General features: G+C 67.3%; 117 protein-coding genes and 3 tRNA genes (2 of these 120 cut by a window edge). 45 read left to right on the forward strand and 75 right to left on the reverse strand.

The window, feature by feature from the left end; all coding sequences use genetic code 11:
* The 11 genes from AB0O44_RS01240 to AB0O44_RS01290 form a co-directional block, all read left to right on the forward strand.
* Nucleotides 1-348: the end of a type II secretion system F family protein gene (locus tag AB0O44_RS01240; RefSeq protein WP_364133306.1), read on the forward strand. Its footprint begins 534 nt before the window's first position; only the last 348 of its 882 coding nucleotides appear in the window; its start codon lies off the left edge, out of view; its stop codon occupies nt 346-348.
* A gap of 248 nt (nt 349-596) precedes the next feature.
* The gene (locus AB0O44_RS01245) at nt 597-839 is read left to right on the forward strand and encodes a Flp family type IVb pilin (RefSeq protein ID WP_364133309.1); all 243 of its coding nucleotides are present in this window, start codon (nt 597-599) and stop codon (nt 837-839) included.
* 59 nt (nt 840-898) lie between these two features.
* Entirely contained in the window at nt 899-1,129 is a 231-nt protein-coding gene (locus AB0O44_RS01250) for a Flp family type IVb pilin (protein WP_138768593.1), read from the forward strand.
* Nucleotides 1,130-1,228: 99 nt separating this feature from the next.
* Nucleotides 1,229-1,603, forward strand: coding sequence for a TadE/TadG family type IV pilus assembly protein (locus AB0O44_RS01255; protein ID WP_364133312.1), 375 nt, complete (start codon nt 1,229-1,231; stop codon nt 1,601-1,603).
* Entirely contained in the window at nt 1,591-2,628 is a 1,038-nt protein-coding gene (locus tag AB0O44_RS01260) for a TadE/TadG family type IV pilus assembly protein (protein ID WP_364133314.1), read from the forward strand. Before AB0O44_RS01255 ends, AB0O44_RS01260 begins: the two co-directional genes overlap by 13 nt.
* Before the next feature lie 44 nt (nt 2,629-2,672).
* Complete coding sequence (locus AB0O44_RS01265) at nt 2,673-3,449, forward strand: RcpC/CpaB family pilus assembly protein (RefSeq protein WP_364133317.1); 777 nt, start codon at nt 2,673-2,675, stop codon at nt 3,447-3,449.
* A complete protein-coding gene (locus AB0O44_RS01270) occupies nt 3,446-4,636 on the forward strand; it encodes an AAA family ATPase (protein ID WP_364133320.1) in 1,191 nt (396 codons plus the stop codon). The genes AB0O44_RS01265 and AB0O44_RS01270 overlap by 4 nt, the downstream gene beginning before the upstream one ends.
* On the forward strand, nt 4,637-6,178 hold the full coding sequence (locus AB0O44_RS01275; RefSeq protein WP_364133322.1) for a CpaF family protein: 1,542 nt from the start codon (nt 4,637-4,639) through the stop codon (nt 6,176-6,178). It abuts the gene before it with no gap.
* Nucleotides 6,179-6,186: 8 nt separating this feature from the next.
* Nucleotides 6,187-7,119, forward strand: a complete 933-nt coding sequence (locus AB0O44_RS01280) for a type II secretion system F family protein (protein WP_290255904.1) — start codon at nt 6,187-6,189, stop codon at nt 7,117-7,119.
* A 7-nt stretch (nt 7,120-7,126) separates the two neighbouring features.
* Nucleotides 7,127-8,008: a type II secretion system F family protein gene (locus tag AB0O44_RS01285; protein ID WP_290255905.1), complete on the forward strand. Its 882-nt coding sequence runs from the start codon at nt 7,127-7,129 to the stop codon at nt 8,006-8,008.
* A 107-nt stretch (nt 8,009-8,115) separates the two neighbouring features.
* Entirely contained in the window at nt 8,116-8,565 is a 450-nt protein-coding gene (locus AB0O44_RS01290; protein ID WP_364133325.1) for an Hpt domain-containing protein, read from the forward strand.
* Here the strand turns inward: AB0O44_RS01290 and AB0O44_RS01295 are convergent.
* Nucleotides 8,562-9,305, reverse strand: a complete 744-nt coding sequence (locus tag AB0O44_RS01295; protein ID WP_290255908.1) for a response regulator transcription factor — start codon at nt 9,303-9,305, stop codon at nt 8,562-8,564. The two genes, AB0O44_RS01290 and AB0O44_RS01295, sit on opposite strands and share 4 nt — an antisense overlap.
* Nucleotides 9,306-9,537: 232 nt before the next feature.
* Here AB0O44_RS01295 and AB0O44_RS01300 point away from each other — a divergent pair, with 232 nt between their 5' ends.
* Nucleotides 9,538-11,220 carry an ATP-binding protein gene (locus AB0O44_RS01300; protein ID WP_364133328.1) on the forward strand — a complete coding sequence of 561 codons (1,683 nt, stop codon included), beginning with the start codon at nt 9,538-9,540 and terminating at the stop codon, nt 11,218-11,220.
* 44 nt (nt 11,221-11,264) lie between these two features.
* Here AB0O44_RS01300 and AB0O44_RS01305 read toward each other — a convergent pair whose 3' ends face one another.
* The 8 genes from AB0O44_RS01305 to AB0O44_RS01340 form a co-directional block, all read right to left on the reverse strand.
* A complete protein-coding gene (locus AB0O44_RS01305) occupies nt 11,265-12,155 on the reverse strand; it encodes a tRNA pseudouridine synthase A (RefSeq protein WP_364133331.1) in 891 nt (296 codons plus the stop codon).
* A gap of 32 nt (nt 12,156-12,187) precedes the next feature.
* Nucleotides 12,188-12,742, reverse strand: a complete 555-nt coding sequence (rplQ, locus tag AB0O44_RS01310) for a 50S ribosomal protein L17 (RefSeq protein ID WP_290255911.1) — start codon at nt 12,740-12,742, stop codon at nt 12,188-12,190.
* A gap of 75 nt (nt 12,743-12,817) precedes the next feature.
* On the reverse strand, nt 12,818-13,828 hold the full coding sequence (locus AB0O44_RS01315; RefSeq protein WP_290255912.1) for a DNA-directed RNA polymerase subunit alpha: 1,011 nt from the start codon (nt 13,826-13,828) through the stop codon (nt 12,818-12,820).
* A gap of 125 nt (nt 13,829-13,953) precedes the next feature.
* Nucleotides 13,954-14,355, reverse strand: coding sequence for a 30S ribosomal protein S11 (rpsK, locus tag AB0O44_RS01320; protein WP_066436904.1), 402 nt, complete (start codon nt 14,353-14,355; stop codon nt 13,954-13,956).
* Between the two features lie 101 nt (nt 14,356-14,456).
* Complete coding sequence (rpsM, locus tag AB0O44_RS01325) at nt 14,457-14,834, reverse strand: 30S ribosomal protein S13 (protein ID WP_011775569.1); 378 nt, start codon at nt 14,832-14,834, stop codon at nt 14,457-14,459.
* Nucleotides 14,835-15,018: 184 nt separating this feature from the next.
* Entirely contained in the window at nt 15,019-15,132 is a 114-nt protein-coding gene (gene rpmJ, locus AB0O44_RS01330) for a 50S ribosomal protein L36 (protein WP_009358722.1), read from the reverse strand.
* Nucleotides 15,133-15,200: 68 nt separating this feature from the next.
* Nucleotides 15,201-15,422, reverse strand: a complete 222-nt coding sequence (infA, locus tag AB0O44_RS01335; RefSeq protein ID WP_009358723.1) for a translation initiation factor IF-1 — start codon at nt 15,420-15,422, stop codon at nt 15,201-15,203.
* A 181-nt stretch (nt 15,423-15,603) separates the two neighbouring features.
* Nucleotides 15,604-16,626 (reverse strand): P1 family peptidase, encoded by a 1,023-nt coding sequence (locus tag AB0O44_RS01340; protein WP_364133334.1) that lies wholly within the window; start codon nt 16,624-16,626, stop codon nt 15,604-15,606.
* A gap of 246 nt (nt 16,627-16,872) precedes the next feature.
* Here AB0O44_RS01340 and AB0O44_RS01345 point away from each other — a divergent pair, with 246 nt between their 5' ends.
* The 3 genes from AB0O44_RS01345 to AB0O44_RS01355 all read left to right on the forward strand — a co-directional run bounded on the left by AB0O44_RS01345 (nt 16,873) and on the right by AB0O44_RS01355 (nt 20,184).
* Nucleotides 16,873-17,823 (forward strand): sugar ABC transporter permease, encoded by a 951-nt coding sequence (locus tag AB0O44_RS01345; RefSeq protein ID WP_364133336.1) that lies wholly within the window; start codon nt 16,873-16,875, stop codon nt 17,821-17,823.
* On the forward strand, nt 17,820-18,752 hold the full coding sequence (locus AB0O44_RS01350; RefSeq protein ID WP_290255916.1) for a carbohydrate ABC transporter permease: 933 nt from the start codon (nt 17,820-17,822) through the stop codon (nt 18,750-18,752). Before AB0O44_RS01345 ends, AB0O44_RS01350 begins: the two co-directional genes overlap by 4 nt.
* An 85-nt stretch (nt 18,753-18,837) precedes the next feature.
* The gene (locus tag AB0O44_RS01355; protein WP_364133340.1) at nt 18,838-20,184 is read left to right on the forward strand and encodes an ABC transporter substrate-binding protein; all 1,347 of its coding nucleotides are present in this window, start codon (nt 18,838-18,840) and stop codon (nt 20,182-20,184) included.
* A 107-nt stretch (nt 20,185-20,291) separates the two neighbouring features.
* Here the strand turns inward: AB0O44_RS01355 and map are convergent, their stop codons facing one another.
* From map to rpsJ, 23 genes are all read right to left on the reverse strand, one after another.
* Nucleotides 20,292-21,119 (reverse strand): type I methionyl aminopeptidase, encoded by an 828-nt coding sequence (gene map, locus AB0O44_RS01360; protein ID WP_364133342.1) that lies wholly within the window; start codon nt 21,117-21,119, stop codon nt 20,292-20,294.
* Between the two features lie 105 nt (nt 21,120-21,224).
* Nucleotides 21,225-21,794 carry an adenylate kinase gene (locus tag AB0O44_RS01365; protein WP_290255919.1) on the reverse strand — a complete coding sequence of 190 codons (570 nt, stop codon included), beginning with the start codon at nt 21,792-21,794 and terminating at the stop codon, nt 21,225-21,227.
* A gap of 5 nt (nt 21,795-21,799) precedes the next feature.
* Nucleotides 21,800-23,110, reverse strand: coding sequence for a preprotein translocase subunit SecY (gene secY / locus AB0O44_RS01370; protein WP_290255920.1), 1,311 nt, complete (start codon nt 23,108-23,110; stop codon nt 21,800-21,802).
* 190 nt (nt 23,111-23,300) lie between these two features.
* A complete protein-coding gene (rplO, locus tag AB0O44_RS01375) occupies nt 23,301-23,792 on the reverse strand; it encodes a 50S ribosomal protein L15 (protein ID WP_364133347.1) in 492 nt (163 codons plus the stop codon).
* The gene (gene rpmD / locus AB0O44_RS01380) at nt 23,793-23,999 is read right to left on the reverse strand and encodes a 50S ribosomal protein L30 (protein WP_056626615.1); all 207 of its coding nucleotides are present in this window, start codon (nt 23,997-23,999) and stop codon (nt 23,793-23,795) included.
* Nucleotides 24,000-24,002: 3 nt separating this feature from the next.
* A complete protein-coding gene (rpsE, locus tag AB0O44_RS01385; protein ID WP_290255922.1) occupies nt 24,003-24,683 on the reverse strand; it encodes a 30S ribosomal protein S5 in 681 nt (226 codons plus the stop codon).
* A gap of 26 nt (nt 24,684-24,709) precedes the next feature.
* The gene (rplR, locus tag AB0O44_RS01390; protein ID WP_290255923.1) at nt 24,710-25,093 is read right to left on the reverse strand and encodes a 50S ribosomal protein L18; all 384 of its coding nucleotides are present in this window, start codon (nt 25,091-25,093) and stop codon (nt 24,710-24,712) included.
* A gap of 2 nt (nt 25,094-25,095) precedes the next feature.
* Nucleotides 25,096-25,632 carry a 50S ribosomal protein L6 gene (rplF, locus tag AB0O44_RS01395; RefSeq protein ID WP_290255924.1) on the reverse strand — a complete coding sequence of 179 codons (537 nt, stop codon included), beginning with the start codon at nt 25,630-25,632 and terminating at the stop codon, nt 25,096-25,098.
* A gap of 18 nt (nt 25,633-25,650) precedes the next feature.
* Nucleotides 25,651-26,049, reverse strand: a complete 399-nt coding sequence (rpsH, locus tag AB0O44_RS01400; RefSeq protein WP_018769139.1) for a 30S ribosomal protein S8 — start codon at nt 26,047-26,049, stop codon at nt 25,651-25,653.
* Nucleotides 26,050-26,127: 78 nt separating this feature from the next.
* The gene (rplE, locus tag AB0O44_RS01405; RefSeq protein WP_290255925.1) at nt 26,128-26,709 is read right to left on the reverse strand and encodes a 50S ribosomal protein L5; all 582 of its coding nucleotides are present in this window, start codon (nt 26,707-26,709) and stop codon (nt 26,128-26,130) included.
* A complete protein-coding gene (rplX, locus tag AB0O44_RS01410) occupies nt 26,709-27,068 on the reverse strand; it encodes a 50S ribosomal protein L24 (RefSeq protein ID WP_290255926.1) in 360 nt (119 codons plus the stop codon). The genes rplE and rplX overlap by 1 nt, the downstream gene beginning before the upstream one ends.
* A gap of 3 nt (nt 27,069-27,071) precedes the next feature.
* The gene (gene rplN, locus AB0O44_RS01415; RefSeq protein ID WP_003803789.1) at nt 27,072-27,440 is read right to left on the reverse strand and encodes a 50S ribosomal protein L14; all 369 of its coding nucleotides are present in this window, start codon (nt 27,438-27,440) and stop codon (nt 27,072-27,074) included.
* A gap of 696 nt (nt 27,441-28,136) precedes the next feature.
* Nucleotides 28,137-28,445, reverse strand: coding sequence for a 30S ribosomal protein S17 (gene rpsQ, locus AB0O44_RS01420; protein WP_056737811.1), 309 nt, complete (start codon nt 28,443-28,445; stop codon nt 28,137-28,139).
* On the reverse strand, nt 28,442-28,771 hold the full coding sequence (rpmC, locus tag AB0O44_RS01425) for a 50S ribosomal protein L29 (RefSeq protein ID WP_290255927.1): 330 nt from the start codon (nt 28,769-28,771) through the stop codon (nt 28,442-28,444). Before rpmC ends, rpsQ begins: the two co-directional genes overlap by 4 nt.
* Nucleotides 28,772-28,773: 2 nt before the next feature.
* On the reverse strand, nt 28,774-29,190 hold the full coding sequence (gene rplP / locus AB0O44_RS01430; protein ID WP_056737809.1) for a 50S ribosomal protein L16: 417 nt from the start codon (nt 29,188-29,190) through the stop codon (nt 28,774-28,776).
* On the reverse strand, nt 29,191-30,018 hold the full coding sequence (rpsC, locus tag AB0O44_RS01435; protein WP_290255928.1) for a 30S ribosomal protein S3: 828 nt from the start codon (nt 30,016-30,018) through the stop codon (nt 29,191-29,193).
* Nucleotides 30,019-30,384, reverse strand: a complete 366-nt coding sequence (gene rplV / locus AB0O44_RS01440) for a 50S ribosomal protein L22 (protein ID WP_003803798.1) — start codon at nt 30,382-30,384, stop codon at nt 30,019-30,021.
* 38 nt (nt 30,385-30,422) lie between these two features.
* Complete coding sequence (gene rpsS, locus AB0O44_RS01445; protein WP_018773666.1) at nt 30,423-30,704, reverse strand: 30S ribosomal protein S19; 282 nt, start codon at nt 30,702-30,704, stop codon at nt 30,423-30,425.
* Between the two features lie 12 nt (nt 30,705-30,716).
* Complete coding sequence (rplB, locus tag AB0O44_RS01450; protein WP_290255929.1) at nt 30,717-31,556, reverse strand: 50S ribosomal protein L2; 840 nt, start codon at nt 31,554-31,556, stop codon at nt 30,717-30,719.
* 29 nt (nt 31,557-31,585) lie between these two features.
* A complete protein-coding gene (rplW, locus tag AB0O44_RS01455) occupies nt 31,586-31,891 on the reverse strand; it encodes a 50S ribosomal protein L23 (protein WP_290255930.1) in 306 nt (101 codons plus the stop codon).
* Nucleotides 31,888-32,508, reverse strand: a complete 621-nt coding sequence (gene rplD / locus AB0O44_RS01460) for a 50S ribosomal protein L4 (protein WP_290255931.1) — start codon at nt 32,506-32,508, stop codon at nt 31,888-31,890. Before rplD ends, rplW begins: the two co-directional genes overlap by 4 nt.
* A 4-nt stretch (nt 32,509-32,512) precedes the next feature.
* Nucleotides 32,513-33,163, reverse strand: a complete 651-nt coding sequence (gene rplC, locus AB0O44_RS01465) for a 50S ribosomal protein L3 (RefSeq protein ID WP_290255932.1) — start codon at nt 33,161-33,163, stop codon at nt 32,513-32,515.
* Between the two features lie 17 nt (nt 33,164-33,180).
* Nucleotides 33,181-33,489, reverse strand: a complete 309-nt coding sequence (gene rpsJ / locus AB0O44_RS01470; protein ID WP_003803825.1) for a 30S ribosomal protein S10 — start codon at nt 33,487-33,489, stop codon at nt 33,181-33,183.
* Nucleotides 33,490-33,884: 395 nt separating this feature from the next.
* Here rpsJ and AB0O44_RS01475 point away from each other — a divergent pair, with 395 nt between their 5' ends.
* Nucleotides 33,885-35,318 (forward strand): GH1 family beta-glucosidase, encoded by a 1,434-nt coding sequence (locus AB0O44_RS01475; RefSeq protein ID WP_364133357.1) that lies wholly within the window; start codon nt 33,885-33,887, stop codon nt 35,316-35,318.
* A gap of 108 nt (nt 35,319-35,426) precedes the next feature.
* Here the strand turns inward: AB0O44_RS01475 and tuf are convergent, their stop codons facing one another.
* From tuf to rpoB, 6 genes are all read right to left on the reverse strand, one after another.
* Nucleotides 35,427-36,617: an elongation factor Tu gene (gene tuf / locus AB0O44_RS01480; RefSeq protein WP_290255934.1), complete on the reverse strand. Its 1,191-nt coding sequence runs from the start codon at nt 36,615-36,617 to the stop codon at nt 35,427-35,429.
* Between the two features lie 240 nt (nt 36,618-36,857).
* On the reverse strand, nt 36,858-38,972 hold the full coding sequence (gene fusA / locus AB0O44_RS01485; RefSeq protein WP_290255935.1) for an elongation factor G: 2,115 nt from the start codon (nt 38,970-38,972) through the stop codon (nt 36,858-36,860).
* Nucleotides 38,973-39,041: 69 nt separating this feature from the next.
* Nucleotides 39,042-39,512: a 30S ribosomal protein S7 gene (rpsG, locus tag AB0O44_RS01490; protein ID WP_026531948.1), complete on the reverse strand. Its 471-nt coding sequence runs from the start codon at nt 39,510-39,512 to the stop codon at nt 39,042-39,044.
* A gap of 1 nt (nt 39,513) precedes the next feature.
* Entirely contained in the window at nt 39,514-39,888 is a 375-nt protein-coding gene (gene rpsL, locus AB0O44_RS01495; RefSeq protein WP_009358312.1) for a 30S ribosomal protein S12, read from the reverse strand.
* Nucleotides 39,889-40,354: 466 nt separating this feature from the next.
* Nucleotides 40,355-44,254, reverse strand: coding sequence for a DNA-directed RNA polymerase subunit beta' (locus AB0O44_RS01500; RefSeq protein WP_290255937.1), 3,900 nt, complete (start codon nt 44,252-44,254; stop codon nt 40,355-40,357).
* 106 nt (nt 44,255-44,360) lie between these two features.
* Entirely contained in the window at nt 44,361-47,873 is a 3,513-nt protein-coding gene (gene rpoB, locus AB0O44_RS01505) for a DNA-directed RNA polymerase subunit beta (RefSeq protein ID WP_364133363.1), read from the reverse strand.
* 420 nt (nt 47,874-48,293) lie between these two features.
* On the opposite strand from rpoB, the gene AB0O44_RS01510 reads away from it, so the two are divergent.
* Entirely contained in the window at nt 48,294-49,493 is a 1,200-nt protein-coding gene (locus AB0O44_RS01510; RefSeq protein WP_290255939.1) for an acetyl-CoA C-acetyltransferase, read from the forward strand.
* Nucleotides 49,493-50,023, forward strand: coding sequence for a YbaK/EbsC family protein (locus tag AB0O44_RS01515; RefSeq protein WP_364133366.1), 531 nt, complete (start codon nt 49,493-49,495; stop codon nt 50,021-50,023). The genes AB0O44_RS01510 and AB0O44_RS01515 overlap by 1 nt, the downstream gene beginning before the upstream one ends.
* A 138-nt stretch (nt 50,024-50,161) precedes the next feature.
* On the opposite strand, the gene AB0O44_RS01520 is transcribed toward AB0O44_RS01515, so the two are convergent.
* The 10 genes from AB0O44_RS01520 to AB0O44_RS01565 all read right to left on the reverse strand — a co-directional run bounded on the left by AB0O44_RS01520 (nt 50,162) and on the right by AB0O44_RS01565 (nt 58,847).
* Nucleotides 50,162-52,003 carry a 5'-nucleotidase C-terminal domain-containing protein gene (locus AB0O44_RS01520; protein WP_364133369.1) on the reverse strand — a complete coding sequence of 614 codons (1,842 nt, stop codon included), beginning with the start codon at nt 52,001-52,003 and terminating at the stop codon, nt 50,162-50,164.
* Between the two features lie 202 nt (nt 52,004-52,205).
* On the reverse strand, nt 52,206-52,583 hold the full coding sequence (rplL, locus tag AB0O44_RS01525) for a 50S ribosomal protein L7/L12 (RefSeq protein ID WP_290255942.1): 378 nt from the start codon (nt 52,581-52,583) through the stop codon (nt 52,206-52,208).
* A 76-nt stretch (nt 52,584-52,659) separates the two neighbouring features.
* On the reverse strand, nt 52,660-53,241 hold the full coding sequence (gene rplJ, locus AB0O44_RS01530) for a 50S ribosomal protein L10 (RefSeq protein WP_364133372.1): 582 nt from the start codon (nt 53,239-53,241) through the stop codon (nt 52,660-52,662).
* Between the two features lie 293 nt (nt 53,242-53,534).
* Nucleotides 53,535-54,653 carry a GNAT family N-acetyltransferase gene (locus AB0O44_RS01535; RefSeq protein WP_290255944.1) on the reverse strand — a complete coding sequence of 373 codons (1,119 nt, stop codon included), beginning with the start codon at nt 54,651-54,653 and terminating at the stop codon, nt 53,535-53,537.
* 137 nt (nt 54,654-54,790) lie between these two features.
* Nucleotides 54,791-55,906, reverse strand: coding sequence for a GNAT family N-acetyltransferase (locus AB0O44_RS01540; protein WP_364133376.1), 1,116 nt, complete (start codon nt 55,904-55,906; stop codon nt 54,791-54,793).
* Nucleotides 55,907-56,016: 110 nt separating this feature from the next.
* Nucleotides 56,017-56,724 carry a 50S ribosomal protein L1 gene (rplA, locus tag AB0O44_RS01545; RefSeq protein WP_290255946.1) on the reverse strand — a complete coding sequence of 236 codons (708 nt, stop codon included), beginning with the start codon at nt 56,722-56,724 and terminating at the stop codon, nt 56,017-56,019.
* 185 nt (nt 56,725-56,909) lie between these two features.
* The gene (rplK, locus tag AB0O44_RS01550; protein WP_003803853.1) at nt 56,910-57,341 is read right to left on the reverse strand and encodes a 50S ribosomal protein L11; all 432 of its coding nucleotides are present in this window, start codon (nt 57,339-57,341) and stop codon (nt 56,910-56,912) included.
* Between the two features lie 130 nt (nt 57,342-57,471).
* Nucleotides 57,472-58,299 (reverse strand): transcription termination/antitermination protein NusG, encoded by an 828-nt coding sequence (gene nusG, locus AB0O44_RS01555; protein WP_364133378.1) that lies wholly within the window; start codon nt 58,297-58,299, stop codon nt 57,472-57,474.
* Between the two features lie 111 nt (nt 58,300-58,410).
* Nucleotides 58,411-58,695: a preprotein translocase subunit SecE gene (gene secE, locus AB0O44_RS01560; RefSeq protein WP_290255948.1), complete on the reverse strand. Its 285-nt coding sequence runs from the start codon at nt 58,693-58,695 to the stop codon at nt 58,411-58,413.
* A 79-nt stretch (nt 58,696-58,774) separates the two neighbouring features.
* A tRNA-Trp gene (locus AB0O44_RS01565) sits at nt 58,775-58,847 on the reverse strand.
* Between the two features lie 213 nt (nt 58,848-59,060).
* On the opposite strand from AB0O44_RS01565, the gene AB0O44_RS01570 reads away from it, so the two are divergent.
* The gene (locus AB0O44_RS01570; protein WP_364134640.1) at nt 59,061-60,278 is read left to right on the forward strand and encodes a pyridoxal phosphate-dependent aminotransferase; all 1,218 of its coding nucleotides are present in this window, start codon (nt 59,061-59,063) and stop codon (nt 60,276-60,278) included.
* 167 nt (nt 60,279-60,445) lie between these two features.
* On the opposite strand, the gene AB0O44_RS01575 is transcribed toward AB0O44_RS01570, so the two are convergent.
* Both AB0O44_RS01575 and AB0O44_RS01580 read right to left on the reverse strand, forming a co-directional pair.
* Nucleotides 60,446-61,135 carry a response regulator transcription factor gene (locus tag AB0O44_RS01575; RefSeq protein ID WP_290255949.1) on the reverse strand — a complete coding sequence of 230 codons (690 nt, stop codon included), beginning with the start codon at nt 61,133-61,135 and terminating at the stop codon, nt 60,446-60,448.
* Entirely contained in the window at nt 61,132-62,502 is a 1,371-nt protein-coding gene (locus AB0O44_RS01580; RefSeq protein ID WP_364133382.1) for a PspC domain-containing protein, read from the reverse strand. The genes AB0O44_RS01575 and AB0O44_RS01580 overlap by 4 nt, the downstream gene beginning before the upstream one ends.
* Before the next feature lie 125 nt (nt 62,503-62,627).
* Here AB0O44_RS01580 and AB0O44_RS01585 point away from each other — a divergent pair, with 125 nt between their 5' ends.
* From AB0O44_RS01585 to AB0O44_RS01605, 5 genes are all read left to right on the forward strand, one after another.
* Nucleotides 62,628-64,256: a PspC domain-containing protein gene (locus AB0O44_RS01585; RefSeq protein ID WP_364133385.1), complete on the forward strand. Its 1,629-nt coding sequence runs from the start codon at nt 62,628-62,630 to the stop codon at nt 64,254-64,256.
* Between the two features lies 1 nt (nt 64,257).
* A complete protein-coding gene (locus AB0O44_RS01590; protein ID WP_364133388.1) occupies nt 64,258-64,533 on the forward strand; it encodes a hypothetical protein in 276 nt (91 codons plus the stop codon).
* Between the two features lie 3 nt (nt 64,534-64,536).
* Nucleotides 64,537-64,791, forward strand: coding sequence for a PspC domain-containing protein (locus AB0O44_RS01595; RefSeq protein ID WP_290255953.1), 255 nt, complete (start codon nt 64,537-64,539; stop codon nt 64,789-64,791).
* Between the two features lie 169 nt (nt 64,792-64,960).
* Entirely contained in the window at nt 64,961-65,986 is a 1,026-nt protein-coding gene (locus AB0O44_RS01600) for a 6-phosphofructokinase (protein WP_364133391.1), read from the forward strand.
* A 54-nt stretch (nt 65,987-66,040) separates the two neighbouring features.
* Nucleotides 66,041-66,751, forward strand: a complete 711-nt coding sequence (locus AB0O44_RS01605) for a GNAT family N-acetyltransferase (RefSeq protein WP_364133394.1) — start codon at nt 66,041-66,043, stop codon at nt 66,749-66,751.
* 73 nt (nt 66,752-66,824) lie between these two features.
* Here AB0O44_RS01605 and AB0O44_RS01610 read toward each other — a convergent pair whose 3' ends face one another.
* From AB0O44_RS01610 to AB0O44_RS01635, 6 genes are all read right to left on the reverse strand, one after another.
* On the reverse strand, nt 66,825-68,393 hold the full coding sequence (locus AB0O44_RS01610; RefSeq protein WP_364133396.1) for a DHA2 family efflux MFS transporter permease subunit: 1,569 nt from the start codon (nt 68,391-68,393) through the stop codon (nt 66,825-66,827).
* Nucleotides 68,394-68,468: 75 nt separating this feature from the next.
* Nucleotides 68,469-68,876: an ankyrin repeat domain-containing protein gene (locus AB0O44_RS01615; protein ID WP_364133399.1), complete on the reverse strand. Its 408-nt coding sequence runs from the start codon at nt 68,874-68,876 to the stop codon at nt 68,469-68,471.
* A complete protein-coding gene (locus tag AB0O44_RS01620; protein WP_364133402.1) occupies nt 68,873-69,955 on the reverse strand; it encodes a folate-binding protein in 1,083 nt (360 codons plus the stop codon). Before AB0O44_RS01620 ends, AB0O44_RS01615 begins: the two co-directional genes overlap by 4 nt.
* Before the next feature lie 22 nt (nt 69,956-69,977).
* Entirely contained in the window at nt 69,978-70,712 is a 735-nt protein-coding gene (locus AB0O44_RS01625) for a flavodoxin family protein (protein ID WP_364133404.1), read from the reverse strand.
* 90 nt (nt 70,713-70,802) lie between these two features.
* Complete coding sequence (locus AB0O44_RS01630; RefSeq protein WP_364133406.1) at nt 70,803-71,417, reverse strand: FABP family protein; 615 nt, start codon at nt 71,415-71,417, stop codon at nt 70,803-70,805.
* 179 nt (nt 71,418-71,596) lie between these two features.
* Nucleotides 71,597-72,331 carry a permease gene (locus AB0O44_RS01635; RefSeq protein ID WP_364133409.1) on the reverse strand — a complete coding sequence of 245 codons (735 nt, stop codon included), beginning with the start codon at nt 72,329-72,331 and terminating at the stop codon, nt 71,597-71,599.
* Nucleotides 72,332-72,675: 344 nt separating this feature from the next.
* On the opposite strand from AB0O44_RS01635, the gene AB0O44_RS01640 reads away from it, so the two are divergent.
* The 14 genes from AB0O44_RS01640 to asd all read left to right on the forward strand — a co-directional run bounded on the left by AB0O44_RS01640 (nt 72,676) and on the right by asd (nt 85,359).
* Entirely contained in the window at nt 72,676-73,374 is a 699-nt protein-coding gene (locus AB0O44_RS01640; protein ID WP_290255962.1) for a response regulator transcription factor, read from the forward strand.
* Between the two features lie 302 nt (nt 73,375-73,676).
* Nucleotides 73,677-74,693 (forward strand): mycothiol synthase, encoded by a 1,017-nt coding sequence (mshD, locus tag AB0O44_RS01645; protein WP_364133412.1) that lies wholly within the window; start codon nt 73,677-73,679, stop codon nt 74,691-74,693.
* 97 nt (nt 74,694-74,790) lie between these two features.
* A complete protein-coding gene (locus AB0O44_RS01650; RefSeq protein WP_364133415.1) occupies nt 74,791-77,055 on the forward strand; it encodes an RNA degradosome polyphosphate kinase in 2,265 nt (754 codons plus the stop codon).
* An 11-nt stretch (nt 77,056-77,066) separates the two neighbouring features.
* Nucleotides 77,067-78,032 carry an NUDIX hydrolase gene (locus tag AB0O44_RS01655; protein ID WP_364133417.1) on the forward strand — a complete coding sequence of 322 codons (966 nt, stop codon included), beginning with the start codon at nt 77,067-77,069 and terminating at the stop codon, nt 78,030-78,032.
* A 78-nt stretch (nt 78,033-78,110) separates the two neighbouring features.
* Nucleotides 78,111-78,590 (forward strand): hypothetical protein, encoded by a 480-nt coding sequence (locus AB0O44_RS01660; protein WP_364133420.1) that lies wholly within the window; start codon nt 78,111-78,113, stop codon nt 78,588-78,590.
* Nucleotides 78,587-79,735 (forward strand): hypothetical protein, encoded by a 1,149-nt coding sequence (locus tag AB0O44_RS01665; protein WP_364133423.1) that lies wholly within the window; start codon nt 78,587-78,589, stop codon nt 79,733-79,735. Before AB0O44_RS01660 ends, AB0O44_RS01665 begins: the two co-directional genes overlap by 4 nt.
* Nucleotides 79,732-80,121 carry a GntR family transcriptional regulator gene (locus AB0O44_RS01670; RefSeq protein WP_364133426.1) on the forward strand — a complete coding sequence of 130 codons (390 nt, stop codon included), beginning with the start codon at nt 79,732-79,734 and terminating at the stop codon, nt 80,119-80,121. The genes AB0O44_RS01665 and AB0O44_RS01670 overlap by 4 nt, the downstream gene beginning before the upstream one ends.
* Before the next feature lie 49 nt (nt 80,122-80,170).
* Nucleotides 80,171-80,974 (forward strand): thymidylate synthase, encoded by an 804-nt coding sequence (locus AB0O44_RS01675; RefSeq protein WP_364133429.1) that lies wholly within the window; start codon nt 80,171-80,173, stop codon nt 80,972-80,974.
* Nucleotides 80,971-81,582, forward strand: coding sequence for a dihydrofolate reductase (locus AB0O44_RS01680; protein ID WP_364133432.1), 612 nt, complete (start codon nt 80,971-80,973; stop codon nt 81,580-81,582). Before AB0O44_RS01675 ends, AB0O44_RS01680 begins: the two co-directional genes overlap by 4 nt.
* Nucleotides 81,582-81,797, forward strand: a complete 216-nt coding sequence (locus tag AB0O44_RS01685; protein WP_290255970.1) for an NF038396 family protein — start codon at nt 81,582-81,584, stop codon at nt 81,795-81,797. The genes AB0O44_RS01680 and AB0O44_RS01685 overlap by 1 nt, the downstream gene beginning before the upstream one ends.
* A gap of 193 nt (nt 81,798-81,990) precedes the next feature.
* Nucleotides 81,991-83,091 carry a WXG100 family type VII secretion target gene (locus AB0O44_RS01690; protein WP_364133435.1) on the forward strand — a complete coding sequence of 367 codons (1,101 nt, stop codon included), beginning with the start codon at nt 81,991-81,993 and terminating at the stop codon, nt 83,089-83,091.
* Nucleotides 83,092-83,100: 9 nt separating this feature from the next.
* On the forward strand, nt 83,101-83,754 hold the full coding sequence (locus tag AB0O44_RS01695; RefSeq protein ID WP_364133437.1) for a hypothetical protein: 654 nt from the start codon (nt 83,101-83,103) through the stop codon (nt 83,752-83,754).
* 55 nt (nt 83,755-83,809) lie between these two features.
* Nucleotides 83,810-84,142: a hypothetical protein gene (locus AB0O44_RS01700; RefSeq protein WP_290255973.1), complete on the forward strand. Its 333-nt coding sequence runs from the start codon at nt 83,810-83,812 to the stop codon at nt 84,140-84,142.
* Between the two features lie 74 nt (nt 84,143-84,216).
* The gene (gene asd / locus AB0O44_RS01705) at nt 84,217-85,359 is read left to right on the forward strand and encodes an aspartate-semialdehyde dehydrogenase (protein WP_364133441.1); all 1,143 of its coding nucleotides are present in this window, start codon (nt 84,217-84,219) and stop codon (nt 85,357-85,359) included.
* A gap of 9 nt (nt 85,360-85,368) precedes the next feature.
* Here the strand turns inward: asd and AB0O44_RS01710 are convergent, their stop codons facing one another.
* A complete protein-coding gene (locus AB0O44_RS01710) occupies nt 85,369-86,481 on the reverse strand; it encodes a winged helix DNA-binding domain-containing protein (protein ID WP_364133444.1) in 1,113 nt (370 codons plus the stop codon).
* A gap of 99 nt (nt 86,482-86,580) precedes the next feature.
* Here AB0O44_RS01710 and AB0O44_RS01715 point away from each other — a divergent pair, with 99 nt between their 5' ends.
* Nucleotides 86,581-87,063: a hypothetical protein gene (locus AB0O44_RS01715; RefSeq protein WP_364133447.1), complete on the forward strand. Its 483-nt coding sequence runs from the start codon at nt 86,581-86,583 to the stop codon at nt 87,061-87,063.
* Between the two features lie 36 nt (nt 87,064-87,099).
* The gene (locus tag AB0O44_RS01720; RefSeq protein WP_364133450.1) at nt 87,100-87,588 is read left to right on the forward strand and encodes a hypothetical protein; all 489 of its coding nucleotides are present in this window, start codon (nt 87,100-87,102) and stop codon (nt 87,586-87,588) included.
* Here the strand turns inward: AB0O44_RS01720 and AB0O44_RS01725 are convergent.
* The 9 genes from AB0O44_RS01725 to AB0O44_RS01765 all read right to left on the reverse strand — a co-directional run bounded on the left by AB0O44_RS01725 (nt 87,585) and on the right by AB0O44_RS01765 (nt 95,931).
* Entirely contained in the window at nt 87,585-88,652 is a 1,068-nt protein-coding gene (locus AB0O44_RS01725; RefSeq protein WP_364133453.1) for a UDP-N-acetylmuramate dehydrogenase, read from the reverse strand. The two genes, AB0O44_RS01720 and AB0O44_RS01725, sit on opposite strands and share 4 nt — an antisense overlap.
* 113 nt (nt 88,653-88,765) lie before the next feature.
* The gene (locus tag AB0O44_RS01730) at nt 88,766-90,043 is read right to left on the reverse strand and encodes an MFS transporter (RefSeq protein WP_364133455.1); all 1,278 of its coding nucleotides are present in this window, start codon (nt 90,041-90,043) and stop codon (nt 88,766-88,768) included.
* A gap of 15 nt (nt 90,044-90,058) precedes the next feature.
* Nucleotides 90,059-90,496, reverse strand: coding sequence for a MaoC family dehydratase (locus AB0O44_RS01735; RefSeq protein WP_364133458.1), 438 nt, complete (start codon nt 90,494-90,496; stop codon nt 90,059-90,061).
* A 2-nt stretch (nt 90,497-90,498) separates the two neighbouring features.
* Nucleotides 90,499-90,978 (reverse strand): MaoC family dehydratase N-terminal domain-containing protein, encoded by a 480-nt coding sequence (locus AB0O44_RS01740; RefSeq protein WP_364133461.1) that lies wholly within the window; start codon nt 90,976-90,978, stop codon nt 90,499-90,501.
* A gap of 19 nt (nt 90,979-90,997) precedes the next feature.
* On the reverse strand, nt 90,998-91,222 hold the full coding sequence (locus AB0O44_RS01745; protein WP_290255982.1) for a DUF3188 domain-containing protein: 225 nt from the start codon (nt 91,220-91,222) through the stop codon (nt 90,998-91,000).
* 69 nt (nt 91,223-91,291) lie between these two features.
* A complete protein-coding gene (locus AB0O44_RS01750) occupies nt 91,292-92,146 on the reverse strand; it encodes a DUF2797 domain-containing protein (RefSeq protein WP_364134643.1) in 855 nt (284 codons plus the stop codon).
* A gap of 92 nt (nt 92,147-92,238) precedes the next feature.
* On the reverse strand, nt 92,239-93,102 hold the full coding sequence (locus tag AB0O44_RS01755; RefSeq protein ID WP_290255983.1) for a CoA ester lyase: 864 nt from the start codon (nt 93,100-93,102) through the stop codon (nt 92,239-92,241).
* Nucleotides 93,103-93,247: 145 nt separating this feature from the next.
* A complete protein-coding gene (locus AB0O44_RS01760) occupies nt 93,248-94,195 on the reverse strand; it encodes an aldo/keto reductase (RefSeq protein WP_364134646.1) in 948 nt (315 codons plus the stop codon).
* A 29-nt stretch (nt 94,196-94,224) separates the two neighbouring features.
* The gene (locus AB0O44_RS01765) at nt 94,225-95,931 is read right to left on the reverse strand and encodes a glycoside hydrolase family 13 protein (RefSeq protein ID WP_290255985.1); all 1,707 of its coding nucleotides are present in this window, start codon (nt 95,929-95,931) and stop codon (nt 94,225-94,227) included.
* Between the two features lie 83 nt (nt 95,932-96,014).
* Here AB0O44_RS01765 and AB0O44_RS01770 point away from each other — a divergent pair, with 83 nt between their 5' ends.
* Nucleotides 96,015-97,238, forward strand: a complete 1,224-nt coding sequence (locus tag AB0O44_RS01770; protein ID WP_364133465.1) for an ROK family protein — start codon at nt 96,015-96,017, stop codon at nt 97,236-97,238.
* A gap of 9 nt (nt 97,239-97,247) precedes the next feature.
* Here the strand turns inward: AB0O44_RS01770 and AB0O44_RS01775 are convergent, their stop codons facing one another.
* The 7 genes from AB0O44_RS01775 to AB0O44_RS01805 all read right to left on the reverse strand — a co-directional run bounded on the left by AB0O44_RS01775 (nt 97,248) and on the right by AB0O44_RS01805 (nt 105,678).
* Nucleotides 97,248-98,819 carry a Na+/H+ antiporter gene (locus AB0O44_RS01775; protein ID WP_364133468.1) on the reverse strand — a complete coding sequence of 524 codons (1,572 nt, stop codon included), beginning with the start codon at nt 98,817-98,819 and terminating at the stop codon, nt 97,248-97,250.
* A gap of 126 nt (nt 98,820-98,945) precedes the next feature.
* On the reverse strand, nt 98,946-99,605 hold the full coding sequence (locus AB0O44_RS01780) for an NAD(P)H-binding protein (protein WP_364133470.1): 660 nt from the start codon (nt 99,603-99,605) through the stop codon (nt 98,946-98,948).
* Nucleotides 99,606-99,666: 61 nt separating this feature from the next.
* Nucleotides 99,667-101,859, reverse strand: a complete 2,193-nt coding sequence (locus AB0O44_RS01785) for an acyltransferase family protein (RefSeq protein ID WP_364133473.1) — start codon at nt 101,857-101,859, stop codon at nt 99,667-99,669.
* 248 nt (nt 101,860-102,107) lie between these two features.
* Nucleotides 102,108-102,184, reverse strand: a tRNA-Met gene (locus AB0O44_RS01790).
* A gap of 61 nt (nt 102,185-102,245) precedes the next feature.
* A tRNA-Thr gene (locus tag AB0O44_RS01795) sits at nt 102,246-102,317 on the reverse strand.
* A 256-nt stretch (nt 102,318-102,573) separates the two neighbouring features.
* Nucleotides 102,574-104,586 carry a DEAD/DEAH box helicase gene (locus AB0O44_RS01800; RefSeq protein WP_364133476.1) on the reverse strand — a complete coding sequence of 671 codons (2,013 nt, stop codon included), beginning with the start codon at nt 104,584-104,586 and terminating at the stop codon, nt 102,574-102,576.
* Between the two features lie 438 nt (nt 104,587-105,024).
* Nucleotides 105,025-105,678, reverse strand: a complete 654-nt coding sequence (locus AB0O44_RS01805) for an MOSC domain-containing protein (RefSeq protein WP_364133479.1) — start codon at nt 105,676-105,678, stop codon at nt 105,025-105,027.
* Between the two features lie 179 nt (nt 105,679-105,857).
* Here AB0O44_RS01805 and AB0O44_RS01810 point away from each other — a divergent pair, with 179 nt between their 5' ends.
* From AB0O44_RS01810 to AB0O44_RS01825, 4 genes are read left to right on the forward strand one after another with little or no spacing between them, the layout of a single operon-like run.
* Nucleotides 105,858-106,520, forward strand: coding sequence for a Tat pathway signal protein (locus tag AB0O44_RS01810; RefSeq protein ID WP_364133482.1), 663 nt, complete (start codon nt 105,858-105,860; stop codon nt 106,518-106,520).
* Between the two features lie 2 nt (nt 106,521-106,522).
* The gene (locus AB0O44_RS01815; protein ID WP_364133485.1) at nt 106,523-107,737 is read left to right on the forward strand and encodes a glutathionylspermidine synthase family protein; all 1,215 of its coding nucleotides are present in this window, start codon (nt 106,523-106,525) and stop codon (nt 107,735-107,737) included.
* Complete coding sequence (locus AB0O44_RS01820) at nt 107,734-109,254, forward strand: APC family permease (protein ID WP_364133488.1); 1,521 nt, start codon at nt 107,734-107,736, stop codon at nt 109,252-109,254. Before AB0O44_RS01815 ends, AB0O44_RS01820 begins: the two co-directional genes overlap by 4 nt.
* Nucleotides 109,255-109,263: 9 nt before the next feature.
* Nucleotides 109,264-110,454, forward strand: a complete 1,191-nt coding sequence (locus AB0O44_RS01825) for an acyl-CoA dehydrogenase family protein (RefSeq protein ID WP_364133490.1) — start codon at nt 109,264-109,266, stop codon at nt 110,452-110,454.
* A gap of 26 nt (nt 110,455-110,480) precedes the next feature.
* On the opposite strand, the gene AB0O44_RS01830 is transcribed toward AB0O44_RS01825, so the two are convergent.
* The gene (locus tag AB0O44_RS01830) at nt 110,481-111,266 is read right to left on the reverse strand and encodes an SDR family oxidoreductase (RefSeq protein ID WP_364133493.1); all 786 of its coding nucleotides are present in this window, start codon (nt 111,264-111,266) and stop codon (nt 110,481-110,483) included.
* 5 nt (nt 111,267-111,271) lie between these two features.
* Nucleotides 111,272-112,070, reverse strand: the 3' portion of a protein-coding gene (locus tag AB0O44_RS01835; protein ID WP_364133496.1) for a glycosyltransferase 87 family protein. The gene runs 599 nt beyond the window's last position; only the last 799 of its 1,398 coding nucleotides appear in the window; its start codon lies beyond the right edge, outside the window — the gene reads right to left on this strand; its stop codon occupies nt 111,272-111,274.

The raw sequence follows: 112,070 nt of genomic DNA on the forward strand, positions 1-112,070 counted from the left end.
AAGGGTCCGCTTGCCGACGAACTCATTCGGACGCTGCAGGACATCCAGGTGGGACGGTCCCGGAAGGAGGCGTACCTGGCCATGGCGCAGCGCGTCGACGTCCCAGACCTGCGGAGCTTCGTTCGCGCCGTCGTCCAAGCGGACAGCTACGGCATCGCCATTGCCGGCGTGCTGCACGCACAAGCCAAGGACATGCGGGTGAAGCGGCGCCAGCGCGCCGAGGAACACGCCATGAAGATGCCGGTCAAGATGCTCTTTCCGCTCATCTTCTTCATTCTGCCCACTCTGTTCATTGTGGTGCTTGGACCGACTGCGATGAGCATCATGGACCTCTTCGACAAAAAATAAGCCGGCCCGCTCGCCGGCGGCCACAGACCGGACCCCCTCGGACCAGAGTCGAGGGGGTCCTTCTTTGTGGTGGCCACCCGTAAGGAGTCTCCGGCGCAGTATCGGCGCAGGTAAAGGGCAGGAAAGGGACAGTTCGTCAAGCCTTCACACAGGAAGTTGGAAAGTGGGGATCTCGGCGTGTCGGCGGTTGCTAAGTTCCTCTCAGTGCTGGTGCAGGGCCAGCCGCCCACCTCGCTCAGGAGTCACTCATGCGTTCCTTCTTCGCCACCATCGCAAGCCGCCTTCGCCGCGATCAGCGCGGCGCCACCGCCGTTGAGTACGGCATCATGGTCTCCCTTATCGCCGTTGTCATCATCGTCGCCGTTACCATGCTCGGCGGCACACTGAAGGAAACCTTCAACTCGGTCCAGTGCAGCGTCAAGGGCGGAACCTACACGGCGGCCGCAGCAGGCTCCCCGGCCGGCACCGCGGGCAGCTGCTCCAAGCCGTAAACTTCCGACCGTTCGTCTCAGGCCCGCCCCGGGCCGCACCCACTGCCCAGGAGGCACCCGTGCGTTCGTTCTTTAGCAGCCTTGCTGCCCGTCTGCGCCGCGACCAGCGCGGCGCCACCGCCGTTGAGTACGGCATCATGGTCTCCCTCATCGCCGTCGTGATCATCGTCGCCGTCACGATGCTCGGCGGCACCCTGAAGGACACGTTCACACAGGTCCAGTGCTCCGTCAGTGGCGGCACCTACGCTGCCGGCGCCGACGCGGGCAAGGCAACCTGCACACCCAAATAACGACTAGTCCAAGGCGCACGGCGCCCCGGATCGTGTGGCGGCGGCGTTAGCCGCCGCCACACTGGCATCTCCGATTCTCCACGGCAGGAAGGCGGTCCCATGTCCAAATCAAGCGAACGGGGTGCCGTCGCAGTGGAGTTCGCCCTGCTGGCCCCGGTCCTGGTCATGATCCTGTTGGGAATCATGGAATTCGGCCGCGCCTACAACGTGCAGATCGCTCTCTCCAGCGCGGCCCGCGAAGGCGTCCGGGTAATGGCCATCAATAACAACAGCACCGCCGCCAAAACGGCAGTCAAAAACGCTGCTGCCGCATTGCAGCCGGCCCTGGCTGATACCAACATCACCATCAGCCCCACCCCCTGTACGTCCGGTGCGCAGGTCACGGTCAAGATCACCTACACGCTCTCCACCTTGACCGGCATTGCCGGGCCGTTCCCGATGGAAGGCAAAGGAGTCATGCTGTGCGGAGGTTAGCTGGTCCGGTCCCTAGCGCGAACCGTGAGCGCGGCGGGATCGCCATCATGGTTGCGATTCTGATGGTGGTTCTGCTGGGTTTCGGCGCGCTGGCTGTCGACGTTGGCATGCTGTACGCCGAGCGAACCCAGCTTCGTAACGGTTCCGACGCCGCCGCGCTGGCCGTTGCGCAAAAGTGCGCCAAGGACATCAACGACGCCGACTGTTCCACCACTTCGGTGCTGGCACAGGGGCTGGCTAACGGCAATGCCGGCGACGGGCTAAGCAATATCAAGTCGCTGCTCTTGGACAAGACAAACCGCACTGTCACGGTCGCCGCCGGATCCCAGGAAGCGGGCAAGGCGCCCAACCAGGTTTCATTGTTTTTGGCCCGCGCCCTCGGCTATAGCTCCGCCGAGGTCTATGCCACGTCGAGCGTCACCTGGGGCAGTCCGATCAAGGGCCCAATGCCTTTCCCGGTCGCCTTCTCGATCTGCCAGGTGCAGGGACACGTCGACGGCACGCTGCAACTGCTGCAGGACCACGGCAGCAACGCCAACCCGGACTGCAACTACGGACCCTCCGGAGCCGCCGTGGCCGGCGGCTTTGGTTGGCTGGTCAGCGATCCTGGCGTGTGCGGCGGGCTGATCGACCTCGCAGCGGCCGAGAGCGGGAGCGACCCGGGCAACAATTCCCCATCCATCTGCGCCGCCACGCTGAACAGCTGGGCCGCCGACATCACCGCCGGCAAGGACGTCATCGTTTTGCTTCCCGTTTTCAACCGCGTCACCGGTACCGGCAACAGCGCCATCTACGGCCTGACGACGTTCGCCGCGTTCAAGGTCAAGGGCTGGAAGTTCAGTGGCAACAGTACGCTCCCGGACACCTTCCAAAATACGACGCCGACCGTCACCGCTGCCGTGGCCTGCGACGGCAACTGTCGCGGCATCATTGGCAGCTTCATCAAATACGTTTCCCTGGCGGATGGCTTCACCTTGGGTCCCGTCGACGCCAACGGCGCCACAATAGTCCGCCTTACCCAGTAGCACTTTGTACCTCGCCATCCCCCTCACCGGTTCAGGAGCAGTTTTTGAAGTCACGCTTATTGGCAGGCGTCGCGGCAGTCGTTCTCGCCATTGTCGGCGCCGTCCTCGTTATCAGCTACGCCCAGGGCGCGGACAGCCGCGCCGTCCAGGACCTAAACCCCGTCAGTGTCCTGGTAGTGCAGAAGACCGTCCCCGCCGGCACGCCGACCGCGAGTCTGCAGGCCTTCCTCGCAACCCAGGAGCTGCCCGGCACGGCCGTCTCGAAGTCGGCCCTGAAGAATCTTGATGGCCAGGGCGGCAAAGTGACCTCCGCGGAGCTGCTGCCGGGCGAGCAGCTGGTGGCGGAGCGGCTGATCCAGCCCGAGGAACTGAAGACCAGCGGCGCCGTCGATGTTCCCAAGGGTCTCCAGGAAGTCTCCTTCCAGCTAGAGCCGCAGCGAGTGGTCGGCGGCCGCATAGCTGCCGGTGACCACGTCGGTGTATTCATCAATCTCAAAAACGGCGGAATCGAGGGCAAAAGCGACAAGGAGACCACACAGCTAACTGTCCACAAGGCCCTCGTCACTGCTGTACAACGAGCCCCGGTCGCCACGCCCAGCCCCCAGCCTTCGCCAAGCGGCCCCTCGGCACCCACCGCCGACACCTCGTTGCCAGTCGGCTCAATGATCGTGACCGTGGCGGTCAACGATGTGGACGCGACGAAGATTGTCTACGCCTCCAACTTCACCGAAGTGGCGAGCATTTGGCTGAGCCGGGAACCGCTCGACGCCACGGACAGCGGCCGTCCCGGGATCATCACCCGTCCGGAGGTATACAAGTGAGCCGCTTCGTCCTCATCTCCCCCAACACCGACTTCGACGCGCGGCTTCGGCGGGCCGTCGGCGGCGGACTGACAGGCGGCGTCCAGACTTTTGCCGCCGTCGACCCCGCCAACCCGGGCGAACTCTTCGCCAAGCTGGACCAGGAACGCCCGGAGGTGCTGATCCTCGGACCCGATGTCCCGGCCGAGGACGCGCTCCGGCTCGCCACGGTCTTCGACGTCCAACTGCCCGAACTCAGCGTCATCCTGGTCGGGGAGGCGGACCCCGACGTCGTCCTGCTCGCCATGCGCGCCGGCATCCGCGACGTCCTTAGCCCCTCCGCGGACCCGGCACAGATCCGGGTGCTGCTGGAGCGGGCCTGCCAGTCCTACGCCAGCCGCAACCGCACCGCCGCGGTGCAAAACCCGGACGCCCCGCGCGGCCTGGTGATCGGGGTCTTCTCCCCCAAGGGCGGCGTCGGCAAAACCACCATCGCCACCAACATCGCCATCGGTCTGGGAAAGGTCGCACCGATGAGCGTCGTCGTGGTGGACCTGGACCTGCAGTTCGGCGACATCGCCTCAGGCCTTTACCTCAACCCCGAACACACCGTCACGGACGCCGTTTCTGCCTCCGCCAGCCAGGATTCCCTGGTCCTCAAGGCCTTCCTCACCGTGCACCCCAGCAGCATCTACGCGCTGTGCGCTCCGCGGACCCCGGTGGAGGCGGACAGCATCACCCCCCAGCAGGTCAGCCGCCTGATCGCCCAGCTTGCCGAGCAGTTCCAATACGTCGTCATCGACACGGCGCCCGGGCTGCCGGAGGTGGGGCTGGCAGCGCTGGAGCAGTGCACCGATGTCGTCTGGGTCAGCGCCATGGACGTCCCCAGCATCCGCGGCCTCCGCTCCGGCCTGGACATCCTCCGCCGGCTGGACCTGCTGCCCGAGACCCGGCACGTCGTGCTGAACATGGCCGATGCGAAGTCCGGCCTCAGCGTCCAGGACGTGGAGGCCACCATCGGCGCCCCGGTGGACGTGAGCATCCCCCGGTCCAAGGCCGTGGCCTACTCCACCAACCGCGGTATCCCCGTCCTCCAGGACGCCCGGCGGGACCCCGCCGTGAAGGGGTTGCGGCAGCTGGTCGCCCGGTTCGATCCGGCCTGGCGTGCCAAGGCCCAAAAGAAACTGCACCGAAGGGTGGTCGTCTAAATGAAACTCTCCGAACGCCTCTCGGCGGCAGAGGGCGGCCACGTCCCGGCAGCCCCGCAGCCGGCTCCCCCGGCGCCGCACTTGTCCCCTGCCCACGGTCATCCGCTGCCGACGCAGATCGGGGGCGGCTCCGCCCTCGACGCTGCTTCCGGGCACACTGCAACGGAACGCCACGAGCCCTCCCGCCTCTCCGCGGCGGCGCCGTCGCACGCCCTCGGTGAGCACCACGACGGCGGCCGCGGAGCCCAGCCAGTTGACGCCTTCGCCGCACTCAAGGAACGTGCCGCCACCGCCCTGTTCGAGCGGATGGGGACCCGCTTCAGCGACTCCGCCGTGAAGGAGGAAGAGCTGCGGGCTACCGCCCGGGACGAACTGATCCGCATTGTCGACGCCGAACAGGTCCCGCTGTCCGCAGAGGAACGCGGCCGGCTGGTCCGCGACGTCGCCGACGACGTCCTCGGCTACGGGCCGCTCCAACGGCTCCTGGACGACCCGGCCGTTACCGAAATCATGGTCAACCGGATGGACCAGATCTACGTGGAACGCAAGGGTCAGCTCACGCTCACGGACTCGCGGTTCAGCTCCGAGGAGCACCTGCGCAAGGTGATTGAGCGGATCGTTTCCAAGGTGGGCCGCCGCATCGACGAGTCCTCGCCCCTGGTGGACGCCCGACTCGAGGACGGCTCCCGCGTCAATGCCGTCATCCCGCCGCTGGCCGTCGGCGGGTCCTCGCTTACCATCCGTAAATTCAGCAAGATCCCCCTGACGGTGCAGAACCTGATCGAGTTCGGCACGCTCACCCCGGAGATGGCAGAGCTGCTCAACGCCTGCGTCCGGGCCAAGCTGAACATCATCGTCTCCGGCGGCACCGGTACCGGCAAGACCACCCTGCTCAACGTCCTGTCCTCCTTTCTGCCCCACGACGAGCGGATCGTCACCATCGAGGACGCCGTGGAACTGCAGATCCAGCAGGAACACGTGGTGCGGCTGGAGAGCCGTCCCCCGAACACCGAGGGCAAGGGCGAGGTCACTATCCGCGACCTGCTCCGCAACTCCCTGCGTATGCGGCCGGACCGGATCGTCGTCGGCGAGGTCCGCGGTGGCGAGTCCCTGGACATGCTCCAGGCCATGAACACCGGCCACGACGGATCACTGTCCACCGTCCACTCCAACTCCCCCAGGGACGCCGTCGCCCGCTTGGAGACGCTGGTCCTGATGGCCGGGATGGACCTGCCCCTGCGCGCCATCCGCGAACAAATCGCCTCCGCGGTGAACCTGATCGTGCAGATCTCCAGGCTCCGTGACGGCTCCCGGCGCATCACCCACGTCACCGAGGTCCAGGGCATGGAAGGGGACATCGTCACCCTCCAGGATGCCTTCGTCTTCGACTACTCCGCCGGCGTCGACGCCCATGGACGCTTCCTGGGCAAACCGGTGGCCACAGGCATCCGCCCCCGCTTCATCGACCGCTTCGAGGACCTCGGCATCTTTGTCTCGCCGAGCGTGTTCGCGACGCCGCTGGCCCCCGCCGGACGGGGGTGACCCGGACCGTGACTCTGTACGCCGGCGTCGCCCTCCTGGTCGCCGCCATCCTGCTCCTCGCCGTCGCCGTCGTGGCCCCCGGTGCGTCCCGGGTACCCCTGGACCGACGGCGGCCGGTACAGGTCGCCGCGGAGTCCTCCCTCAGCCGCTTCGCCGGATCCGCCGCGGGCCTGGCCGAGGGCTTCTTCGCACGCCGCAAGGTCCGGCTCTTCAACCGGGAGGCCCTCGAGCAGGCCGGTCTCCGCCTGGGACAGGGGGACTTCTACGTGCTGCTGCTCTCCGGCGCACTCGTCGGAGCCCTGGCCGGCCTCCTGGTGGGCGGCCCCCTCCTGGCGGTCCTCCTGGTCCTTCTCGCTCCGGTGGCGGGTCACCTGGTCCTCACCTTCCTCGCCGGCCGCCGCCGTTCCCGGTTCGATGACCAGCTCGGCGACACCCTGCAGCTGCTCTCCGGCGGCCTGCGCGCCGGGCACAGCATCCTGCGGGCCATCGACGCGGCTGGCAACGAATCCCAAAGCCCCACCGCCGAAGAGATGCGCAGGATCATCACGGAAACCTCGCTGGGCCGTGACCTGCTCGACTCCCTGACCGACACCGCGGACCGGATGCAGAACGAGGACTTCGTCTGGATCGCCCAGGCCATCCAAATCAACCGCGAGGTCGGCGGCAACCTGGCGGAAGTCCTCGACCAGGTCAACGAGACCATCCGCGAGCGCAGCGAGATCAAGGGCCACATCAAGTCCCTCGCCGCCGAAGGCAAATTCTCCGCCTACATCCTGATGGCCATGCCCGTGGGCATCGTGCTCATGCTGATGCTGGTCAACCCCGGCTACATGAACGTCATGTTCACCAACCCGCTCGGCTGGGGCATGATCGCCGCGTCCGTCATCCTGATGACCATCGGCGGTCTGTGGATGCGCAAGATTATCGACCTGAAGTTCTGAGGCCGCCGTGAACGCCATCCTCCTCGCCGGGCTGCTGCTGATCTGCCTGCCCCTGTCCTACCTGTCCTGGTCCGTGCTCTCGGTGGACCGGAAATCCCAGCGCGCCATCCGCCAGATGCTCGCCCTCGGTACCGCACCCGTAGAGGCCACCGAGACGCGCAAACGTGACGTGCTGGAGCGGCTGGGTCGCCGCCTCACTCCCCCGGCTTACGTGCGCAAACTCGACCACCTGCTGGCCCTCGCCGGCCGGCCGGCGTCGCTGCCCTTGGGCCGGGTGCTCGCCGCGAAGCCGCTGCTCGGCGCCGTCGGTGCCCTGCTGGGGCTGTGGTTCGCCAGCGCCCCCGCGCCCATGCTCAAGCTCGTGGGACTCTTCGTGATACTGCTGGGCTACTTCATCCCAGATCTGCTGCTGTACAGCAAGGGCCAGGAGCGTCAAAAGGCCATGCAACTGGAGTTGCCCAACACGCTGGACCAGATGCTGATCTCCGTCGAGGCGGGCCTGGGCTTCGAGGGCGCCATGGCCCGGGCCGGAGAGAACGGCAAGGGACCCCTGGCGGAGGAATTGGTCCGCACTCTGCAGGACATGCAGGTGGGTCGCAGCCGCCGCGAGTCGTATCAGGCCCTCTCCGAGCGCACCAGCATCCCCGAACTCCGCAGCTTCGTCCAGGCCGTGGTGCAGGCGGACACCTATGGCATCGCCATCAGCCGCGTGCTCAGGATCCAGGCGAAGGTCATGCGCGTCAAGCGCCGGCAACGGGCCGAGGAGAAGGCCATGAAACTGCCCGTGACCATCCTGTTCCCGCTGCTGTTCTTCATCTTTCCGGTGCTTTTCATCGCCATCCTGGGCCCCGCGGTTATCAACGCGATCAACACCTTCAGCGGCCACTGACGCCGCGCGTGGCGGGCGCCTTCGGGCCCGACAAGGTTCCCCTCAGGGTTTGCGCAGGATCATCGGGCGCCCGGACGGCCGCCCGGTCAAGCGGGTACCGTAGTGCCATGTCTCTTTCAGCTGCCATCCCCGAAAACCCGGCGTCGGGGGCCGCGACCACTGCCGTCACGTCCGACGACGGCGCGCGGCCGGGGCCCGCGGCGGCACCCCTGATGGACCCGGGAGCCCTCCAGGACTTGGGCGAACAGCTCAACAGTGCGACGGTCGCGCGAGGCTTTGCCCGCGACTACGCCCTGATGTGGGAGCAGCGCTACGCCTCCCTGGCTGATTCTCTGACGCGCCGGGACGCGACGGCTGCCCTCGACGCCGTGCTGAGCGTGAAGACCTCGTCCTCGATGGTCGGCGGCCTGCGCCTGGCCGCCCTGGCCACGGAGCTGGAAGGCCTGGTCAGGGAAGGCCTGTTGGCGGAGGCCGAGGGCAGGCTCGGCGAGGTCGCGTCCCGGGGCCGGGAAACCGTCCAGGAACTGCAGTTCAGCTACATCCTGATGGAGTGCTAGGGCTGCGCAGGCGCGAGCCGGTAGCCCACACCCCGGACGGTCTGCAGCCAGCGGGGCTGCACGGCGTCCTCGCCCAGTTTCCGGCGCAGGTTGCCGATGTGGACCTCGACGGCGCGCTCGTCGGAATCGCTGATGTACGCGTCGGCCCGGTAGTACTCCCCCCGTACCACGCGGACCAGGTCCGTCTTGGACCGGACCGCGCCGGCGCCCTTGAGGAGCGCATGCAGCAGGTCGAATTCGCTGCGGGTCAGGGAGAGCGGCTCGCCGTCGACCGTCACGGAGCGCATGTCCGGGTTCAGCGACAGCCCGTTGTGGCGCAGCACGTTGTCCGGCGCCGGTGCAGGCGCCGCCACGGCTCCGCCGTTGTCCCGGCGTGGGCGGCGCATCATGGCCGCCACGCGGGCGCGGAGTTCGCGCGGCCGGAAGGGCTTGGTGAGGAAATCGTCCGCACCCGTGTGGAGTGCGGTCAGGGTGTCGAGTTCGTCGGTGCGGGCCGTGAGCATGACGACGTATGCGTCGCTGAACTGGCGGATGCGGCGCAGGACCTCAAAGCCGTCAATGTCCGGCAGTCCCACGTCCAGGGTGACCACCTGGGCATCCTCGCGGCGGACGACGTCGACGCCTTCGCGGCCCTCGGATGCGGAATGCACCTCGAAGCCCGCCTGCCGCAGCACGGCCTCGACGAGGTTCCGCACATCGGCGTCGTCTTCTACGACCACGGCCACGCCCAGGTCTGTCATGCCACCCTCACATCCGCTGCAGTTCCGCTTCCACCGCCGCCACCGGCCCGGGGTACCTCCGTCAGGCGGGGCGCCGCCGCGCCAAAGACCCGCAGCACGTCCTGCCACCATACCCAGCCGGGGACCGAATCCCGGGCTCCGGCACATTTTTGTTCAGCAATCTTCGTATGTTTTATGTCAATTTATTTTGACACAACTGTAAACTCAAGCTTCGTGAGAGGAGCGTTGGTCTTTGGGTGAGTGGCGGCTGGTTCATGACGTGCGGGTGCCCCGCCGCCCGACCATCCTGCACACCCGGCTCCGCGTCCTAACCTCTCAGCTTCCCCTCACTCTGCTGCTGACCGCCGGCCTCGCTGCGGCACCCTCGGCGTGGGACCTGCACCTCTACAGCGGCTGGGGCCAGGCCGCCGTCGCCGCCCACGCCGCGCTCTTCCTTGCCTGCCTGGTGGTCCCTTGGGAGCGCCTCCCGCCCCTGGCAACCCTGTGGATTCCGGTGCTTGATCTCGCCGCCATCGGACTGAGCCGGGTCGCCGCGGCCGAGGAGTTGCCGGGCCTCGGGGTGTTGTCCGTCCTGCCTGTGGTCTGGCTCGCCTCTTCCCGGCTCTCCCCCGCCATCACCGCCGCCCTGAGCTTCTTCGGCCCGCTGCTGGCCGGCCTCCCGTGGTTCTTCGACGCCGGCCCCGACGACAGCCCCGGCCGGATCGCCACCGTCGCCCTGCTGTCCCTGACCACCCTGGCCGTGGCGGTGGCCATGGAATTCGTCAAGGGCCAGCTTGCCCGCCAGCAGCGCCGTGTGGACTCGAAGGAAGCACAGCTGCAGGCGCTGCTGGCCGAGAGCCGGGAGCGGGAGCGGCTGTTGAACACCATCCTGGACACGGTGGACGTGGGGATCGTGGCCGTCGACGCCGAGGGGCGGCGGCTGCTCACCAACAGCTGGCAGAGCCGGCTCGAGGCGGGCGCCGCGCCGCAGGGGGCCAGCACCGCCGTGCACCGCGGCTGGGAGGACCACCTGCTGCTGACCGGGGCGGACCAGCGGACCCCGCTCCAGCCCGAACGGCGGCCCATCCGGCGTGCCATGGCAGGGGAATCCTTTGCCGACCACCTGGTCTGCTTCGGCGGTGCCCCCGCCGGCCGGGTGGTCTCCACTGGCGCCCGGCCGCTACGCGACGACGATGGCGGCTTCGGCGGCGCCGTCGTGGTCTACAACGAGGTCACGGGGCTGGTGAATGCCCTGGCCGCCAAGGACGACGTCGTCGCCACCGTCTCGCACGAATTCCGGACGCCCCTGACCTCCATCATCGGCAACCTGGACCTTGTCCTCGGCGAGGAGCTGCCGCCGTCCGTGCTGCGCCGCATTGAGGTGGCCCAGCGCAACGCCGAGCGGCTGCTGGCCCTGGTCTCCGACCTGCTGGTTACCGCCAGCGCCGCCGTCCAGCTGCAGCCCCGCCGCACCGACCTCGCCGGGCTGGTGGAGGCCAGCATCGGCTCCGCCCAGGCCCACGCGCAAGCGGCCCGGGTGTCCCTGTCGATGGAGGCCCGGGAGCCGTTGTGGGCGAACGTCGATCCGCTGCGCATCAGCCAGGCCCTCGACAACCTGGTCTCCAACGCCATCAAGTACTCGCCCGACGGCGGATCCGTGACGGTCTCCGGCTGCGCCGCGGAGGGCCGCGTGGTCCTCCAGGTCCGGGATACCGGGATCGGGATGACCGCCGCCGACGCCGACAGGGTGTTCACCCGCTTCTTCCGCAGCCCGGCGGTGCGCGACGGTGCCATCCCCGGGGCCGGGCTGGGACTGTCCATCACCAAGGCGATCGTGGAGGGACACGGCGGGTCCATCACCTGCCGCACCCGCCCGGGCCACGGCAGCACCTTCACCGTCGAATTGCCGGCGGACGGGCCGCCGCGCTCCTTCTAGCCGCGGCCTGCCAACCGAAGATCGGGAGCCGCCGGGGAAAGGCGCTACTCGCGCCGGGCGCGGGTCAGCTCCGCCCGGGCCAACAGCCCTTCCGCCGAGGGGTAGGCCACCTCTTCCAGGATGAGCGGGTGCGGCGGGGCCAGGACGGAGCGTGCGTCCCGCTGCCGGGCCAGCAGCCGTTCGTAGAGCCAGCCCGGGGGCTGCTCGGCGGCGCCGACGAACAGAGCCGAACCGATGAGGGCCCGGACCTGGTTGTGGCAGAAGGCATCCGCCTGGATGGTCGCGACGATGACGCCGTCGGCCCCGCGGGTGAACTCGAAGCGCTGCAGCTCGCGGATAGTGGTGGCGCCCTCCCGCGGCTTGCAGTAGGAACGGAAGTCCTGCAGCCCCAGCAGCGGCGCGGCGCCCTCGTTCAACAGGTCGGTGTCCAGGGCCGTCTTGTGCCAGAGCGTGGCGTGCCGGGTGACAGGGTCCCACCGCGGTGTGCCGTCGGCGATCCGGTAGCTGTAGCGGCGCCAGAGCGCGCTGAAGCGGGCGTCAAAGCCTTCCGGCGCCAGCGCCGCGCGGTGTACCTCGACGGCCCCGGCGAGGTCCCCCATGCCCCGGCGGAGGGCGCCGCGGAGCCGGCGCAGCAACGCCGCGGCCGGATCCAGCCCGGCGCCGCGCGGGAGCCCGGCCCATTCGGCGGCAGCCATGTCGAAGTGCACCACCTGGCCGCGCGCGTGCACGCCGGCGTCGGTCCGTCCAGCCACGGTGACCCGGACCGGACGGCGCAGCAACAGGGCCAGGGCCTCCTCCAGGACGCCCTGGACGGTGCGCAGGCCGGGCTGGAGCGCCCAGCCGCTGAACGGCGCCCCGTCGTAGGAGAGGTCCAGCCGGATACGCAAAAACCCGCCGTCCCCGGTAAGGGGGACAGCGGGTTCGTGCTCGTTCATAGACCTAAGTCTATAAGAAGGCGGTCAGCGAATTACTTCGCTTCCTTCTCGGTCTCGGCGGGAGCTTCCTCGGCGGCCGGAGCCTCTTCGGTTGCTGCTGCCTCGGCCTCGGGGGCCTCTTCGGTCTCAGCGGCTTCGGTCTCGGCAACCGGAGCAGCCTCGTCCTTCTTGTCGGCGTCGCGCTTGGCGGCGGTGGTGGCCTCGGCAACCACGGCCTGCTTGGCGGAAACCGGCTCCAGGACCAGCTCGATGACAGCCATGGGGGCGTTGTCGCCCTTACGGTTGCCGATCTTGGTGATGCGGGTGTAGCCGCCGTCGCGGTTCTCCATCGCCTGCGCGATGTCGGTGAACAGCTCGTGGACGACGCCCTTGTTGCTGATCAGGCCCAGCACGCGACGGCGGGAAGCCAGGTCGCCGCGCTTGGCGAAGGTCACCAGACGCTCGGCGTACGGCTTCAGGCGCTTGGCCTTGGTCACCGTGGTGGTGATGCGCTTGTGCTCGAACAGTGCGGCAGAGAGGTTCGCGAGCATGAGGCGCTCGTGAGCCGGGCCGCCTCCGAGGCGCGGACCCTTAGTGGGGGTAGGCATAACTATTTCTCCTCATATGGAAGCCTGCGGACCGTGCACGCTGCGGTGCGTCCGGCCCGCCGGCCAAGATCTGTTTTAGAGCTCGTCGTCGCTGAACGCGGCGTCGTCCTCTTCGATGGCTGCGGCACGGGCTGCAAGGTCGAAACCGGGAGGGGAGTCCTTGAGGGACAGACCCAGCTCAACAAGCTTTGCCTTGACCTCGTCGATGGACTTCGCACCGAAGTTACGGATGTCCATCAGGTCAGCCTCGGAGCGGGCAACGAGTTCACCCACGGTGTGGATGCCCTCACGCTTGAGGCAGTTGTAGGAACGGACGGTGAGGTCCAGATCCTCGATCGGCAGTGCCATGTCCGCTGCCAGGGCAGCGTCCGTCGGCGACGGGCCGATCTCGATACCTTCAGCTGCGGTGTTCAGCTCGCGGGCCAGACCGAACAGTTCCACCAGGGTGGTACCGGCCGAGGCAACGGCATCGCGCGGGGCGATGGCCGGCTTGGTCTCGACGTCGACAATCAGCTTGTCGAAGTCGGTGCGCTGCTCGACACGGGTAGCTTCCACGCGGAAGGTCACCTTCAGCACCGGCGAATAGATCGAGTCGACCGGGATGCGGCCGATCTCGGAGTCGCCGGACTTGTTCTGAGCTGCCGACACGTAGCCGCGGCCGCGCTCGATGGTCAGTTCGAGTTCGAACTTGCCCTTCGAGTTCAGCGTGGCGATGTGCAGATCCGGGTTGTGGAATTCGACGCCGGCCGGCGGAGCGATGTCCGCGGCGGTGACGACTCCCGGGCCCTGCTTGCGCAGGTAAGCGACAACCGGCTCATCGTGCTCGGAGGAAACCGACAGGTTCTTGATGTTCAGGATGATCTCGGTGACATCTTCCTTGACACCCGGAACCGTGGTGAACTCGTGCAGCACGCCATCGATCCGGATGCTCGTGACAGAGGCACCGGGGATGGAGGAGAGCAGGGTACGGCGGAGGGAGTTACCGAGGGTGTAGCCGAAGCCCGGTTCCAGCGGTTCGATGATGAAGCGGGAACGGTTTTCGGAGACGACCTCTTCGGAGAGGGTGGGGCGCTGTGCAATGAGCACTTAGGTTTCCTTTCGGCGAGCATCCGCTATATGACGCAACACAGGTGGTGGAAAGATCGGTCTAATGGCTTAACGCCGCGGCGCTTGCCCGGACCGGCGACGGTCCGGGCAAGCACGGCAAAGCACTAGACGCGGCGGCGCTTCGGCGGGCGGCAGCCGTTGTGGGCGCTGGGGGTGACGTCCTGGATGGAGCCAACCTCGAGGCCAGCAGCCTGCAGCGAACGGATGGCGGTCTCGCGTCCCGAGCCCGGTCCCTTGACGAAAACGTCAACCTTGCGCATGCCATGCTCTTGGGCGCGCTTGGCAGCGGCCTCGGCGGCCATCTGAGCGGCGAACGGAGTGGACTTACGCGAGCCCTTGAACCCAACCTCACCGGACGAGGCCCAGGAGATGACAGCACCGGACGGGTCCGTGATGGACACGATGGTGTTGTTGAACGTGCTCTTGATGTGCGCCTGGCCCAGCGCGATATTCTTCTTGTCCTTCTTACGCGGCTTGCGAACCGCGCCACGAGTCTTCGGGGGCATTATTTCTCCTACAGAAAGTTATTTGGGGGAAGCGAACGCTGTCGGCCCACAAATGCCTGGTTCCCTGCAATCGCGAAGCGATCTCAGGGGGCACATGGGTTTTAGCGTCCGGCCTTCTTCTTGCCGGCGACGGTGCGCTTCGGGCCCTTGCGGGTACGAGCGTTGGTCTTCGTACGCTGACCGCGTACGGGCAGGCCCTTGCGGTGACGCAGGCCTTCGTAGCTGCCGATCTCGACCTTGCGGCGGATGTCGGCGGCTACCTCGCGGCGAAGGTCACCCTCAACCTTGTAGTTGCCTTCGATGTAGTCACGCAGCTGAACCAGTTCGGCGTCGGTCAGGTCCTTGACCCGAACGTCGGCGCTGATGCCGGTGGCAGCCAGGGTTTCGTGTGCACGGGTCTTGCCCACGCCGTAGATGTAAGTAAGCGCAATTTCCAGCCGCTTTTCGCGGGGAATGTCTACGCCAGCGAGACGAGCCATAGTGGCGGTACTCCTTGAATAAACCGGAGGTCGTAGGCAGTACACCCGCACGGTGTGTGCGGCCCCAGCCTCCGACCGGGGGTTAGCTGTCCGGACTCGTTGGTGCTCAATGTCCCAGATCAGCTTGTGCTGCCCTTTATTTACTTGCGTGGGTTAGCAACCCGGGGTTCTCCGAAGGGGAGAATTAGCCCTGGCGCTGCTTGTGGCGCGGGTTCTCGCAGATCACCATGACCCGGCCATTACGGCGGATCACTTTGCACTTTTCGCAGATCTGCTTGACGCTCGGCTTGACCTTCATGGCGTTCCTTTGCGTGTTGCAGTGGTCAGCTGGCCCGGACCCTGGCTGATGCCACGGCCGTCCAGTGGTTATTTGTAGCGGTAGACGATACGACCACGTGTCAGGTCGTAAGGGCTCAGTTCCACCACTACGCGGTCCTCGGGGAGGATCCGAATGTAGTGCTGTCGCATCTTTCCAGAGATGTGTGCCAGAACGATGTGCTTGTTGGTGAGCTCAACGCGAAACATCGCGTTGGGCAGCGCCTCGGTCACAACGCCCTCGATCTCAATGACCCCGTCCTTCTTGGCCATACCCTCCGCTAACTGTTGTTGCCGCGGCACCCCGGTTTGCACCGGATGCGGCCGCGAACGTTTGTGATTTCTTGCTTGCCTCCCGGCTACCGCTCCCCAAAAGGGCACAGCAGGGCAGACAACCAACAGTCAACATTACGGCATCGAAGGCCGAATGTTAAATCCAGTCATGCTAGCGCACTCAGCGACGGTATGCACGAAACCGGCCCGCCGGGGTGGTCTCGTCGACCGCGGCGTCGACCCCGTCCAGGATCGCCAGGCGCACGGCGTCCGCCGCCGCGCTCTGCAGCGTGATCAGGCTCAGCTGCCGCGCCGCGTCGGTGTCGCGGTCCAGCGCGAGGGCGCCCGTGGCGAGGCAGAAGACCGTGTCCCCGTCGGCCAGGGTATGGCTCGGGTTCAGCGCCCGTGCCAGGCCGGCATGCGCCGCCGAGGCCGTGCGCTTGCACTCGGCCTTGTCCAGGATGGCGTTCGTGGCGACGACGACGAGGGTCGTGTTGAGGGGCGGCAGCTGCGGCGCTTGCGCGCCCTCCGGGCCGTGGCTGGCTTCCGCCGGCACGGGCGCAACCCTCTGCGTGCTCGCTCCTTCGTCGCTTAGACGCACGCTGCCGGGTTCCACCCGCGTCGGCGATGTGCCAAAAGGTAACCCCAGCGCGTTTACTACGGCTATGGCCCCTACGACGACGCCGTTGTCCAGGGTGATGGAGGCTGTGCCAACTCCCCCTTTGTAGGATCCCCGGCCGATCAGGGCTCCGGTGCCGGCGCCGACGTTGCCGCGTTCGACGTCGTGCCCTTCCGGACGGGCGGCGGCGTCCGCGGTAGCCGCGTAGCCCATGGCCGCGTCCGGGCGGGCGCCGAAGTCGCCGCCCCGGCCCAGGTCGAAGATCGCCGCGGCGGGCACGATCGGAACCACCCCGCCGGGGACGGCTAATCCCCTCCCCTGCTCCTCGCACCACCGCTGCGCACCGTGAGCGGCGGCAAGGCCGAACGCGCTGCCGCCGGTGAGGACGACGGCGTCGACCGTGGCCGTCAGGGTGGTGGGGTCCAAGGCGTCGGTCTCGTGGGTGCCGGGTCCGCCGCCGCGGACGTCGACCGAGCCGGTGGTCCCGGTTGGCGGCAGCACCACCGTCACCCCGCTCAGCCAGCCCCCGCCGCGGCGGCCCGCATGGCCCACCTTGATCCCCGGTACATCCGTGATCCCCGTCATGGCTCCATTGTGCGCCGGGCCGGGCGGAATTGGTGCCCGGTTTGCCAATCCGAGCATCCCTGACCACAGGCGAACGGTGTGGAATACTGCAACCAACAGAAGGTAAACGGGCAAGGAAGCCTGGCATAACAAAGCTCTGACGGGGCCTTGTGCGGGGTTCCACCCATCAAGTGTGTGATGAAGTGTATGTTGATCCCCCGCCCGAACGCCTGCCAGTGGCAGGCCTGGATCCGTTAGAGACGCACCATGACAAGACAATTGACTGACAGGCCTGCGGCTACCGCCGCGGCCGTCGCACCGGCCCGGCGCAGGGGACGCTGGTCCGCCAGGACCCGCCGGGACTTCTTCGTATTTCTCGCGCTGGCACTGCCCAACCTGGCCCTGATCGCGGTGTTCACCTATCTGCCGCTGATCAACAACATCTACTACTCGACGCTGGACTGGACGCTTGGCTCCGCCTCGGCGACCGTCGTCGGCTTCGACAACTACATCAACTTCTTCACCAGCGCCGATGCACCCAACGTGCTCGGCACCACGGCGGTCTTCACGGTCGTCACCGTCGGCGGCTCGATGATCCTGGGGCTGCTGGTGGCCCTGGCCCTGAACGCCAAGGTCCGCGGCACCACCTTCGCCCGCTCCGCCGTCTTCGCCCCCTACGTCCTTAGCGGCGTCGGCGTCGGCCTGGTCTGGCTGTTCATCTTCGACCCGGGCTACGGCGTGCTCTCCTGGCTGCTGCGCGGCATCGGCCAGCAGAGCCCCCAGTGGATTAACGACCCGCAGCTCTCGCTGGTCATGGTCATCATCGTCTACATCTGGAAGAACCTCGGCTACTGCGCCGTGGTGTACCTCGCCGGGCTGCAGTCGCTGCCCAAGGACGTCATGGAGGCAGCGTCCCTCGACGGCGCCAACGGTTTCCGCCGCTTCGTCAGCATGTCCGTGCCGCTGCTCTCCCCGACCACCTTCTTCCTCCTGATCACCACGCTGCTCAGCTCCCTGCAGGCGTTCGACCTGATCCGGATCATGACCCCGCTGGGCAACGGCACCTCCACGCTGATCTACGAGGCCTACCTGCAGGCCTTCGGCGCCTACAACCGGGCCGGCTACTCCGCGTCCATCTCCGTGATCCTCTTCGCGATCCTGCTCATCATCACCGTGCTGCAGGTGCGGTTCGTCGAACGTAAGGTGCACTACTCATGAGCACGCTCTCCCCCGTCAGTCCCGATCCGGCGGCCGGGGCCGCCCCCGCGGCAGGCGCGAACCAGGACCTGCCGCCGCAACGGAACCGCCCGTTCTCCCGCGCCAACCTGGTCCAGACGATCGTCGGCGGCTACGTGCCGCTGATCCTCGCCACCCTGGTCGTCGTCGTCCCGCTGCTGTGGATGATGCTCAGCTCGCTCAAGACTCCCGGCGAGATCGTCACCACAGACCTGAAAATCCTGCCGCAGAGCTTCAACCTGGAGAACTACAAGGTGGCCATGACCACCGTGCCGTTCGGCCAGTTCTTCATCAACAGCCTGATCGTCACCACGGTCGGTTCCACGGTGAAGGTCATCCTGGCCATCCTCACCGCCTACGCCCTGGTGTTTGTCCGGTTCCCGTTCAAGAACGTCATCTTCATCGTGATCCTCGTGGCCCTGATGGTGCCGCCGCAGGTGTCCATCCTGCCGAACTACATCCTGATCGCCGGAATTGGCGGGAAGAACACCCTCTGGGGCATCATCCTCCCCGGCCTGGGCACCGCGTTCGGCACGTTCCTGCTGCGCCAGCACTTCCTGACCCTCCCCGGGTCCATCCTCGAGGCCGCGGAGATCGACGGCGCCGGCCACTGGCGCCGCCTCTGGCAGGTCGTCGCCCCGGTGTCCCTGCCCTCGATCGCCACCGTCGCGCTCGTCACCGTCGTCAGCGAGTGGAACGACTACATCTGGCCGCTGATCATCACCGATCGGCCCGAGACCATGACCCTGCCGGTGGGCCTGACCCTGTTGCAGAACTCTGAGGGCAACGGCGCGGGCTGGGGCATCCTGATGGCCGGCGCCATGCTGGTGATCGTCCCCATCCTGCTCGTCTTCGCGGCGCTGCAGCGGTACATCGTCGCCGGCCTCACCCAGGGCAGCGTCACCGGGTAGCCGGCCCGGCCCGCCCTACGGCCCCACCCGATTTCCCCGTTCCACCACGCTTCAATCGAGTCAACCTTTCCCGAGAGGAACCATCATGGCCCCCAAACTCGACCGCCGTAACTTCCTTGGCCTCGCCGGCGCCAGCGCCGGTGCCGCGGCCCTGGCCGCCTGCGGCGGACCGTCCACCAGCGGCGGAGGCGCCACCACCGGCGCATCCGACATCGACTTCACCGGTGTGAAGCCGGCCGGCTCCTTCGACTTCTGGACCAGCCACCCGGGCAAGTCCCAGGACGTCGAGAAGGCCATCATCGACAAGTTCCAGGCCAAGTACCCGGACATCAAGGTCAACCTCATCACCGCCGGTGCCAACTACGAGGAGATCGCCCAGAAGTTTCAGACCTCCCAGGCGGCCAAGTCCGCCCTGCCCGGCCTGGTGGTCCTCTCCGACGTCTGGTGGTTCCGTTACTACACCAACGGCAACATCATCCCGCTCGACGGCCTGATCAAGCAGCTGGACTTCAAGATGGACGACTTCCAGAAGTCGCTGGTCGATGACTACAAGTACAACGACAAGCAGTGGGCCCTCCCCTACGGCCGGTCCACCCCGCTGTTCTACTACAACAAGGACCACTTCAAGGCCGCGGGCCTGCCGGACCGGGCACCGAAAACCTGGCAGGAATTCGGCGAGTGGGCCCCGAAGCTGAAGGCCGCCTCCGGCGCCAGCTACTCCTACATGTACCCGGCACTGGCCGGCTACGCCGGCTGGACGCTGCAGAACAACCTCTGGGGCTGGGGCGGCAGCTGGTCCAACGGCTGGGACCTCAACTGCGACTCCTCCGAGTCCGTGGCGGCCCTGCAGTGGGCCCAGGACTCCGTCTACAAGGACAAGTGGGCCGGCGTCTCGTCCAAGAACGCCGCCGACGACTTCGCCGCCGGCATCGCCTCCGCCACGATCTCCTCCACCGGTGACCTGCTGGGCGTCCTGCAGTCCGCCAAGTTCAACGTGGGCGTCGGCTTCCTGCCGGGCGGCCCGAAGAAGGACACCGGCGTCTGCCCCACCGGCGGCGCCGGCCTGGGCATCCCTAGCGGTGTCAGCAAGGAAGTCCAGATGGCCGCCGCGACGTTCCTGAAGTTCATGACGGAGCCGGAGAGCACGGCGGCCTTCTCCGCCGCCACCGGCTACATGCCGATCCGCAAGTCCGCGGACATGACCGCGGTGCTCGCCAAGACCCCGCAGATCAAGACCGCCATGGACCAGCTCGCCGTGACCCACGTCCAGGACAACGCCCGCGTGTTCCTGCCCGGCGCGGACCAGGAAATGGCCAAGGCCGCTGCCAAGATCCTGACCCAGCAGGGCGACGTCAAGGCCACCATGACGGACCTGAAGACCACCCTCGACGGGATCTACACCAAGGACGTCAAGCCGAAGCTGAAGAGCTAGCGCCAGACGGCGACACGCAAAAGCCCTGGTGCTGCGGGAAATCCCGCAGTACCAGGGCTTTTTCTGTGTCACCGGGGACGCGGCGGCACCCCCTGGGTCACGGGACGTTAGGGAATGGGAACGGGCACGACGCCGAGCGGGGCGAGCTTTGCGGCGCCGCCGTCGGGTGCGGAGAGGACCCAAATGCCCTTATCGTGCACGGCCACGGAGTGCTCCCACTGGCACGAGCGGGCGCCGTCGGTGGTGACGACGGTCCAGTCGTCCTCCAGCACTGCCGTGTCGATGCTGCCGCGCACCAGCATGGGCTCGATCGCCAGGCACAGTCCGGGACGGATCTTGGGCCCGCGGTGGCTGGTGCGGTAGTTCAGCACGTCCGGCGGCATGTGCATGGCCGAGCCGATGCCGTGGCCCACGTAATCCTCGAGGATGCCCAGCGGCTTGCCCGGGACTGAGAAGACGTAGTCGTCGACGGCGTTGCCAATGTCGCCGACGAACTTGCCCTTCGCCAGGGCCGCGATCCCCCGCCACATGGCTTCCTCGGTGACGTCGGAGAGGCGCTGGTCCTCTGGGTCCGCGGTGCCGACGATCACGGTGCGGGCCGAGTCCGAGTGCCAGCCGTCAACGATCGCGCCGCCGTCGATCGAGATGATGTCGCCGTCGTTCAGCACCCGGTCTCCCGGGATGCCGTGCACGACCTCCTCGTTGACCGAGGTGCAGATGGTGGCGGGGAAGCCGTGGTACCCGAGGAAGTTCGACGTGGCCCCGGCTTCCTTCAGGACGCCGGCGAAGACGGCGTCGAGGTCCTTGGTGGTGACGCCGGGGACGGCCGCGGCGACGGCGGCGTCGAGCGCCCGGCTCAGCACCAGGCCGGCCTCCTGCATGGTCCGCATCTGGGCGTTGGTCTTGTATTCAATGCGCGTCTGGCCGAATGCCATACTCTGCGTCCTCTCGGTGGTGCCGCCGCCCCTGGCGGGATGGCGGACAAATGCCTGAGGCCCCTCCCGGCAGTGCGGGAGGAGCCTCAACGGTTTGCGGCGGGCCTAGGCGGACTGTGCTGCCTTGATGGCCTGCATGACGCGGTCGGTGACCTCGTCGATGCCGCCGATGCCGTCGACGCGGGTCAGGATGCCGCGTTCGGCGTACTTGTTGACGACCGCCTCGGTCTGGCCGTGGTACAGGTCCAACCGGTGGCGGATGACGGCTTCGTTGTCGTCGCTGCGGCCGGTTTCCTTGGCGCGGCCCAGGAGCCGGGTGACGAGCTCCTCGTCGTCGGCAGTGAGCTGCAGGACGACGTCGAGCTTCTGGTCGTTGTCGGCCAGGATCCCGTCGAGGTAGTCCACCTGGGCGGTGGTGCGGGGGTATCCGTCCAGCAGGAACCCTGCCTCGACGTCGCCCTCGGAGAGTCGGTCGCGGACCATCTTGTTGGTCACGCTGTCCGGGACGAAGTCGCCGGCGTCCATGTACTTCTTGGCTTCGAGGCCGAGCGGCGTCTCGCCCTTGACGTTGGCCCGGAAGATGTCGCCGGTGGAGATCGCAATGACGCCGAGGCGCTCCGAAATGCGTTCCGCCTGCGTTCCCTTGCCGGAGCCGGGAGGTCCGATAATCAACATTCTCGTCATCGCAAAAGCCCTTCGTAGTGACGCTGCTGTAGCTGCGCATCAATCTGCTTGACGGTCTCCAAGCCGACGCCCACCATGATCAGGATCGATGTGCCACCGAACGGGAAGTTCTGGTTGGCGTTGATCAGGACCAGGGCGATGAGCGGGATCAGGGCAACGAAGCCCAGGTAGATCGCGCCGGGCAAGGTGATCCGGGAAAGCACGTACTGCAGGTAGTCCGCGGTCGGCTTGCCGGCACGGATGCCCGGAATGAAGCCGCCGTACTTCTTCATGTTGTCAGAAACTTCTTCAGGGTTGAAAGTGATCGCAACATAGAAGTACGTGAAGAACACAATCAGGGCGAAGTACAGGGCCATGTAGATCGGGTGGTCGCCCTTGGTCAGGTTGTTGTTGATCCACTCAACCCAGGGGGCCATCTGCTCGCCCGGCTTGGGCGCGTTGAACTGTGCGATCAGGCCCGGCAGGTACAGCATCGACGAGGCGAAGATGACGGGCACGACGCCGGCCATGTTCACCTTGATCGGGATGTAGGTGCTGGTGCCGCCCACGGTGCGGCGGCCGATCATGCGCTTCGCGTACTGCACCGGGATGCGGCGCTGGGACTGCTCGACGAAGACCACCAAGGCCACGGTCAGCAGGCCGATCAGCAGCACCAGGAAGAACGTGCCGGGTCCCTGCGCCTTCCAGATGGCGCCGAGGGACGTCGGGAAGCCGGCGGCGATTGACGTGAAGATGAGCAGCGACATGCCGTTGCCCACGCCCTTCTCGGTCACGAGCTCGCCCATCCACATGATCAGGCCGGTGCCGGCCGTCAGGGTGATGACGATCAGGATGGTGGTGATAATGCTCGAGTCCGGGATGATCGGCAGCTGGCAGTTCGGCAGCAGCTGGCCGGAGCGCGCCAGCGACACCAGCGTCGTGGCGTTCAGCAGACCCAGGGCGATTGTCAGGTACCGGGTGTACTGGGTCAGCTTCGACTGGCCGGAGGCACCCTCTTCGTAGAGCTGCTGGAACCGCGGGATGACCACGCGGAGCAGCTGCACAATGATGCTGGAGGTGATGTAGGGCATGATCCCCAGGGCAAAGATGGAGACCTGGAGCAGTGCACCGCCGCTGAACAGGTTGACGAGCTGGTAGATCCCGCCCGAGGTCTGACCGTTCTGCAAGCATTGCTGGACATTCTGGTAGCTCACACCGGGCGAGGGGATGAAGGCACCCAAGCGGAAGATGGTGATGATTCCCAGCGTGAACAACAACTTGCGTCGCAGATCAGGCGTGCGAAAGGCCCGGCCAAATGCGCTAAGCAAGCGTCCTCCTGTGTAATAAGTAAAATCGTGTGAGATAGGTCAAACAAACCCAACAACCGAGTCTAGCGGTTGGAAGCTCCCTGCGAACAATCGACAGGGTGTCCGGGCGTGAAAAAACTCCCGGCCCCCGGAGGCGTGAGCCCCAGGGTACCGGGAGTTTTATGCAACGGGCATCAGCCCCGCCGCCTCCTTAGAGTGCGGTGGTGCTTCCGCCGGCTGCGGCAATCTTTTCCGCGGCGCTGGCCGAGAATGCGTGGGCGGTGACGTCAACCTTGACGGTGATGTCGCCGGTGCCCAGCACCTTGACGGGCTGGTTCTTGCGAACGGCGCCCTTTTCGACCAGGTTCTCCACGGTGACAGTGCCACCTTCCGGGAACAGCTCGTTGAGCTTGTCCAGGTTTACAACCTGGAACTCAACCCGGAACGGGTTCTTGAAGCCGCGCAGCTTCGGCAGGCGCATGTGCAGCGGCAGCTGGCCGCCGGCAAAGCCAGCCTTGACCTGGTAGCGGGCTGCAGTGCCCTTGGTGCCACGACCGGCGGTCTTACCCTTGGAGCCCTCACCACGACCAACACGGGTCTTGGCGGTCTTGGCACCCGGGGCGGGACGCAGGTGGTGAACCTTCAGCGCGTTCTGCTTCTCAGCAGCGCCCTGTGCCTTCTCGGCGGTGTTCTTCTCGGCCATTTACTTCGCCTCCTCTACCTTTACCAGGTGCGGAACCGTGTTCAGCATGCCAACGGTCACGGCATCGGCGGTGCGGACAACGGTGTGTCCGATCCGCTTCAGGCCGAGGGACCGAAGGGTGTCGCGCTGGTTCTGCTTGCCGCCAATGGCGGACTTGATCTGGGTGATCTCCAACTGAGCGTCGGACGGAATCAGGTTCTTCGCCATGACTCAGACACCTGCCTTCTGGTTCATGATCGCCTTCACCATTGCCGGCGTCGCGATCTCGTCGAGGGGCAGGCCGCGGCGTGCTGCCACTGCTGCCGGCTCTTCGAGGCGCTTCAGCGCGTCAACGGTCGCGTGAACGATGTTGATGGCGTTGGAGGAACCGAGCGACTTGGAGAGGATGTCGTGGATGCCCACGCACTCCAGGACCGCGCGGACCGGACCACCGGCGATAACACCGGTACCAGCCGACGCCGGGCGCAGCATGACGACGCCTGCGGCGGCCTCACCCTGAACGCGGTGCGGGATGGTGCTGCCGATGCGGGGAACGCGGAAGAAGGACTTCTTGGCCTCTTCAACGCCCTTCGCGATGGCGGCGGGAACTTCCTTGGCCTTGCCGTAGCCGACGCCGACCATACCGTTGCCGTCACCGACGACGACGAGGGCGGTGAAGCTGAAGCGACGACCACCCTTGACGACCTTGGAAACACGGTTGATGGTTACGACGCGCTCTACGAACTGGCTCTTCTCCGCTTCGCGGCCGCCGTCGCGGCCACCACGGCCACCACGGTCGCCACGGCCCTGGCCGCGGTCGCCACGCTCGCCACGACGGGCACCGCCACGGCGGTCGTCGGTGGTAGCAGGCGCAGCGGTCTCGGTTGCCGGAGCAGCTACAGCTTCAGTCACCTGAGTGTCCTTTTCGTTATTTTCGGTCACAGTGCCAGCCCACCTTCACGTGCGCCGTCAGCGACGGCGGCGATCCGGCCGTGGTACTTGTTACCACCGCGGTCGAAGACGACAGCTTCGATGCCGGCAGCCTTGGCACGCTCGGCAACGAGCTCGCCGACGCGCTTGGCCTTGGCGGTCTTGTCGCCGTCGAACGCGCGCAGGTCGGCTTCCAGGGTGGAGGCGCTTGCCACGGTCAGGCCCTTGGTGTCATCGACAACCTGGACGAATACGTGGCGGGCCGAACGGTTGACGACCATGCGAGGACGTACAGCCGTACCGGAAATGCGCTTGCGGATACGAAGCTGGCGGCGGCTGCGCTGGGCAGACTTGCTCTTGTTCGTACGCTTCTTGTTAATTGCGATGGCCATGGTTACTTACCAGCCTTTCCGACCTTGCGGCGGATGACCTCGCCGGCGTAGCGGATACCCTTGCCCTTGTACGGGTCGGGCTTCCGCAGCTTGCGAATGTTGGCAGCAACTTCGCCGACCTGCTGCTTGGAGATACCTGAAACAGAGAGCTTCGTCGGGGTCTCAACTGCAAAGGTGATGCCGTTCGGAGCCGAGACGTTGACCGGGTGGCTGTAGCCCAGAGCGAACTCCAGGTCAGAACCCTTGGCCTGGACGCGGTAACCGGTACCGACAATCTCAAGCTTCTTCTCGTAGCCTGCGGTGACACCCTGGATCATGTTGGCGATCAGGGTGCGGGTCAGGCCGTGCAGCGAACGGGAGGCGCGCTCGTCGTTCGGGCGGCTGACGGTCAGGGTGCCATCTTCCAGGGCGACCTCGATCGGGCTGGGCACGGTGTGGCTCAGCTCTCCCTTGGAACCCTTGACGGAGACGACAGAGCCGTCAACCTTGACCTCAACGCCGGCAGGAACGGTGATGGGGAGACGTCCAATACGTGACATTATTCTCTTCCTTTCCCGTTACCAGACGTACGCGAGGACTTCGCCGCCCACGCCCTTCTTGCCGGCCTGCTTGTCAGTCAGGAGGCCGGAAGAGGTGGACAGGATTGCGATACCCAGGCCACCCAGCACGTGCGGCAGGTTGGTGGACTTCGCGTAAACGCGGAGACCCGGCTTGGAGATACGGCGAACACCGGCGATGGAACGCTCGCGGTTCGGACCGAACTTGAGCTCGAGGGTCAGCTTCTTGCCGACCTCCGCGTCTTCTTCCTTCCAGCCGGCGATGAAGCCTTCTGCCTTAAGGATGTCGGCGACGCGAGCCTTGAGCTTGCTGTAAGGCATAGACACGGAATCGTGGTATGCCGAGTTTGCGTTGCGCAGACGCGTAAGCATATCTGCGACAGGATCTGTCATAGTCATGGTGGGCTCTTGCCCTTCCTCATAACGGTTTCCGCTGCCGGCCTAGTGACTGGCGTGCGGACCTTTTATGTAGCTGGATTAGTCTTCGGTCTTGAACGGGAAGCCCAGCGCCTTGAGCAGCGCGCGGCCTTCGTCGTCGGTCTTGGCAGTGGTCACGACGGTGATGTCCATACCGCGAACGCGGTCGATGGAATCCTGGTCGATCTCGTGGAACATAACCTGCTCGGTCAGACCGAAGGTGTAGTTGCCGTTGCCATCAAACTGCTTGCCGCTGAGGCCCCGGAAGTCCCGGATACGCGGCAGAGCCAGCGTGACAAGGCGGTCCAGGAATTCCCACATGCGGTCGCCACGGAGGGTGGCGTGCGCACCAATCGGCATGCCTTCGCGCAGCTTGAACTGTGCGATCGACTTGCGGGCCTTGGTGACCTGCGGCTTCTGGCCGGTGATCAGGGTCAGGTCGCGGACAGCGCCGTCGATCAGCTTGGAGTCCTTGGCGGCATCTCCAACACCCATGTTCACAACGACCTTCACCAGGCGGGGAACCTGGTTGACGTTGTCGTACTTGAATTCCTCAACGAGCGCGCTCTTGATGGAATCGGCGTACTTGGTCTTCAGACGAGGAACGATCTTGCTAGCCGGAGTCTCGAGAGTCTCAGTCATTAGATGTCCTTCCCTGAGCTCTTGGCCACGCGGACGCGCACTTCGCGCTTCACGCCATCGCGCTCAACGGTCTCGGTGCGGAAACCGACGCGCGTGGGCTTCTTGGTGGAGGGGTCAACCAGGGCCACGTTGGAGATGTGGATCGGGGCCTCAACGACCTCGATGCCACCGGTCTTGGTGCCGCGCTGCGACTGACCGACCTTGGTGTGCTTGGTGACGCGGTTGATGCCTTCGACCAGCACGCGGTTGGTCTCGGGGAACACGCGCAGGACCTTGCCCTGCTTGCCGCGGTCGCCGCCGCGCTCAGCCTTGGCGCCAGTGATGACCTGAACGAGGTCACCCTTCTTGATCTTAGCCATGGACTAGAGCACCTCCGGAGCCAGAGAAACGATCTTCATGAACTTCTTGTCGCGCAGTTCACGACCAACCGGTCCGAAGATACGGGTACCGCGGGGGTCACCGTCGTTCTTCAGGATCACAGCTGCGTTCTCGTCAAACTTGATGTAGGAACCATCCGCACGGCGGCGTTCCTTCTTGGTGCGGACGATGACAGCCTTGACGACATCGCCCTTCTTTACGTTGCCGCCCGGGATTGCATCCTTGACGGTGGCGACGATGACGTCGCCGATGCCTGCGTAGCGACGACCGGATCCACCGAGAACGCGAATGGTAAGGATTTCCTTAGCACCCGTGTTGTCGGCGACCTTGAGTCGCGACTCCTGCTGAATCACTATTTACTCCTTGCGTCGCGCCGGTTCTCAGGCCGTGATCTTGCTACGGAATGAGCCTTGCGGAACGGTTGATCGGGGTGTCTCTTGACCTGCCTGGATTTTGCCAGACCAGGCCTAAACGCCCGTGCCAAAAGCAGTTGCATCCCGTGCGCCCTGAGGCGCGGGCATGCACTATGCTGTGGCACGATTGTTTACGAGGTTGACGATGGCACACGAAAAGCGCCATACAAACTCAATATCCTAGCACGGCCGGGGCCACTGCAGAAAATCGCCCATTACCACAGACCCTCCCCCGGATCCGGCGGCCACTCCCCCGACGCCCCCTCACATCCGGCGCTTCTCCCCCGACGCTCCCTCACATCCGGGGCGCTCTCCCCGACGCTCCCTCACATCCGGGCGCCCCTCCCCGACGCTCCCTCGGATCCGCCTCGGGGCCCTGCAGCAACGCACCGAAAAAGCGGAGCATCCCGCAGGGACACACCAGAGTTGAGGGAGCGTCCCGCAGGAGCGCACCAGAAGTGCGGGAGCGTCCCACGGAAACGCGCCAGAAGTGAGGGAGCGTTCCACGGAAACGCACCAGAAGTGAGGGAGCGTCCCACGGTGTTGCGGCCGCTCCCCCGGGAACGGCGAAACCCCCGCTCCCAGACGGGAACGGGGGTTTCCTAGCCGGTTCCCCTGACGGGGAGGCAGCAGGTGCTACTTGGCCTTTTCGAGGATCTCGACCAGGCGCCACCGCTTGGTAGCGGAGAGCGGGCGGGTCTCGGCGAGGAGAACCAGGTCGCCGATGCCGGCGCTGTTCTCTTCGTCGTGAGCCTTGATCTTGGTGTTGCGCCGCATGACCTTGCCGTAGAGCGCGTGCTTCACGCGGTCTTCGACCTGGACAACGATGGTCTTTTCCATCTTGTCCGAGACGACGTAGCCGCGCTTCGTCTTGCGGTAACCGCGCTCGTCAGCCTTGGCAGCGTCGGAAACAGTTTCCGTCACGTTCTCGTCCTTTTCACTCACTTGGCGTCCTCCTCGGTCTCAACCTCGTCGGCCTTGTCAGCCTTCTTGGTTGCAGCCTTCTTGGACTTCTTTTCTTCCTTGGCTTCCACAACCGGTGCGGCAACCTCGGCACGAATGCCCAGCTCGCGTTCGCGGAGAACGGTGTAGATGCGTGCGATGTCCTTCTTTACCGCGCGCAGACGACCGTGGTTCTCCAGCTGTCCGGTGGCGGACTGGAAACGCAGGTTGAACAGCTCTTCCTTCGCCTTGCGGAGTTCCTCAACGAGACGCTCGTTGTCGAAACCGTCCAGCTGCTTGGGTGCGAGTTCCTTCGACCCTACTGCCATTTCTATTCACCACCTTCGCGACGCACAATGCGTGCCTTCAACGGCAGCTTGTGGATTGCCAGGCGCAGGGCCTCGCGAGCTACCTCTTCATTGACACCGGAGAGTTCGAAGAGAACCCGGCCCGGCTTGACGTTGGAGACCCACCATTCCGGCGAACCCTTACCGGAACCCATGCGGGTTTCGGCCGGCTTCTTGGTCAGCGGACGGTCCGGGTAGATGTTGATCCAGACCTTGCCGCCACGCTTGATGTGGCGGGTCATCGCGATACGGGCGGATTCGATCTGACGGTTGGTGACGTATGCCGGGCTCAGAGCCTGGATACCCCACTCACCGAACGAAACCTCGGTGCCACCCGTGGCAGCGCCGGAACGACCCGGGTGGTGCTGCTTACGGTGCTTGACTCGACGTGGGATAAGCATTTAAGCCTGTCCTCCTTCTGCAGCGGCCGGAGCCGCCTCTGCCGGAGCCTCGGCAGCAGGAGCTGCGTCGGCGGCCGGACGGTCGTTACGACGACGGCGGTCACCACGGTCGGCGCCACCGGGACGGCCCGGACGGTCGCCGGCGCGGCCGCGGGACGGGGCAGCAGCAGCCTGCTGGGCCAGTTCCTTGGCGGTGACGTCACCCTTGTAGATCCAGACCTTCACGCCGATGCGGCCGAAGGTGGTCTTGGCCTCGTAGAAGCCGTAGTCGATGTTCGCGCGGAGGGTGTGCAGGGGCACACGGCCTTCGCGGTAGAACTCCGAGCGGGACATTTCAGCGCCACCCAGTCGACCCGAGCAAGCGATACGGATGCCCTTGGCACCGGCACGCTGCGCGGACTGCATGGCCTTCTTCATCGCGCGGCGGAAAGCCACGCGGGAAGTCAGCTGCTCTGCAACGCCCTGGGCAACAAGCTGGGCTTCCATCTCGGGGTTCTTGACCTCGAGGATGTTCAGCTGGACCTGCTTGCCGGTCAGCTTTTCGAGCTCGCCGCGGATGCGGTCTGCTTCGGCGCCGCGGCGGCCGATCACGATGCCCGGACGAGCCGTGTGGATATCCACGCGGACACGGTCGCGGGTGCGCTCGATCTCAACCTTGGCAATACCGGCGCGCTCCATGCCCGTGGACATGAGCTGGCGGATGCGGATGTCTTCGCGGACGAAGTCCTTGTACCGCTGGCCGGACTTGGTGCTGTCGGCGAACCAGTGCGATACGTGATCGGTGGTGATGCCGAGTCGGAACCCGTGCGGGTTTACTTTCTGTCCCACTTAGCGAGCCTCCTCTTTCTCCGGGGTAGCGACTACCACGGTGATGTGGCTCGTGCGCTTCTTGATCTGAAATGCACGACCCTGGGCGCGCGGCTGGAACCGCTTCATGGTCGGGCCTTCATCAACAAACGCTTCGCTGATGATGAGGTCACCTTCGTCAAACGCCACGCCGTCGCGGTCCGCGAGGACCCGGGCGTTGGAGATTGCCGACTGAACTACCTTGAATACCGGCTCAGAAGCTGCCTGCGGGGCAAACTTCAGAATTGCCAGAGCCTCGTTCGCTTGCTTCCCACGAACAAGGTTGACGACGCGCCGGGCCTTCATAGGCGTTACGCGGATGTGACGCGCAATTGCCTTGGCTTCCATTGCTTTCCTTCTCTCGTCTTTGACGTAAGTGCAGGCGCCTAGCGGCGCTTGCCCTTACGGTCGTCCTTGACATGGCCGCGGAAAGTCCGCGTGGGAGCGAATTCGCCGAGCTTGTGCCCGACCATCGACTCAGTGACAAACACCGGGATGTGCTTGCGTCCGTCGTGCACGGCGATCGTGTGGCCGAGCATGTCGGGGACGATCATCGAACGGCGGGACCAGGTCTTGATGACGTTCTTGGTGCCCTTTTCGTTTTCCCTGGCTACCTTCACAAAGAGGTGCTGGTCAACGAAAGGACCTTTTTTCAGGCTGCGTGGCATGTGTCCAGGCTCCTATCGCTTGTTCTTGCCAGTACGACGGCGACGAACAATAAGCTTGTCGCTCTCTTTGTTGGGACGGCGGGTGCGGCCTTCGCGCTTACCGTTGGGGTTGACGGGGTTACGACCACCGGAGGTCTTACCCTCACCACCACCGTGCGGGTGGTCAACCGGGTTCATGGCGACACCACGGACGGTCGGGCGGACGCCCTTCCAGCGCATACGGCCGGCCTTGCCCCAGTTGATGTTCGACTGCTCGGCGTTGCCGACCTCGCCGACGGTGGCGCGGCAGCGCACGTCAACGTTGCGGATTTCGCCGGAGGGCAGACGCAGCTGGGCGTAACGGCCTTCCTTGGCGACGAGCTGGATCGATGCGCCGGCGGAGCGGCCCATCTTGGCGCCGCCACCCGGACGCAGTTCAACTGCGTGGATCACGGTACCGACCGGGATGTTGCGCAGCGGCAGGTTGTTGCCGGGCTTGATGTCAGCGTCGGCACCTGCTTCCACGGTGTCACCCTGGGCCAGCTTGTTCGGGGCGATGATGTAACGCTTGGTGCCATCAACGTAGTGCAGGAGGGCGATGCGAGCCGTGCGGTTCGGATCGTACTCGATTTCGGCAACGCGGGCGTTGACGCCGTCCTTGTCGTGGCGACGGAAGTCGATCAGACGGTACTGACGCTTGTGTCCACCACCCTTGTGACGGGTCGTGATCTTACCGGTGTTGTTACGTCCACCCTTTTTCGGAAGGGGACGAACCAACGACTTTTCCGGCGTCGACCGCGTGATTTCGGTGAAGTCCGCTACGCTCGAGCCACGACGGCCCGGGGTAGTCGGCTTGTATTTACGGATTCCCATAATTTATTTCCTCGTTAAAGTGGTCTCCGCTACGAGAGCGGACCGCCGAAGATGTCGATAGTGCCTTCTTTGAGGCTGACAATCGCACGCTTGGTGCTCTTGCGGGTGCCCCATCCGAATTTGGTCCGCTTGCGCTTACCGGCACGGTTGATGGTGTTGATCGAGTCAACCTTGACGGAGAAGATCTTCTCCACGGCCAGCTTGATCTCGGTCTTGCTCGAGCGGGGGTCCACCAGGAAGGTGTACTTGCCCTCGTCGATCAGGCCGTAGCTCTTTTCCGAGACGACGGGCGCCAGGACGACGTCGCGCGGGTCTTTGATGGTGGCTGCGCTCACTTGGCATCCTCCTCGGTCTTTGCAGCCTTGTCCGCAACGAATGCGTCGTAGGCGGCCTTGGTGAAGACTACGTCGTCAGAAACGAGCACGTCGTAGGTGTTCAGCTGGTCTGCGTACAGAACGTGAACGTCCTGGAGGTTGCGCACGGAAAGTGCAGCAACGTCGTTGGCGCGGTCGATGACGACGAGCAGGTTCTTGCGCTCGGAGACGCCACGCAGCGTTGCCAGTGCTTCACGGGAGGACGGCTTGGAGCCGGCAACCAGTTCAGCGACGACGTGGACGCGGCCGTTGCGGGCGCGGTCAGAGAGAGCGCCGCGCAGTGCAGCAGCAATCATCTTCTTGGGGGTGCGCTGGCTGTAGTCACGCGGCGTCGGGCCGTGGACGATGCCACCACCGGTCATGTGAGGAGCGCGGATGGAACCCTGACGGGCGCGGCCGGTGCCCTTCTGCTTGAACGGCTTGCGACCGGCACCGGAAACCTCGGCGCGGGTCTTGGTCTTGTGGGTACCCTGGCGAGCAGCAGCGAGCTGTGCGACGACGACCTGGTGCAGCAGCGGCACGTTGGTCTGAACGTCGAAGATCTCTGCAGGCAGGTCAACCTTGACAGTGCTAGTCATTGAACTAGGCTCCCTTCACGGCGGTGCGTACGAGGACGACCTGGCCGCGGGCGCCGGGAACGGCACCCTTGATAAGGAGCAGCGACTTCTCGACGTCAACCGCGTGGACCGTGAGGTTCAGCGTGGTGTGACGAACGGCGCCCATGCGGCCGGCCATTTTCATGCCCTTGAAGACGCGGCTCGGGGTGGATGCGCCACCGATTGAACCGGGCTTACGGTGGTTCTTGTGAGCACCGTGGGAAGCTCCAACGCCGTGGAAGCCGTGACGCTTCATAACACCGGCGAAGCCCTTACCCTTGGTGGTGCCGACGACGTCGATCTTCTGGCCGGCTTCGAAGAGCTCAACGGAGAGCTCCTGGCCCAGCTCGTAAGAGTCGGCATCTGCAGTGCGCAGTTCGACGACGTGGCGGCGAGGCGTGACGCCTGCCTTTTCAAAGTGACCAGCCAGCGGCTTGGTGACCTTGCGGGGGTCGATCTGGCCGTAGCCGATCTGAACGGCGACGTAGCCATCAGCCTCTGCGTTGCGCAGCTGGGTGACGACGTTCGAGTCTGCCTGGACCACAGTGACGGGGATGAGCTTGTTGTTCTCGTCCCAGACCTGGGTCATGCCGAGCTTCGTGCCCAGCAGGCCCTTTACGTTACGGGTTGCGGTCATAGTCTCTCAGCACCTCCCTACAGCTTGATTTCGATGTTCACGTCGGCCGGCAGGTCGAGACGCATGAGCGAGTCAACAGCCTTGGGCGTGGGGTCGATGATGTCGATAAGACGCTTGTGCGTGCGCATTTCGAAGTGCTCGCGGCTGTCCTTGTACTTGTGCGGAGAGCGGATAACGCAGTACACGTTCTTCTCCGTCGGCAGCGGCACGGGGCCAACTACAGTTGCGCCTGCGCGCGTGACCGTCTCAACGATCTTCCGTGCTGAAACGTCAATGACCTCGTGGTCGTATGACTTCAGCCGGATGCGGATTTTTTGTCCCGCCATGTCGCCTGACTCTCTTTCAGTCTGTGCTTCCCCTGGTTAGGGCTGCCCTGTTCACTTACGTGTTGTGCGGCTGCCGAAGCATTTGAGGTCGTAACCACCACCCGCCGCACAAGCTGAATCCGGATGAATCCGGGTTCCTCAACCTGCCGGCGCAACCGACCCCCGCGGTCGGGCGTGTCGCGCTGTGCACGCGTACTCGTCCGCAAATCCTTGGAGAGAGGGTTATGTTTGGGCTCTTACCTGGACCCTGACACCCGGCATTATCCGGATCGGGACGCGAAAGAGCGCTTGAACAACTCATCTAGTATGCCGGAAAGATCGGGCAGACGCCAATTGGCGGGATTTTCGGCCGCCGATCCGTTGCCTTCGGCGCCCGCGCGGACGAGGATGTGGTGATGACCGTGCAGGACTCCGCCGCCGTCCGCGACCTCGCCGAACGCCTCCCCGAGGGCTTCCTCCTGGGGGTGGCCTCCGCGGCCTTCCAGATCGAGGGCGCCCTGTCCGCCGGCGGCCGCGGCCCCTCCGGCTGGGATGCCTTCGCCGAGAAGCCCGGGACCATCCAGGACGGCCACTCCCCCGCCGTCGCCTGCGACCACTACCACCGCATGGACGACGACGTGGACCTCATGCGGGACCTCGGCGTCGACTCCTACCGCTTCTCGCTCTCCTGGCCGCGGATCCAGCCGGACGGAACGGGACCGGTCAATCCGGCCGGCCTGGACTTCTACGACCGGCTGATCGACCGGCTGCTGGCCGCGGGCATCGCCCCCATGGCCACCCTCTACCACTGGGACACCCCCCTGCCACTGGAGCACCGCGGCGGCTGGATGAACCGGGACACGGCCCTCCGCTTCGGCGAGTACGCCGCCGCGGCGGCCGACCGGTTCGGCGACCGCGTCTCCCACTGGGTGACCCTGAACGAACCGGCCTCTGTGACGCTGAACGGCTATGCCCTCGGCGTGCACGCCCCCGGCCGCGACCTGCTGTTCAACGCCCTACCCTCCGTCCACCACCAGCTGCTGGCGCACGGCCTGGCGGTGCAGGCCCTCCGCGCCGCCGGCGTCCCCGGGGCGGTCGGCGTCACCAACCTGCACTCCCCCGTGCATCCGGCCAGCGGCTCGTTCCTGGACCGGCTGATGGCCACCGTCTTCGATCTCGCCCTCAACCGGATCTACGCTGACCCGATCCTGCTGGGCCGGTACCCCACACCCCCGCTGGCGGCCCGGCCCTGGTTCCGCCACCTGTCCCGGGTGTCCGACGCGGATCTCGAAACCATCCACCAGCCGCTGGATTTCTACGGACTGAACTACTACTACCCGGTGCGCGCCGCCGCCGGCCGGGGCCCGGCGGAGAGTCCCGCCGGGACCGCGGAGGCGATGGCACGGCTGCCTTTCCACCTGGCCGCTTTCCCCGAGTACCCCACCACCGGCTTCGGCTGGCCCGTGGCGCCGGAGCACCTCGGCACGCTGCTGCGCGGACTCAAGGACCGTTACGGTGCCGCGCTTCCGCCGCTCTTCATCACCGAGAGCGGCGCCAGCTTCCCGGAGCCGGACCATGTCGACGGGACACTGCCCGATCCCAGCCGCATCGCCTACCTCGAGGGGCACCTGGGCCAGGCACTGGCGGCGACCGCTCCCGGCGGTATCGCCCACGACGTCGAACTCCTCGGGTACTACGTGTGGACGCTGATGGACAACTTCGAGTGGGCCGCCGGCTATTCGCAGCGCTTCGGCCTGGTCCACGTGGACTTCGAGACCCTGGAGCGGACGCCCAAGGAGTCCTACTACTGGTACCGCGCGCTCGGCCGGGCCCGCCGCCGGGGTGTCTGACGGCGATCGACCGTTCTTAGAAGCCAACAGCCCCGCTGCAGTGCAGCGGGGCTGTTGTGATCATCGTGGCTCCGAAGGGAGCCGTTCCGATCGTGCTAGGCCATCAAATTACTTGATGATCTTGGTGACACGTCCCGAACCAACGGTGCGGCCGCCTTCACGGATAGCGAAGCCGAGGCCCTCTTCCATTGCGATCGGCTGGATGAGCGCAACGGTCATCTCAGTGTTGTCGCCGGGCATAACCATTTCCGTGCCTTCCGGCAGGGTGATGACGCCGGTAACGTCCGTCGTACGGAAGTAGAACTGCGGGCGGTAGTTCGAGTAGAACGGGTTGTGGCGTCCGCCTTCGTCCTTGGAGAGGATGTAGACGTTGGCCTCGAAGTCGGTGTGCGGGGTGATGGAACCCGGCTTGACGACAACCTGGCCACGCTCGACATCGTCGCGCTTGAGGCCACGGAGCAGCAGGCCACAGTTCTCGCCGGCCCATGCTTCGTCGAGCTGCTTGTGGAACATCTCGATACCGGTAACCGTGGTCTTCTGGACCGGACGGATGCCGACGATCTCGACCTCGGAGTTGATGGCGAGGGTGCCACGCTCGGCGCGGCCCGTAACAACGGTGCCACGGCCGGTGATGGTGAAGACGTCTTCGATCGGCATCAGGAACGGCTTGTCGCGGTCACGAACCGGGTCCGGAACGGACTCGTCGACGGCTTCCATCAGGTCCTCAACGGACTTGACCCACTCCGGGTCGCCTTCCAGAGCCTTGAGGCCGGAAACGCGGACAACCGGGGCGTTGTCGCCATCGAAGCCCTGCGAGCTCAGGAGCTCACGAACTTCCATTTCGACGAGGTCGAGGAGCTCTTCGTCGTCGACCATGTCAGCCTTGTTCAGGGCGACCAGCAGGTAGGGAACACCAACCTGGCGGGCGAGCAGAACGTGCTCGCGGGTCTGAGCCATCGGGCCGTCGGTAGCGGCAACCACGAGGATTGCGCCGTCCATCTGGGCAGCACCGGTGATCATGTTCTTGATGTAGTCAGCGTGACCGGGGGCGTCAACGTGTGCGTAGTGACGCTTCTCGGTCTGGTACTCAACGTGGGAGATGTTGATGGTAATGCCGCGCTGACGCTCTTCGGGAGCAGAGTCAATCGAGGCGAAGTCACGCTTCTCGTTGAGAGTCGGGTACTTGTCGTACAGCACCTTGGAAATGGCGGCCGTCAGCGTCGTCTTACCGTGGTCAACGTGACCAATGGTACCGATGTTAACGTGCGGCTTAGTCCGCTCGAACTTTGCCTTTGCCACAGGTTCCTCCTAGAACGTTTTCAAATGACTTACCCTTCGCCCGCGCTTGTCGCGGCCGAAACTCCAGTAAGTCTACTTGGGGGGCTTTGGATTGGTGAAATTGCAGATTCAGGAACTAATACTAGTGCCTCGAGCCTGTTCGTGCTGGCGGCCGGACCGGGTCCGGCCGCCCGCACAAGGTGAATCTCCCCTGGAGGAAACGCACCCGAGTTTTTGTCGCAGCTGCGTGCAGTCCGGAGACTACTCGCCGCGGCTCTTCTGGATGATCTCGTCGGCAACTGCCTTCGGGACCTCCGCGTAGCTGTTGAACGTCATGGAGTACACAGCGCGGCCCTGGGTCTTCGAACGCAGGTCACCGATGTAGCCGAACATGCCGGACAGCGGAACGTGCGCGCGAATGACCTTGACGCCCTGGGCATCCTCCATGGACTGCATCTGGCCACGGCGGGAGTTGAGGTCACCGATAACTTCACCCATGTATTCCTCAGGGGTGCGGACCTCGACATCCATCAGCGGTTCAAGCAGGACAGGGTTCGCCTTGCGGGCGGCTTCCTTGAAAGCCATCCGGCCAGCGATCTTGAACGCCATTTCCGAGGAGTCAACATCGTGGTAAGCGCCGTCAATCAGCGTGGCCTTGATACCGACAACCGGGTAACCGGCCAGGACGCCGTCGTTGAGCGCGTCCTGGATGCCGGCGTCAACCGAAGGAATGTATTCGCGCGGAACGCGGCCACCGGTGACCTTGTTCTCGAACTCGTACATCTCGCCCTCGGCGGTGTCCAGCGGCTCGATCGCGATCTGGATCTTTGCGAACTGGCCCGAACCACCGGTCTGCTTCTTGTGCGTGTAGTCGTGACGCTCCACAGCACGCTTGATGGTTTCGCGGTAGGCGACCTGGGGCTTGCCCACGTTTGCCTCGACCTTGAATTCGCGGCGCATGCGGTCCACCAGGATGTCCAGGTGGAGCTCGCCCATGCCGGCGATGATGGTCTGGCCGGTGTCTTCGTTGAGGGAGACCTGGAAGGTCGGGTCCTCAGCGGAGAGCTTCTGGATGGCCGTGGAGAGCTTCTCCTGGTCACCCTTGGTGTTCGGCTCGATGGCAACCGAGATCACGGGCTCCGGGAAGCTCATGGACTCGAGGACGATCTGGTTGGACGCGTCGCACAGGGTGTCGCCCGTGGTGGTGTCCTTCAGGCCGATCGCTGCGTAGATGTGGCCAGCGGTAGCGCCGTCAACCGGCATTTCCTTGTTGGCGTGCATCTGGAACAGCTTGCCGATGCGCTCCTTCTTGCCCTTGGTGGAGTTGACCACCTGGGCGCCGGCCTCAACGTGACCGGAGTACACGCGGATGAAGGTCAGCTGACCGAAGAAGGGGTGCGCGGCGATCTTGAACGCCAGAGCAGAGAACGGCTCGTCAGCGGAAGGCTTACGGGTCAGTTCCTTCTCTTCGTCGCGCGGGTCGTGACCGACCATCGGCGGGACGTCAAGCGGGTTCGGCAGGTAGTCCACGACGGCGTCGAGCATCGGCTGCACGCCGCGGTTCTTGAACGCGGAGCCACAGAAGACCGGGTAGAGCTCGGAGTTGATCGTCATCTTGCGGATGCCGGCCTTGAGCTCGTCGATCGTGATCTCTTCGCCCTCAAGGTACTTTTCCATGAGCTCTTCGGAGGACTCGGCAACGGTCTCAACGAGGGCGTTGCGGTACTCCTCGGCCTTTTCCTTGAGGTCAGCCGGGATCTCCTGGATCTCGTACTTGGCACCCATGGTCACGTCGCCCTTGGCATCGCCGGGCCACACCAGGGAGCGCATGTAGAGCAGGTCTACGACGCCGATGAAGTCATTCTCGGCACCGATCGGCAGCTGCATGACCAGCGGCTTGGCGCCGAGGCGGCTGACGATGGTGTCGACGGTGAAGTAGAAGTCAGCGCCCAGCTTGTCCATCTTGTTGACAAAGCAGATACGCGGAACGTTGTACTTGTCGGCCTGGCGCCAAACAGTCTCGGACTGCGGCTCCACGCCTTCCTTGCCATCGAACACGGCGACTGCACCGTCGAGGACGCGCAGGGAGCGCTCAACCTCAACCGTGAAGTCCACGTGGCCGGGGGTGTCGATGATGTTGATCTGGTTGTTTTCCCAGAAGCAGGTCACGGCGGCAGACGTGATGGTGATGCCGCGTTCCTTTTCCTGTTCCATCCAGTCGGTGGTCGACGCGCCGTCGTGGGTCTCGCCGATCTTGTGGTTCACACCCGTGTAGAACAGGATGCGCTCGGTAGTAGTGGTCTTGCCGGCATCAATGTGGGCCATGATGCCGATGTTGCGGACCTTGCTAAGGTCGGTAAGCACGTCCTGTGCCACGGTGTCTCCCTTTCGGATGGACTGCACGTTCGCCGCCGGCCCGGTTGAGCCGGCGGCGTCCGGGAAGTATTACCAGCGGTAGTGTGCGAAGGCCTTGTTGGACTCGGCCATCTTGTGGGTGTCTTCGCGACGCTTTACAGCGGCTCCGAGACCGTTCGAGGCATCCAGGATTTCGTTCTGGAGGCGCTCGGTCATCGTCTTCTCGCGGCGGGCCTTGGAGTAACCGACCAGCCAGCGGAGGGCCAAGGCCGTGGAACGGCCCGGCTTGACCTCAACGGGAACCTGGTAGGTTGCGCCACCGACACGGCGGGAGCGGACCTCGAGGGAAGGCTTGACGTTGTCCATGGCCTTCTTGAGGGCTGCAACGGGGTCGCCGCCGGACTTGGCGCGGGCGCCTTCGAGGGCACCGTAGACGATGCGCTCTGCGGTGGACTTCTTGCCGTCAACCAGCACCTTGTTGATCAGCTGAGTGACCAGCGGGGAGCCGTAAACGGGATCTAGTACTAGCGGCCGCTTGGGGGCCGGACCCTTGCGAGGCATATTACTTCTTCTCCATCTTTGCGCCGTAGCGGCTGCGGGCCTGCTTACGGTTCTTCACGCCCTGGGTATCGAGGGCGCCACGGACGATCTTGTAGCGGACACCCGGGAGGTCCTTCACACGGCCGCCGCGGACGAGCACAATGGAGTGCTCCTGCAGGTTGTGGCCAACACCGGGGATGTAAGCGGTGACTTCAACGCCACCGTTGAGGCGCACACGGGCAACCTTACGCAGAGCCGAGTTCGGCTTCTTCGGGGTGGTCGTGTAGACGCGGGTGCAAACACCGCGGCGCATCGGGCTGCCCTTAAGCGCGGGAGCCTTGGTCTTCGAGACCTTAGGCGTGCGGCCCTTGCGGACCAGCTGGTTAATCGTAGGCACTCTCGTGTTCTCCGTTTTATCCGGAACGGCCGTTGGCGGCCGCTCTCTTGTCGCTGCGCCCCGCCGCTCGAGCTTTGAAGTGATCTCCAGAGCAGCTGAGGCGAAGCCTTAATAGTCGGACCGCACACCGGGGCCGGCGGACTCGCGTCCGGAAGTGCCCCTGGGCATGCGAAAATGTGGCATACGTTGCACAAGAACCCTGCAAACCGGAAACGTCGTCTCGGTTCATCCTCAGCACGAAGCTGGTTCCTGAACCGGCGCACTCATCCACTGCCACAATAACAATTAGTCTCCAGTCTACCACGGGCGGGCCCCGGCCCTTAATCGGCGGGGAATTCGGCCCCCCGGACCGGACATAAAGGCCGCCGGCAGACGGCCCGACGCGCTTAAAAGGGAACGGTCCCCCACCGTGAAGGTGGAGGACCGTTCAGTGACCTGTTACCGGGGCGGCGGGCCGCCCGGCAGGTTAGCGGAAGTCGCTGCCCAGATCGTAGTCATCCAGCGGGATGGCGTGGAACTCAGGAGCTCCGTCGCCGCCCAGGGAATCGTAGGAGAAGTCGCTGAACGCGCTCGGGCCGGTGAAGAGGTTGGCCTTCGCTTCCTCGGTCGGCTCGACCGTGACCTCGGTGTAGCGCGGGAGACCCGTGCCGGCCGGGATCAGCTTACCGATGATGACGTTCTCCTTGAGGCCCAGCAGCGGATCGCTCTTGCCTTCCATGGCCGCCTGCGTCAGGACGCGGGTGGTCTCCTGGAAGGATGCTGCGGACAGCCAGGACTCGGTGGCCAGCGAGGCCTTGGTGATACCCATGAGCTCGGGACGGCCGGAGGCCGGCGTCTTGCCCTCGGAGACCACGCGGCGGTTCGCGTCCTCGAACCGGCTGCGCTCGGCGAGCTCGCCGGGCAGCAGGTCGGATTCACCGGACTCGATGACCGTGACGCGGCGCAGCATCTGGCGGACGATAACCTCGACGTGCTTGTCGTGGATACCGATGCCCTGGCTGCGGTACACGCCCTGGACCTCGTCCACCAGGAACTTCTGCGCGGCACGGGGACCCATGATGCGCAGCACCTGCTTGGGGTCGACCGGACCGTTGATCAGCTTCTGGCCGACGCTGACGTGGTCGCCGTCTTCGATCAGGAGACGGGAACGGCGCAGCACCGGGTAGGCGATCTCTTCGGAACCGTCATCCGGGGTGATGACCAGACGCATCTGGCGCTCGGACTCTTCGATGGTGATGCGACCGGCTGCCTCGGCAATCGGTGCGACACCCTTCGGGGTACGGGCTTCGAAGAGCTCCTGGATACGGGGCAGACCCTGGGTGATGTCGTCACCGCCGCCGGCGGACACAGCACCACCGGTGTGGAACGTACGCATGGTCAGCTGGGTACCGGGCTCACCGATGGACTGTGCGGCGATGATGCCGACGGCCTCGCCGATGTCAACGGTCTTGCCGGTGGCCAGCGAACGGCCGTAGCACAGGGCGCAGGTACCGACACTGGACTCACAGGTGAGTACGGAGCGGACCTTGACCTCGGTGATGCCGGCCGCGAACAGCTCAGCGATGACCACGTCGCCGCAGTCGGTGCCGGCAGCCGCCAGGACCTTGCCCGAGGAGTCAACGACGTCCACGGCCAGGGTGCGGGCGTAGGCGCTGTTCTCCACGTTCTCGTCCAGGACCAGCTCGCCGTTGGCGTCAGCCACGGCGATCGGGGTGACGAGGCCGCGTTCGGTGCCGCAGTCCTCTTCACGGACGATGACGTCCTGCGAGACGTCCACCAGTCGACGGGTCAGGTAACCCGAGTTGGCGGTACGCAGTGCGGTATCGGCCAGACCCTTACGGGCACCGTGCGTGGCGATGAAGTATTCCAGCACCGACAGGCCCTCGCGGTAGGAGGACTTGATCGGACGCGGGATGATCTCACCCTTCGGGTTGGCCACCAGGCCACGGATACCCGCGATCTGACGGACCTGCATCCAGTTACCACGGGCACCGGAGGACACCATGCGGTTGATGGTGTTCATCGGCGACAGGCTGTCACGCATCGCCTGGGCGATCTCGTTCGTGGCCTTGTTCCAGATCTCGATCAGTTCCTGGCGACGCTCGTCGTCGTCGATCAGGCCCTTGTCGTACTGGCCCTGGATCTTCGCGGCCATGGTCTCGTAACCAGCCAGCAGCTCCGGCTTGGAGGCCGGAACCTCGATGTCCGAAATGGCGACGGTGACGCCCGAGCGGGTGGCCCAGTAGAAACCGGCATCCTTCAGGTTATCCAGCGTTGCCGCCGTGACGACCTTCGGGTAGCGCTCGGCGAGGTCGTTGACGATCCGTGACAGTTCGCCCTTGTCGGCAACAGCCTCAACCCACGGGTAGTCCGCGGGCAGCGTCTGGTTGAAGATGACCTGGCCCAGCGAGGTCTCGACCAGTGCGGTCTGACCCTGCTCCCAGCCCTCCGGGGCTTCCCAGCCGGCGTAGGGCACGAAGCCGTCAAGACGGATCTTGATCTTGGAGTTCAGGTGCAGCTCGTGCAGGTCGAACGCCATGATGGCCTCGGAGATCGAGGAGAAGATCCGGCCTTCGCCCGCCGAACCCACACGCTTGGTGGTCAGGTGGTAGAGGCCGATGATCATATCCTGCGACGGCAGGGTCACCGGGCGGCCGTCGGACGGCTTCAGGATGTTGTTCGAGGACAGCATCAGGATCCGGGCTTCGGCCTGGGCTTCGGGGCTCAGCGGCAGGTGCACTGCCATCTGGTCGCCGTCGAAGTCGGCGTTGAAGGCGCCACACACCAGCGGGTGAAGCTGGATGGCCTTGCCTTCGACGAGCTGCGGTTCGAACGCCTGGATGCCGAGACGGTGCAGGGTAGGTGCACGGTTCAGCAGCACCGGGTGCTCGGTGATGATCTCTTCGAGAACGTCCCAGACCTGCGGACGGTAACGCTCGACCATGCGCTTGGCCGACTTGATGTTCTGGGCGTGGTTGAGATCGACCAGGCGCTTCATCACGAACGGCTTGAAGAGCTCCAGCGCCATCTGCTTGGGCAGGCCGCACTGGTGCAGCTTCAGCTGCGGGCCGACGACGATGACCGAACGGCCGGAGTAGTCGACGCGCTTGCCGAGGAGGTTCTGACGGAACCGACCCTGCTTGCCCTTGAGCATGTCGCTCAGGGACTTCAGCGGGCGGTTGCCCGGTCCGGTGACCGGACGGCCGCGGCGGCCGTTGTCGAACAGGCTGTCAACGGCTTCCTGAAGCATGCGCTTTTCGTTGTTGACGATGATCTCGGGGGCACCGAGGTCCAGGAGCCGCTTGAGGCGGTTGTTGCGGTTGATCACGCGGCGGTACAGGTCGTTGAGGTCGGAGGTCGCGAAGCGGCCACCGTCCAGCTGGACCATCGGGCGCAGTTCCGGCGGGATCACCGGGACGGCGTCCAGCACCATGCCCAAGGGGCTGTTGTTGGTGGTCAGGAACGCGTTGACGACCTTAAGGCGCTTGAGGGCGCGGGTCTTGCGCTGGCCCTTGCCGTTGGCGATGATGTCGCGCAGCAGGTCGGACTCGGCCTGCATGTCGAAGCTCTCGAGACGCTTCTTGATGGCTTCGGCGCCCATGGAGCCCTCGAAGAACATGCCGTAGCGGTCACGCAGTTCGCGGTAGAGGCCCTCGTCGCCTTCGAGGTCGGCGACCTTGAGGTTCTTGAACCGGTCCCAGACCTGCTCGAGTCGCTCGATGTCGGCGTCGGCACGCTTGCGCACGTTCGCCATCTGGCGGTCGGCGGAGTCGCGGGCCTTCTTCTTGTCGGCAGCCTTCGCGCCTTCGCCCTCGAGGCGTGCGATTTCGCCTTCGAGGTCGCGGGCGATCGCGGCGATGTCGGCGTCGCGGTTGTCGATCAGCTGCTTCTTTTCGATGTCGTGCTCAACCTGCAGGTTGGGCAGTTCCTCGTGGCGGGCATCGGTGTCGACGCTGGTGATCATGTAGGCGGCGAAGTAGATGACCTTTTCGAGGTCCTTCGGAGCCAGGTCAAGGAGGTAGCCCAGGCGGGACGGAACACCCTTGAAGTACCAGATGTGCGTGACCGGGGCGGCCAGCTCGATGTGGCCCATGCGCTCACGGCGGACCTTGGCGCGGGTGACCTCAACGCCACACCGCTCGCAGATGATGCCCTTGAAGCGCACGCGCTTGTACTTACCGCAGTAGCACTCCCAGTCGCGGGACGGGCCGAAGATCTTCTCGCAGAAGAGGCCGTCCTTCTCGGGCTTGAGCGTGCGGTAGTTGATGGTTTCCGGCTTCTTAACCTCGCCGTAAGACCAGCCGCGGATGTCTTCCGCGGTGGCGAGGCCGATCTGCATGAGGCCGAAGGAGGATTCGCTGGACATATGGTCCCTGTTCTCTCTTGTTCTCTAAATTCTGAAGTCTTGGGTTACGGGAAGAGGGAGGTCGTCCACGACGGCGGGCGGCAAGCCCGCCGTCGTGGACTCCCTGCTAAACCTCTTCTACGGAACTGGGCTCTGCACGAGACAGATCGATGCCCAGTTCTTCCGCAGCCGTGAAGACTGCGTCATCAGAGTCACGCATTTCAATTGTGGTTCCGTCCGTGGAAAGAACTTCCACGTTCAGGCACAGCGACTGCATTTCCTTGATCAAGACCTTGAAGGACTCAGGAACGCCCGGCTCGGGGATGTTCTCGCCCTTGACGATCGCTTCGTAGACCTTCACACGACCGTGGATGTCATCGGACTTGATCGTGAGGAGTTCCTGGAGCGTGTAGGCGGCGCCGTAAGCTTCGAGCGCCCACACTTCCATTTCACCGAAGCGCTGGCCGCCGAACTGTGCCTTACCACCCAGCGGCTGCTGCGTGATCATGGAGTACGGGCCGGTGGAGCGCGCGTGGATCTTGTCGTCCACCAGGTGGTGGAGCTTCAGGATGTACATGTAGCCGACCGAGATCGGATCCGGGAACGGCTCGCCGGAGCGGCCGTCGAACAGGCGGGTCTTGCCGGAGGAGTTGATCAGGCGGTCACCGTCGCGGGTCACGTTGGTGGAGTCCAGCAGACCGGTGATTTCCTCTTCGCGGGCACCGTCGAAGACCGGCGTTGCGACGGTGGTGGAACCACTCTCGCGCGGCAGGTTCGGCAGGTTCTTGACCCACTCGGGCTCGCCTTCGATCTTCCAGCCGGTCTTGGCAACCCAGCCCAGGTGCGTTTCCAGGACCTGGCCGACGTTCATACGGCCCGGAACACCCAGCGGGTTCAGGACGATGTCCACCGGGGTACCGTCCGCGAGGAACGGCATGTCCTCGACGGGCAGGATCTTGGAGATGACGCCCTTGTTACCGTGACGGCCGGCGAGCTTGTCACCGTCGGTGATCTTGCGCTTGGCGGCCACGTAGACGCGCACCAGCTGGTTCACGCCCGGGGGCAGCTCGTCGTCGTTGTCGCGGTCGAAGACGCGGACGCCGATGACGGTGCCGGACTCGCCGTGGGGCACCTTCAGGGAGGTGTCGCGCACTTCGCGGGACTTCTCACCAAAGATGGCGCGCAGCAGGCGCTCTTCCGGGGTCAGTTCGGTCTCGCCCTTGGGCGTGACCTTGCCGACCAGGATGTCGCCGGCTTCGACCTCGGCACCGATGTGGATGATGCCGCGCTCGTCCAGTCCGGCCAGGACCTCCTCGGACACGTTCGGGATGTCACGGGTGATTTCCTCGGCACCAAGCTTGGTGTCGCGGGCATCGATCTCGTGCTCCTCGATGTGGATCGAGGACAGGACATCCTCGGCCACGATCCGCTGGGAGAGGATGATGGCGTCCTCGAAGTTGTGGCCTTCCCAGGACATGAATGCCACCAGGAGGTTCTTTCCGAGGGCGAGTTCACCCTGGTCCGTCGCCGGGCCGTCGGCGATGATGCCGCCGACCTCGAGGCGCTGGCCTTCGTTGACCAGGACACGGTGGTTGTAGCAGTTGCCCTGGTTGGAGCGGGCGAACTTGTTGATCCGGTAGTTCGTCTCGGTGCCGTCGTCGTTGAGCATGATGACGAGCTCGGCGGAGACCTCGGTGACCACACCGGCCTTCTTCGCGATGACCACGTCACCGGCGTCGACGGCTGCGGCGCGCTCCATGCCGGTGCCGACGAACGGCGCCTCGGAGCGGACCAGCGGCACGGCCTGGCGCTGCATGTTGGCACCCATGAGTGCACGGTTGGCATCGTCGTGCTCGAGGAACGGGATCAGGGCGGTAGCCACGGACACCATCTGGCGCGGGGAAACGTCCATGAACTCGACGTCGGCGGCCGGGACCAGCACGGGCTCGCCTCCACCACCACGGGCACGGACCAGGACGGTGTCCTCGGCGAACTTCTTGTTCTCGTCCAGCGGCGCGTTGGCCTGGGCGATGAGCACCTCGGCCTCGTCGTCGGCGGTCAGGTACTGGACATCGTCGGAGACGACGCCGTCCTTGACCAGCCGGTACGGGGTTTCGATGAAACCGAACGGGTTGATGCGGCCGTAGGACGCCAGCGAACCGATCAGACCAATGTTCGGGCCTTCAGGGGTTTCGATGGGGCACATACGTCCGTAGTGGGACGGGTGCACGTCACGGACTTCCATGCCGGCACGGTCACGGGACAGACCGCCGGGGCCCAGCGCGGACAGGCGGCGCTTGTGGGTCAGGCCCGAGAGCGGGTTGTTCTGGTCCATGAACTGCGAGAGCTGGGAGGTTCCGAAGAACTCCTTGATCGCGGCGACGACCGGTCGGATGTTGATCAGGGTCTGCGGCGTGATCGCCTCGACGTCCTGGGTGGTCATCCGCTCGCGGACAACGCGCTCCATGCGGGACAGGCCGGTGCGGACCTGGTTCTCGATGAGCTCGCCGACGGCGCGGATACGGCGGTTGCCGAAGTGGTCGATGTCGTCGATCTCGACGCGCAGCTCGTGGTCCTGGCCATCGCGCTTGCCCATGATGGTCTTCTCGCCGGCGTGCAGCGCGACGAGGAACTTGATCATGGCGACGATGTCTTCAACGTGCAGGACCGAGGCTTCCTTGTCGCCAAGGGAGCGGTCGATGCCCAGCTTGCGGTTGATCTTGTAACGGCCAACCTTGGCCAGATCGTAGCGCTTGGAGTTGAAGTACAGGTTGTCCAGCAGCGACTGGGCAGCCTCGACGGTGGGCGGCTCGCCCGGGCGCAGCTTCCGGTAGATGTCCAGCAACGCGTCTTCGCGGGTTTCGGTAGCGTCCTTCTCCAGCGTGGCACGCATGGAGTCGTACTGGCCGAACTCCTCGAGGATCTGGCCTTCGGTCCAGCCGAGGGCCTTCAGCAGCACCGTGACGGACTGCTTGCGCTTGCGGTCGAGGCGGACGCCGACCTGGTCGCGCTTGTCGATCTCGAGTTCGAACCAGGCGCCGCGGGACGGGATGATCTTCGCGGTGAAGATGTCCTTGTCGCTGGTCTTGTCGGCGGTGCGCTCGAAGTAGGCGCCCGGCGAACGGACCAGCTGGGAGACGACGACACGCTCGGTGCCGTTGACGACGAAGGTGCCCTTCTCGGTCATCAGCGGGAAGTCACCCATGAACACGGTCTGCTGCTTGATTTCGCCCGTGTTGTTGTTCATGAACTCGGCCTTGACGTACAGCGGAGCCGAGTACGTAGCGTCCCGGTCCTTGCACTCGGCCATGGTGTACTTGGGGTCAGCGAACTCCGGCTCGGAGAAGCTCAGGGACATGGTGCCCTGGAAGTCCTCGATCGGGGAGATCTCTTCGAAGATGTCGGACAGACCGGACGTCGTTGCGACGCTCAGGTCACCTTCTTCGACTGCCTTCGCTACGCGTGCCTGCCAGCGTTCGTTGCCGACGAGCCAGTCAAAGCTGTCGGTTTGCAGGGCAAGCAGATTCGGAACATCCAGCGGTTCGTGAATCTTAGCGAAGGAGAGCCGGCGGGTGGCACCATCGGTGCTGTCGGCATTAATAGCGGCGTTGTTTTCATTAGAGGTGCTCGAGGCGACCAAGAGGGATCCTTCCACAGACCTTCAGGCGTTTTCAGATCTCCCCCGTCATGCAGTCTGCGAAGTGACTCCGCAGTGCTACCAATCCGGTTCCGCTATATGACCCGGGACCCATACTGCCCATGCTGGTGCACGTTGTAGACGGCACATTGATGGAACAGCTGTCAGGCTAAGCCCACCGCTATATGAAGGCTGAAGGTAAACAGGGAAGACGCAAATATCTACGATACGGCAAAGCAACCTACTTGTCTACCCCACTTACGCCGTGATTGCAAACACCGGCCCCTCCCCCGCGCGGAGGGGTGGCCAACCGAGCGGGAGTGGGGTGGGCGGCGGGGTGGGCGGCCGGGCCGGTTCCCCGGATAGCCCCGTGATGGGGCTCACGATAACCTTGGGCTATCCCCAGAGATCGGAAAAACCATCATGAACAACTCGCCGGACAACAACGATGTTGTCATCCTCGCCGCCGCCCGCACCCCGCAGGGCCGGCTGAACGGACAGCTGTCCAGTTTCACCGCCGTCGAGCTCGGCACCCACGCCATCCGCGCGGCCCTCGCCGCCAGCGGGGTGGCCACCGATCAGGTGGATGCCGTGATCATGGGCCAGGTCCTGCAGGCCGGCGCCGGGCAGAACCCCGCCCGCCAGAGCGCGATCGGCGCCGGTGTGGGCTGGAATGTCCCCACCGTCACCATCAACAAAGTCTGCCTCTCCGGCCTGACGGCCGTGATCGACGCCGCCCGGATGATCCGCAGCGGAGACGCCACCGTGGTGGTGGCCGGCGGCCAGGAGTCGATGAGCCGCGCGCCGCACCTGCTGCCGGGCTCCCGCCAGGGCTGGACCTACGGCTCCATCCAGGCCCTCGACGCCGCCGCGCACGACGGCCTGACGGATGCGTTTGACGGCCAGTCCATGGGCCTCTCCACCGAGAGCAAGAACGTCACCCTGGGCATCGACCGGACCGCACAGGACGAGGTGGCCGCCGCATCACACCAGCGGGCCGCCGCCGCCGGCAAGGACGGTGTGTTCGACGGTGAGATCGCGCCGATCAGCGTGAAGCAGCGCAAGGGTGAACCGGTGACGGTCAGCACGGACGAGGGGGTCCGGCCGGACACCTCCGTGGCGTCCCTCGCCGGGCTCCGCGCCGCCTTCGCCACCGACGGCACGATCACCGCCGGCAACTCCTCCCCGCTCTCCGACGGTGCAGCCGCCTTGGTGCTGACGTCCCGGTCCTACGCCGAGGAGCACGGCCTGGAGTACCTTGCGGTCGTGGGCGCGCCGGGCCAGGTGGCCGGGCCGGACAACTCGCTGCACTCCCAGCCCTCCAACGCCATCAAGAAGGCCCTGCAGCGGGCCGGCTGGACGACGGCGGACCTGGACTTCATCGAGATCAACGAGGCGTTCGGCTCCGTGGCGGTGCAGTCCCTCAAGGATCTGGACTACCCGCTGGAGCAGTGCAACATCCACGGCGGCGCCATCGCGCTCGGCCACCCGATCGGTGCTTCCGGCGCACGGCTGGCCCTGCACGCGGCGCATGAACTGAAGCGGCGCGGCTCCGGCAAGGCGGCGGTGTCCCTCTGCGGCGGCGGCGGACAGGGCGAGGCCCTTCTGCTGTACCGCGACTGATGACCGGCCCGGAGGAGGTCCCGGCCCCCGGTCTGGGCGCCGGAGACGGCCCCGTCGGCGGCGCCGGGCGCCGGCGGTTTCTGGCCGACGCCGCGGCCCGGGGCCTCAGTGTGGAGCTGGTGGAGCGGCAGGCGGCCCGCAGTCTCGAGGAGGCGGCCGCCATCCTGGGGATCACCCCCGCTGACATCGTCAAGTCGCTGGTGGTCAAGCACAAGGACGGCACGTTCCTCTTCGCCCTGGTCCCGGGCGACCGGCAGATCTCCTGGCCCAAGCTCCGCCAGGCAGTCGGGGTCAACAAACTCTCGCTGCCCAGTGCCGACGTCGCCCTCGACGCCACCGGCTACGAACGCGGCACCATCACTCCCCTGGGCAGCACCACGGCGTGGCCGGTCTACGCGGACAGCACGGTCGCCGGCCGGCGGATCTCGATGGGGGCCGGGGAGCACGGCTACAGCGCCTTCGTCGACGCCGACGCGCTGCTCGCCGCGCTCGGTGCCGTCGTCACGGATATCACCGACCCGATGTCCTAGCCGCACCGGTCGAAGTAGCCGGCCCGGGTTAACACAGGAAAGGGGCCCCGGCGGCCCGCTCCCGGTTCGGGGGCGGGCCGCCGGGGCCCCGCGTCGTCCGTCGTCCCTAGGCTCCGGGACGGACCGCCGCGGCGGCCGTCAGGCTGTGACCGTCAGGGGCTGGTCGTTGACGGTCAGGCGCCAGTTCGATTGGCTGAACACCGCGGCATCCAGGGTTCCCTGCGCAACCACGTAGTCGATGATCTGCTGCCGGATCTCCTGCTGGCTGTTCGAGAGCACCGGCGCGGCCTTGACCGCCGGGAAGTTGCCGCCGCCGCTCTGCCGGTAGTTGTTGATCGCCATGGCGAACTCCTTGCCCGCGGGCACCGGCGCTCCGTCGTAGCTGAGGTTGCGGATCCGGTCCCCCACCGGCCGGGCGAGGTCGATCTCGTAGTTCAGCGGCGCGTCCAGGCCGTAGACAACGTCGTAGTTGTAGTCCGGGGTGCCGTTGGGTGCCAGCGCCGTGGCCGCGTTGGTGATCTGGTCCGCCCGCACACTGGTACCGGTGGCCGGCTTGAAGTACTGGGCCGACCACTCCAGGTAGTCCTTGACCTGCGCGCCGGTGACCTTGATGGCGAGCAGGGTGTTGTCGAAGATGTACAGCCCCGCCACGTCCCGGATGGTCAGCGGACCGGCCTTGACGTCCACCGACCGGGAGAACGCCGCGGCGATGGAGAGTACCGGGAGGCCGGCGGAGGGGCCGTTGGCGAGCTCGGCCTTGATGGTGCTGGCCTGGACGTAGTTGATGGCGTCGATCGCCGCGGAGTCGGACCAGCAGGCCGTCGCAGTGCTCAGCGGCGCGGTGCACGTGCCAATCACCTGGTTGACGTATTTGACGGTGGCGTCGTGGCCGGCCTGGACGGCGCCGACGACGGCGGGATCGGCGTCGACGGTCTTTGCGTCCAGGAGGTGGGCGTGCGCCGCGGCGACGCTCCACCGGCCCTGCTCCTTGCTCAGCTGCAGGTCGATCACGGCGACGCGCATGCCCCATTTGAGCGGCTCGGTGAGCAGCACCTGGCGGCCGGTGGCCTTGTTGGTCACGAAACGCTCCGGGATCTCCAGGTGGGCGTGGCCGACGAGGATCGCGTCGATGCCCGGGACCTCCTCGGCCAGCTGGGTGGAGGCATTCTCAGGGAACGGGAGGGCGTCACCGTAGGAGGAGCCCGGGGTGGCGCCCGAATGGCTGGAGACGATAACGACGTCGGCGCCGGCCGCCTTCATCTCGGGGATGACGGTTTTGGCTTCCTCGACGATGCCGTTGAAGTCCAGCTTGCCGTGGACGTTGTCGCGGTCCCATAGCGCACACCCGGGCGTGACGAAGCCGACCAGGCCCACGGTGACCCAGCCGCTCTCCGTCTTGACGCGCTTGAGCACGTAGGGCGTGAACGCCCGGCTGCCGCTGACGGCGTCGTGGACGTTGGCGCCCAGGAGCGGGAAGTCCAGCTGCTTCTCCCACGTCCGCAGGAGGGGGATGCCGTAGTTGAATTCGTGGTTGCCGAGGGCGACGGCGTCGTAGCCGACGGCGTTCATGGCCAGCGCCATGGGGTGCTTCACCTCGGTGGAGATCGGGTTGACCTTGGCGAAGTAGTAGGCCAGCGGGGTCCCCTGGATGGTGTCGCCCGAGTCGATGGTCAGCGTGTTGGCGGCCCCGCGCTCGGCGCGTACCGCCTTAATGAGGGTGGCGGCCTGGGCGATGCCGATCTTGTTCCCGGCGGTGTCCGCGTAGGGGGCGTTCTTGAAGTAGTCCCAGTTGAAGACGTTGTTGTGCAGGTCGGTGGTGCCCAGGACGGTCAGGGTGAACTGCTTCTTCGCAGCCCCCTGGCCGCCGGCGTCTGCCTGCGCGGCCGGGGCTCCGGCGACGGCGGCCGCCGCGGCACTGCCTCCGACGAAGGCTGCCGCGAGCATCGCGCGGCGGGACACGTGGGGGTTCGGATCGGTCATGGATGGACTCCTCGGGGTTGGCGGCCGATTGGCACAATGCCACAGTCTAGGCCGCCGGCACCCGGCTGAAAAGGAGAGGAGACGATCATTTTCCGAGCGTTTACCGGATGTTCTCTGCCCCGGAACGCAGGAAACCCCGCCCACCGGAGTGGACGGGGTTTCCCGGAGCTGAAAGGCGTGAGGCCTTCCGAAGAGCCGGTCGTTACTTGACGGTAACGGTGGCGCCGGCAGCCTCGAGCTGCTCCTTGGCCTTCTCGGCAGCTTCCTTGTTGGCGCCTTCGAGGACGGCCTTCGGGGCGCTGTCAACCAGGTCCTTGGCTTCCTTGAGGCCCAGGGAGGTGATGGCGCGAACTTCCTTGATCACTGCGATCTTCTTGTCGCCAGCAGCCTCGAGGATGACGTCGAAGTCAGTCTTCTCTTCGGCTTCCTCAGCGGCACCGCCACCGGCGGGGCCGGCGACAGCAACAGCAGCTGCGGTAACTTCGAAGGTCTCTTCGAAGAGCTTGACGAACTCGGAGAGCTCGATGATGGTCAGTTCCTTGAAAGCTTCAATGAGCTCTTCGTTGCTGAGCTTCGCCATGGTTTGGCGTCCTTCCTATAGTGGTGCTTGGCGGGCTTGGCCGTGCCGTCACACCGGAGTCTTGGGTGAGAGAGAGTTAGTTCTCTTCGGCGGCTGCGGCTTCGGCCGGAGCCTCGGCTTCTGCTGCGGGGGCTTCTTCAGCGGCGGGTGCTTCGGCTGCTGCCGGGGCACCGTTCTCTTCTTCAAGCTTGAGGCGCAGAGCGTCGATGATACGAGCGGCTGCGGCAGCAGGGGCCTTGAGGACGCCTGCGACCTTGGCGAGCTGGAGCTCGCGGGACTCGAGTGCTGCCAGGGCAGCAACTTCGGTGGCGTTCAGTGCCTTGCCCTCGAAGTAACCGGTCTTGATGACCAGCTGCTTGTTGGCCTTGGCAAAATCCGTCAGGCTCTTTGCAGCGGCAACTGCGTCACCCTTGATGAACGCGATTGCAGTGGGGCCGGCAAGCTGGCCGTCGAATGCTTCGACACCGGCTTCCTTGGCTGCAATGGCGGTCAGGGTGTTCTTGACGACCGAGAACTTGGTTTCCTGGCCGAGAGAAACACGCAGCTGCTTGAGCTGTGCAACGGTGAGCCCACGGTATTCGGTCAGGACAGCTGCGTTCGATTCCTTGAAATCGTTAGTGATCTCAGCTACTGCTGAAACCTTGCTAGGCGTTGCCATAACCCTCCTTCCGGGGATAAATGCCGGTGTGTCCGGGTCCCCTCAGGATCGCTAAAACTAAAAACGCCCCGCGCAGATGCACGGGGCTTGTCTCGACGCGGCGTGCCGCGGAGCTTTGCTTCGTTCACCTGCGCCGGCCGCCCTGCGTTGAGGGGCCTTCGTCCGGAAACCAACTTGAATCCCCCGCACACAACTGCAGAAGTGAGCGATGCTCAGGAGAGTGGATTTCCAACAACCGACGGTCTTTGGTTCTTCTAGGGTACGGGATGGGGGCGGGCCCCACCAAATCGGGGTCAGCTGGTGCTGGGCCGCAGGTCCGGGAGTTCCTTCTGCCACAGCCCGGTGACACCGGCCGTGGTGAAACCGAGCTTCTGGTTCACCGTGAGGAGGTAGCGGTTTTCCGGGGCGTTCCAGGTGTACAGCACCCGCGCGTCCGGGAACTGTTCTGACAGCCGTTCCATGTTGGCCAGTTTGATCAGCAGGCCCAGTTTATTGCCGCGGTGCTCGGCCAGCACCACGGTATCGTCCTGGAAGACGACGTCCGGGCGCAGTCCCAGGACACTGATGGTGGTCAGCCCCACCAGCGTGCCGCTGGCGATCTCCTCGACGGCGGTGACCACGGTCCGGCGGCCCTGCGCGATGGCGACGTCCTCGGTCTCGCGCAGGAGTTCGCCGTCGAACACCAGCGCGTCCTCTTCCTGCTCCGGCACCCCGCCGTCGCCCGCCCGGTTCTCCAGCAGGGCGACGGCCTCCAGCCAGCGGTCGGGGCACCGGTCGGTCCAGTGGTGCAGGCGGTAGCGCCCGGCATTGGCCTCCTCTGCCTCGGCCTGCAGGTCCGCCACCAGCTGGCTGTCGAGCGGCAGGGTGCAGGCGCTGAACTGTTCGATGTGCTGCAGCGTGTAGCCGGTGAGCCGGGCGAACTCCACCTCGCGGCTGTTCAGCGGGACGTACCCCAGGCCCGCCCCGGGGATCAGCTGGCCCGCCGACTGGTCCGCGAGCGTGACGCCGGGGTGGTTGGTGTCAATCAGGATGATCCGCCGGCCCTCGTCGCGGGCGAAGTGCTCGGCGGCCTCGAGCAGCTGGCGCCCAACGCCGTGACCCTGGAAGTCCGGGAGGATGTCCAAGGTGAACTCGGCCAGTTCCGTGTTGTCCGCGAGCGGCAGGGCGATGTCCACGGTCCCCACGATCCGTCCGTCCACCTTGGCCACCAGGATGACCTGGCGTTCATACGGGTCGGCCATTTCCAGCAGCTTCTCCTGAGGGGCATAGGCCAGGTCGTCGGTGCCCCAGGTCGCCATTCGGACCTTGCGTCCCACCTCGACGGCGGCGATGAAGTCCGCCGCGTCTTCCCCCTCCAACGAATCCGGGATCCAGAGCTGCTCGATCCGTACGTCGCCTGCCTGAGCGGTCATGTTCCCAGCCATTCTGCCGCCTTAGCCTGGCCCCGCTGGTGCCAGGCTTTGAGCGTCAGCATATGCCCGAAACCCCCTGCGTTCCATGCCCCGCCACGGGGATTTTTGGCTGCCGGTAGGACCGGGGGCGGCGCAGGCTACTCCCCCGCCAGGCCCGGCCCGGTGACGCGTTGCCACTCGCCGTCCCAGCCCGCGGGCCGGAAGCCCAGGGCCTCGTTGATGGCGAGCATGTAGCCGTTTTCGGCCGCGTTGAAGGTGGTGACGCGTTCGACGGCGGGGGCAGCCCCGGCGAGACGGCGGAGGTTAGCGATCTTCACCAACATGCCCAAGCGGTGTCCGCGGTGCGGGGCGGCGACGAGGGTGTCGTCCTGCTCGGCCAGCCAGGGTTTACCGGCCGGGAGTTCCAGCACCGAGTATGCGGCGAGCTCCCCCGTGTCCCGGTGCCGTGCGGCGGCCACCAGCGAGGTGTTTCCGGCTTCCCGCCAGGTTTTCTCCACGTGCCGGACCCGCGCCGCGTCCCAGTGCTCCTCTTCGTAGCTGATGCCGCCGCTGGGGGCGTCGGAGCTCATCCTGGACATCAGGACGGCCAGCTGCGGCAGCAGCGCCTCCGGGCAGCGGTCCGTCCAGGTGAGGATGTCGTAGCCGCCGGCCTTCGCCAGCGCCTCGGATTCCAGCCGGTCAAACTCCGGGGCCGATGCCGCGACGTCCAGGCTGCTGTACCGCTCCACCTGTTCGAGCCGGTAGCCGGCGGCAGTGGCGAAGCGAACACTGCGCGCCCCCGCCGGGAGGGCCCCGGTCCCCGTGGCGGGACGGACCACTGCGCCGCCGTCGACGTCGAAATCCGCGCGGTGCTGGGTGGAGCCGAGGAACACGGACCGGTTCTCGGCGGCCGCGGCGGCTTCGGCGTGAGCCAGCAGGGCCCGTCCGATGCCGCGCCCGGTGTGGGCCTGCAGCACCGCGACCTGGATCCCGGCGCGGTCGAGGTTTTCGGTCAGGCCCAGCCGGACGCTGGCCCGGGCCACCATCCGGCCGTGGGACCGGACGACGAAGAGCCGGGTCCGGCCGTACCCGGTCTCCTGCCAGAAGCGCAGGCGGGCCCGGGCCGCCGTCGTCCGGTCGTGGTTGCCCCACGATTCGAGTGCCAGCACGTCGCAGAGTTCATTGAACTCCCGGAACTCCGCGGCGCCGTCGGCGTCGTCGTCGAGCGAGGCGGGGAGGCGCAGTTCGTCGATGCGGTGGGGTGCTGGATTCACCCGCACAGCCTAGCCGCGGTGCCGGCAACAGAAAAGACCGCCCCGCGGGTGCGGGACGGTCTTCGCTGGCGCCTGCCGCCGAGGGCGGCGCGGGCGCGGGGTCCGGAAGCTTACGCTTCGGTCAGGACCTTGGTGACGTTCGGGTCAACCGAGATGCCGGGGCCGAAGGTGGTGGCTACGGTGGCCTTCTGGATGTACCGGCCCTTGGAAGCGGACGGCTTGAGGCGCAGGACCTCTTCCAGTGCGGCGGCGTAGTTCTCGGCCAGCTTGACGGCGTCGAAGGAAACCTTGCCGATGATGAAGTGCAGGTTCGAGTGCTTGTCGACGCGGAAGTCGATCTTGCCGCCCTTGATGTCGTTGACAGCCTTGGTGACGTCAGCGGTCACGGTGCCGGTCTTCGGGTTCGGCATCAGGTTACGCGGACCCAGGACCTTACCGAGACGGCCAACCTTGCCCATGAGGTCAGGGGTGGCGACGGCGGCGTCGAAGTCGGTCCAGCCGCCGGAGATCTTCTCGATCAGGTCGTCGGAGCCAACGAAGTCGGCGCCGGCTGCGATCGCGGCCTCGGCCTTGTCGCCGGTCGCGAAGACCAGGACGCGGGCGGTCTTACCGGTGCCGTGCGGCAGGTTGACCGTGCCGCGGACCATCTGGTCGGCCTTACGGGGATCGACGCCGAGGCGGAAGGCGACCTCAACGGTGGCGTCGAACTTGGACGGGTTGGTGTCCTTGGCGAGGGTCACTGCCTCGAACGGCGCGTAGAACTTCTCCGCGTCGATCTTGGCGGCGGCTGCCTCATATGCTTTGCTGCGCTTTGCCATGCTGCTGTTTCTCCTTGTGCAGTTGTGGTCTGCGGACCGCGCTGGGCCCTGCCACAGTCGGACATATCCGGACGGCGTGTCCGGGGTTCCGATCTTTCGATAATTAGGGGGTGCCGGTTGCCCGACGGGTGCTGGTCACTGCCGTTCGCGGTGTTCCGCGGCGGTGCTCTCCCAGCGGGTGGGGGCTAGCCCTCGACGGTGATACCCATGGAGCGGGCGGTGCCGGCGATGATCTTCGCTGCGCCTTCGAGGCTGGTGGCGTTCAGGTCTTCCATCTTGGTGGAGGCGATCTCGTTGACCTGGGCCTGGGTCAGCTTGGCAACCTTGACGGTGTGCGGGGTAGCCGAACCTTTAGCGACGCCTGCAGCCTTCTTGATCAGCTCGGCGGCCGGCGGGGTCTTGGTGATGAACGTGAACGAGCGGTCCTCGTAAACGGTGATTTCAACCGGGATGACGTTGCCGCGCTGGGCTTCCGTTGCAGCGTTGTACGCCTTGCAGAATTCCATGATGTTGACACCGTGCTGGCCGAGCGCAGGACCGATCGGCGGGGCCGGGTTAGCGGCACCTGCCTGGATCTGCAGCTTGATGAGGCCGGTGACCTTCTTCTTGGGAGCCAATGTAGGGTCCTTCTCTCAATTTCGTCCTGGGACACAGGAGCGTGTCCCAGGTGGTTGGCCGCCATGGCGAGGCAGCCGGCCGCTCCGGGGCCGCAAAGCGGGCAGCCTGGAGCGAATTCTGTAATCGGTGCTAGATCTTGCTGACCTGGTTGAACGCCAGGGTGACCGGGGTTTCGCGCTCGAAGATGGAGACGAGGACCACCAGGGTCTGGGATTCGGGCTTGATCTCCGAGATCGTGGCGGGCAGGGTCTCGAACGGGCCCTCCTTGACGATGACGGACTCGCCAACCTCGAAGTCCACGGCAACCGGAGTCTGGTTCTGCTTGTTGACCGGCTTGCCCTTCTCGGCCTGCTCGCCCTCGAAGACGGGGGCCAGCATGGAGAAGACCTCGTCCAGGCGCAGCGGCACCGGGTTGTGGGCGTTGCCCACGAAGCCGGTCACGCCGGGGGTGTGGCGGACGGCGCCCCAGGACGCGTCGGTCAGGTCCATGCGCACCAGCACGTAGCCGGGGATCCGGACGCGGTTGATGATCTTACGCTGGGCGTTCTTGATCTCGACGACTTCTTCCATCGGGACCTGGATTTCGAAGATGTAATCTTCCATGTCCAGGGTCTGGATGCGGGTCTCGAGGTTGGCCTTCACGCGGTTCTCGTAGCCGGCGTAGGAGTGGATGACGTACCAGTCACCTTCCTGGCGGCGCAGCTTGGCCTTGAACTCCTCGGCGGGGTCGGCTTCGGCCGCGGCGGCAGCGGCTGCCAGGGCGTCGCCTTCTTCCGCCTCGCCCTCGTCCTCGGAGCCGGCGGAAGCCTCGTCCACGGCGTCGTTCGCGTCAGCGTCGGCGGCGTCGTCGAATTCGGGCGCAGCAGCCGGAACCTCGGACTCCTCCACGGCTTCCGCCACGGCGTCCTGGCTCTTCTCCAGCTCAGTCTCAGTTACCTCGAGCTCCTGCTCAGACACTTGGTCTCCTGCTTCCTCATTGCCTAACATGCCTATTTAAATGACTCAATTCCGCACACCCCGTTACTGCCCCGATTTCCCGGGGCGGCACGCGGCCTGCGGACGGTCGCCTTAGCGGTCCGTGGGACCCGTTCCGCCGAAGACCCAGCCGACGCCGGTCCCGAAGGCCAGGTCCAGCAGGGTGACGACGACCATCATGATGACCACGAACACCAGCACCACGAGCGTGTAGTTGACCAGTTCCTTGCGGGTGGGCGCGACGACCTTCTTCAGTTCGCCGATGACCTGGCGGAAGAAGAGTGCGATCCGGGCGAAGAAGCCTGCCTTGGGGGCTTTCTTGGCGGGGCGGCCTTTGGAGCTGCTGGCAGCTGTTTCGGTCACCTGACCCTCACTCATCCTCGCGATGTCGGATACCCGGCTCCGGACTGAACCATGGTTGCTGCGCTTGTTCCGGTGCATTCCGGAACAGCTTGCGCAGGGCAGACAGGACTCGAACCTGCAACCTGCGGTTTTGGAGACCGCTGCGCTACCAATTGCGCCACTACCCTATGGATTAAAAACCGTGCCGGCGGCGGACTGAACAGGTTTCCCTGAGGCGCACGCCATCATCGTGTTTTCAACACCGGAGATCCATTCTACGCATGAACTACGTCCACGTCGAACCGGCTCCCTGGCATCCCGGAGGATCCGGTGAACAGCATAGAGTAGATTCCGTCGAATCCCACATCCAGCCCCGTGCTGACGCGAAGAACGGACCCGCGATGCCTGCCGCCCGCATTTCCAAGCGCATTTCCGCCATAGCCGAATCCGCCACCTTGGCCGTCGATGCCAAGGCGAAGGCACTGAAGGCGGCTGGACGTCCGGTCATCGGGTTCGGTGCCGGCGAGCCCGACTTCCCGACTCCGGGCTACATCGTGGATGCCGCCATCGAGGCCGCCCGCCAGCCCAAGTACCACCGTTACTCCCCCGCCGGCGGGCTCCCCGAGCTGAAGCAAGCCATCGCGGAGAAGACTTTCCGGGACTCCGGCTACAGGTGCGAAGCGTCGCAGGTCCTGGTGACCAACGGCGGCAAACAGGCCGTCTACAACACCTTCGCCACGCTGCTGGATCCGGGCGATGAGGTCATTGTCCCTGCACCCTTCTGGACCACCTACCCGGAAGCCATCCGGCTGGCCGGCGGCGTGCCGGTGGAGGTCTTCGCCGGGCCGGAGCAGGGTTACCTGGTGACCGTCGAGCAGCTCGAGGCAGCCGTCACGGACCGGACCAAGATCCTGCTGTTCGTCTCACCCTCCAACCCCACGGGCGCCGTCTACTCCCCCGAGCAGGTCACGGCGATCGGCGAGTGGGCCGCTGCCAAGGGCCTGTGGGTGGTCACCGATGAGATCTACGAGCACCTGACCTACGACGGCGTTCCGTTCACCTCGATCGCCACGGTCGTGCCGGCCCTCGGGGACAAGGTGGTCATTCTCAACGGCGTCGCCAAGACCTATGCCATGACCGGCTGGCGGGTGGGATGGATGATCGGCCCGGCCGACGTCATCAAGGCCGCCACCAACCTGCAGTCGCACGCGACCTCCAACGTCTCCAACGTTCCCCAGATCGCGGCACTGGCAGCCGTCTCTGGCCCGCTGACCGCCGTGGAGGAAATGAAGGTGGCCTTCGACCGTCGCCGCAAGGCGATCGTCGCGGGGCTGAACGCGATCGAGGGCGTCGACTGCCCCACCCCCAAGGGCGCGTTCTACGTCTACGCGGACGTCCGCGCACTGCTGGGCAAGGAGTTCCCGACGGCGAACGGGCCGGTGGCGCCGTCGACGTCGGCCGAACTCGCCGCGCTGATCCTCGACGAGGTCGAGGTGGCTGTGGTTCCCGGTGAGGCGTTCGGCCCCTCCGGCTACCTGCGCCTGTCCTACGCCCTCGGCGACGAGGACCTGGCCACCGGCGTCGGACGCCTGCAGGAATTCCTGGGCAAGGCCAAGTAACCGACGCTCCCTCACCTTCGGCAGCGAATCGAACGACGCTCCCCCACATCCTTCCGGGACGTGAGGGAGCGTCCGCTTTAACCCGGCTAAACGTGAGGGAGCATCGGTGTTAACCCGGCCGAACGTGAGGGAGCGTCGGGTTTTATGTCACCGGATCTGAGGGAGGGTCAGAGCAGGCGGCGTTCGGCGGCCCAGCGGGTCAGTTCGTGCCGGCTGGAGAGCTGGAGCTTGCGGAGCACGGCCGAGACGTGGGTCTCCACGGTCTTGATGGAGATGAACAGTTCCTTGGCCACCTCCTTGTAGCTGTACCCGCGCGCGATCAGCCGCATCACCTCGAGTTCGCGGGCCGAGAGCCGGTCCAGCTCGTCGTCGGCGATGTCGGCGGGTGAGGTCCCGAAGGCGTCCAGCACGAAGCCGGCGAGCCGCGGGGAGAAGACCGCGTCCCCGCCCGCCACGCGGCGCACGGCGTTACTGATTTCGGCGCCGGAGATGGATTTGGTGACGTAGCCGCGGGCCCCGGCACGAATCACGGAGACGACGTCCTCGGCGGCGTCGGAGACGCTCAGGGCCAGGAAGCGGGTGGTGCCCAGCAGCGCGGCGCAGCCGGCCAGGACGTCCCGGCCACCGCCGCCGGTTCCGCCCGGCAGGTGCACGTCGAGCAGCACCACGTCCGGAAGGGCCTCGCCGATGACACGCACGGCGTCCTCGACGGTGGCGGCCTCCCCCACAACGGCGATCCCGGCGTCGAGGTCAGCCTTCAGGCCGGAGCGGAAGATGGCGTGGTCGTCCACGATCACCACCCGGGTGGCGGGGACGGGGGCTCCCGCGGGCAGGGGGCTGTCGGGCTGGCTGGTCATGGCGTGTCCTTCGTGGTGGTGCCGGCGGGTGTGGGCCGGGCTGGTTCGGGAGGCGTGGTGGTGGACGGCGGTGCGGGCGCGGCCGTGTCGGGGGCCAGGGGCAGGCTGAGCCGGACCTCGGTGCCGTCCGGGTTGCTGACGATCACAGCCGTTCCGCCGTGCCGCCGCATCCGGCCGATGATGGATTCACGCACGCCCAGCCGGTCCGCGGGGATGGCGGCCGGGTCGAATCCCGGGCCGCGGTCCTTCACGAAGATTTCCGCGGCCCCGCCGGTGGCTTCGAGGTACACGGAGACGGGGCCGCCGCCGTGCCGTGCGGCGTTCAGCATGGCCTCCCGGGCGGCCATGACGAGGGCCTCCAGCCTTCCGGTCATGGCGCTGTCCCCGACACTGACGACGTCGACGGGCTGGCCCAGCGCGTCTTCCACCTCCGCGGCGGCGGCCTGGAGGGCATCCGAGAGCTGCCCCTCGTCCCGTTCCGCGTTGCGGTACAGCCAGCCGCGGAGCTCGCGCTCCTGGGCCCGGGCCAGGCGGATGACGTCCTGTTCGTTGCCGGCCCGGCGCTGGATCAGCGCGAGGGTCTGCAGCACCGAGTCGTGCAGGTGGGCGGCGATCTCGGCCCGTTCGGTGGCGCGGACCCGGCCCTCCCGTTCGGTCTCGAGGTCGCGCCAGAACTTCAGCCCCCAGGGCAGCAGCACCAGCGCGACGCCGCCCAGGACCGCCACCGAGGCCAGGAGTGCCAGCCAGGTCTGCTGCCAGGATCCGGAGCCGGAGACCATCACCAGGACCCCGGCCACCACCAGCGCCAGGCCGGCCGCGAGCCGTGCCCAGCCGCCGGCCTGGTTTGCCTTGGCCTTGTCCATGATCCCGGTCCGGCGGGTCTCATCCAGTTGCATCCAGGCGATGGCGGCGCCGCCGAGGATCGCGGCCACGGGAATCAGGGTTCCCAGCGGGACGTCCAGTCCCAACAGCCGCGCCACCAGGATCCCGGCGGCCAGCAGCAGCCCGACGCCCAGGAGGATCTCCTTCCCGTAGGGCATGCCGGCAAGCCGGAAACGCCACGGCTCCCCGGCGATGGCCGTGTTTCCTTGGGCGTCCGGGGATTGCACGGGGGCGCTCACGGCGGGGGCGATGGGCGACGCCGGAGGCCGGGCGTTGCGGCGGGCGCTCTCGTCCGCGGTCGGCACCATAATCCAGAGCCAGGCGTAGAACGCGACGCCGGCGCCGCCGGCGAACGCGGCAACCACCATCCCGGCGCGGATCATCTGCACGGGCCAGCCCAGGTGGCGGGCGAGCCCAGCGCAGACACCGGCGATCATGCGGTCGCCGCCGCGGGTCAGCGGTGGGCGGAGTGGCGCGGTGGTCATGGATCCATCCAAGCACGGCAGGGGCCTTCCGGAGGCGGTTCACGGCCCGAACCGGGGGCCGGTCAGGGACCGGTCAGGGGTTTCCCCAGTAGAGCGGACGGTCCCGCCGGCGGGAGGATCGAACTATGAACACGCACCCTGACCCCGATGAGGTCCCGGCCGCCGACAGCCAGCCGGACGGCCGTCCCGCCAGTGACCCGGCGGACAGCACGGCGGACGCCTCCGCGCCCTCGCCTTCCGGACCGTCGCAGGCTTCCTCGGCGGAACCGGACGGCGCGCCCCGGTATGCACCGCCGTCGTACACCCCGCCGCCCTACACCCCTCCCTCCGGTGGCACCCCGCCGTACACGCCGCCCCCGGGGCCGCCCTACGCCGGCGACCGCCGGCCGGCCGGGTCCCAGCAGAACTTCTTCGATTGGATCCGCAGCCACGGCATCCACCGGGGCCGCGAGCGTTGGGTGGCCGGTGTGGCCGGCGGCATCGCCCAGCGGTTGGGCGTCGATCCCCTGATTGTGCGCGGCATCCTTATCGTCCTGACGGTCTTCGCCGGCGTCGGAGTCCTGCTGTATGGGCTGGCCTGGGCCCTGCTGCCCGAACCCGACGGCCGGATCCACGTCCAGGAGGCGGCCGCCGGACGGTGGAGCACCGGTATGACCGGCGCGCTGATCACCACGCTGATCGGCTTCCCGAGTCTGGGCAACGGCGTCTGGGGCTGGGACCGGTACGGTTTCGGCGCCGTCGTGTGGACTGTCTTCTGGGTGGGCGGGGCGATCTACGCTTTCTACTACTTCTCCCAGCGGGGCAGGACGCGCCGGCCCGCCGAGACCCACGGCGCCGGGTTCCCGCCGCAGGGCCCAGCGGCAACCGGACCTGCTGCAACCGGCCCTACTGCAACCGGCCCTGCTGCAACAGGCCGGGGATCGTCCGGTCCGGCACCGGCCGGGACCGGCACCCCGGCGGGTTCCCCGTCAGGCGGCACCCCGCCCGTGGGCACCTATCCGGCCGCCTCGTATCCCACCACGATCTACCCCACCGGGCCGGACTACACGGCGTCGCCCGCGGCCACCGCGCCGGGCTATACCGCAGGCCCGTCCGCATATGCGCCGGTACCCGCTCCGAAGGTCAGGTCCGCCGGTCCCGGCGCCCCCGCCGTCGCCGTCACGACCGGCCTCGCTCTTCTGGCGGGCGGCGGGCTAAAGGCTCTCGACGCCGTCCACGCAATCAACCTCGGACCGGCCGGCAACGCGGTGGTCTGGGCGGTGGGAGCCGCTGTCCTGGGCCTCGGCATCCTGGTCTGCGGCCTGCGCGGCCGTGGTGCCGGCATCCTCAGCTTCTTCGCCGTGGTGGCGCTGGTCACCGGGGCGGTCTACGGCCTGGTCCCGAACGCGGACCGGGCACGGTTCCAGAACGTCGACTGGGCGCCCACCACCATCGGGCAGGCCGCGGACGGCTTCGACATCACCGGCGGCAGCGGCACGGTGGACCTGACCCGGCTGGACCTGAACGCACCGCTGAGCTCCGACGTCGTGGTGCCTCTGGACGCGACCGCCAGCAACATCACCGTGCTGATTCCGCGTAACGTCCCCGTGCAGATCCGGGCGGACCTGACGATGGGAAACCTCAACGACTCCAACGGCAACCATGGCGGCATGACCAGCCAGCAGAGCGACTACAACACGGACGTCGCCGGGTCCCGCCTGGTCATCAAAGTCTCCGGCACCCTGAGCAACATCACCGTGAAGGAAGGGAACTGACATGAGCAGCTACGACCCGGGAACCACCCCGGACGGCACCCCGTTGGTCACGGAGAACGCACCCGCCAACGAGGGCGCCCGGGTGGGGACGGTGGTGTGGGGGCTGATCGTGCTGGCCCTCGCCGCCCTGATCATCATTTCCCGCCTGGGCCTGGTGGTCCTGAACGGGACCTATGTCCTGATCGGCCTGATGATCGGGGCCGGCGCGGCCCTCGTGATCGGCGGCCTGGTCTCCGCCCGCAAGCGTGACAAAGCCACTACTACAAGGAAGTCTTAATCCATGGAAAAGTTCTTCAGCATTGTCCGGGGCCTCGGCCTGCGCCGGGGACCGCAGCGGTGGCTCGGCGGTGTCTGCGGCGGCATCGCGGCCAGGCTCAACGTGGACGTCGCCTACGTCCGGATCGCGTTCCTCCTCTTCGCCCTGCTGCCCGGCCCGGCCTTCGTGTTCTACCTGGCCGCCTGGGCCCTCCTCCCGGACCAGCAGAACGCCATCATCGCCCAGACGTTCCTGGAGCGCCGCGCGAACCGCCCCTGACCCCGGCTCATGATTGACGCTGCCCCCGCCACCGCCCGTGGCGGGGGCAGCGTGCGTCCGGGCCTCCGGAACCGGTTTGTGTCCTGCCCCACATCCCCGGCTAAACTTCTTGGTGAGCTCAGCGTGGCGCTCTGCCCGTACACCTTCAAACCAGGATTTGAGCCCAGACATGAAAATTGGAATCCTCACCAGCGGCGGCGACTGCCCCGGACTGAACGCCGTCATCCGTGGCGCCGTTCTCAAGGGCATCGCGGTCCACGGCCACGAGTTCGTGGGATTCCTGGACGGCTGGCGCGGCGTCGTCGAGGGCGACATCATCGGGATTCCCCGGACCATGGTCCGCGGCATCGCCAAGCAGGGCGGCACCATCCTGGGCACCTCCCGCACCAACCCGTTTGAAAACAACGGCGGCCCCGAGGTCATCAAGGCCCACATGGACCGGCTGGGCATCGACGCCATCATCGCAATCGGCGGCGAGGGCACCCTCGCGGCCGCCAAGCGCCTCACCGACGCCGGCCTCAAGATCGTCGGCGTCCCCAAGACCGTCGACAACGACCTCGACGCCACGGACTACACCTTCGGCTTCGACACTGCCGTCGAAATCGCCACCGAGGCGATCGACCGGCTGCGGACCACCGGTGAATCCCACCACCGCACCATGATCGCCGAGGTCATGGGCCGGCACGTGGGCTGGATCGCCCTGCACGCCGGCATGGCCTCCGGCGCCCACGCCATCCTCATCCCCGAGCAGCAGGCCTCCATGGAGCAGATCACCGAATGGGTGGTCTCCGCCCATGAGCGCGGCCGCGCACCTCTGGTGGTCGTCGCGGAGGGCTTCGTCCCCGAGGGCCAGGAATCGCCGCACTCCGAGCGCGGACTGGACACCTTTGGCCGCCCCCGGCTGGGCGGCATCGCCGAACTGTTGGCCCCCGAACTCGAGGCCCGCACCGGCATCGAAACCCGCGCCACGGTCCTCGGCCACATCCAGCGCGGCGGCGTTCCCACCGCCTTCGACCGGGTCCTCGCCACCCGCCTCGGCATGGCGGCCATCGACTCTGTGGTGGAGGAGCGCTGGGGCACCATGGTCTCGCTCAATGGCACGGACATCGTCCACGTCGGTTTCGAGGCGGCCCTGGGCAACCTCAAGAGCGTCCCGCAGCACCGCTACGAGGAAGCCGCCGTCCTCTTCGGCTAGGCCGCCGCAGCCGGGGTGGGCCGGCGCAGTTACCGGTCTGGGTAGGGTTGAACCATGACACTCACGCCCGGCTCCGCCGACATCATCCAGCTCGCGTGGGCCCGCCGTTTGGGGCTCGACGACGGCGCGTTCACGGCCTCCGGCGGGCAGCGCATCACCCGGGCCGTCGACGACGCCCGGGCGCTGCAGTTCGTCCGGCTGTTCGGCGGTTCGGCCTTGGTGGGACCGGGTTGGGCGCTGGAAGCCGCCGAAGCCTACTCCGACGAGGAGCTGGCCCAGCACGTCACACTCCTGACGATCACCCGTGCCCGGGGCGGCCACGGCCTCGGCGCCGCAGCCCTCTTCTTCGCCGATGACCTGCCCCTGAGGCAGCCTGCCGAGGAGCTCACCGTCTCCCACGGCAACCCCGAGGCCATCGAGCTCGAGGGCCTGTGCCCGCCGGACGACGTCAACGAGGTGGGCTTGGCGGACCTGGAAAACCGGTTCACCATCATGCACGTCGAGGACGGCCACCGTTCCCCCGTGGCCTGCGGCGCCTACAGCGAGTGGGAGGGCATCTTGGCGCACCTTGGGGTCCTGGTGGCACCGGGGTGGCGCCGGCGCGGGCTCGGGACGCTGGCCGCGTCGATAGCCGCCCACGAGGCCCTCGCCTCAGGGTTGACCCTGCAGTGGCGTGCCGATGTCAGCAACAAGGGTTCGCTGGCCCTCGCCCGGAGCCTGGGCTTCACCGCCGGCGGAATCCAGACCAGCGTCCTGCTGGGTTAGAGCAGCCCCTGCGGCCCCGGCCCCTCAGGGCCGCTCGACGGGGCATCCCATCGAGCGGCCCGGGCGAATTGCCCTAGACCTGCCGGGCTTCCACGCCGTCGGCCACGGCGTCGCGGCCCTCCTTGGCGGGCTCCGCCGTCGCAGACTCCGTCGTCGGCTTGGACTCCGTTGCCGGAGCCGTCCACGGCTGGGTGACCTGGGGCTTGGCGAAGAACAGCGCCACGGCTGCACCGAGCAGGATGACGACGGCGGGCAGCAGGATGGACTGGCCCATCGCCGTCGAGAACCCCTCATGCAGCTGCGGCGGCAGCGCGCCGCCAAAGGCCATCGGGCTGGCGTTGCCAGCCGATCCCGGCGCGGCGGGAAGCTCTGCGGCCAGCCGGGACTGGATCAACACGGCAATCGCGGCGCTGCCCAGGACGGCGCCGATCTGGCGGGTCGTGTTGTAGACGCCGGAGCCGGCGCCGGCCTGCCGCGGCGGCAGGTTGCGGGTGGCGGTGGAGCTCAGCGGAGCCCAGATACCGGCGTTGGCGAAGCCGAGGACGGTGCTGGGCAGCAGGAACAGCCAGATGGGCGTGTCCGGGTGCATCAGCGAGGAGTTCCAGAACAGGGCCACGGACATCAGGACCAGACCGGTGGCCGTGATGTACTTCGGGTTGACCCGGTCGATGATACGGCCCACCACCGGGGCCAGGCCGCCGGAGATAACGGCCATGGGCACCATCATCAGCGCCGACTGCGTGGGCGTGAGGCCGCGGACCACCTGGTAGTAGAAGATCAGGGGCAGGCCGAACCCGGTGACCGTGAAGCCAACCGAGGTGATGGCGATATTGGCCAGCGAGAAGTTGCGGTCCTTGAACAGGCCCAGCGGCAGGAGCGGCTCACCCTTGTTGAAGTGCTGCCAGAGGACGAAGCCCACGAGCACGATGATGCCGGCGATGATCAGGCCCCACACGGTGATCGGGCCGCTGATGGTGCCCCAATTGAAGGTTTCACCCTCCTGGATGCCGAACACGAGCAGGAACAGGCCGACGGCGCTGAGCAGGACGCCGGGGATGTCGAACTTGTGCGGGTGGGTGTCCAGCGCCGGGACGAACCGGGAGGCCAGCACGAAGCCGACGATCCCGACCGGAATGTTGATGAAGAAGATCCATTCCCAGCCAAGCCCGTCCACCAGCACGCCGCCCAGGATGGGGCCCACCAGGGTGGCGACGCCGGCGGTGGCGCCCCAGATGCCCATGGCGGCACCGCGGCGGTCCGGCGGGAAAATCCTGGTGATGACGGCCATGGTCTGCGGCGTCATCAGCGCGGCCCCGAGGCCCTGCAATACGCGGGCCGCGATGAGAGTCTGGATGTCGCCGGAAAGCCCGCACCAGAGTGAGGCAAGGGTGAAGACCACCAGGCCGGTGAGGTAGAGCCGCTTCGGACCGAACCGGTCGCCCAGGCGTCCGGTGATCAGGAGCGGAACCGCGTAGGCCAGCAGGTAGGCGCTGGTCACCCAGATCACCGAGTTGATGTCAGCGTTGAGTCCTTCCATGATCTTCGGGTTCGCCACCGAGACGATGGTGGTGTCGATCAGGATCATGAAGAACCCAATCACCAGGGACCAGAGGGCCGCCCAGGGCCGCGCTACGTTTTCCATCGGTTCTTCCTTTAGGTGCTTACTGCCGGGGTGAAGGTGGAGCGTTGAGACTACAGCCGGGGTGGGACAGCCAGGTCAGCGCAACAGGGCGAGGATCTCGCTGCGCGCGAACATGGTGGCCGCGTCCCGGGCGGTGGGGCTGCCGGCGTCGGGGTCTGCACCGGCGTCGACCAGCGCCTCGACAACGTCGCGGTAACCCTTGAAGACGGCGCCGGCCAGCGGGGTCTGGCCGCGGTCGTTGGCGGTGTTGGCGTCGCCGCCGTGGGCCAGGATCAGCCGCACCGTTTCCGCGTGGCCGTGGTAGGTGGCCAGCATCAGGAGGGAGTCGCCGGAGGCGGTGCTCAGCGCCGCGGGGGCGCCGGCGGAGAGGTACGCCGCCAGAAGGGCCGTGTCACCCTCCCGGGCGGCGTCGAAAAGCCGGTGCGCGAGGTCGACGGTGTCCGCGTCGGGGGCCTGCGTGGATGAATGCTGTTCGCCGGTCATCGGGGGCTCCTCAGGAATCCGGTCTGACGGCCGACGACCTGGCCCGCGTCGGGCGCGACCACGAGTTCCTGGGCCGCGGGGTAGGTTTCGGTGCCGTCGGCGACCGTCAGGACCTGCGCCGGATCGACGGAGCGCTTGATCACCGCGAGGGCCACCGGGCCCATTTCGTAGTGCTGGCCCACCGAAGTCACGGTGCCGACCTTCTTGTCCCCGGCGAGCACGTCACTGCCGACGGCGGGCAGCGTGTGCTGGGAGCCGTCGAGCTGGAGGAACACCAGGCGGCGGGGCGGGTGGCCGAGGTTGTGGACGCGGGCGACGGTTTCCTGGCCCTTGTAGCAGCCCTTGGCCAGGTGGACCGCCGTGCGCAGCAGGTCCAGCTCGTGCGGGATGGTCTTCTCGTCGGTCTCCGCACCCCAGCGCGGACGCCAGGCGGCGATGCGCAGCGCCTCGGCAGCGAGGGTTCCGGCGAGGGGGCGCTCCCCCACCGAGGCTTCAAGCTCCGCTGCGGGGACCAGGTATTCGAACCACGGCCGCTCCAGCCCGGGGTGCTCCTGCTCCGCCACGACGGCGTAGGAGTACCCTCCGGCGCCGACGTGCGGCCACGGATCCTCCCAGACGGTCAGGCGGTCCCATTCGGGGACAGCCCGGGTGCTGCCCAGCACGGCCCAATCCGCGGAGACGTCGGCGATCTCCACCCGGAGCATGAACTTCATCCGGTTCAGCCACTCCGCCAGCGGGGCGGCCTCCGCGGCCTCGACGATCAGCCAAGTGGTGGCGCCGTCGTCGACGACGCGGGCGTCGAACTCGATCCGGCCCTGCACGCTGAGCAGCAGCAGCTCGGTGGACTGGCCCGGGGGCAGTGCCGTGACCTGCTGCGAGGACAGGGTGTTAAGCCAGCTCAGGCGGTCGGGTCCGGTGACCGTGACCACCCCGCGGTGGGAGAGGTCGACGACGGCGGTGCCGGCCGCCAGGGCGCGCTGCTCACGCAGGGGCTCGCCGTAGTGGGCGGCCACGCCGGCGTCGGGTCCGGCGGCCTCCACGGCTCCGGGGCGCGACAGCAAAGGGCTCTTGGTGCTCATATGAAGTAGAAGTCCTCTGTCCTCAGCGGTATTCCGGATTTTCGAAGCCAAAACGGGTGCCCGATTTCCAGGCCTCGGGCAGGTTGCCGTAGGCCGGGATCCCGCCGGCGTCCTTGAGCATCCGGGCCAGGTGCAAAAGGTTCCAGGTCATGAAGGTGGCGTTGCGGTTGGTGAAGTCGTTCTCCGGCCCGCCGGAGCCCTCATCGAGGTAGCTGGGACCGGGACCCACGGCGCCGATCCAGCCGGCGTCGGCCTGGGGCGGGATGGTAAAACCGATGTGCTGCAGGCTGTAGAGCACGTTCATGGCGCAATGTTTGATGCCGTCCTCGTTGCCGGTGATGAGGCACCCGCCGACCTTGGGGTAGAACGCCCACTGGCCCCGGGAGTTCAGTTCGCCGGAGTGGGCGTAGAGGCGTTCGATGAGTTTCTTGGTCTGCGAGGAGTTGTCGCCCAGCCAGATGGGGCCGGCGACGACGACAATGTCCGCGTCCCGCACCGCCGGGTACAGCTCCGGCCACGCGTCGGTGGACCAGCCGTGCTCGCGCATGTCCGGGTACACGCCGCTGGCGATGTCGTGATCGACGGTCCGGATGACCCGGGTGGTGACGCCCTGCTTCTCCATGATCCGGCGGCTGATCTGGATCAGCCCGTCCGTGTTGGAGGTCTCGGGCGACTTCTTCAGTGTGCCGTTGAAGAAGACGGCGGAGAGGTCGTCGTAGCGGCGTTTGCCGGCTTCGCTGGTCTGCGGATCATTCATGGACTGCTCCCTTTATTGGCACTGCTCCCCGCGTTCGATGCGGACTTATGGAAAGCCGGCGGCGGGGAGCGGTCCCGGGCAGCTGCGCTGTCAGCCGACCTTGCTGAGGATGGCGGAGGCGTGGGCTTCCAGGCCGCCGTCGCCGGCCTGGCTCTTGCCGGCTGCAACGTCCCACCGCCAGAGGAGGTTCCCGTCCACCAGTCCGAAGATGCGGGTGGCCGCGGTGTAGTCCTTGGAGTGGCTGCCGCGCATCACCAGGTCTGTGCTGAGCTGGATCTGCGGGCCCTTGATCTGGCCGTAGTACAGCTCGGAGATGCCGCCCGGGTGGGCGATGGAGACGGAGATGTCGAACCCGCCGTCGGCGTTGCGGAGCTCCTCGACCTCTTCGGCGCTCTTGAACACGGGGACGATGTCGGCCGGGATCAGGCCGGGACCGCCGTCCTCCTCGCGCTGCTTCCGGTCGAGGGCCCAGAAGCCGGTCTCCACCGTCAGCGGTCGCAGCTTGGTGCCCTCGTCATCGGTCAGCCACGATTCGGCCCGGTACTGCAGGTAGGGCAGGCCGTTGTGGGTGAAGGAGACGTGCTGCAGGAAGTGCTCGGAATCCTCGTCGCCGGCACCCAGCCGGCCGCGGCCTTCCCACTCACCAATGAGCCAGGACAGCGGAACGATTTCGGGCGTCAGATCGGTGGGGATCTCAATGGGCACGGCGTTGACCTCTAAAGCGACGGTTTCCGGGCGGTTGCGGGGTGGTGGTTACTTCTGGCCCTTGAAGAGGCGGTAGACCACGAAACCGGCGAACCAGGCCATGGACAGGCCGGCCACGGCAAGCAGGACAAGGAAGAAGATTTCAAATGCAAGTACGGACATGATGACATCCTAACGCGTTAGTAGATGAGGAGTTTATCGATGAAGTAGGCCAGGGATCCGACGGCGGAGACCGGTCCCAGCCCCATTCCGAGGACCGCCGCGAGGTTCAGGGTTTCGCCGCGGATGATCACGAGGCGGCGGAAGCTGACCAGCACGGCGCCGACCACTATTCCGACCAGCGCCCCGGGCACCACGGCGATGTTCGAGATCGCCAGGCCCGCCAGCGGGCCGGCCAGCCCGGCCCCGACGATGCCCAGGGGCGCCACCACCCGGTCCGGCCAGCGGATCAGGCCGGCCGCGAGCGCGATCGCCGCGCTGATGGCGGCGATGAGCAGCATCTCCTTGACCCCGTTGAACCGGGAGCAAGCGATCCAGCCGGCGCCAAGGCAGGAAAGCAGGACCCCGGCGCAGGATCCGAGGGTGGATTCGAGCCGCTGGGCCTGGCCGGTGCCGCGGATCAGCTGCATGACGAACACCGCCATCACCCCAGCGGCGACGAAGGCCGGGGTCCAGGCCAGGAAGGCCGGACCCGGCAGGTAGGTTGCGGCCACCGCGGAGCCGATCCCCGGCAGCCCGATCAGCGCGGCGAGGGTCTTTTTGGCCGGGATACCCAGGAAGTACGGCCAGCCGAAGCCCACGAGGGCGGCGGTCAGCACGGCTACGGCCAGCAGGACCTCCGGGGTGGAGTAGGCTCCGGCGACGATCGCGGCGAGCCCGGCCATGCCGATAACACCGACGCTCCAGGACTTCATGCGCTTCTTCCCAATGCGGTTCTCCCCCGTGCGGCTCTAGTGACTGCCGTGTTGGCTGCTCTGTGGACTGCGGTTCTTCCCGCGGCGGTTCTCCGGTCAATCCTGCCCTATATGAACGTTTTGTGTCGCAGCAGCGGACGCGGCAAGCCGCTAAACCGTGCCCGCGGGAAGGCGTTTGGGTATACTCAGAGCCTCAGCTACGCTCCCCCGGCCGGCCCCACCCAGGGCCGCACCAGACTTCAAGCAGGGCTCCGCACACCGGAGCCCGGACCGGGAGTCCAGTACCGGCCGGTGAAAGCCCGGCACAAACGCCCAACGATGCGCGGACACCCCTTGGAGGAACCATGTCGCACATCCTGTTATTGACGAACAGCACCGGCTCATCGGTGGACGTCCTGCCTGCGCTTGAGTTGCTCAACCACCGGGTCCACATCCTGCCGGCGGAGCCCACGGCACTGCTCGAGACCGACCCGTGCGACATCGTCCTGCTCGACGCGCGCAAGGACCTGGTGGGCGCCCGCTCCCTGACCCAGCTCCTGAAGGCCACGGGCCTCAGCGCCCCGCTCATGCTGATCCTCACCGAGGGCGGCATGGCCGCCGTCTCCTCCGCGTGGGCCGTCGACGACATCCTGCTCGAGTCCGCCGGACCGGCCGAGGTGGAGGCCAGGATCCGGCTCGGCATCGCCCGCGCCATGCCGGACCAGGACGACACCCCCACCGAGATCCGCGCGGCCGGCGTTGTGATTGACGAGGCCAGCTACACCGCCCGGGTCAACGGCGCCGTGCTGAACCTGACGTTCAAGGAATTCGAACTGCTGAAGTACCTGGCCCAGCACCCCGGACGCGTGTTCACCCGCCAGCAGCTGCTCACCGAGGTCTGGGGCTACGACTACTACGGCGGCACCCGCACCGTCGATGTGCACGTCCGGCGCCTGCGCGCCAAGCTCGGCGCGGACCACGAAAACCTGATCAGCACCGTACGCAACGTCGGCTACCGGCTCACCCTGGCCCGGCAGCCGGATGAGGAACTCTCCGAGGCGTAGCCCCGGCGGCGCGGCGGAGACATACCGACACAAACCGCAAATCGCAGTAAGCGGAAAACATAAAGGCCCCGGACCATCAGGTCCGGGGCCTTTCTTATGCGCCCTACGGCGCTTTTGTGGAGGACATACGGGTCGAACGTATCGAGGCCACCCCACTGGTGGATCCCCCTCAGATTCCGAAACAGCGATCTCATCGATCAATCCCTGCGCCGGATGAGTTACCGACTATACGCATCCGGCGGCGAAGCATCAAATCCGGCCGATACCCCCTCCCCGGGCCCGCGGACGTATAGCCTTGCACCATGAGTCCCGCGCACCCGGAAAACTGGCCCGTACTCACCCTGCAGGGAGCTGTCGACGAGCAGCTGCTGCGCGATGTCAGGACGCTGGTGGCCGCCGCGGAGGAATCCGACGGCAACCCGCCCCTGTCCGAGCAGACGCTGGTCACACTGCGCGCCGCGGACGCCGGCCCGCATTCGGTGATGACCCTGGCGCTCTACTCCCCCGACTATTCCGGCAAGGCGACGGACGCCGACGCCGCCCCCCAGAGTGCCGCCGCTCCCGCCGGTCCGCACGGCAACGACCTGGCCGGCGTCGCCGTCGTGATCGGGGAACCGGACGGCGGCGCGGTGCTGGAGGTGGCGGTGCACCCCAGCTACCGCAACCAGGGCGTCGCGGACCGTCTGGTCAGTGAACTGCAGCGCGTCCGCGGCTTCGATGGCCTGAAGGCGTGGTCGCACGGCAACCACGAGGCCGCGGCGGACCTTGCCGCCCGGTACGGGTACGTCCCGGTCCGGGAACTGTGGAAGATGCGGCTGGCCACGGCAGCCTCGGATTTGCCCGATGTGCCGCTGCCGGAGGGCGTGACCCTCCGCAGCTTCGAGCCAGGACGGGACGAGGAGGCCTGGCTGGCGGTGAACCGTGCCGCGTTCGTCCACCACCCCGAACAGGGCGCCATGACCCGGGCCGACCTGGACGCCCGGATGGCCGAGGACTGGTTCAGCCCCGAGGGATTCCTGCTCGCCGAAGATGCCTCGGGACGGCTGCTGGGCTTCCACTGGACCAAGATCCACCCCCGGCACGGCGACCACCCCGCGATCGGCGAGGTCTACGTCGTCGGCGTCGCCCCGGAGGCCCAGGGCACCGGGCTGGGCAAGGCCCTCACCGTCGCCGGGATCCGCCACCTCCAGCGTCAGGGCCTGCACGCGGTGATGCTGTACGTCGACGGGGACAATATCCCCGCCGTCGCGCTCTACCGCCGGCTCGGCTTCACCCGCTGGGACATGGACGTCATGTACGCGCCGCGGCCCGCCGGCTAGGTCCCACCACGGCCTCCGGGTCCGGCATCAAACGGGCTCACCGGGGTGCGAATCCTTGTAAGGTTGAAGCTACATCGCGCCAGCATTAGGAGAGACCATGCAACGGGAACACGCCGGGACGGCCACGTCTAAAGCCGGAACGCAGAACACCTCCTCCCGGCCGGCGCGGGCACGGTTCGGCTCCTCCGAAGTTCCCGCCTCGCGCGCCACCCAGGACCGGATCGACATCCCGGAGTTCGCCCCGAACCTCGAACCCGAGGGCGACATCAGCCCGGACCGTTTCCTGGACCGCGAGCTGAGCTGGCTGGCCTTCAACGCCCGCGTCCTGGAACTGGCCGAGGATCCGAACCTGCACCTGCTGGAGCGGGTCAGCTTCCTGTCCATCTTCGCCTCCAACCTGGACGAGTTCTTCATGGTCCGGGTGGCCGGCCTCAAGCGCCGCATCGCCACCGGACTCGCCGTGCCGTCCCCCGCAGGGCTGAGCCCCATGCAGGTCCTGGAACAGATCGGCGAGGAGGCGCACCGCCTGCAGCAGCGCCACGCCCGGGTCTGGGCCGAGCAGATCCGCCCGGCCCTGGCCTACGAGCACATCCACCTGATGCACTGGGACGAGCTGGACGACCAGGCCAAGGACCAGCTCAGCGCCATGTTCGCCGAGAAGGTCTTCCCGATCCTGACGCCGCTGGCCGTGGACCCCGCGCACCCGTTCCCCTACATTTCCGGGCTCTCCCTGAACCTCGCCGTCGTGGTCCGCAACCCGGTCAGCGACAAGGAACTCTTCGCCCGCGTCAAGGTCCCCGACCAGCTGCCGCGACTGATCTCCATCGATGGCCCGCGCGCCGGGTCCGTGCCCGGCCGGGTGGCCCGTTTCATCGCACTCGAGGAAGTCATCGCCGTCCACCTGGACCAGCTGTTCGCCGGCATGGAGGTGCTGGAGCACCACACCTTCCGCGTGACCCGCAACGAGGACGTCGAGGTCGAAGAGGACGACGCCGAGAACCTGCTGCAGGCGCTGGAAAAGGAACTGCTGCGCCGCCGCTTCGGCCCGCCCGTCCGGCTGGAACTCACCAACGACATCAACCCCAACATTCGGGCGCTGCTGATCCGTGAGCTGGGCGTCGAGGAATCCGAGGTGTACTCCGTGCCCGCGCCGCTGGACCTGCGCGGCCTCTCCGTCGTCGCCGGGATCGACCGGGCGGACCTGCACTACCCCAAGCACGTCCCGCACACCTCCCGCTACCTGAACGAGTCCGAGACCTCGAAGGCGGCCAACGTCTTCGCGGCGATGCGCCGCCGGGACATCCTGCTGCACCACCCGTACGACTCGTTCTCCACCTCGGTCCAGGCGTTCCTGGAGCAGGCCGCCGCGGACCCCAAGGTCCAGGCCATCAAGCAGACCCTGTACCGCACCTCCGGTGACTCGCCGATCGTCGACGCCCTGATCGACGCCGCCGAGGCGGGCAAGCAGGTCCTGGCCCTGGTGGAGATCAAGGCCCGCTTCGATGAGCAGGCCAACATCTCCTGGGCCCGGAAGCTCGAGCAGGCCGGCGTGCACGTGGTGTACGGCATCGTGGGCCTGAAAACCCACTGCAAGCTCTCCCTGGTCGTGCGCCAGGAAGTGGACGGGCTGCGCCGCTACTGCCACATCGGCACTGGCAACTACCACCCCCGCACCGCCCGCTACTACGAGGACCTGGGCCTGCTGACCGCCAACGAGCAGGTGGGGGAGGACCTGTCCCGGCTGTTCAATCAGCTCTCCGGCTACGCTCCCAAGTCCACGTTCAAGCGGCTGCTCGTGGCGCCGCGGTCCGTCCGGTCCGGCCTGATTGACCGGATTGAAACCGAGATCCGCAACGCCCGGGCCGGCATCGCCTCCCGGGTGCAGATCAAGGTCAACTCCATGGTCGACGAGGCCATCATCGACTCCCTCTACCGGGCCTCGCAGGCCGGCGTGAAGGTGGACGTGATCGTCCGCGGCATCTGCTCGCTGCGGCCGGGCGTGCCGGGCCTGAGCGAGAACATCACGGTCCGCTCCATTTTGGGCCGGTTCCTGGAACACTCGCGCGTCTTCGCCTTCGCCAACGCCGGGGACCCCGTGGTCTACATCGGCTCCGCGGACATGATGCACCGCAACCTGGACCGCCGGGTCGAGGCCCTTGTCCAGCTCTCCAGCAGCGACGACGTCACCTACGTGCTGGACATGCTCCGCCGGTACATGGATCCCGCGACGGCAAGCTGGCACCTGGACCGCAGCGGTGAGTGGTCCCGCCACCACCTCGCCGAGGACGGCACCGAACTCCAGGACGTCCAGTCCTGGCTGCTCGCGTCCCGTTCCCGGCAGCGCCCGGCGAGCCTGCGCTAGGGCCGCCGGTAGTGAACAGCGACGCGCTGGCAGCCGACCAGACCGAGCATGCCGGCGAAACGATCGCCGTCGTCGCCGCCGGGGCCCTGCCCTGGCGGGTAAAGAAGGACAAGCTGGAGGTCCTGCTGATCCACCGGCCCCGCTACGACGACTGGTCCTGGCCCAAGGGAAAACTGGATCCGGGCGAAACGGTTCCCGAGTGCGCGGCGCGGGAGGTCTCCGAGGAAATCGGCCTGCGGGCGCCGCTGGGCATCCCCCTGCCGCCGATCCACTACCGGGTCAACGCCGGGCTGAAGGTGGTGCACTACTGGGCGGTCGACGTCGACGGCGCTCCCCTGCACCCGGACGGCAAGGAAGTGGACAGTGTCCTCTGGTGCGCGCCGGAGAAGGCCGCCCGCCTGCTCACCAATCCCTCCGACCGCGCCCCGCTGGACGCCCTGGTGGCAGCCCACGAGCGGCACGAGCTGGAGACCTGGCCCCTTGTGGTGATCCGACACGCCAAGGCCAAGCCCCGCTCCTCCTGGTCCAAGGCTGAGGGCGACCGTCCGCTGGCCGCCACCGGGACCCGCCAGGCCCAGGCCGTGGGCCGGCTGTTGCAGGCGTGGCGCCCTTCCCGGGTGGTCACCAGCCCGTGGCTGCGCTGCGTCGCCACCGTCGCGCCCTACGCCAAGGCCGTGGAGGCCAAGGTCAAGCTGCACGATTCGCTCACCGAACACCTGCACAGCCGCAGCCCGCACAAGACTGCCAACGTGGTGGAGGGCCTGTTCGACAAGGAACGGCCGGTGGCGCTGTGCACGCACCGCCCGGCGCTCCCCACCGTGTTCGCGCAGCTGGGCAAGCACATGAACTCCCGGCTCCGCGCCCTGCTGCCGGAGTCGGATCCGTATCTTGCGCCGGGCGAACTCGTGGTCTGCCACGTCTCGCGGGCCAAGGGCAAGGTCATCGCCGTGGAGCAGTTCCGCCCGTTCGACGACTAGGTCCTTGACCCCGGTTCCCCGCCCAGCTAGTTTGTATCAACTGCTTGATACAAACTAGGCGGATCATTGGGGGATCTTATGCCGGGCCTTCTGTACGTGCCATCGATGCTGGTGGTGGGGCTCTCGCTGGGCGCCATGGTGGTGTACATCGTGCTCCGTTGGGTGAGCCACGATCCCGCCACCGGAACGTCGGCCGCATCGCTGTCCAATCATGCGCTCTGGGTGGGGATCATCGGCTGGGTTGCCAGCTCGCTTCAGGGCGCGATGAACCTTGGCATCATCCCGGCCAATCCCTCGGCGGCGCCCTATCCCAGGGTTACAGAGGCCGTCGTTCTAGCCCTGGCCTGGCCGGTCCTGGGCTGCCTCGCGGTGGGCCAGCTCAGCTACCCCGGGCCCCAGCAGGCGCGACGGCGGACGGTGCTCTCCGTTCGGCGGATCCGGGATTTCCTGCCGCGCCGCCTGGCGCTGGTGACGGGCGGGATTTTCGTAGCGGCCGGCGCGTTGATCGCCGTCGTCGCGATGCTGCCGGCTTCGACGCCGTCCCGGCCGTCACCGTGAACGACGGATCCGTCCCCCTGCTCCTGGGGGGCCGCGACGGGCGCATCCCCGGAGTGGAACTGGCCGCCTGGCTCGGCGCGGCCCTGGTGGTCCTGGCCGGCGGCACTGTGCTGGTGCTCCTTCTCATCGCCGGCCGCCGTCAGCTGGAGGCCCTCGACGCCGCGGACAATGCGACGCTGCGCAGCATCGCCATGAACCGCCTGCTCAGAACCGTCGCCACCATCGCCGCGGGCCTGGGCGTCATCGCGGGCAACTACGCGACACACCCGGATCCGGCCGCCGTTTCCACGGGGTGGGTCAATCCGGCCGGACTGGCCGGCATGGCGGTGTTGCTGGTGATGTTCTGCTGGCGGCCGCCCACGCTGGCGGCGTCGCTGCTCGGACCCGATAACCGTCCGGTTGAGGGGCTGCGATCCGGCCAGCATCCGGCGGCGCGATTGCTGTCCTCGCTCGGACCGCTCCACGCCGCTGCTGCCGGGTTGCCGCTGGTGGTGGGGGAATTCGTCCTCTCCGGTCCGGCTGCCGAAACCTTCGAGCTGGGCTGGGCCGTCTTCGCCACCGTCGCCGCGGTTGCCTCATCGGCCGGCCTGGCCGCCGGGGAGCTGGTGCTCCGGCACAACTACGGCGACGCCGGAGTCCCCCGCAGCCAGCCACGCCGGACCGTCGGCCCGGCGATGCTGACCACGGCAGTCCTGGCGCTCGTCGCATTCCTGCTGGCCTTGGCAATCACGGCCATCGGTCAGAGTTCACTCGGCGGTGCGGCGGACTGGCTGCCCATCGCGGGGCTGGCGGCTGTCGGCGCGGCCGCCTCCCTGCCGGTCGCACTTCTCGCCCGGTTCCGGCGAAGCGTCCCCAACGGGCCGGACGCAGCGCTCCGGGCCGTCACCGTGCACCGGGCCGTGAGGACCCTGTCGTCGCTCCTCGCCGCGTTGACCGCCGCCTTGCTGATGACCCAAACCCCGGCATGGGCTGCGGTCTTCGCGCCGGCCGGGACCGGAGTGCCTTTCGGGTACTCCGTCGGTGAGTGGTGGCCCGCATCCCTGGCGGGAGGCGTCTTCGTTGCTGCCGCCATCGTCATCGCCATCGTGCCCGTCCGTCTTCCGCACCGAGGTTTCGTACGTCCCACCCCACAGCCGGCCGCATGACCGCAGGACTTTCCATCGATCTCCGCTCGGCAGTTCCCCCGTTCGAGCAAATCCGGGCGCAAATTGCGGCGTTGATCTCCGCCGGTGCACTCGAGCCGGGGGCACACCTCCCGACCGTGCGGCGGCTGGCGGCGGACCTGGGCATCGCCGCGGGTACGGTCGCCCGGGCGTACCGGGAATTGGAGCACGCCGGCCTGGTCGAGACGGGCCGCCGGAAGGGGACGACGGTGGCAACCTCACTGCCACCGGGGGCCAGCCCGGGAGGCGCCGGCGTCGAGGTGGAGCAGGCTGCCGACCGCCTCATCGCCGCTGCCCGTTCTGCCCATCTGGACGATGCGGCAGTCCTCGAGCTGGTGCGGGGCCGGCTGTCCGGCACCTTCGACTAGGATTGACCGCCGGACACCGCCGCAGGACTCCGGTCAGTAGACTGGTGGGGTGAGCATCCCAACGCCCTACGAAGACCTGCTTCGCGACGTCCTGGAGCACGGCACCCACAAGTCCGACCGCACGGGGACCGGCACCAGCAGCGTCTTCGGCCGACAGCTGCGCTTCGACCTCGCCGACAGCTTCCCGCTGATCACCACCAAGCGGGTGCACTTCAAGTCGATCGCCGCCGAGCTGCTCTGGTTTCTGCGCGGCGACAGCAACGTGAAGTGGCTGCAGGAGCAGGGCGTCACCATCTGGAACGAATGGGCCGACGCCGACGGCGAGCTGGGCCCGGTTTACGGCGTGCAGTGGCGGTCCTGGCCCACGCCCGACGGCGGGCACATCGACCAGATCGCCGAGCTCATCAAAAACCTCAAGAGCAACCCGGACTCCCGCCGGCACATCGTCTCCGCCTGGAACGTCTCCGAGCTCAAGAACATGGCGCTGCCGCCCTGCCACGCGTTCTTCCAGTTCTACGTGGCCGACGGCAAACTCTCCTGCCAGCTATACCAGCGTTCGGCCGACCTCTTCCTCGGTGTCCCGTTCAACATCGCCTCCTACGCCCTGCTGACCCTGATGGTCGCCCAGCAGACCGGGCTGGAACCCGGTGAATTCGTCTGGACCGGCGGGGACGTGCACATCTACGACAACCACGTGGACCAAGTCCGCACCCAGCTGGAACGCGAACCGTACGAGTACCCGACGCTGAAGCTCACCCGCACCCCGGCGTCGATCTTCGACTACACCCTTGAGGACTTCGAGGTGGTCGGCTACCGGCACCACCCCACGATCAAGGCCCCGATCGCCGTATGAGCACCGATCCCCGGCAGGGCAACTCGGCGGCTGCCCCCGCGGAGCCCGGCGGCTTCACCGACAAGTTGCACGGCAGCCTCACCGGCCTGGGCCTGGTCTGGGCGCAGACCAGCACCGGAGTGATCGGCCAAGGCGGCACCATGCCGTGGGAGCTGCCCGAGGACATGCGGCACTTCAGCCGGCTCACCGCGGGGCACCCGGTCATCATGGGCCGGAAGACCTGGCAGTCCTTCCCGGCCAAATTCCGCCCCCTGCCCGGCCGGGCCAACATCGTCATCACCCGGCAGGACGGCTGGGGCGACACCCCCGAGGCGGAGGGCGCCCTGGCCGTGGCATCCCTCGATGAGGCGCTCCTGGAGTCCCAGTTCGCCCCCGGCCCGGAGATGGTCTGGGTGATTGGCGGCGGGGAGATCTACGCGCAGGCCCTGGACCTGGCCGACGTCGCCGTCGTCACCACCATCGACACCGCAGCCGAAGGCGACACCTTCGCCCCCGAGCTCGGCTACGAGTGGCGCGCGGAAACCAATTACCCGGCCGACGGCTGGCTCACCGCCGCCAACGGCACCCGCTACCGGATCACCCTCTGGCGCCGTACGGAGGCCAAATAATGCTGCGTAAACCCGAAACCCTGTTCGTCCTGGGCTACATGTTGCTGCCGCTGCTGGCGCTGCTGTCCGCGATCGTGGGACTGACCATGATCCTGGGCGGCAACAAGATTGCCGGGGCGATCGTGCTCGTGATTGTCACCCAGGTGTTCGCCTTCGGCGCCATGTTCGCGCTGCGGCGGCGCAAGAGCGCCCTGCTGGCCGACGACGGCGAGTAGCGGGCGCCTTCGCCCTTTTCGCCCGGCGGACCCGGATGGGGAGAGCACCCCATCGCGGCCTGCCGGCAACCGGGTTAGATTGGGGCGGTCCGGTTCACGGGTCCCCTCGCTGAGGTGGACAGCGGCCGGGGGAATACGTGGGAGTGCGGCAGCGGCACAGTAGGCTGGTGCCCGACAGAGGGGGATGTACATCGTGGCAGGTAACATGTGGGGCGCCGACGTCGCTCAGCTGCGCATGCTGGCGCAAAGCTTCGGGCAAACCTCGGAGACGCTGCTGCAGCAGTCGACGGCCCTGACGGCGGCGATCAACAACAACACGTCGTGGAAGGGTGCGGACAGCGCGCGCTTCACCTCGGAGTGGAACGGCAGCCACCGCGCCCTGATCCAGCAGACCGCACGGGCGCTCAAGCAGCAGTCCAAGCAGCTTCTGACGCAGGCCGACGAGCAGGAGAAGGCCAGTAACGCCAAGGCCGGGTCCGGCGGCGGACCACTGGGTCCGCTCGGCCACGGGTCCGGCCCTGGGGCGTGGGCTGTGGCCGGCGGCATCCTCGCCGGCGGCGCCGCGGGACTCAAGACGTTCATGGGAATCCAGAAGAATATCAAGACCCCGCTCACCTTGGCCAAGACCGTCGGGCAGTACGGCTGGGTATTGAAGAACCAGCGCGCCGAACTGGTGAACGCCCTCTTCACCATGGGCAGGCACCGGCTCGGCGGCCCGGGCTTCGAGATCCGCAACCTCTGGCAGACCACAGCGGGCAACAAGACCCTTGAAGGGCTGCTCAAGGATTCTTCCAAGGCCAGCCGCACCCTCAACGTCATCGACAAGGCTTCGGACGCGGCGTCGCTGAAGAACCTCAACAACTTCGTCAAGCCGTTGGACAAGCTCGGCGGTTTCATCGCGGAGAAGCCCTGGCTCGGCAAGGGCACGAGCCTGGAGTGGCTCGGCAAGTCCGGCATCGCCCGCGGCCTGGGATGGGCCGGCGTCGGCTTCAACACGTATGACTCCGTCGCCAAGTTCGCCGACGGCGACATCAAGGGGGGTGCGGCAAGCGCCGGCAAAGCCCTTCTCGGCGTCGGCTGCTTCCTTCCCCCGCCCGCCGGCACCGTCTGCCAGGTGGCCAGCGTGGGGATCGCGGTCTACGAGAACTGGGACACGATCACCAGCGTGGGTAAGGACATCGGTGAGGGTGTGGTCAATGCCGTGAAGGACCCCGGCAAGTTTGTCAGCGACACCGCCAACAACGTCAAGAATGCAGGAAAGTCCGTGGCCAAGTTCTTCGGCTTTGGAGATTAGGAGACCTAGATGACCGTCCAGCACGAAACGACCCAGGAACCGCGCCTCGGCGTCGACGTCATCGGTTTCGGGGTGGGGGAACTCGCCTACCTCCTCAACGTTTTCGAGGGACCTTCCCGTGACCGTTCCGTCAGCGTCTTCCGCGCCGAGGAACTCGTCGAGGACTCCACGCTGAACACGGCCGGCGCATCCTCCCTGCTGGCCCGGGACCTGGCCGTCGTCTCTGACGACGACCAGGTCGGCGTCAAGGGCGTCGCCGCCGCCGTCGCAACGGCCATGGGCCATGCGACGCGCTGGACCGAGATGTCCCTCCTGACCGAGGACAGCATGGACAACGTGGTGCTTATCGAAGCACCGGAGGTAGCCCTCATGCTGCAGCCTCGCGCCCTGGGGACCTGGTTTGCGTTCGCGCAGGATCCCACCATCGGCTCCGCGGAGGCCATCCTGCGGGTGCTCCGCCAGCACGTCGAGGAACACCCGGGCGGCACGGCCTACCTGGTCTTCAAGACGTTGCAGGAGGAGAAGCACCTGCTGGTCCGCCGCGACGGCCGCGACTGGGCCACCGGCGTTCCGGACTTCGCCACCGACGAGGTTGCAGAGAGCGCCCCGCTGGACGACGCCGGGCTGCTGGCCGGCATTGAGGAGTCCCGTGGCGAGGCGTAGCCGGGATGTCCCGCAGGAACCGGGATACACGCCGTCGCCTGCGCCGAAGGAACCCGTGAGGCACCGCCTTGCCGAAAATGGTGAGATCGTCGCCTATACCGACGAGGAATACGGGGTCCGCAAGGACGACGGCCTCGGCGTCATCAAGCCCGTGAACTCCTCCGGTGGGCTGTTGTTCCTGTCCCTGCTGATGACGGCGCTGTTCGGGCTGATGCTTTACGCGGTTGTCCAGATGGCCCTGACGGACCAGTGGCACATCATGGGCGAGATCTGGTGGATGTACGTATTGGTGCTGTTTCCGCTCTTTGCCGGCTGGGCCGGCTTCATCAAGGAACGCAAGGCCGAGAAGCTCCGCAAGGCCCGTGACCTGCCCCGGCCGGCCGAATAGTCGGTTACGCCGCAACCGTCCGGCTGTGGCGTAACCGACTGCGGCTCCGGCGGCGTGAAGTCTAAACTGGCCCAATGACTACAGCAGCTTCCCCGACCGTCGGACTGGTCGGATGGCGCGGCATGGTCGGCTCCGTCCTAATGCAGCGCATGCAGGACGAGGGCGACTTCGCCGCCATCAACCCGGTCTTCTTCTCCACCTCCAACGCGGGCGGTGCAGCCCCGGACATCGCCGGTGCAGCGTCCGGCGCGGCCGGGAAGCTGGAGGACGCCTACGACGTCGAGACCCTCGCGAAGCTGCCGATCATCGTCACCGCCCAGGGTGGTGACTACACCAAGCAGGTCCACGGCGAACTGCGCAGCCGCGGCTGGAACGGCCTTTGGATCGACGCCGCCTCCACCCTGCGGATGAGCGAAGACTCGATCATCGTCCTGGACCCGATCAACCGCGACGTCATCGACGCCGGCCTGGACGGCGGGGTCAAGGACTTCATCGGCGGAAACTGCACGGTCTCCTGCATGCTCATGGGCCTGGGCGGCCTGTTCACCAACGGACTGGTCGAGTGGGGAACCTCCATGACCTACCAGGCGGCCTCCGGCGGCGGCGCCCGGCACATGCGTGAACTGCTCAGCCAGTTCGGCACGCTCAACGCCGAGGTCAGCACGGAACTGGACGACCCGGCGTCGGCCATCCTCGAGATCGACCGCAAGGTCCTGGCCCACCAGCGCACCGACATCGACGCCACCCAGTTCGGCGTGCCGCTGGCCGGCTCGTTGATCCCGTGGATCGATGCGGACCTGGGCAACGGCCAGTCCAAGGAGGAGTGGAAGGCCGGCGTAGAGACCAACAAGATCCTCGGCACCTCCGCCGCGGACCGGGTGATCATGGACGGCCTCTGTGTCCGGATCGGCGCCATGCGCTCCCACTCTCAGGCCCTGACGCTGAAGCTCCGCGAGGATCTCTCCGTCGCCGAGATCGAGAAGCTGCTGGACGCGGACAACGAGTGGGCCACCGTGGTGCCCAACACCAAGGAAGCGTCCATGGCTGATCTGACCCCCGTGGCGGCGTCCGGCACGCTGAACATCCCGGTGGGACGGATCCGCAAGCTGGAGATGGGCCCCGAGTACATCAGCGCCTTTACCGTGGGTGACCAGCTTCTCTGGGGCGCGGCCGAACCGCTGCGCCGCATGCTCAAGATCGCCACCGGCACCCTCTGACGCCCGGGGCTAAGGCCCGAGGAACTGCCGGTACTCCGCGGCCCGCAGCTCGAACGATTGCCGGGCGGCGGGCCGCAGTCCGTCCCGGGTCTCGAAGGGTTCGGCGACGACGTCGACGCCTTGGTTCCGGCCGCGACTCGCCGTGGCGCTCCACGTCCCGACCACCTGCCCGCCGGCCACGATTGTCTTCTTGAAGACACCGTTGCCGCCCGGCACGATCTTGTCAGCATGGTCGGCCGGGAGGACGACGGACCGGTCCGTGTAGCCGAGGACGAACTCATCGAACCCCGGCAGGGCCAGCACGGAGCGGCCGCCGGGCACACCCTCGGCCAGCAGCGCCGCGGTTTCCGGGGCCAGCCAGTACCGGTTCCCCTCGAACTCCAGCTCCGCCAGTTGGTCCCTATTCTGCGCCAGCGCAACGCGGGCCTCGGTGAGCGGAATCCCGGACCACCAGGCGAAATCCCGTTCCGTGGCCGGGCCGTGGCTGCGCAGGTAGCGCAGCAGCCATTCGGCCGTCCCCTCCGCCCGGTCCAGGGTCCGCGACGCCGTGATCCAGTCATCGAAGGCGACCACCAGCTGCTGGTTGCCCGCCAGTGGCCCCAGGACCAGCAGGCGCAGCTGGCAGAGGGCCGCGAGCAGGTGGATGCCGCGCTGCCCGGCCGGGGATTGCCCCGCCTGATCAAACGCCTCGAACAGCTCAGCCCGGCTGATTGCGGCACCCCCGGCTACCCGTTGCAGCGCGGCGTCCGCGGCGGCGTCGATGTCCGCGCTGGTGATCTCCAGTTGCCGGTGCCGTGCGCCCAGGCTCCGGAGCAGCCGGCCGGAGGTGATCTGCAGGATCCAGCCCAGGTCCTCGGGAGCGAGCAGGTGAAGAGTGCCGCGCATCGGCCAGGACCGGACCACCTCGCCGCGGTCCAGGGCGCCGCGCACGTCGGCCAACGCAGCCCCGGGGACCCGTACGCCTACGGCCCAGAGCGCGGCCGGCAGGTCCTGGGCCTGCATCGCCGTCATGGTCCGCACCGCCTCCGGAACCGACGCGAAGCCCGCCCCGACCAGTCCCTGCGACACGAGCCTGAGCCGCCCCAGCAGAGGACGGGTCAGGCGCGGACCGGCGGGTTTCATGGCACCATCCTAGGGCCGCCCTCCGTCCGCCTGCGGGAACATGCGGAACCCCCGGAGCCCTCCCAGCGTCCGCCCAGCCGGAGTCCTTAAACTGGATCAATGACATTGGGAGACGTGTGGCCCCGGCTGCGGCCGCTGTGCCGGAGGCTGGCCCTGCTGGGCTGGGCCGCCAGCGCGGTGGGCATGGCCGCGGGACTCGCCGTCGCCATCGCCAGCGGCACCCGCCTCTCCCCCCTGATGACGACGTTCCAGACGGTCTCCGTGGCCGCCATGGCCGTCGCCGTCGTGAGCTTCGCGACCGCCGCCACCCTGCAGCCCCGGCGGACCCCCAGGGAGCAGGAGCGCCGGGACCTGGAGCTGGACCCGGGCGCCGCGTTCCCCGCCACGGTGCAGAGCCTGCTGCTGGGGTCCCTGGCCCTGCTGGCCGGAGCGGTGGCGTTCGCGTGCGCCGGGCTGATGCTGCGCAGCGGCCCGAGCGTGCAGTCCGTGGCCTTCTGCCAGGTGTTCCTCCTGGGTGCGGCCGCCTCCGGCTTCACGTTCATGCTCTTCACCAAGGTGGTCCCGCGGCGGGGACGCAACTAGCCCGCTGCTGACGCGGCCCCCCCGTAGGCTGGTCCGATGACTGTGGGGAGTTTATTCGGCGGGGTGGGACGCGCCGGCCTCTTGTGGCTGTCGCTGGCCACCCTTGCCGTCGCAGCAGGAACCGCCGCGACGGTGGGGGCCCTGGGCCAGGAGGCGGGCGGACGCGACCCGGAGCCCTATCTCATCTGGGGAATCTTGGGGTTGGCCGGCGGGTACGCCTCGCTCTCGGCCGGAGGCCGGGCGGTCGCTGCGGCGCCTGGGAAGATCAGGCTGCTGCGCGGCTGGCGTGAGCATCCCCGTTCGGTCCACGTGCTGGTGGTGCTGACCGCCCTGGGCACGGCGGCATCCATCGCTGCCATGGTGCTGGGCTTGAACCATGCTTTCGGCGGGATACGGGACAGCACACTTTCCGCGGCCGTCTATTACCCCACCATGGCGCTGGCGGGCTGGGCGCACGCGCTGGCGGCGTCGGCGCTGAAGACCCGCGCACGGCAGGAAGAACCCGCCCCGGATCCCGTGGGCTAGAGTTCGACGCCGATCAACAGCGGTTCGGGATGCAGCTCGATGCCGAACCGGTCGGCGACGCCACGGCGCACCTCGCGGGCGATGGCCAGCACATCATCGGTGCTGGCGCCGCCGCGGTTGGTGATGGCGAGGGTGTGCTTCGTGGACAGGGAGGCCCGGCCGCCGGACACGCTGTCCGGTTCAAGGCCAAAGCCCTTGCCGAAGCCGGCCCGGTCGATCAGCCAGGCCGCGGAAAGCTTGACCATGCCTTCGGCGCCCGCGGGGAACCGGGGCGCGTCGGCCGGCAGCCGGTCTGCGGTCTCGGCCGGCACGATCGGGTTGGTGAAGAATGACCCGGTGGAGTATGTATCGCGGTCCTCGGCGTCCCAGACCATGCCCTTGGAGGCCCGCAGCCGCAACACCTCGCGGCGGACATCGTTGGAGTAGGCCCGCTGGCCGACCTCGACTCCGAGGGCCCGGGCCAGCTCGGCGTAGCGAATGGGGGCGCTCATGCGTCCCAACGGAAGCTGGAATTCGACCGTGAGGACCACGTAGCGGGGCGAACCCTCGACGGTGGTCTGCTTCAGGATCGAGTCGCGGTAGCCGAACTTCAGTTCGGAATTGGTGAAGGTCTGCACGGCGTTCCGCTGCCGGTCCCAGGTGCGGACCGCGGCGATGGTCTGGGACACGTCAGCCCCGTAGGCGCCGACGTTCTGGACCGGGGTGCCGCCGGTGGCGCCGGGGATGCCGGAGAGCGCCTCAATGCCCGACCAGGCGTGCCTGACGGCGTGTTCCACCAGGGCGTCCCAGTTGTGACCGGCCTGGACCACGACGGCAACGCCGCCGCAGGAGTCCTCGGCGTTGACGGTGAACCCCTCCGAGGCGATCTTCACCACCGTGCCGGCGAACCCGCCGTCGGCTACCAGGAGGTTCGAGCCGCCGCCGAGGATCAGCACCTCCTCCCCCGCGGCGTCGGCGGTGCGGACGGCGTCGATGATCTCCGCCTCGGTCCGGGCCTCCACATAGCGGGCGGCGGGACCGCCGACGCCGGCGGTGGTCAGGGAGGAAAGCAGAGTCTGGGTCACCCCTCCAGCCTAGCCGCGTTCGGCGGCCCCTCCGAAAGCCGGGGTGCCCGCCCGGGGAGACAGGCCGGCACCCGCGTGTGAATGCGGCTGGCACCGGACCGGCGGGCCAGGAGTCAGGCGGCCTTCCGCGCCACCGGGGAGAGCAGGAAACTGACCACCAGCATCACCATCACGGCCAGCAGGGAGTGCAGGATTCCCACGTGCTCGGCCAGCAGTCCCAGCAGCGGCGGGCCGCAGAGGAACGCGCCGTAGCCGATGGTGGACACCACGGAAACCCGCGCCGCGGCGCGCACGGGATCGTCGGCCGCAGCGGACATCCCCACCGGGAAGCCCAGGGACGCGCCGAGTCCCCAGAACGCGAGGGCCACGTAGGCCAGCCACGGCACCGGGGCGAAGACGAACAGGGCGAGGCCGCCGACGGCCAGCGCGGCGCACCAGCGCATCACCGGGACCCGGCCGAAGCGGTCCAGCGCCACGGTTCCGGCGAACCGGCCCACGGTCATGAAGGTGACGAACAATCCGTACCCGGCGGCCCCGGCGGCCTGCGTCTGGCCGTGGCCGTCGGCCAGCGCCAGCGCCACCCAGTCCCCCGCAGCCCCCTCGGCGAGGGCCAGGCCGAGGACCAGCACACCCAGCAGCAGGGTCCTGCGGTCGCGCCAGGCCTGCGCGATCTGGCGTTTGTTGTCCAGAGGCGCGGCCGCGTCCTGGGTGGCCTGGCTGATCACGGGGATGGGCCCGGTGGACGGGTCCTCGAAGGGATCGGGGCCAGCGGGGGTGAAGGGTTCGTCGGCGGTCACAGGGGTGACGTCAGCGCGGAACCAGGTTGCGGCCGTAGCCACGGATCCGGCGACGAGGGCGCCGACGGCGGCCAGGTGCCAGGCGACCGGGATCCCGGCGCCGGCGGCCCACGCTCCGGCGCCGGCCCCCGCGACCGTTCCGAGGCTGAAGGCGCCGTGCAGGCGCGGCATGATGTGCCGGCGCACAGCCCGCTCGACGGCGGCCCCCTCGACGTTGGAGGCGGTGTTCCAGCTGGCGGTGCCCAGGCCCACCACCACCAGCCCGGCCGCGACCGCGAGCGGGCTGACCAGGATGGAGGTGCCGATGCCGGCGATCACCAGCCCGATGCCCACCATGATGCTGCCGATCCGGATGGTCTGCTTGGACCCGAAGTGCAGCACGATCAGCCCGGACGCGGACACGGAGACGAAGGACCCCAGCGTCATGCAGAGCAGCAGCAGGCCCACGGTGCCGGGAGTCAGGTCCAGCCCGTCACGGATGGCGGGGATGCGGGACACCCAGCTGGCGAAGGCGACGCCGCTGAAGGCGTACGCCGCGACCACCGCGTTGCGCCACCGGGTGATCTCGGTGGCCTGCGGGGTTCCGACCGTCACGGCAGCGCCATCGGGTCAGGCCACCTTGACGACGGCCTGGGCCTTCATCAGGACCTTCTGGCCGCCCGAGACGACGGTGAGGTCCACGCGTGCGGTGCCCGCCTCGGCGTCGAGCGCGCCGATGACGGCAGCGACCTCGATCACGGCGCCGGCGTCGGGCGTTCCGGTGGTGTCCGCGACGGGGACGGGCTTGCTGAAGCGGGTCTGGAAGTCCACGACGGCGGCGGGGTCGCCGGCCCAGTCGGTGACGAGCTGGACGGCCGCGCCCATGGTGAACATGCCGTGCGCGATCACGCCGGGCAGGCCGACACCGGTGGCGAAGGCCTCGTTCCAGTGGATGGGGTTAAAGTCTCCGGAGGCGCCGGCGTACTTGACCAGGTCCGTGCGGGTGACCTCGATGGTGCGGCTGCCCAGGTCCTGGCCGACCGTGAGTTCTGTGAAAGTGGGGGTCATGGTTACTGTCCCTCTCCGCGGACCAGGATGGACGAGGTGGTGGTGGCGACCGGGACGCGCTGCCCGGAATCCGCCCCGGCGTCGTCACCGGTGACGGCGAAGATTTCGGCGCGGGTGGTGATCATGGCCCCTCCGCCCATGGCGCGGACGCCGTCGACGTGCAGCTCGGCGACCAGCCGGTCCCCTGCCGTGATGGGGCGGTGGTGGACGAAGCGCTGGTCCGCGTGGACCACGCGGGAAAAGTCGATGCCGGAGGCAGGGTCCGCGATCAGCTGGGCGTCGGCGCGCTGGGCGACGATGATGGCGAAGGTGGGCGGTGCCACCAGGTCCGCGTGGCCCAGCGACCGGGCAGCCTCGACGTCGAAGTGGGCGGGGTGGGCGGCCTTAACGGCGCGCGCGAATTCGCGGATCTTTTCCCGGCCGACGTCGTACACCTCTGCGGCAGGGTAGCTGCGTCCCTGCAGGTCCGGATTAATAGTCATGAGTCCAGCCTAGCGGCCGCTACCGCTGGAGTTTTTTGCGGATCGCCTGGCCGCGGACCACCATGCCGGCGATGTGCAGGATGAGGCCGGCGCCGATCACGCCGAGGGCGGTGAAGGACAGCGCCTGGTTACCGGTGGAGTTGCCGATCAGGGTGAGGATGATGCCGGCGGCGATCAGTCCCATGGCTCCGAAGACGAGCACCTTGTAGCGGGTCGGCGCGGTGGCCCAGAATTCGTTCAGCACCCTGCCATTCTACGGGGCCGGACCGGGCGGCCCGCCCCGGTTTGGAGGCCCCGGTGTGGAGGCTCCGGCTCAGAAGAGCGACTCTTGGACCGCCGGCACGTCGGAGTGGTGCTCCCCGGTTTCCAGCAGGCGTCCCTTCAGGTCTCCGAGGTTGACGACGAACTCCGGCCCGTTGTCCATCAGGCCGGCGAGGGCGATCCCGCCGCTCAGGGACCGGATAGTGAAGCCGTGGGCGTCGGCGGCGAGGGGGTGCGGGTACGGGTGCCGGGGGCTGTGGCCGCAGGCCAGGTCCGCCAGCGCAGGCCGGGTCCAGGGTTCGTCCACCACTTCGTACCCGTCGCCGCCGGCCACACTCAGCAGCGCCCTGGCCCGTTGAGCTTCCTCGGCGTTGCGGGCATCGATCTCGGCCGCGGGGCGCGGGTCGGCCAGGCCGGCGGCTTTGGCGGCGGACCGGATCTGTTGGGGCAGGCCGGCGTCCCGGGTGACCAGGTCCTCGAGCAGCCGAACGATCCGGCCGTCGTCGGCCCGGGCAATGTACCGTGCCGCCACTGTGCCCTGTTCGGCGAGCCGGTGCCATTTCCGGAGCGCGGAGGCCGTGCCCACCTTGGTGGCGCCGTGGGCGAAGGAGGCGACGTAGAGCCAGTGCGGCTGCATCAGGTAGGCCCGCAGGCCGGGCGGGACGCGGCCGCCGCGGTGGAAGTCGTGGATCAGGCGGGAATCGTCCGCCGCGAAGCAGGGGCCGCACTGGTTTCCGCGCTCGGCGTGAGCGTTCCGTGGGCAGGGGATGTGGTCCCGCTCGGCCGGGCCGTGCACCCTGTGGTGGCCCAGGCAGTGTTTGCCGGGGACGGAGATCCGGAACCCGAGCCGGGTTCCGGCGTCGAGCTCCACGTCCCGGAAGCCGCCCGCGGCGTCCTGGACGCGCAGGGCGGCGCGGGGATTCTCCGGTTGATCCCAAAAGACCCCGTGAACCAGCTCGTTGGCATGGGTCACGGGGTCTCCTGACGGGTCGGGCGCGGCTACAGGGCCGGCTGCACCCCAAAGGCTACCGCGAGCTTCATGATCTTCTCGGCGCGGCCCAGGCGCGGCAGGTCGGAACCGTCGCGGATGACGCGGCCGTTGGCCTCGAAGTCGGCCATGAAGTCCGTGGCCCAGGCGACGTCCGACGGCGTCGGGCTGATGACCTCGTTGATGACATGGGTCTGGTCGATGGCCAGGCACAGCTTGCCGGTCATGCCCATCATCACGGTGATGCCGGTCTGCTCGCGCAGGATCGGGTGGTTGGTGCCCACCGTGGGGCCGTCGATGGGGCCGGGCAGGTTGCCGACGCGGCTGGCGACGACGAGCTTGGCGCGCGGGTAGGCCATGGCCTCCGGGGTGGCGGCCATGCCGGTGTCGCGGCGGAAGTCACCGGAGCCAAAAGCGAGGCGGAACGCGCCCTGGGCCTTGGCGATGTGGTTGGCTTCCTCGATGCCGACGGCGGACTCAACCAGCGGGATGACGGGGGTCTTGCCGTCCATGCGGTGGAAGCTCTCGGTGACCTGGTCCGCGGACTCGGTCTTGGCCAGCATCACGCCGAGCAGTCCGGGGGTGCCGCGGAGGCCGGCGAGGTCGTCGGCCCAGAACGGGCTGGTGGCGTCGTTGATCCGGACCCAGGCGTTGCCGCCCGCGGTCAGCCAGTCGACGACGTGCTGCCGGGCCTGGTCCTTCTGGGAGGGGTCCACCGCGTCTTCGATGTCCAGGATGATCGCGTCGGCGCGGGACTCCGAGGATTCGGTGAACAGCTCCGGCTTCATGGCGTTGACCAGCAGCCAGGAGCGGGCGATCTCGGCCGGGACATTGCGTTGGGGCCGGACAATCCCGGCGGTGGTCGTAGAGGTCATGCCTCTACGCTAGCCGCCCGGAACGTCCGGCCGCCAAGTACTACCCCGGTTCCGGGCGACCATTACGACCAAAATCACGTTCCCGCCGCCCACGGGCCGTCAGATGGGGCTTGTAAGAGCCTCGCCTGCCGGCCCGTGGGATGGGTTAGGGGATGTTGCTGCCGCGGGCGGTGATCCAGAGCCGGTACCACTCGGGCCGGGTCATGGCCGCGGCCACGTCCGCCGCACCGGCGCAGGCGCGGATCCGCTCCGGGTTGGCGCTGCCGATCACCGGAGAGATGCCGGCCGGATGCTTCATCAGCCAGCCGAGCACCACGGCTTCGCCGGTGGTGCCCTTCTCCGCCGCCATCGCGGCGACGAGTTCCGCCGTCGCGCTTGCGGCGGCATCCCCACCGCCGGCCGCCCCGGTATACCGGCCCTGGGCCAGCGCCCCGTAGGCCTGCAGCCCGATGCCACGGCGGACGCAGTGCTCCACGGTGCCGTGCGGAAAGCTGTAGTCCGTCCCGTCGGCGTGGTTCACCAGGACCGTGCTCTCCAGCCAGGCCCGGGCCCCGAGACTCATCTCCAACTGGTTGGCCACGACGGGTGCTTCCAGCCGGTCCTGCAGCAGCTCGATCTGCGCCGCGGACATGTTTGACACGCCGACCGAGCGGACCTTGCCCTCGGCCATGAGGCGGCCGACGGCGGAGGCCACCTCGGCCGGATCCAGCAGGGGATCCGGCCGGTGCAGCATCAGCACGTCCACGTAGTCCGTCTTGAGCCGGGCCAGGCTGCCGTTGACCCGTTCCCGGATCGCCTCGCCGCTTAGGTCGTAGTAGGCGTCGAGTCCGTTGTCACCCAGCCGGATCCCGCACTTGGTCTGCAGCCGGATCCGCTCGCGCAGGCCCGGCGTCCGTGCCAGCACCTCGCCGAACACCGCCTCGGCCTTGCCGCCGCGATAGATGTCGGCATGGTCGAACAGGGTGATGCCGGCCTCCAGGGCGGCATCAACCGCGGCCGCCGCCTGATCGACGTCGGCAGAGGTGTACGGCTCCGCCGACCAACTGCCGCCCAGACCCATGCAGCCATAAATCAGTTCCTGGACGGGGTTCAGTTCCTTGACGGGGGGCACTTCTTCGGCACTCACCGCAGCCAGACGGTGGTGTTGCCGGGCAGCCGGCCGCCGTCGAGGGGTCCGCTGCTGATCAGGACCTCACCGGCGGGCAGGTCGACGGCGTCGGAGCCGAAGTTCGTCACCGACTGCCAGCCGTCGTGCCGGCGGAAGTGCAGGACACCCGCGTCGCTGTTCTCCACCCATTCCAGTTCCTCGGAGGCCTGCAACTCACGGCGGAGCTTGAGGGCCTTGCGGTAGAACTCCAGGGTCGAGCCCTCTTGGCCGTCCTGGGCGGCGACGGCGTAGCGGCCGAACCATTCGGGCTGGGGCAGGTGGGCACGTCCGGCGCCGAAGCCGAAGGAGCTGCCCTCGGTTTCCCAGGGCAGCGGGACACGGCAGCCGTCGCGGCCGATCTCGACGCCCTTGTTGCGGAAGAACGTGGGGTCCTGACGCTCGGAGTCCGGGATTTCGCCGACTTCCTGGAGGCCCAGTTCCTCGCCCTGGTACAGGTAGGCAGAGCCGGGCAGCGCCAGCATCAGCAGAGTGGCGGCCCGGGCGCGGCGCAGGCCGAGTTCGATATCGAGTTCCTCGGCGGGGGCGCCGGCGAGGAGCCACCCCTTGCCGTCCTGGCCCTTGGCGTGCTTGCCGCCGCCCTGCGGGAGGCCGTAGCGGGTGGCGTGCCGGACGACGTCGTGGTTGGAGAACACCCACGTAGACGAGGCACCGGACTCGGTGGCCTCGGCGAGGTTACGGGTGATGATCTCGCGGAACTCGTCGGCGTCGAAGTCGGCCTGCAGCAGGTCGAAGTTGAACGCCTGGCCCAGGCCCTGCGGGCTAGCGTAACGGGCGCGGCGGCTCGCGTGGACCCAGGCTTCGGCGACGGCGGTGCGCGGCGGGTTGTATTCGTTGAAGACCTCGCGCCACTCGACGTAGATCTCGTGCACCTCGTCGCGGTCCCAGAACGGGTGCGAGCCGTCGATGAAGCCGTCGGTGCCGGTGTTGGCCTCGCTGAGTTCCAGCTTGGAGAGCAGCGGCTCGGTCAGGTCCTTGGTTAGGGCGTGGGCGACGTCGACGCGGAAGCCGTCCACGCCGCGGTCGGACCAGAAGCGCAGGGTCTTCAGGAAGTCATCCCGGATCTCGCGGTTGGACCAGTTCAGGTCCGGCTGTTCCTTGGCGAAGATGTGCATGTACCACTGGCCGGGCGTGCCGTCGGGCTCGGTGATGCGCTCCCAGGCGGGGCCGCCGAAGACGGATTCCCAGTCCGAGGGCGGGATCTCGCCGTTCTCGCCCTTGCCATCGCGGAAGATGTAACGCTCGCGGGCATCCGAGCCGCGCGGGGAGGCAAGGGCCTCCTTGAACCATTCGTGCCGGTTGGACGAGTGGTTCGGGACGATGTCGGCGATCAGCTTGATCCCGGCGGCGTGCAGCGCGGCGGACATCTCGTCGAAGTCGGCGAGGTTACCCAGCTTGGGATCGACGTCGCGGTAGTCGTCGACGTCGTAGCCGCCGTCGGCGAGGGCGGACGGGTAGAACGGGGAGAGCCAGACGGCGTCAATGCCGAGGGCCTTCAGGTACGGGACCTTGGCGGTGATGCCCTTGATGTCACCGATGCCGTCGCCATTGGAGTCGGAGAAGCTGCGCGGGTAGATCTGGTAGACGGACGCCTGGCGCCACCAGTTCGGGTCGGCGGCGGCGTCGGATCCGGACAGGGTGGCCAGCGTGGCGGTGTTCGACAAGTGAAGTCCTTTTGAGAGCCGGGTCTGATACTTTGGACAGCATAATTTAGATAGAAACTAAATCTATTACCGCTCAATTATGGGTGCCGCGTTACAGGGAGGTCAAGATTCCGCAGCCGCACGCCGCCGGTACGCCGCAGTCCCTCCGCCGGGTCAACGCCCAGGCGGTTCTCGCCGCCGTCCGGACCACGGAGGTGGCCACCGGCACCGGGCTGATGGCAGCCACCGGACTCACCCGTGCCACCGTGATCGCCGTGTGTGAGGACCTCGTCCGGAGCGGCTGGCTAAGGGAGCTGGACACCCCGGCCCGCGAAGGCGCCTCCCCCTCCGCCGCCGCCGGCAAACCGCGCAAGGGCCGGCCCGCGCGGCGCTTTGAACTGAATGCCCGCGCCGGCGTCGTCCTCGGCGTCGACATCGGCGCGGGGACCACGACGGCGGCCGTCGCGGACCTGCGCGGCACCGTCCTCGGCCGGGCCAGTGCGGCCTTCCGGGCCACGGACATCCCGGCGGCGGAGCGCGTCAGCGTGGTGGACCGGGCCTGCCTGGACGCACTCCGGGAGGCCGGCCAGACCCCGGAGAAGGTGCTGGCGGTGACGGCCGGCATCGCCGCCCCGGTCGACCGGGAGGGTGCCGTCCTCGCCGCCCAGCACTTCTGGACCCTGTTCGACGTCGGGCTCCGCTCCGCCCTCCACGAACGGCACGGCTGGCCGGTGCGGCTTGAGAACGACGCCAATCTCGCGGCCCTGGGCGAACGCTGGCGCGGAACCGGCGCCGGGGTGGCAGACCTGGTGGTGCTGCTGGCCAGTGAACGCCTCGGCGCGGGGGTGCTGGAATCGGGCCGGCTGCTGCATGGCCGGGCGGGCGGTGCCGGGGAGATGGGATTCCTGTCCCTCGTGGAGGGCGTGGGCTCCAGCGCGGGCATCGCGAGCCTGGCCAGGACGTGGCAGGCGGAGGCCGGGGGTCCCACCGGCGGCGGTCCGGCGGGGGCCCGGCGGGTCTTCGCCGACGCCGCGGCCGGGGACGCTGCCGCGCTGGAGATCCTCGACCGCCTCGCCGAGCGGATGGCCCGGGTGATCGCCGCGATCGCGAGCTTCATCAACCCCGAGCAGGTGGTGATCGGGGGCGCCGTCGCCGATTCCGCGGGCGCGCTGCTGCCCGGCATTAGTGCCGCCCTGCCGGCCCTGACCGCCACTCCCCCGCGAGTCACCGTGTCCACGCTGGGGGATACGATCGTGACCGTCGGAGCCGTCCGGCACGCCCTGGACTACGTCGAGGCGAACGCCCTGGACCTGCGGCTGGTGATGTAGCGGCTGCTGCTACTCCGGCATGGTCATGGTGCGCAGGTCCAGCTGCCTCAGCACCCGGTCCGCCACCTCGGGGTCCATATCCGGTTCGTTCCGGGCGGCCACGACTTCCTGGCGGGCTGCGTCCAGGGCGATGGTCTGAACCGCGATCGCCAGCTCCCGGCCACGCTTGCGCTTGTCCCCCAGGCTTTCGTTGCGCAGGCTGCCGTCGAGCAGCTCGGCGTGCAGGCGGGTCATCTTCTCCTTCACCAGCGCCACCTTCTCCGGCGGCAGCTCCTTCATCAGCTGATGGTCCTTCAGGGCGGCGACGGCGGCCTGCTGGGCCCGGGCGGCCAGAAGGCGGGCGGCATCCCGCTCCACGGACCCGTCCTCCGAGGCCTTCAGCACCCGCATCAGCCACGGCAGCGTCAGCCCGGGAAGCACCAGGGTGGCCAGCAGCACGGCGCAGGCAATGACCAGCAGCTCGCTGCGGGCCGGGAACGGTGTACCATCCTCCAGGGTAAGCGGCAGCGCGAGGGCCAGGGCCAGGGTGGCCAGCCCGCGCATGCCGCACCAGGTGAGGATCAGCACCTCCTTGGCGGAGGTCGGCCGCAGCGTGTTCTTGCCGCTGCGGGCCAGGCCAGACATCAGCGCCAGCCAGCCGAAGCGGACGGCGAAGACCAGGACGCAGATCACCGCTGCGGTGCCGGCCATGCCAAGGACCGCCGTGCCTTCGTCGTGGATGACCTGCCGGATCTCCAGGCCCACCAGCCCGAACGCCAGGCCCGTGACCAGCAGTTCCACGACGTCCCAGAAGGCGGTGCGGGTGATCCGCTCGGCGGCGTCCTGCGGCCGTGAGTGCCGCTGCACCTCGAGGGCGGTGACGACGACTGCGATGACGCCAGAGGCGTGGAGCTCCTCGGCGAGGATGTAGGCGGCGAACGGCACCACCAGGGTGACGGCGCTCCGGGCCACCATGGACTGCACCAGCCGGGTGACCAGGCCGGTGAGCCAGCCCATGGCAATCCCGACCCCCACGGCAAGGGCCGCGCCGAGCGCGAACTGGAGGACGACGTCGGGCCCCAGCTTGGTGCCCGAAACGGAGGCGGCGACGGCGGCCTGGAAGATGACGATGGCCGCCGCGTCGTTGAACAGGCCCTCGCTTTGCAGCACGGTGATCAGCCGGCGGGGCATGTGGACCCGGCCGGCGATGGAATCCACGGCGACGGGGTCCGGGGGTGCCACCATGGCCCCGAGGGCGATGGCGGCGGGGATGCCGATGCTCGGAATCATCAGCCAGGCGGCCCCCGCGACGACGGCGGTGGAGACCACCACCAGGGCGACGGCGAGCATGAGCAGGGTACGCCAGCGGACCCGGAAGACGGCCCAGGAGCTGCGCTGCGCGGTGGCGAAGAGCAGCGGCGGGAGGAAGACCGGCAGGATCAGCTCCGGGGTGATGTCCACCTCCGGGAAGCCGGGGATGAAGGTCAGTGCCACGGCCAGGATCAGCATCAGCACCGGGTAGGGCAGCCGGAGCCGGTCCCCCAGACCCACGGCCACGACGGTGGCCAGCAGTAGTCCAATAATGAGGGCCAAAAGATCCATGTGCTCACTTTCCCCGGGGTGATTGCTGCCGGCCCGTCGGCGCAATTGCCATTGCGGCGCGGCCGGGAGCCCCTACCACCCTACCGGGGGCGCGCCTGCGCCCCCGGGCCCGGGGATCGGTACGGCCTAGACCAGGGACTTGAGGGCGTCCGCCACGGGAGTCGAACCGTCACGGAATTCGATGGTGTGTCCCGCGGTCTTCGGCTCCGCCAGCACGGCGGCAGCGACCAGCGCGACGTTGGCGCGGGCGGTGCCGGTCCCGTCGGAGGTGTCGGCCGGGTTGGCTTCGATCAGGCCGTTGCCTTCGCCGTCGGTCAGCGAGCCCGGGCCCAGGATGGTCCAGTCCAGGCCGCTCTGGCGCAGGTGGGAGTCGGCAGCCGCCTTGGCCTCGGCGTAGGCGTGGAAGCTGTTGTCCTCGGGGACGCCATGGTCCGGCCCGGCGCCGAGGTAGGAGACCATGACGTAGCGGCGCACGCCGGCCTGGTCTGCGGCGTCCATGGAGCGGATGGCCGCGTCACGGTCGACGGCGTAGGTGCGTTCCGGGCTTCCGCCGCCGGCTCCGGCGGACCAGACGACGGCGTCGTGGCCGTCCAGCGCCGCGGCGATCTCCGCCGTCGTCGAGTTTTCCACGTCCAGCACCAGGGGGGTGGCGCCGGTGGCGGCGACGTCGTCCCGGTGTTCGGGGTTGCGGATGACCGAGGTCACCTGGGACCCGTCCTGGGTGAGGATGCCGGATAGTTTCAAGGCCACTTTGCCGTGGCCGCCGATGATCGCAATTTTCGTCATCGTTCCATTCTGTCCCACCCCGCCGACCATCGCACCCTTTGCGCTATCACGTCGGGGAGACCTAGCCGACCTGATCGGCAAATGCGGAAGCCAGTCCGGAGAGGACTTCTTTGTTGAGATGGTCCGGGTCGTAATAGATAGACACCCCTCCGATGGCCGAATAGCAGTTGCTGTCGTCGCAGAAGTAAGCGTTCAGATCTATGGGACGCACGTGGGGGCTCTGAATTCTGTCGACTGCTGCTCGGAGCGGGTCGGGTGGGAGCGCCCGATCCTTGGCCACTGCACAAGTCGCGGGGTCTGATGCGTGGATCGACACACAATCCGGGCTGCGCACTGCGCCATTCTGGGGAGGATCAAAGATTGGCAAAATTGTGGCCCCCGCGTCCAGCCATCGTTTCCAGTATTTGACTACCCCGTCTGCGTACTGAGCTGGCTGGCTCCTACCGGTGCCATCGTCAATCTGCTCTCCGGAAGCAAACATGCTGACGAAGACCTTGCTTGGCCGGTCCCGCTCCACCGCGGTGGCTACGGTCTGGCTCCATTTCTCGCAGCTGGCTTTCTTCGCCGGGTCGGCTGCTTGGCCTTGGTATCCGGCGTAAGGGGCGTCGACAAGTGGACAGCCACCGAAGTAGCTCCACTTCAGCTTCCAGTGACGTTTCTTAGCCAACTCGAAGACGGCTGTTTGCCATTGCTGCGCGTGGGAGTCTCCTACCAGCCAGACGGTCTCAGCCTTCGGGTCCCCGGCGGACAGATCGCAGGAGGCAGGGTGGCCCTGCAGTCCGTCTTTAAGGGTGTTGTCGTTTGTAGGGCACTCATCAGGGAATTGAGCGTAGGAATTCTGAGGACCCATGTTGGGCAACGTGACGGGAATCGTGAAGGGATTTCCGCAGTCCGCCTGTCGGTTCATCACCGAAGGGCCGTGACAGGGATTCGCGGCCAGCCTGTCCGCCAGCGCCTTGGCTTCGTTCGACTTCTCCACACTCAGAAGGCCCAGTCCAAAAGCTGCCAGAGCAACGGCGACCATTCCAGCCGTCAGGGACAAGAAGACGACTCGGACGCGCCCCCGGCTCGGCTGAGGTTCGATCCATCGGTCTTCCACCACGCGCTTGGTGGCCCAAGCCAGCACGAGCGCAATGAATAGCACACCGAGCTTCGCTCCAGTACCTGGTTCCGCGCCGAGGACAAAGGGCGCGACGACAATGAGCGGCCAATGCCACAAATACATTGAGTAAGAAATTGTCCCGAGAAACTGAACAGGAGAACTCGCCGTCACTCGTGCATGCCACATCCGTGCGCCGTCGGATCCAGCAAGAATCACTAATGCCGTTCCTAGTACGGGGAGGGCGACGGTCCATCCCGGGAACGGGGTGTTGCGGCCGAATGAAGCGGCACTGGCCAGAATGACGGCAAAACCCGCCAGTGCTGCGAGGTTGCGAACCCGCAGCGTAAGCGTCGGGATGGAACCAGCCAGAGCGACGGCCGCCCCGACTCCGAACTCCCACGCCCGGACATGAGTGACGAAGTACGCCTCGCTGGGTGCCACGGCCGTAACATAAACGCTGCAGATTAGCCCTCCCGCGGCAACGACGCCGACCGCCGCTTTCAGGACAGCTTCCGGGGACTTGGACGCCTTCCGGGCCGCCACATAGAGACCCATCAGACCGAGCGGCCACAGAAGGTAGAACTGTTCCTCCACAGAAAGCGACCAGAAGTGTTGCGCAACCGTGGCAGAGTCGTTCATTGCAGAGTAATTGACAGATTTGGCGGCCAAGAGCCAGTTCTCAACGTAGAACGTACTTCCCAGAACCTCCTGCACTGTTGCATTCCAGCGCGTGTAGGGAAGAAAAGCTCCCGCAAGCAGGACGGATGAAATCAACACAAGCAGGGCGGCCGGAATAAGGCGTCTGACCCGACGGGCGTAGAAGGCCGCGAGCCGGATCCTGCCACTTGCCCGCAGTTCTTTGGCCAGATGGGCCGTGATCAGGTAACCGGAAATAACGAAAAACACGTCGACGCCGACGTACCCACCCGGAACGCGCTGGGCCCAGTAGTGGTTGAGAACGACGAGGCCCACGGCCAGAGCGCGGAGCGCTTGGATGTCGGTCCTGAAACCCCGTCTCCGAGTGCTGACGACATCACGTCGAAGGAGCGGTGCGGGAGGGCCGCCTGGGCGGGAAACCGAAACTGACATAGTTCCTTTCGACGCAGCTTGAGGCCCACACCTCATCGCTCCGTGGTAGTAGCCGCGTCCCATGGGCGGACCCGACCATACAAACTGCTAGCTTGGGAAAAAATAATCTGGAGCGCGTGTAAGCGTCAGTCCGACAGCTCCAGTCACGCAACAACCGTCAACATTACGAGAAATTCAGTCGCACACCCACAAAGAGGGCACCGAGACCGCGAAGTTCCGGACTGTGTTGCCGGTGCGGGGGAGGCCCGTCACGAGGCTCGAGTCCCGACAAAAAAGGCCCCCAGAACTGTTGAGATTCCGGGGGCCTTATCTGGTAGCGGTGGGGAGGCTCGATCTCCCGACCTCACGATTATGAGTCGTGCGCTCTAACCAACTGAGCTACACCGCCACGAATGAGAAAAACCTGCGTCAAGCCGGTCAAAACCGCCTTGACGCAGGCCCTCATTCAGAGCCCCCCACCGGAATCGATCCGGTGACCTCGTTCTTACCAAGAACGCGCTCTACCACTGAGCTAGGGGGGCAACGAGTAAATACTCTACCGGAAGATTCCGCTCCCAACAAATCGGCGCAGCCGGCGGCCCGCTACCCCCAAAATCCGCGCCAGGAAGCGGATGCAGCGGCACCCGGGACCTCTGAAACAACGACGGCGGGACCCCTTCAGGCCCGGATGTGACGAAGGCTACGTTGCACCCGGACCGGGCCTCTGTGGGCGAACAAAAAAGGACGGACCGGCTCGCGATGAGCCGGCCCGTCCGGGTAGTGCTTAGCTACAGGTGGTTACCACTTGTTGCGGGGCTTGAAACCGCCCTCGGTCCGCGGCTTGCGGTCGCCGAAGCTGCGCTCGGAACGGTCGCTGTAGGAGCGGCCGCCGCGGTCCGCTGAGGACCGCTCGCCGCCGTCGTTCTTGCGGAACTCGCGCTTGAAGCCGCCGCTGCCCTTGAAGTTGCCGCTGCCGCCGGAGTAGCCGCCACGGCCGCCGTGGCCTGCGCCGCGGTCCCCGGAGGGCTTCCGGCCGTTGTCCAGCTCCAGGTGGATCAGCTCGCCGCCGATCCGGGTGCGGGACAGGGCCTTCAGCTGCTCGGGGCTGAGGTCCGCCGGGAGCTCCACGAGGGAGTGGTCCGAGCGGATGTCGATGCCGCCGATCTGGGCCGAGGAGATGCCGCCCTCGTTGGCGATGGCACCCACGATCGAGCCCGGCATGACGCGCTGGCGGCGTCCGACGGCGATCCGGTAGGTGGCGTTGCCCTCGGTGAGCGTGCGGGTCGGTCCGCGGGAGCCGAAGCCGTCCTTGGAGCGTTCGCGCTTCTGGTACTCGGGAGCCGCGGGCAGTTCCTTGACCAGCAGCGGCTGGCCGCCCTGGGCCATGACGGCCAGCGCCGCGGCGATCTCCGCGGCGGGTACGCCGTGCTCTTCCTCGTAGGAGGAGATCAGGTCACGGAACGCCGCGACGTCCTCGGACTCGAGGGTCTCGGTGATCTTGTCCGCGAACTTGCCCAGGCGCAGGGTGTTGACCGTCTCGGCGGTGGGCAGGTGCATCTGCTCCACCGGCTGGCGGGTAGCCTTCTCGATCGAGCGCAGCAGGTACTTCTCGCGCGGCGTCATAAACAGGATCGCCTCGCCGGAGCGGCCGGCGCGGCCGGTACGGCCAATCCGGTGCACGTAGGACTCGGTGTCGTGCGGGATGTCGTAGTTGATGACGTGGCTGATGCGCTCGACGTCGAGGCCGCGGGCGGCGACGTCAGTGGCGACCAGGATGTCGATCCGGCCTTCCTTGAGCGCGTCGACGGTGCGTTCGCGCTGCTGCTGCGGGATGTCGCCGTTGATGGCGGCAGCCTGGAAGCCGCGGGCGCGGAGCTTGTCGGCGAGGTCCTCGGTGGCCATCTTGGTGCGCACGAAGGCGATGACGCCGTCGAACTCTTCGACCTCGAGGATGCGGGTCATGGCATCGAGCTTGTGCGGGCCCATGACCTGCAGGTAGCGCTGGCGGGTGTTGGCGCCGGTGGTGGTCTTGGACTTGACCTGCACCTCGGCCGGGTTGTTCAGGTACTGCTTGGACATCCGGCGGATCTGGCCGGGCATCGTGGCGGAGAACAGGGCAACCTGGCGTCCCTCGGGGGTCTGCTGGAAGATCTGCTCCACGTCATCGGCGAAGCCCATGCGCAGCATCTCGTCGGCTTCGTCCAGCACCAGGTACTGGAGTTCGGACAGGTCCAGGGAACCCTTGGCGATGTGATCGATCACGCGGCCGGGGGTGCCGACAACAACCTGGGCGCCCCGCCGCAGGCCGGCCAGCTGCGGGCCGTAGGCGGAACCGCCGTAGACCGGCAGGACGGTGAAGTCGTCGATGTGCTTGGCGTAGGAGGTGAAGGCCTCGGCCACCTGGAGCGCGAGCTCACGGGTCGGGGCAAGCACCAGGGCCTGGGTCTTGCGGGACGGGCCGTTCAGGTCGTGCAGTTCGGCGAGCCGGGACAGGGCCGGCACCGCGAAGGCTGCGGTCTTGCCGGTACCGGTCTGGGCGAGGCCCACGACGTCACGGCCCTCGAGCAGCAGCGGGATGGTGGCCGCCTGGATCGGGGACGGCTTCTCGTAGCCGACGTCCTGCAGGGCGGCGAGGACGCGGCCATCGATGCCGAGGTCGACGAACTTGACGCCCTCTTCTTCCTGGCCGGCGTTCTCAGCGGGCTGCTCGGCCGGAGTCCCGGCGGCAGTGGCTTCGGTGGTCTCGACATCGTTCGTACCGGTCGCGGTGGCGGTTTCGGTGTCGACGGAGTGGTCCTGATTTTCGGGCATAGGTGATTCTTCCTCATCCATAGGGGCCAAGCGGCACAACCCGAGGTGAGCGGAGCCGCAGAACGCGTGACGCACTAACGCCGGGCATCCTTTGACCGGCCGGTCACAGAAGTCCGGCGCTTTCGCAATCCCTGGCAGGACTTCACGCTGCATCTCTTGGCTGCTATCCCAGCAGTCTGTACAGCGTTTTCTTTAGCCGGCTCTCCCTATGAAAATGCCCGCTCACAATGGCGGGCCCCAACACTTACCAGTCCTGCCTCAAAAATTGGGCAGGAATTAGGGATTTCCGGAGTGGGGGATGTTTCAAGTGTAGGCCATGGCCCCGCACGGGCGCCAACGGAGAACGACGACGACGGCGGTGAGCTTGCGCACACCGGCCGTCGGGGCCAGGGCCAAGGCGTATTTAGGCACGGCGCAGGCCTACGGCTACGGCCCGCTTCAGGCCATGCGGCCGGCTTGCAGCTTCTCGAACATCCGGTGGTACTCGGGCTGCAGCCGGATGGAGCCGTCCGCTTCGGCGTCCCGCAGGGCGTCCGCGTCCTCGGGGGTGGGGTCGGCAAACCACTTGCCGACTGTGACGCCGTGCGCCGGGACGTAGAGCCGGTGGATGTGGTCGCCGGCCTGGATGGTGCCGGGCTTGACCACGCGCAGGTAGGACCCCACCCGGCCGGCCTCGGTGAAGCGCTTGACCCAGTGGGGCTCCCCCACCCGGCGCTGGAACGTGCTGCACGGAACGCGGGGCGAGGTGACCTCCACCTCAAGGTCCAGCCCGATCCGCCAGCGTTCGCCGATCACCGCATCCGTAGCGGAGAGGCCCGCCACCCGAAGGTTCTCGCCGAAGTACCCCGGCGGGATGTCCCGGCCCAGTTCCTCCGCCCAGTAGTCGGCGTCGTCCTGCGAATAGGCGTAGAGCGCCTGGTCCTCGCCGCCGTGGTCCAGCCGGTCGGCCTGCACGTCGCCGCGCAGTCCCAGCCGGTGGACCTTGACCGGGCCCTGGACCGGGCGCTTGTCGATGGCGGTGACGCCCAGCCGTCCCTCATCGCCGAGCAACTGGTGCACCACGCAGACGGCAAGCACAGATGCGGTTTCCATGGCACCAGTGTAGGCCGGCGCGGGGACAGCGCGGCCGGGTTTTTGAGCGGTCGAATCCGCTGCGGACCGGCTGTTTGCCGGTTAGGCTGGCTTTCAGAATTCCGCGGTCCGCCGGAGTGCCGGGCCGTCCCGGCCGACGCAGGCCCGCCATTCGGAGAAGCAACCACGCAGGGGGAAGCATGGACACGCACGACGGCGGGCGCAGCGCCGCGGACCAGCCCGGGGAGCCGGCAGGCGACCGGGCCGCTGACAAGGCTGCCAATCAAGGCGACGCGACCACGCCCGGGAAGGGTCCCAAGCCGCCACCCTGGCAGGTCCCCCAGCCCGAACTCCGGTCCGAACTGCTGGATCAGGCCGGTACCAACCCCGCACCGGCTCAGGGGCAGGCGGAGGCCGGCCCCACCGCCGTGTTCGATCCGTTCGAGCGGGACCGCGAGCGCGCCGCAGCGGCGCGGAAGAAGCGCTCCCAGCGCCGCACCGTCGTCGTCGGCCTCGGTGTCACCGCGCTGCTGGCCGGCACCATCACCGCCATGGTCTCCAGCGGCGGCGACGACGCCGACTACGCCCAGGTCTGCTTCAACGACGAGACCGGCGAGCGCGTGGACGACTCCCAGTGCGGCAACAGCAGCACCGCCGGCCGCAGCTCGGGCATCTACGCCTGGTACTTCTACTCTCGCGGCGCCAGCGTCCCCGGCATCGGCCAGAACCGCTCCGCCTACCCCAGCTTCAGCAAAACCGTCCCCTCCGGCGCCAAGGCCTCCACCGGCTACAGCTCCAAGGGCGGAACGGTCAGCCGCGGCGGCTTCGGCGGCAGCGCCAAGGGCGGAAGCACGGGAGGCTAGGGATGAAACGGCTGCACTCCACACCCCGCCCGGACTGGAAGGCCCGGATCGAATCACAGGGCCTGGTGTTTTCCACCACCGAGCTTCCCGACGGGAAAACCCTCGAGTACTGGCACGAGGACGCCTACTACGAATTCACCATGGACGAGGTGGAGACGCTGGAGACCACTGCCGAGCAGATGCACCTCATGTGCCTGGAGGCGGCAAAGTTCCTGGCCACCGGGGCGATGGGCGGGATCGGCATCGGCCCGCAGGCACTCGAGCTGGCGGCCGCATCGCTGCAGGCCGGCGACGTGGACATCTACGGCCGCTTCGACTTCGTCTACGACGGGGGCGGCGGCCCGGCGAAGATGCTCGAGTACAACGCGGACACCCCCACCGGCCTGATCGAGGCCGCCGTCGCCCAATGGTTCTGGCTGCAGGACGTCCACCCAGAAAAGGACCAGTGGAACGGCATCCATGAGGCCCTGATCCGGCAGTGGCGCAAGCTCCAGTACCGGACCGGGATGAGCACCCTGCACGTGGCCCACGCTGAGGAGGAGGAATCCGGCGAGGACTGGATGACCGCCGCGTACATGCGCGACGTGGCCGAGCAGGCCGGCTGGAGCACCGTTGGGATCAACATGTCGGACATCGGCTGGGATCCCAACCTCAACCGGTTCGTGGACCTGGACAACTACCTGATCAGCACCATGTTCAAGCTTTACCCCTGGGAGCTGATGATCAAGGAACCGTTTGGCCAGCGGCTCTTCCAGCGGGCCTCCAATCCCCGCTGGGTGGAACCGGCGTGGAAGATGCTGCTCTCCAACAAGGCACTCCTTGCCGCGCTGTGGCACCTTTACCCCGGCCACCCCAACCTGCTGCCAGCCTATCTGGACGGCCCGGGCCCGCTGCGGGAATGGGTCGCCAAACCGCTGCACGGCCGGGAGGGGGACAACATCCGGATCCACGCCGACGGCCTCAGCCTGGAGCAGCCCGGGGACTACGGCCGGGAGGGCTGGTGCTACCAGCAGTTCCATGCCCTGCCGGACTTCGACGGCAACCGGCCGGTGCTGGGGCTGTGGGTGGTCGACGGCGAATCGGTCGGCTGCGGGATCCGCGAATCCGACGGCCCTGTCACCGACTACTTCTGCCGCTTCGTCCCCAACACCATTGACGCCCCGGCCCCCGCTCCCCCGGCCGGCCAGAACTCCACCAAGGCAGGTATCGCGCTATGACCATCCCCTCCACGGCGGCGCCCGGAGCCGCGGAAGCCGTCCCGGCCAAGGGCCTGCGCGCCGGCATCCTGGACTTGGGCGACTCCGTCATGCTGGGCCTGGCCTCAACGGCCCCGGTGTACTCCCTCGCCGCCACCCTGGGCCTGATCATGGCCGTCAACGGCAATGCGACGCCGCTGATCCTGCTCCTGGGCTTCATTCCGGTCCTCTTCATCGCGTACGCCTTCCGCGAGCTCAACAGCGCCATGCCGGACTGCGGCACCACCTTCACCTGGGCCCGCAGCGCCTTCGGCCCGTGGGCCGGGTGGCTGGGCGGCTGGGGCGTGGCGCTGGCAGGGATCGTGGTGTTGGCGAACCTCGCCCAGGTCGCCGGGCAGTACCTCTGGCTGCTGATCGGCGACGGGTCGCTCGCCGGCAACCCGCTGGTGGTAACGGCCACCGGCGTCGTCTTCATCGTCTTCATGACCCTGGTGAACTATCGCGGAATCAGGCTGGGCGAGCACGTCCAGCGCACCCTGACCTACGTCCAGTACGTGTCCCTCGGCATCTTCGCCGTGGCCCTGATCGTCCAGATCGCCGCCGGCAGCCCCGCAGCCTCGGGCCAGCCGTTCGACCCGGCCTGGTTCAACCCGGCGGCGCTCGTCACCGATCCGGGCGCTGCGGTGCACGGGGTGCTGCTGGCCCTGTTCATCTACTGGGGCTGGGACACCTGCCTGGCGGTCAACGAGGAGACCGAGCACCCGGCCACCACTCCCGGCCGCGGCGCGGTGCTCTCCGCCGTGGTCCTGGTGGCGATCTATGTCTCGGTGGCGTTGCTGGTGATGATGTATGCCTCGGTCGGCACGGACGGGATCGGGCTGGGCAACGAGGCCAACCGCAGCGACGTTTTCCTGGCGATGAAGGACACCGTACTCGGCCCCTGGGGCTGGCTGATCGTGGTCGCGGTCCTTGCCTCGGTGCTGTCCTCGACCCAGACCACTATCCTCCCGACGGCCCGCGGCACACTCTCGATGGGCGTGCACGGCGCGCTCCCCCGGCGCTTCGCCCACGTTCACCCGCGCAACCAGACCCCCGGGTTCTCCACCCAGGTGATGGGCGCCGCGGCGGTGGGCTACTACGTGCTGATGAGCATCCTGAGCCAGAACCTGCTGGCCGATTCGATCAGCTCGATCAGCCTCTTCATCGCCTTCTACTACGCCCTGACCGGGTTCGCCTGTGTCTGGTACTTCCGCGGGACCCTGCGCGCTTCGGCCCGGAGCCTGTGGTTCCGCGGGATCCTGCCCGCCGTCGGGGCCGTGGCGCTGACGGCAGCGTTCGTGGTCTCCGCGGTGCAGATGTGGGACCCGGGCTACGGCAACACCACCATCTTCGGCGTCGGCGGGGCCTTCGTCAGCGGGGTAGTGCTGCTGGCACTGGGTGTGGTCCTCGCCGCCGTCTGCCGCTTCGCCCCCGCCACGCGGGACTATTTCGTCCGGCCCACGCGGACGGAGCCCGCGGTCGACGGCGCCCGGCCGTAGGATGGCCGCATGAGCCGACCCGCCGAAGTGTCCGACGTCTCCGACGTCCTCGCCATCGATTCCCTGCTCAGCTCCGAGGAGCTGGCCGTCCGGGAGAAGGTCCGCGACTTCACCCGGCAGCGGATCCGGCCCGGGATTGCCGAGTGGTTCGACGAGGGCGTGTTCCCGCTGGACCTGGCCCCGGAGCTCGGCGAGCTGGGCGTGTTGGGCATGCAGCTGGAGGGCTACGGCTGCCCGGGCCGTTCCGCCGTCGAGTACGGCCTGGCCGCGATGGAGCTGGAGGCAGGGGACTCCGGCATCCGCACGTTCGTCTCGGTTCAGGGTTCGCTGGCCATGACCGCCATCCACCTGTGGGGCTCCGAGGACCAGAAGCAGCAGTGGCTGCCGCGCATGGCCGCGGGCGAGGCGATCGGCTGCTTCGCCCTGACCGAACCCACCGCCGGCTCAGATCCCGCCGCCATGCAAACCTTCGCCCGCCGGGACGGCAGCGGCGAGGACGCCGGCTGGATCCTGGACGGCGCCAAGCGCTGGATCGGTCTGGCTTCCGTGGCGGACATCATGGTGGTCTGGGCCATGACCGACGACGGCGTGCGCGGCTTCCTTGTTCCGGCCGGCACCGCCGGGGTCACGGCCGCGCCGATCCGGCAGAAGCTCTCGATGCGCGCCTCGATCCAGTGCGACATCACCTTCGACGGCGTCCGGCTGGGACCCGAGGCGCTGCTCCCATCCGCTCGCGGACTGCGCGGCCCGTTCAGCTGCCTGAACGAAGCCCGCTACGGGATCGCCTGGGGTGCCATGGGCGCGGCCCGGGATTCCTACGAGGCGGCGCTCCGCTACGCGCAGGAGCGCCTGCAGTTCGGCAAACCGCTGGCCGGCTACCAGCTGACGCAGGAGAAGCTGGTGAACATGCTGCTGGAAATCCAGAAGGGGACGCTGCTGGCCCTGCAGCTGGGCAGGCTCAAGGACGCCGGCCAGCTGCGGCCCGAGCAGATTTCCCTCGGCAAGCTCAACAACGTCCGGGAAGCCATTGCGATCGCCCGGGAGGCCAGGACCATCCTGGGCGGCAACGGCATCACCCTGGACTACTCACCGCTGCGGCACGCGGCCAACCTCGAATCGGTGCGCACCTACGAGGGCACCGACGAGGTGCACACCCTGGTGCTGGGCCAGCACATCACCGGTCTCCCGGCGTTCCGCTAGCGGTTCGGGGCCCGGGCTAAGGGGCGTCAGGCGGAGAAGCCGCCGTCGGCCTTGACCAGCTGGCCGGAGATCCAGCGGCCCTCGGGCGAGAGCAGGAACGCCACCGTCCCGGCAACGTCCGCGGGGGTGCCGAGCCGTCCGCCGGGCTGCCGCCCGGCCAGCTCCTGGCGCAGCTGCGCATCCATCCAGCCGGTGTCCACGGGGCCGGGGTTGAGCGCGTTGGCGCTGATTCCCTGCGGTCCCAGCTCCCGCGCCGCGGCTATCACGATCCGGTCCAGGGCGCCCTTGGACGCCCCGTAGGACAGGTTGAAGGCGGTGTGGTCGCTGGTGAGCGCCACGATTGCGCCGCCTTCGACCGGCGCCTGCCTGGCAAACGCCGCGATCAGCTGCCAGCTGGCGCGGGTGTTGACGGCGAAGTGCCGTTCAAAGCTCGCCAGGGACGTGTCCAGGATGCCTGAGTCCACGGATTCCGCGTGGCTGAGCACCAGTCCGTGCAGGGTGCCGCCCTCCTCCGCGACCGTGGCCATCAGCACGTCGACGGCCTGCGGATCCTCGAAGTCGGCGGGTACCGCCACCACCGCCGCCCCGGTGGCCTGCAGTTCGGCGGTGAGGCGTTCGACGTCGTCCGGCTGGACGCCCCAGGGCATCCGGGCGTCGTAGTCCTGCCAGTAGGTGAGCACCAGGTCCCAGCCGTCGGCGGCCAGCCGCCGCGCGATGCCGGCCCCGAGGCCCGCGAGCCGCCCGACGCCGGTCACCATTGCCGTCCTGCGCTGAACCGGGGCGGGGTCGGGGGCAGCGGGAGTCGAGGTCATGCGCCTCAGCCTAGCGCGGCCCGCGCGGCAGCCGGTGCGCGGACCGGCGTTGGCGCGGTGTGCACGTCGAAGGTGTGGGCCAGCGACCCGCGGCGCAAGGCCAGCCGCCAGCACAACAGCAGGGCGACGGCGCAGAAGACCCCGGCGCTTGAGGCCATGATCCAGAGCCCCGGCGTCTGGACGTCGAGGTTCTGCGCGCCGAACGCCGTGCCGATCGTCTTCGGCGAGAAGAAGAACACCAGGACGGAGACGCCCAGCACCGCACCCATCAGCCCGCGCGTCCCACGGTAGAGGTCGGGGGTTTCGCGCAGGGTCCAGGCGAAGGCCGGCAGGACGACGGCGACCCACACCCAGTGGTGGGACCAGGAGACGGGGCTGATCAAGAGCATGGTGAGGGCCGTCGTTGAGATGGCGACCACCCGGGCTCCCTGTTCGCTCGCGGACTTGATGATGCCGGCCGCCAGCGCCACCACGAGCAGGCTCAGTACCAGCCAGGGCACGGTCACGGCGTTCTCGGGAACTCCGAAGTGCAACAGCGCGCCCTTGAGCGAGAGGTTGTCCACGTAGCCCGCGCCGCCGATCCGCGAGGTGTCCGGCAGGATCCGGAACCAGAACTCCACGGACTCGGCCGGGCGCAGCAGCGCTCCGAGCAGCACGGTGGTGAGGAATCCCGCGCCCATGTTCAGCAGGCCGCGCCAGTCCTTGCGAACCAGGAAATAGAGCCCGAAGACGAGCGGCGTCAGCTTGATGCCCGCTGCGACCCCCACCAGGAACCCGCTGCCAGGGACAACGTGCGCCCGGCGG

This window comes from Arthrobacter sp. NPDC080082 (genome assembly GCF_040686595.1).
Taxonomy (GTDB): Bacteria; Actinomycetota; Actinomycetes; order Actinomycetales; family Micrococcaceae; genus Arthrobacter.

Coding starts and splice junctions, on each gene's coding strand:
- AB0O44_RS01620 (WP_364133402.1), bottom strand. CDS start 69,955: ATGAGCACCAAGAGCCCTTTGCTGTCGCGCCCCGGAGCCGTGGAGGCC.
- AB0O44_RS01610 (WP_364133396.1), bottom strand. CDS start 68,393: ATGGAAAACGTAGCGCGGCCCTGGGCGGCCCTCTGGTCCCTGGTGATT.
- AB0O44_RS01305 (WP_364133331.1), bottom strand. CDS start 12,155: ATGAACGAGCACGAACCCGCTGTCCCCCTTACCGGGGACGGCGGGTTT.
- AB0O44_RS01820 (WP_364133488.1), top strand. CDS start 107,734: ATGACCATCCCCTCCACGGCGGCGCCCGGAGCCGCGGAAGCCGTCCCG.
- AB0O44_RS01635 (WP_364133409.1), bottom strand. CDS start 72,331: ATGAAGTCCTGGAGCGTCGGTGTTATCGGCATGGCCGGGCTCGCCGCG.
- rplQ (WP_290255911.1), bottom strand. CDS start 12,742: ATGCCTACCCCCACTAAGGGTCCGCGCCTCGGAGGCGGCCCGGCTCAC.
- AB0O44_RS01345 (WP_364133336.1), top strand. CDS start 16,873: ATGACAAGACAATTGACTGACAGGCCTGCGGCTACCGCCGCGGCCGTC.
- rpmJ (WP_009358722.1), bottom strand. CDS start 15,132: ATGAAGGTCAAGCCGAGCGTCAAGCAGATCTGCGAAAAGTGCAAAGTG.
- AB0O44_RS01290 (WP_364133325.1), top strand. CDS start 8,116: ATGTCTCTTTCAGCTGCCATCCCCGAAAACCCGGCGTCGGGGGCCGCG.
- AB0O44_RS01830 (WP_364133493.1), bottom strand. CDS start 111,266: ATGACCTCGACTCCCGCTGCCCCCGACCCCGCCCCGGTTCAGCGCAGG.
- AB0O44_RS01660 (WP_364133420.1), top strand. CDS start 78,111: ATGCCGGGCCTTCTGTACGTGCCATCGATGCTGGTGGTGGGGCTCTCG.
- AB0O44_RS01805 (WP_364133479.1), bottom strand. CDS start 105,678: ATGGAAACCGCATCTGTGCTTGCCGTCTGCGTGGTGCACCAGTTGCTC.
- AB0O44_RS01575 (WP_290255949.1), bottom strand. CDS start 61,135: ATGACCAGCCAGCCCGACAGCCCCCTGCCCGCGGGAGCCCCCGTCCCC.
- AB0O44_RS01785 (WP_364133473.1), bottom strand. CDS start 101,859: ATGGGACGCGGCTACTACCACGGAGCGATGAGGTGTGGGCCTCAAGCT.
- AB0O44_RS01720 (WP_364133450.1), top strand. CDS start 87,100: ATGACTGTGGGGAGTTTATTCGGCGGGGTGGGACGCGCCGGCCTCTTG.
- AB0O44_RS01510 (WP_290255939.1), top strand. CDS start 48,294: ATGAACAACTCGCCGGACAACAACGATGTTGTCATCCTCGCCGCCGCC.
- rplO (WP_364133347.1), bottom strand. CDS start 23,792: ATGGCCGAGAAGAACACCGCCGAGAAGGCACAGGGCGCTGCTGAGAAG.
- AB0O44_RS01355 (WP_364133340.1), top strand. CDS start 18,838: ATGGCCCCCAAACTCGACCGCCGTAACTTCCTTGGCCTCGCCGGCGCC.
- rplL (WP_290255942.1), bottom strand. CDS start 52,583: ATGGCGAAGCTCAGCAACGAAGAGCTCATTGAAGCTTTCAAGGAACTG.
- AB0O44_RS01695 (WP_364133437.1), top strand. CDS start 83,101: ATGACCGTCCAGCACGAAACGACCCAGGAACCGCGCCTCGGCGTCGAC.
- AB0O44_RS01775 (WP_364133468.1), bottom strand. CDS start 98,819: ATGGATCTTTTGGCCCTCATTATTGGACTACTGCTGGCCACCGTCGTG.
- rpsG (WP_026531948.1), bottom strand. CDS start 39,512: ATGCCTCGCAAGGGTCCGGCCCCCAAGCGGCCGCTAGTACTAGATCCC.
- AB0O44_RS01535 (WP_290255944.1), bottom strand. CDS start 54,653: ATGACCGCTCAGGCAGGCGACGTACGGATCGAGCAGCTCTGGATCCCG.
- AB0O44_RS01615 (WP_364133399.1), bottom strand. CDS start 68,876: ATGACCGGCGAACAGCATTCATCCACGCAGGCCCCCGACGCGGACACC.
- mshD (WP_364133412.1), top strand. CDS start 73,677: ATGAGTCCCGCGCACCCGGAAAACTGGCCCGTACTCACCCTGCAGGGA.
- AB0O44_RS01255 (WP_364133312.1), top strand. CDS start 1,229: ATGTCCAAATCAAGCGAACGGGGTGCCGTCGCAGTGGAGTTCGCCCTG.
- rpsJ (WP_003803825.1), bottom strand. CDS start 33,489: ATGGCGGGACAAAAAATCCGCATCCGGCTGAAGTCATACGACCACGAG.
- AB0O44_RS01275 (WP_364133322.1), top strand. CDS start 4,637: ATGAAACTCTCCGAACGCCTCTCGGCGGCAGAGGGCGGCCACGTCCCG.
- asd (WP_364133441.1), top strand. CDS start 84,217: ATGACTACAGCAGCTTCCCCGACCGTCGGACTGGTCGGATGGCGCGGC.
- rplC (WP_290255932.1), bottom strand. CDS start 33,163: ATGACCGCAACCCGTAACGTAAAGGGCCTGCTGGGCACGAAGCTCGGC.
- rpsS (WP_018773666.1), bottom strand. CDS start 30,704: ATGCCACGCAGCCTGAAAAAAGGTCCTTTCGTTGACCAGCACCTCTTT.
- AB0O44_RS01605 (WP_364133394.1), top strand. CDS start 66,041: ATGACACTCACGCCCGGCTCCGCCGACATCATCCAGCTCGCGTGGGCC.
- AB0O44_RS01640 (WP_290255962.1), top strand. CDS start 72,676: ATGTCGCACATCCTGTTATTGACGAACAGCACCGGCTCATCGGTGGAC.
- AB0O44_RS01350 (WP_290255916.1), top strand. CDS start 17,820: ATGAGCACGCTCTCCCCCGTCAGTCCCGATCCGGCGGCCGGGGCCGCC.
- AB0O44_RS01365 (WP_290255919.1), bottom strand. CDS start 21,794: ATGTTGATTATCGGACCTCCCGGCTCCGGCAAGGGAACGCAGGCGGAA.
- rplF (WP_290255924.1), bottom strand. CDS start 25,632: ATGTCACGTATTGGACGTCTCCCCATCACCGTTCCTGCCGGCGTTGAG.
- AB0O44_RS01740 (WP_364133461.1), bottom strand. CDS start 90,978: ATGACTATTAATCCGGACCTGCAGGGACGCAGCTACCCTGCCGCAGAG.
- AB0O44_RS01595 (WP_290255953.1), top strand. CDS start 64,537: ATGGAAAAGTTCTTCAGCATTGTCCGGGGCCTCGGCCTGCGCCGGGGA.
- rplA (WP_290255946.1), bottom strand. CDS start 56,724: ATGGCAAAGCGCAGCAAAGCATATGAGGCAGCCGCCGCCAAGATCGAC.
- rplP (WP_056737809.1), bottom strand. CDS start 29,190: ATGCTTATCCCACGTCGAGTCAAGCACCGTAAGCAGCACCACCCGGGT.
- AB0O44_RS01520 (WP_364133369.1), bottom strand. CDS start 52,003: ATGACCGATCCGAACCCCCACGTGTCCCGCCGCGCGATGCTCGCGGCA.
- AB0O44_RS01340 (WP_364133334.1), bottom strand. CDS start 16,626: ATGACGGGGATCACGGATGTACCGGGGATCAAGGTGGGCCATGCGGGC.
- AB0O44_RS01590 (WP_364133388.1), top strand. CDS start 64,258: ATGAGCAGCTACGACCCGGGAACCACCCCGGACGGCACCCCGTTGGTC.
- AB0O44_RS01780 (WP_364133470.1), bottom strand. CDS start 99,605: ATGACGAAAATTGCGATCATCGGCGGCCACGGCAAAGTGGCCTTGAAA.
- AB0O44_RS01715 (WP_364133447.1), top strand. CDS start 86,581: ATGACATTGGGAGACGTGTGGCCCCGGCTGCGGCCGCTGTGCCGGAGG.
- AB0O44_RS01500 (WP_290255937.1), bottom strand. CDS start 44,254: ATGTCCAGCGAATCCTCCTTCGGCCTCATGCAGATCGGCCTCGCCACC.
- AB0O44_RS01570 (WP_364134640.1), top strand. CDS start 59,061: ATGCCTGCCGCCCGCATTTCCAAGCGCATTTCCGCCATAGCCGAATCC.
- AB0O44_RS01580 (WP_364133382.1), bottom strand. CDS start 62,502: ATGACCACCGCGCCACTCCGCCCACCGCTGACCCGCGGCGGCGACCGC.
- AB0O44_RS01710 (WP_364133444.1), bottom strand. CDS start 86,481: ATGAAACCCGCCGGTCCGCGCCTGACCCGTCCTCTGCTGGGGCGGCTC.
- AB0O44_RS01670 (WP_364133426.1), top strand. CDS start 79,732: ATGACCGCAGGACTTTCCATCGATCTCCGCTCGGCAGTTCCCCCGTTC.
- AB0O44_RS01625 (WP_364133404.1), bottom strand. CDS start 70,712: ATGAATGATCCGCAGACCAGCGAAGCCGGCAAACGCCGCTACGACGAC.
- AB0O44_RS01515 (WP_364133366.1), top strand. CDS start 49,493: ATGACCGGCCCGGAGGAGGTCCCGGCCCCCGGTCTGGGCGCCGGAGAC.
- rplX (WP_290255926.1), bottom strand. CDS start 27,068: ATGGCTAAGATCAAGAAGGGTGACCTCGTTCAGGTCATCACTGGCGCC.
- AB0O44_RS01585 (WP_364133385.1), top strand. CDS start 62,628: ATGAACACGCACCCTGACCCCGATGAGGTCCCGGCCGCCGACAGCCAG.
- AB0O44_RS01825 (WP_364133490.1), top strand. CDS start 109,264: ATGAGCCGACCCGCCGAAGTGTCCGACGTCTCCGACGTCCTCGCCATC.
- rplR (WP_290255923.1), bottom strand. CDS start 25,093: ATGGCCATCGCAATTAACAAGAAGCGTACGAACAAGAGCAAGTCTGCC.
- AB0O44_RS01755 (WP_290255983.1), bottom strand. CDS start 93,102: ATGACCTCTACGACCACCGCCGGGATTGTCCGGCCCCAACGCAATGTC.
- rplJ (WP_364133372.1), bottom strand. CDS start 53,241: ATGGCAACGCCTAGCAAGGTTTCAGCAGTAGCTGAGATCACTAACGAT.
- AB0O44_RS01650 (WP_364133415.1), top strand. CDS start 74,791: ATGCAACGGGAACACGCCGGGACGGCCACGTCTAAAGCCGGAACGCAG.
- AB0O44_RS01295 (WP_290255908.1), bottom strand. CDS start 9,305: ATGACAGACCTGGGCGTGGCCGTGGTCGTAGAAGACGACGCCGATGTG.
- map (WP_364133342.1), bottom strand. CDS start 21,119: ATGGCATTCGGCCAGACGCGCATTGAATACAAGACCAACGCCCAGATG.
- AB0O44_RS01475 (WP_364133357.1), top strand. CDS start 33,885: ATGACCGTGCAGGACTCCGCCGCCGTCCGCGACCTCGCCGAACGCCTC.
- secE (WP_290255948.1), bottom strand. CDS start 58,695: ATGAGTGAGGGTCAGGTGACCGAAACAGCTGCCAGCAGCTCCAAAGGC.
- rpsK (WP_066436904.1), bottom strand. CDS start 14,355: ATGCCCCCGAAGACTCGTGGCGCGGTTCGCAAGCCGCGTAAGAAGGAC.
- infA (WP_009358723.1), bottom strand. CDS start 15,422: ATGGCCAAGAAGGACGGGGTCATTGAGATCGAGGGCGTTGTGACCGAG.
- rpsM (WP_011775569.1), bottom strand. CDS start 14,834: ATGGCTCGTCTCGCTGGCGTAGACATTCCCCGCGAAAAGCGGCTGGAA.
- AB0O44_RS01800 (WP_364133476.1), bottom strand. CDS start 104,586: ATGCCCGAAAATCAGGACCACTCCGTCGACACCGAAACCGCCACCGCG.
- rplB (WP_290255929.1), bottom strand. CDS start 31,556: ATGGGAATCCGTAAATACAAGCCGACTACCCCGGGCCGTCGTGGCTCG.
- rpmD (WP_056626615.1), bottom strand. CDS start 23,999: ATGGCGAAGAACCTGATTCCGTCCGACGCTCAGTTGGAGATCACCCAG.
- rplD (WP_290255931.1), bottom strand. CDS start 32,508: ATGACTAGCACTGTCAAGGTTGACCTGCCTGCAGAGATCTTCGACGTT.
- AB0O44_RS01735 (WP_364133458.1), bottom strand. CDS start 90,496: ATGACCCCCACTTTCACAGAACTCACGGTCGGCCAGGACCTGGGCAGC.
- AB0O44_RS01245 (WP_364133309.1), top strand. CDS start 597: ATGCGTTCCTTCTTCGCCACCATCGCAAGCCGCCTTCGCCGCGATCAG.
- AB0O44_RS01600 (WP_364133391.1), top strand. CDS start 64,961: ATGAAAATTGGAATCCTCACCAGCGGCGGCGACTGCCCCGGACTGAAC.
- rpmC (WP_290255927.1), bottom strand. CDS start 28,771: ATGGCAGTAGGGTCGAAGGAACTCGCACCCAAGCAGCTGGACGGTTTC.
- AB0O44_RS01810 (WP_364133482.1), top strand. CDS start 105,858: ATGGACACGCACGACGGCGGGCGCAGCGCCGCGGACCAGCCCGGGGAG.
- AB0O44_RS01680 (WP_364133432.1), top strand. CDS start 80,971: ATGAGCACCGATCCCCGGCAGGGCAACTCGGCGGCTGCCCCCGCGGAG.
- rplE (WP_290255925.1), bottom strand. CDS start 26,709: ATGACTGAGACTCTCGAGACTCCGGCTAGCAAGATCGTTCCTCGTCTG.
- AB0O44_RS01815 (WP_364133485.1), top strand. CDS start 106,523: ATGAAACGGCTGCACTCCACACCCCGCCCGGACTGGAAGGCCCGGATC.
- AB0O44_RS01685 (WP_290255970.1), top strand. CDS start 81,582: ATGCTGCGTAAACCCGAAACCCTGTTCGTCCTGGGCTACATGTTGCTG.
- rpsH (WP_018769139.1), bottom strand. CDS start 26,049: ATGACTATGACAGATCCTGTCGCAGATATGCTTACGCGTCTGCGCAAC.
- rplV (WP_003803798.1), bottom strand. CDS start 30,384: ATGGAAGCCAAGGCAATTGCGCGTCACATCCGCGTAACGCCTATGAAG.